Below are 115,343 nucleotides of genomic sequence, written 5' to 3'. Positions count from 1 at the left end.
CTCGCCCGCCTGCACGCCGTAGAACATCGGCTTGCCCTCGCTGGTGAGCACGCCGCCGCCCGAATCGACGTTGAGCACCAGTTCGGCATTCGAAAGCGCTTTCGCCATAGCCTTGGTCGTGGCCATCTGCGTTTCCTCGTCGCCCGAGAAGGCGAGGATCACGTCGCGCGAAGGCACCCAGCCCTGGCGCTTGAGGTCGAACATCGCGGCCATCGCGATCGCGAGGTCGCCCTTGTTGTCGATCGCGCCGCGACCGAAGAGGTAGCCGTCCTCGATCACCGCGGTGAAGGGATCGCGCTCCCAGTCATCGGGCTTGGCCTCGACCACGTCCATATGGGCGATGATCACCAGCGGCTTGGCCTTGCCGTCCTTGCCCGGATAGCGCGCGGTGAGATAGCCCGTCTCGCCCAGTGGCGTGAAAGTGACGTCGTCCTCCGCATAACCGGCGGCGAGGAAGCGCGCCTTGAGCTTCCGCGCCAGTTCGGGGACCTTGCCGCGCCCGGCGACGGTCGGCACCTCGACCGCCTCCTTGAGGATCGCGAGCGCATCCTTGCCCGCTTTCGTGCTCGGCTCGTCGGCGGCGTGGGCGGGAACGGCGGCGAACGCCAGCAGGGCGGGGACAACGACTTTCGCGAGGGTCATGGAGCATCCTTGGAAGAGCGAGCGATGCGCCTTTCTTGCGCGAAGCGGCAACAAGCGCAATGCCCGCGCGTCGCCGCAGCATGACAGCGGCGGACAACTCGGCTAGGCCGGATGAGTGAACGCCCCGCTTTCCGAACCCGGCCCCGCGCGCGAGATCGTGCCAGACAGCCAGCACCGAGGCCTCGTCGCGCTGTTGCCGCCCGGCCCGCGCGCCTATGCCCAGCTTGCCCGCTTCGACCGGCCGATCGGCTGGTGGCTGCTGTTCTGGCCCTGTGCCTGGGCCGTGCTGCTCGCGGGCGGCGAAGCGCGCTGGGCGCTGATCGTCTGGCTGCTGGTGGGCGCCATCGCGATGCGCGGCGCCGGCTGCGTCTACAACGACATCGTCGACGCCGATCTCGACCGGCAGGTGGCGCGCACCGCCGCGCGTCCGGTCGCGAGCGGGGCGGTGAGCGCAAAGGCGGCGTGGCTCTGGCTCGGGGCGCTGTGCGCGGTCGGCCTCGTCGTGCTGCTGCAATTGCGCTTGCCCGCGCAGATCGTCGCGATCGGCGCGATCCTGCCGGTCGCCGCCTATCCCTTCATGAAGCGCATCACCTGGTGGCCGCAGGCCTGGCTCGGACTGGTGTTCAGTTGGGGGGCGCTGGTCGGCTGGATCGAGGTGCGCGGCGACGGCCTCGCCACGCTGGCGGCGCTCTACGCCGGCTGCATCGCCTGGGTGGTGGGCTACGACACGATCTACGCGCTGCAGGATCGCGAGGACGACGCGCTCGTCGGCATCCGCTCGTCTGCACTGCGCCTCGGCAAGCGGGTGCGGCCGGGCATCGCGGCGTTCTACACCGCTGCCGTCGCCTTTTGGGGCCTCGCGTTCTGGCTCGCGCGCGGCGACTGGCTGGCGCTCGCCGCACTGGTGCCGATGGCGCTGCACCTCGCGGCGCAAGTCGTGATGCTCGATGTCGCGGACGGCGCCAGCGCGCTCGACCGGTTCCGCTCGAACCGATTTGCCGGGGTGCTGATGGCGCTGGCCTGCTGGGTCGTCGGCAATGCCTAGTGTGTAACCTCTACCGCATGACGAAGGGTATCGACGAGGTCGCGCGTCTCTTCGATGTGCTGCCCGAACGCGGCGCCAACTTCGGGGAAGAGATCTATCCCGGCTATTCCGGCCTCGTCGTTGCCGAGGGCCGGGCGCGGGCGATGACCTGGGGCTTTCCGCTGGTGCTGAAGGGCAGGCAGGGACAGCCGCTGAAGCCCAAGCCCGTTACCAACGCGCGCGAGGACAAGCTGCTCACCGGCTTCTGGCTGCCGAGCTTCAAGGCGCGCCGCTGCCTCATCCCGGTCAGCCGGTGGGCCGAGGCCGAGGGCAAGCGCGGCCAGATGACGCGCACCTGGTACGCGCTCGCGGCGGAAGAGACGTTCGCCGTCGCCGGACTCTGGCGGCCGACCGAGGAATGGGGCGACGCCTACACCATGGTGATGACCGATTCCTGCACGCAGATGGTCGCGGCCCACGATCGCATGCCCGTGATCCTCGGCCGTGAGCAATGGTCCTTGTGGACCGACGGAACGGCGGACGAGGCTCTGGCTTTATGCGTCCCGTGCGATCGCCCGCTCGACGTCGAGCGCACCGAGGAGCGCTGGGCGGGCGATCCGGCGAGCGCGAAGCCGGCAGGCGGGGACGCGGCCGATGCCAGCCCCCGGCTGCTTTGAGCGCGGCTCATTCGTAGCTGACCACCTCGAATTCGATCCCGTCCCAGTCGAAGAAGTAGAACCGGCGGCCCGGGGCGTAGTCGCCGTGGTTGAAGGGTTCGAGCCCGGCCTCGGTGACGATCTGTTCGGCGCCGTCGAGATCGTCGACAAGCAGGCCGACGTGGTTGAGCGGCGCACCCTTGGCGAAGCGCGCGTGCGGCTGGTGATCGGTATAGAGCGCGATGTAGCGGTTCTCGTCGCCGACGTGGATCGTCTCGCCGTCGTTGATGGCCGGGCCGCGCCAGCGTTCATGCCAGCCCAGCAGGTTTTGCAGGAGCTGGGACGAGCGGTCGGGGTCGCTCACGGTGATATTGGTGTGCTCGATCGTTCCCTTGGGCATCTTCGGTTCCTTTCCGGTCTGTTATTGCGTCGTGATCGGCAGATCTCCGCCGTCATTCGAATCACCGACTTGCTCAGACTGCGACCTCAAGCTAACTTTAGGTCAAGCGAAATGCGGAGAATTTGCTTGCCCGAAGACCGTTTCATCACGATCGGCACGCTGTCGGCACGCACCGGTGTCGCCGTCTCGGCGATCCGCTTCTACGAGGACAAGGGGCTGCTTCAGGCGCTGCGCACCAGCGGCAACCAGCGCCGGTTTCTGCGCTCGGACATCCGCCGGGTGAGTTTCATCCTGATCGCGCAGCGGCTCGGGCTCGGGTTGGCCGAGATCGAGCAGGAACTTGCCGCCCTGCCGCAGGGGCGGACTCCGACGCTGGCCGACTGGCAGAAGATCAGCCGCTCGATGCGCAGCCAGATCGACGAGAAGATCAACCTGCTCACGCTCACCCGCCGCAAGCTCGACGAATGCATCGGCTGCGGGTGCCTGTCGCTCACCAAGTGCGAGCTCTACAACCGCGACGATCGCGCCGCCGCGACCGGCACGGGACCACGGTTCGTTCTCGATAGCTGACCTGCCCGCCCGGGCTACTCCGCCGCCAGCAGCTCTTCCGCACCGCCGAGATCAACGCTGACCAGGCGGCTGACGCCCTTTTCGACCATTGTCACACCGAACAGGCGGTGCATGCGGCTCATGGTCACGGCGTTATGGGTGACGATGAGGTAGCGGGTCTCGGTCTCGCCGACCATCGCGTCGAGCAGGTCGCAGAAGCGTTCGATATTGGCATCGTCGAGCGGCGCGTCGACCTCGTCGAGCACGCAGATCGGAGCGGGGTTGGTGAGGAACAGCGCGAAGATCAGCGCGACGGCGGTCAGCGCCTGTTCGCCGCCCGAAAGCAGGGTGAGCGACTGCAGCCGCTTGCCCGGCGGCTGGGCGAAGATTTCCAGCCCGGCTTCGAGCGGATCGTCGCTGTCGATCAGCGCGAGATGCGCCTGCCCGCCCTGGAACAGCCGCGTGAACAGCCGCCGGAAGTGGCCGTCGACCGCCTCGAAGGCGGCGCGCAGGCGTTCGCGGCCCTCGCGGTTGAGGTTGCCGATCGAGCCGCGTAGCCGGTTCACGGCCTCGCTCAGCTCGGCGTGTTCGGTAAGGTTCGTGCCGTGCTGCGCCTCGGCTTCGGCAAGTTCGTCGGCGGCGACGAGATTGACCGGCCCGATCCGCTCGCGGTCGGCGACGAGCTTGTCCATGGCCGACGATTCGTCCTGCGCGGCGGCGACCTCGGCGCTTGCGAAGGCGAAGCGTTCGGGCAGCACGGGCGGCGGGCACTGGAAGCGTTCGCCCGAAAGCTGCGCCATCTCGACGCGGCGCGCATCCTCGTTCTCCGCGCGGGCGGTGGCGAGCGCGCGGGCTTCGCGGGCGCTGGCGAGATTTTCCTGCGTCCGCGCCAGCGCCGCGTCGCTCAGGCGGGCCTGTTCGGACGCTTCGGCCACCGCGCTTTCGGCTGCGGCCAGTTCGGTGCCGAGCCGGTCGCGCACGGCTTCGCCGGCCTCGATCTCGGCGATGAGCGAATCCGGCTTGGCGGCGATTACCCCCAGTTCCTCTTCGATCGCCGCAAGCCTCTGCGCGGTCTCGGCGAGGCGATTGGCGGCATCGCCCGAACGCGCCTGCCAGCTCTTCATGTCGCGCTTCTGCGCCGCCGTCCGCTCCCGCGCGACCGCGAGTGCCTGGTCGTGCGCGGCGAGCGCGGCGCTGGCACCCTGCAGCCGCTCGCGCGCGCTGTCGTGCCGCGCGCGCGCGGCGGCGAGGGCCTCGCGTCCGGCCTCGGGGTCGGGCAGTTCGGCGCGCCTGACCTCGGCGGCGTCGAGTTCGGCCTGTGCGGCTTCGCGCCGTTCGGCGAATTCGCTGCCCGAGGCTTCTAGCTCGGCGCGGCGCGCGGCATGGCGGTCGCGCGCGAGTTCGGCCTGGTCGCAGGCGCGCAGCGCGGCGCGCTCTTCGTCCGACGCCGCCGCAAGGCCGCGATCCGCCGCGACCAGCTCCGACTGAAGCGCCGCGAGCGCCTGCTGCACTTCGCCCTGCTCGGCCTCGGCTACCGCCACCGCGGCGCGGCGCGCGGGCAGCGCTTCTTCCAGTTCGGCAAGCCGGTTTTCGGCCTCGAGCCGCGCAGCCTCGGCCGCGCCTTCGCCGCGCGCGACGAAGCCGTCCCAGCGGCGCAGCAGTCCTTCGCGCGTCACCAGCCATTCGCCCGGCGCGAGCGTGCGGTCGTCGTCGTTTTCGGCGACGTGGACCAGCGCGAGCCGCGCGGCGAGTTCGGGCGGGCATTCGCGGACGTGCTCGGCAAGGCTCGCGGCCACGCGCGGCGGGGCCTGCGCGCCCGTCCAGAACCGGCCCTCGCGCCCCTCGCTGGCGCCGAGCGGGGCCTTGGCGTCGCGGCCGAGCACGGCGGCGAGCGCGCGTTCGTAGCCCGGCGCGGCGCGTACCCGGTCGATCGCGGCGGGCAGGCCGTGCGCCGACTTCGCGCCGCGCGCGCGAGCGTCGCGGTCGCGCGCCAGCGCGGCATGCTCGCGCTCGATCCCGGTGAGTTCGGCGCGTGCGGCGGACAGCGCGCTCGCCGCCGCGTCGCGCGCCGCCTGCAGCTCGCCCTTGCGCGCCTGCATCGTCTCGATCGCGGCGCGCGCTTCGGCCAGCGCCGCGGCAGCCGCCTCGCGCCGCGCCTGCGCCCGCGTCACTTCGGCTTCGGGATCGTCCGCGGCATCGAGTTCGGCGACTTGCGCGGCGTGGCGCTCGGCATCGCGCCGCACTCGCTCGAGCCGGCCGCGCGCCTGCTCGCGCTCGGCTTCGGCGATGCGCCATTCGGCATCGACCCCCGCTTGCTCGGCGGTTGCCTGCGCCAGATCGAGTTCGGCGGCGCGCGCGGCCCGCTCGGCCCGGTCGAGCGCGTCGGCAAGCTCGGGCCGCCGCGCTTCGTCCGCCTCGAGCCCGGCGAGAGCCTCGGCAAGCTCGTGTTCGAGGCGCGCGAGGGCTTCGGCGGCATCGCTGGTGATGCGGTCGGCCTGGTTGCGGTCGCTTTCGAGCTGCGCGCGCTGCCGGTCGAGGTCGGCAAGCCGCTGTTCCGCCGCTTCGAGTCGGGTCGTGAGTTCGGCCATGCGGTGACCATGGGCATTGGCGTCGTCGCGCCGGTCGGCGACTTCGTCGCGCGCCTTGGCCAGCGCGGCCGCGGCCTGCGCCTGCGCAGCCTGCGCGGCCCTGGCTTCGTCCTGCGCCCCGGCGACACGGTTCTCGGCGGCCTCGGCCTCCTTGCGCGCGCCATCGGCGGCGGCGGCGGCATCGCGCCAGCGGGCATAGACGAGCCGCGCTTCGGCAAGCCTGATCTGATCGGTGAGCGCCTTGTAGCGCCCGGCCGCGCGCGCCTGCCGCCGCAGCGCGCCGATCTGCTTGTCGAGCCCGGCCATGATGTCGTCGAGCCGGGCGAGGTTGGTCTCGGTGGCGCGCAGCTTCTGCTCGGCGTCCTTGCGGCGCACGTGGAGGCCCGCGATTCCCGCTGCTTCCTCGAGCATCAGCCGCCGCTCGGCCGGCTTGGCGGCGATGACCGCCGCGATCTTGCCCTGGCTGACCAGCGCGGGCGAATGCGCGCCGGTGGCGGCGTCCGCGAAGATCAGCGCGACGTCCTTGGCGCGCACGTCGCGTCCGTTGACGCGGTAGGCGGAGCCCGCGCCGCGCTCGATCCGGCGCAGCACCTCGAACGGGTCGCGATCGGCGCTTTCACCCGTGAGCAGGACTTCGGCGAAGGCGCGCGGCGGGCGATTGGCGGTGCCCGCGAAGATCACGTCCTCCATCCCGCCGCCGCGCATCGATTTGGGCGAGCTTTCGCCCATGACCCAGCGGATCGCTTCGAGCAGGTTCGACTTGCCGCAGCCGTTGGGGCCGACGATGCCGGTCAGCCCGGGCTCGATGCGCAGTTCGGCAGGCTCGACGAAGCTCTTGAAACCGCTGAGCCTGAGCCGACTGATCCGCATCGCAGTCCGGGCTTACCTGCGCGCGCGCATCAGCGTGCGCCCGCCTTCTGCAGCTCGGGTTCGAGCATGTCCCAGCTTGCCGTGCCCACGTTCGATCCGTTGATGAAGAAGGTCGGCGTGCCGGTGACGTTCTTCTCCTGCAGCGCCGTATCGGTCTGGTTGGCGAAGGCGGTGGCCTTGTCGACGTCGGCGAGGCAGGCGGCGGCCTGATCCTTGGCGATGCCGCGCGAGGCGAAGAAGTCGGTCATGCCGGCGGCCTGTGCGATCGCCTGGAAGCGCTGCGCCGGCGGCAGCTCGCCCGCCGCCTGCAACTGGCCCTGGTTGCCCTGGATCGTGTCGAACATCTGGCCCTGCCAGCCCCAGAACTGCTCGCTGAGCGGCAGCACCGCCTCGTCGGTGCCGCATGTGGCGAGCAGCGCGGCGGGGATGTCGAGCACGTTGAGCATGTAGAGCCGCAGCTCGTAGCTCACCCGACCGCTCGCCACGTAGTCGTCGCGCAGCGGCTCGAAGGCCTCCTTGGCGAATTCGGCGCAGTGCGAGCAGCTCAGCGCGCCGTATTCGACCAGCTTGATCGGCGCATCGGGGTTGCCCATGCGATAGCCGCCTTCCTCGGTCTTGGCGACCATATCGGTCCACGCCTTGCCGGCGGGCGGCGCGATCACCTCGATCTTCTCGCCCGAGGTGGCGCCTTCCTCGGTCTTGTCGCCGCATGCGGCGAGGCCGAGCGCGAGAGTGAGGGCGGCAAGCCCGGCGATCGATTTTCGGAATGGGAAGCGCGCTGTCACGGAATCGGTCCTCGTCGATAAGAGGGATTTGCTAGCCCAGGCGGGGCGGCGAAAGGAAGCGAAGGGCAGCGCGCAACGGTAAATCTCCACAGGTTACCCCCGGAAAACCACCGCAACGGCGCTGTTTCCTGATCAGATGCGAGCCTTTATCTGGGGCTCGAGCGATGTCCAGTCGTGCGTGCCGGCCAGCACGGCGCCGTCGATCGCGAAGCTCGGGGTGGCGTTGACGCCCAGCGCGGAGGCTTCCTGAGTCTGGTCGACGAGCGTCTTGGCCATCGCGGCGTCGCCGAGGCAGCGGGTGGTCGCGGCGCGATCATAGCCCCATTGCTCCATCATCGGATAGAACCCGAAGTCGCTCGCGATCGCCTGCATCCGCGTCGCCATGGTCCCCTCGTTCCAGCGCTTGCGCTGCGCCTCGGTGAACGAGCCGAGCTTGCCCAGCCACTTGTCCTGCGTCGCCATGAAGGCGTTGTGCTTCTTGAAGAAGGTCTCGTCGTCGCCGCAGTTGGTGAGCATCGCCACGGTCAGGTCGATCGGATCGCGCACCAGGTGCTGCACCGTGACCGAGACCTTGCCCTGCGGCACGTAGGTCAGGCGCAGCACCGCGTCGGCGTCGTGATTGAACCGCGCGCAGTGCGGACAGGTATAGCTGACGTATTCGGTGAGCTTCACCTTGGCCGCCGGATTGCCGAGCATGTGCGTGCCATTCGGCTTTTCGGCGACGGTCGCGGTCCAGTTGGGATGCGGCGGCGAGGCGGCGCCGGCCAGCGCGGCGACGGCGGCAAGGGCGATGAGGCGGATCGGGCGCTTGAACGTCATTCCTTGTCTTCCTTGTCGGGCGCGGCCCGGCCCATGCTGCGAGCCAGGGACTCGAGCACCGCGCGCAGCTCCGGGTCTCCGATGTCGCGCAGCGAATCGCCCAGTTCGACGGGCACCGGTTTGAGCGAAGGCGGCGCGGCGCGTGGTTCTGAAGCATCCGGCGCCTTAACCGTGCCTTGCCGCAGCTTGACTCGAGCGACCGCGTTGTAGCCGAAGAAGCGGTTCACCCGCTCGATGATCTCGGGCACGACATGCTGGATGATCGGCGCGTGGGCGGGCAGCACCACGAGCTGGAGAATGCCGTCGCGTTTTTCGCCGGGGGGAAAGCGGATCGATTCGGGCGTGCAGACGCGGGCGTGGCGCGCGCCGACGATCTCGGGCCAGCGCGAGACCACGCTCGACTGGACGAAGCCGAAGCGGCGGAAGGCGGTGCGCCCGACATCGGGCATGAGTTCGGAGATCGGGCGCGCCGGGCCGCCGCGCGGCCGCCGGAACGCCTTGTCGGGCAAATTGCCCTTCCGCTTCGATTCGTCCCGTTTCATTGCCCGCCCGCCAATGCCATAGCGCGGTCATGGACGCCAGTTCCAAGCCCGTCGCCGCCCGGCTGCTCGAATGGTACGACAGTCACGCGCGCGCGCTGCCGTGGCGCTCGCCACCCGGCGCGCCGCCGGGCGATCCCTATCGCGTGTGGCTTTCCGAAGTCATGCTCCAGCAGACGACGGTCGCGGCGGTGAAGAGCTACTTCGCCGCGTTCACCCGCCGCTGGCCGACCGTCGCCGATCTTGCCGCCGCTCCGGACGAGGAGGTCATGGCCGCCTGGGCGGGGCTCGGCTATTATGCCCGAGCGCGCAACCTGCTCGCCTGCGCGCGCGAGGTCGCGGGCCGGGGCGGGCGCTTTCCCGATACCGAGGAGGGCCTGCGCGCCTTGCCGGGGCTGGGCGCCTACACCGCCGCCGCGGTCGCCGCGATCGCGTTCGACCGGCGCGCGGTGGTGATCGACGCCAATGTCGAGCGGGTCGTCGCGCGCCTCTTCGCCATCGCCGAGCCGCTGCCCGCCGGCCGCGGCGCGATCCGCGCGGCGGCCGATGCGATCACCCCTCAGGCGCGCGCAGGCGACTTTGCGCAGGCGATGATGGACCTCGGCGCCACGGTCTGCACCGCGCGCGCGCCGCGCTGCCTGCTCTGTCCGCTTGCGCGGGATTGCGAGGGGCGGCGCGCCGGTGAGCCCGAGGCGCTTCCGGTCAAGGCGCCGAAGAAGGCCAAGCCGCAACGGCGGGGCCGGGCCTTCTGGATCGAGCGCGGCGATGCGGTCTGGCTGGTGCGGCGCCCGGCCAGGGGCATGCTCGGCGGCATGCGCGCCCTGCCCGACGACGGCTGGAGCGCGCGGGGCGACGGCGCCGGGACGCCGCCGCTCGCGGGGCCGTGGGACGCGGTCGGCCGCGTCGCGCACGGGTTCACCCACTTCGGCCTCGAGTTGCACATGGCGGTTTATCTCGGCGACGAATTCTTTACGCTCGCCGCGACCGACGGCGAGTGGTGGCCGCTCGAGCGGCTCGACGAGGCGGGACTGCCCACCCTGTTCGCCAAGGCCGCGCAGCTCGCGCTCGCCGCAACCGGAGAAGACGCCTGATTACCTCGACCGATGCTCTCGAAGCCGCGATCGACCGGCGCATGCTGCTGCGGCTCGGCGTGGCGGCCGGGCTCGGTGCGGCGCTCATGCCGCGCCTCGCCCATGCCGCCGCGCGGCCCGACCTCGCGCCAAACGTTCGCGCGGTCATCGAAAGGTGGGTGGGACCCGAAAAATTCCCCGGGCTCGTCGCCTCGCTCGCGCTGCCCGGCCGCGAGCCGCAGTGGATCGTGCGCGGCACCGAGGGCTTCACCGATTTCGACGAGGTGGGGCCCGACAGCCTGTTCCGCATCTATTCGATGACCAAGCCGATCACCGGCATGGCGGCGATGCAGCTCGTCGCCGACGGCAGGATGGCGCTTGACCAGCCGCTGCACGATTTCCTTCCCGCGTTTCGCGACATGAAGGTGCAGGACAGTTACGACGGCTCGATCACCGCACTGCACGACGCGCCGCGCTGGATCACGATCCGCAATCTGGTGACGCATACCTCGGGGCTGGGCTACGTCATCATCCAGAAGGGGCCCATCCGCGAGCTGATGCGCGACAAGGGCGTGGTGCCCGGCCAGATCAGCCGCATTCGCGTGCCCGGTCTGTTCCGCGGCGAAGCGGTGGAGGGCCTCGATGCCTTCGCCGAGCGGCTGGCCGGGATTCCGCTGGTCTACAATCCCGGCACGCACTGGAGCTATTCGGCCGGGCTCGATCTCATGGGCAGGGTCATCGAGATCGCCTCGGGCGAGCGTTTCGAGGATTATCTCAAGAAGACCATCTTCGATCCGGCGGGCATGACCAGCACCTGGTTCCAGGTTCCCCGGTCCGAGGCCGGGCGGCTGACCACCAATCACGCGGTGATCGCCGACATGCTCGTGCCGATCGACCCGGGCGAGGAGTCGATCTTCCTCGATCCGCCGCCTTTCGCGATGGGCGGCGCCGGGCTCGTGAGCAGCCCGCGCGACTACGACCGCTTCCTGCGCATGCTGGCCCAGTACGGCCAGATTGACGGCACGCGCGTGCTCGCCGAAAGCGCGGTGCGGATGGGCACCAGCAATCTCTTGCCCGAAGGCGTCACCCTGCCCGATAGGTTCGGCGGGCCGAACAGCGGTTTCGGCGCGGGCGGGCGGCTCGGCCTCACGGGGAGCGAGGAGGGCGTGTTCGGCTGGGCGGGCGCGGCCGGCACCGTGGCCATGGTCGACATGATCCACGGCCTGCGCTCGCAGATCTTCGCCCAGTTCATGCCGCCCCAGGCCCTCGACCTGCTGCCCGAGTTCCAGGCGGCGCTGAAAAAGGATGTCATGGCGCTCATGACCAAAGCCGAATGACCTTGCCGACGATCGCCTTTGCCGGATCGCGGCTCGACCGCGCGGACCATGTCCGCTCGGACCCCGCCGCGCTCGAGGCGCTGAAGACCTGGCGCGCGCGCCTGCTGCGGCTCGAGGGGCTCGATCCGGTGATCGACCCGGAAAGCGCGCTCGTGTGGGGGGCGCTCGACGATGCCGCGCCCGACAGCGAGCTGGTGTTCCTGGGGCTCGACGGCGATCGCGGCTGTTTCGCCGAAGTCCCCGCCGCGCTCGGCCGCGAAGGGCACTTCGCCGGTCCCGCGAGCTGGAATGCGATGGCGATCCTCTCGGCCGGCGAGCTTGCGGTCTACGGCGGCGCGCGCGCGCTCGTGGGCTGGCACGCGCGGCACCGCTTCTGCGCGGTCTGCGGCGCGCCGACCGCGCTCGCCAAGGGCGGCTGGCAGCGCACCTGCACGAGCGAGGCCTGCGCCGCCGAGCATTTCCCGCGCGTCGATCCGGTGACGATCATGCTCGTCGAGCACGAAGGGCAGGTCCTGCTGGGCCGCCAGCCCCGCTTTCCCGAGCGGCGCTATTCGGCGCTCGCGGGTTTCGTCGAGCCGGGCGAATCGATCGAGGAAGCAGTCGCGCGCGAAGTGCACGAGGAGGCCGGCGTGCGGGTGCGCGACGTGTCCTACGTCGTCAGCCAGCCCTGGCCGTTCCCCTCCTCGCTGATGATCGGCTGCCACGCCCATGCCGACGATCCGGCGATCACCATCGACGCGACCGAGCTTGACGACGCGCGCTGGTTCTCGCGCGAGGACGTCGTCGATGCGCTCGACGCGGTCGCGCGCGGCGAGCCCGGCCGCGCTTTCGGCGCTCCCCCCGCGACCGCGGTCGCGCATGTCCTCCTGCAATGGTGGGTGAACCGATAATGACCGAACCCGTACGCCTGTCGATCGACATCTGGTCGGACGTGATGTGCCCCTGGTGCGTCATCGGATATTACAACTTGCAAAAGGGGCTCGCGGAGCTCGAGGGCGAGATCGCCGCCGCCGTGCAGTGGCATCCCTTCGAGCTGAACCCCGACATGCCGCCCGAGGGCGAGGGCATGGCCGAGCACATGCTGCGCAAGTACGGGCGCGAACCCGACGCGGGGATGACCGCGCGGATGCAGGACCTCGCGGCCCAGGCGGGCTACCAGATGCGCTATCTCGGCGCGCAGCCTGAGCCGGAGCGGCGCTTGTGGAACACGCGGCGCGCGCACGTGCTGATCGCCTATGCCCATCACACCCGCGGACCCGAGGCGCAGACCCGGCTCAAGCTGGCGCTGTTCGACGCGCATTTCCAGCAGCGGCGCAACATTCACGATCCTGATACGCTGTTCGAAATTGCGGAATCTACTGGAATTCCCCGAGAAGAAGCGGCACAAGCGCTCGAAGATCGCGACCTCGTCGCCGCCGTCGCGGCCGAAGAAAACGAGGCGATGGAGATGGGCGTGACCAGTGTGCCGATGATGCTGGTCGAAAGGCGGTACATGATTCCCGGCTCGCAGGAGCCCGAAGTCTATGCCGCGAGCCTGCGCAAGGTGGCGGGGAGACTGGGGCGTGTCGAACAAGGGGCCAGCGGCTGACTATGTGATCGTGGGCGGCGGCAGCGCGGGCTGCGTGCTTGCCAACCGCCTTTCGGAGAACCCGGACATCCGCGTCGTCCTGCTCGAAGCGGGACCGGGCTCGGACGGCTTCATGAACCGGATGCCCGCCGGCGGGATGAAATCGCTCGGCGATCCCGAGAAGGACTGGTGCTTCATGACCGAGCCCGATCCCTCGCTGGGCGGGCGGCCGGCGTTCTGGAGCGCGGGGCGGATGCTCGGCGGCGGCTCGGCGGTCAACGGCATGATCTACATTCGCGGCGACCGTTCGGACTACGACCAGTGGGCGCGCGAGCTGGGCTGCACCGGCTGGAGCTGGGACGACGTGCTGCCGCTCTTCCGCAAGTCCGAGCGCTACACCGGCGAGCCGAGCCAGTCGCATTCTGCGATGGGCACGCTCGGCGTCTCGCCGCCGCGCCAGCGCCATGCGCTGACCTGTGTCTTCGTCGAGGCCTGCAAGCAGTACGGGCTGCGTGAGGTCGAGGACTATTGCGCGGGCGACGTCGACGGCGTGTTCGAGATGCTGTGCACGCAGGAAGGCGGCAAGCGCTCCAGCGCGGCGCGCGCCTTCCTCGACGCGGCGATGAAGCGCCCCAATCTCGACGTCGTGACCGGCGCCACGGTCGACCGGGTCGAGATCGAGGATGGGCGCGTCACCGCGGTCGCCTACCGCAAGGACGGCGAGGCGGCGGCCATCCGGGTGCGGCGCGAGGCGATCATCAGCGCGGGCGCGCTCAATTCGCCGGCGGTGCTGATGCGTTCGGGGTTGGGGCCCGGCGGGCACCTTGCCGCGCTCGGCATCGAAGTGGTGCGCGACATGCCCGAGGTGGGCCGCAACCTGCAGGAGCACGCGAGCTTTCATTCGATCTTCCAGGTCGACACGCGCACTTACAACCAGATGATGAAGCCGCTCGTGCTCGCGCGCGAGATGGCGCGGTACATGCTGTTCAACCGCGGGCTGATGACGATCATTCCGGTCGAGGCCATGGCCTACGTACGTTCGCGGCCGGATCTCGCCTTTCCCGACATCAAGCTGTCGTTCGGGCTGATGGCGCACGACATGGCGACGCGAAAGCCGCATGCCGTGCCCGCCTGCGTCGTCTACGCGAATGTCGCCAAGCCCGAGAGTCGCGGCGAGATCCGCCTCAGGAGCGCGGACCCGACCGACAAGGTGGTCATCGACCATCGCCTGCTCGGCAGCGACGCCGACATCGCCGCGCTGGTGCGCGGGGCCAAGCAGGTGCGCGAGATCTTCGCGATGCCCGCGATGGCTAGGCACGTCGTCCGCCAGCTCGCGCCCGATCCGCTGCCCAAGCACGACGGCGAATGGGAGCAGGCGATCCGCGCGAGCGCCGGGATCGGCTATCACCCCGTCGCGACGTGCCGGATGGGGGGCGATGCCGGCTCGGTGGTCGACCCGCGGCTGCGGGTTCGCGGCATCGACGGTCTGCGCGTCGCCGATGCCTCGATCATGCCGGTGATGCCAGCGGCAAATACCAATGCCCCTGCAATCATGGTCGGCGAGAAAGCGGCCCAGATGGTGCTGGAGGACGCCCGCGTCCCGGCATAGTCTGACCCGGGAAAGATCGAGGGAGAGAGCCATGCCGTCACCAAGCGAAACCGTCTGCGCGTTCCTCGCCCGCTGGGAAAAGCCGGGTGACCTCTATGCGGCTTTCGACGACTACTTCACGCCCGAAACGGTGTGGGAGAACGTCGGCTGGGCGACGACCGTGGGCGCGGACGAGGCCAACGCGCTCAATCGCGGCTACGAGGAGGCGCTGGGCATGACGGCGATCCGGGTGGAAAACCTCGCGGTCGCGGAAGTCGGCAACAAGGTGCTGACCGAACGGATCGACCATATCATCGGCAAGGACGGCGAAGCGATGATCTCGCCGCATGTGATGGGCATCTTCGAGGTCGAGGACGGCAGGATCACCGCCTGGCGCGACTACTTCGACACCCGCACCTACGCGCCGCCGGAGTGAGCAGGGACGCGGGACCAGTTCGGGCGCCGTGCGGGTGGTTTGGGCGTATCCGATTGTGAAGGCATGACCGCTGTCGGGGCTCGGAACCGATGCGCTGAACGTCGGGAATGTCGTGCGGAGCGGACGCCCGGCCAGCACCTCGCCCGCTCAGGCTGAGTGGAGTTGGGATGAGATCGATCAAGTGTCCGCTTTCGGCAAACGCCTTGAGAGCCCGGAACGTCTCCAATGTCGTGGGGAGCGGACGCTAAGCAAAATCCCAGTGGCTGTCATCGGATGCCCACGCTAGCAGGAGCTTCGCTCGCTCCATGAGCATTGGTGCGACTTCGCTTTCAAGTTCTCCGCTTCCTAGGCCCCAATCAGCAAGCCGTTCTCCCTTCTCCCATTGCCGGGCTGCATTGAGCCACTTCTGTCCAAACTCTCGAATGGCTTGCCGAGGACTGCGATCTCCGCAGCAGGTTGTGTAATCCGTGGGAAGGTCGCCTGAAATTGCCCACCAACCCACTGCGCCGGGGACTTTCAGGCTCTCGACAGCCCACACCGCAGCCACAGGTGCTACGTGCCATGCAGGCCAATCACCAACCTTCGCAGAGCCGAGCTTATGGCGTGAAAGGTAGCCGACGACTTCCACGCGTTGCTTGGCACACCATTCGTCTTCATCTGGGTCATCTTGGATTTCGCGCATTGATCGGAGAAGTCATCGTTTCGGCACCAAGTCAACGTCCGCAAAGTCGTCGTGTCCGGAAAGGCGGGTTTCACGCTGAAAACGCGATAAGTTGCCATGTCGGCTTTCAGGACGCCCGGCGCGGACCGCGATCGGCGGGAACGTTGTGGAATGGGGTCATTCGCTTGAGCGCCAATTCAACTTACGAGGAGCGCGAGATTTACCCTGCCGGTGCCCGACCGAATCAGACCGATGGTCCGCGCGGCGGCGGTCGAGATATCGATTACGCGATTGCCATGAAAGGGTCCGCGATCATTGATCCGCACGATGACGCTCTTGCCGTTACGAGCGTTCGTGACACGCACACGGCTGCCGAGGGGAAGTGTGCGATGTGCTGCGGTCAGCCGCTTGGGATCGAAAATCTCTCCGCTGGCTGTTCGATTGCCCGCAAGCTCGTTCCCGTAGAAACTGGCGCGGCCATTGCCTATGCCGCTTTCGGAAGGGCTTGGCACTGGTTCCGGAACATTGGCCGGTGCACGCGGCTCCAGATCGCGCACTGGTTGTGCATCGACGCTTGCCAAGCCTTTACCGAGCTTCACAATTTCCGGCGTTTCCCGGTCGTGAAACAAGGCAGCGGCGAGAATGATGGAAATTACCGCCAGTGCCACGATCCCCAGAATAAGCATTTGTCGTTGGGTTCTAAGCGTCAGAAAGACACGCAATCGCTCTCGCCGAGTTGGCATGGAAGAGGGCGGTGAGTCTGTCTTGATTGGAATGCTCATACGAATCCAACGCGTGCGCGCTTTGTATGATCCGAATAATCTTCCATCGGCACGGTCAACTGGCCTACAGGGTGGCCTTATCTTCGATTGTCCAACGAACGAAATGCCGTCGTGTCCGGAAAGGCGGGTTTCACGCTGAAAATGCGATAAGCAGCCATGTCGACTTTCAGGACGCGATCGGCAGGAAAGTCGTGGTTAGCGGACATTGAGCCTCACAGGTCCAGCCGCCCATCGAGCCACGGTGGCGCAACTCCGGGAGCGATGCCAGCTTTCGCTGGCATGACGCGTGGGGGAATGCCTCCGCATAGTCGTCGTGCCCGGAATGGCCGCCCCCAGCGCGGAATATCGGCAAAGCCGCCGCCGCGAGCGCCTACTCCTGCGTCTCGGGTGTGTGCACCACCAGCCCATCGAGCAGGGCGGTGACCGGGATCTGGCACGAGAGGCGCACGCCGGGATCGGTGTCGCCGCTCGCCTCGATCATCGGTTCCTCGATCTCGGTGACTTCGCCCGTCACCGCGCGCCATTCTTCGGGGACATGGACGCGGCAAGTGCCGCAATAGGCATTGCCGCCGCAAACCGCGAGGATCGCCTCGATGCCGTTGGCGGCCGCGTTTTCCATCAAGGAGACATCCTCGACCGCGTCGATGACCTGCTCACTGCCGTCCGCGGCGACGAATCGGATCGCGACCATCGCCTGGCGTCAGGCCGGATCGCAGGCGACGACCGCGCCGCGCAGTTCGTAGCCCTGGATCTGCGGGTTCCAGATGATGTCGGGCTCGCTCTCGAGGCGAATGCCGGGAAGGCGGAACATCGTATCGAGGAACACCCGCGTCTCGTGCAGCGCGACTTGCGCGCCGGGGCAGCGATGCGGGCCGTCGCCGAAGCTCATGTAGGGGCCGACCACCTTCATCCGCTTCGCCCGGTCGGGATCGAGTTCGAAGGGGCAGGGGCCGGTGATCGCCTCGTCGACGTTGGCCTCGCGGATGTTGAGGGCGACGACCTCGTCGGTCGCGACCCGGGCGCCCTGTTTGCCCTCGACCGGCTCCTGAGCGCGGCGGTGCAGCAGCGAGGCGACGGGCTCGAGCCGCAGGATCTCTTCGAGAATGGCGAACTGGTCGGCCTCGTCGCCGTTCAGGAAGCGCTCGCGCAGGGCGTCCTTCTCGAACATGTGCCAGGCGCACATGACGATGAATTCGCGCGTCGTCATCATGCCCGCGCCGCCGTAGCTCAGGCATTCCATCAGCATGCCCTTCTTCGAATAGTCGTTCTGCACCATGTAGGTGATCACGTCCTCGCGCGGCGCGCGGCGGCGGGCCTCGACCGCGGGCAGCAGGTCGCGCTTCCAGAAGCGGTCGACCCGCACGAGCATCTGCGCGGCGAACCTGATCGTGTTGAACAGGCCCGGCTTGCGGTTCACCGAACTGTCGAGCACGGCCTTGACCCGGTTGGCGAGGGCTTCGTTGCTGTCCGAGTTGGTCAGTCCGACAATCTCGGCGGCGACATCGACGGCCATCTGCCAGCTCAGCTCGTCGAGCGGCGCCGAACCCCTGGCCTGGAGCTTGGCGACGATCTGCCCCATCGTCCGGTCCATCACCGCGCGGTGCCGGGTGGCGATGGTCTTGGGCGCGAAGAGCCCGGCGACGGCGGCGCGGCGCTTGCGGTGTTCTTCGCCGTCGAGGAAGAAGAACGAGATCTCGCCCGGGCGCGAAAGGTCGACGTGCTCGGCCCCCGCGCCGGCCTGGCGCACCTTGGGCGAGCGCAGGATTTCCCGCGCCGCCGCGAAATCGCCGACGACCCGCGATCCCTTGTGCGGCGTGAGGTTGGCCTCGGCCACGCGCGCCGTCTTCCGATCGTCGCGGCCCGCATGGACGGGACAACCCGCTGCGCTCGCATTCATCGTTTCGATCCTCTCGTCCCTACGGGTCACGGCGATTGCCGATTCGCGATTACTGCTCTATGATCTTTGATATATCATGGATCATAGTTTGACCAGTGCCCGCGTTGATGCGGTGGATCCTCGCCGGTTGCGGACGCGCAAGGCGATGCTCGCGGCGATGCTCGCGCTGCTGGCGGAGCGCCGCTTCGAGGATATCCAGATCACCGATCTCACCCAGCGCGCCGGGGTCGGTTACGCCACGTTCTTCCGGCACTTCGCCGATCTGCGGGCCGCGCTCGAGGAAGTGGCGGGCGAGGAAATCCGCGCGCTGCTGGCAATGACGATCCCGGTGATGCGGCAGGGCGATCCGCAATTGCCGAGCGACGGCCTGGCGAGTTCGACCCGGGCCTTGTGCCAGTTCGTCGATGCGCGCCGCGCGCTCTGGCGCACGCTGCTCACCGGCGGCGCGCGCGACACGGTGCGCGCCGAATTCGTCCGCCAGGCCCGCGAATGGGCCTCGCGCTATTCGCTGCCCGAAGCGCGCGTGCCGATCGACCTGGGTACGGTGTGCTGCGCGGGCTCGACCATCGACGCGCTCGCCTGGTGGCTGGAAGAAGGCGCCGATTTCACGCCCGAAGCCTTCGCCGACTACATCGACCGGCTGATCATCCTGCCGTTCCTGCGCGAGCGGTAAGCTTGCTTCGGACCGCCAGCCGCTGACAGACGGCATCGGCCCCCGGGACGCGTCGATCCCTAGACCAGCCCCAGCTTTGCCAGCTCGCCGATCAGGCGCGGGGGCAGGACGTCGCCCTGCGTCTCGCCTTCGCCGAGATCGGCGGGCGCGTCCTTGTCCTCGAGGTAGCGCCAGCCCTGGTGGGCGCGGCGCGGGATGGTGTGAACCGGGATCAGCCGGGGCTCGAGCCGGATGTGCCAGCGCCCGTCCTCGCGCTGTTCGAAGCCCATGATCGGCGAGCGGCCGATCAGCGCGTGCTCGAAGATCCAGTAGAGCGAGCCGCCCTGCATCTCCTCGTGGCGCTTGGGCAGGTAGCGGGTCGTCATCAGCGCGCCGTCGGGCCGGCTTTCGAGCCAGGCGCGCAAGCTCGCGGGGCTTTCGGCGCGGTAGGCGATCTTGGTGATGTGGAGCGGCATCGGACCCGAGATAGGAACGCGCCGCCTAGCCGACCAGTCCGCTCGCGACGGCCAGGCCGAGGAAGGCGAAGAAACCCATCGAATCGGTGATCATCGTCACGAAGACCGAGCTTGCGACCGCCGGGTCCTGCTCGAGCCGGTCGAACAGCACGGGCACCAGCACGCCGGCGAGCCCGGCGGTGAGGATGTTGATGATCACCGCCACCGCGATCACCGCACCCAGCATCGGCGAGAAGATCAGCGCCGTCGCCAGCCCGATCAGCAGCGCCACGGTGCCCCCGTTGAGGAGCGCGACGCGGATCTCGCGCCACAGGATGCGCCGGGTGTTGGTGCGGGTGAGCTGGTTCATCGCGATCGCGCGGACCGAGACCGCCATCGTCTGCGTGCCCGCGTTGCCGCCGATCGAGGCGACCACCGGCATCAGGATCGCGAGCGCCACCAGTTTCTCGATCGCCGCGCCGAAGGCGGCGATGATCAGGCTGGCGATCAGCGCGGTGCCTAGGTTCGCCACCAGCCAGCGCACGCGCGAATAGTAGGCGCTGCGGATCGGTTCGTGGATGTCGCCTTCGCCCGCGCCCGACATGAGCAGGGCGTCCTCGCCCGCTTCCTCGGAAATGACGTGGACGATGTCGTCGACGGTAAGCTGGCCGACGAGCCGCCCGGCATCGTCGACCACCGCGGCGGAGATCAGCCCGTACTTCTGGAAGCGCAGCGCGACTTCCTCCTGGTCCATGCCGACGGGGATCAGCGTCTGGTCGCGCATCATGACATCGTGGAGCGGGATCGCGCGCGGCACGCGCAGGATCCACGAGAGCAGGCAGGTGCCGATCGGCCGGTGCATCGGATCGACGATGAACACCTCGAAGAAGTCGGTCGGCAGCGCGCGGTTGGTGCGCAGGAAATCGATGAGGTCGCCCACCGTCATGTGTTCGGGCACGGCCACGAACTCGCGGCTCATCAGGCGGCCGGCGGACTCGTCGGGATAGGCGAGCGCCGCCTCGATGGCGACGCGGTCTTCCGGATCGAGTTCGGCGAGGATCGCGCGCTGGTCCTCGCGGTCGAGGTCCTCGATCATCGCCACCGCGTCGTCGGTCTCGAGCTGCTCGGCGATGCCCGCGACGACTTCGGGCGGCAGGCCCTCGACCAGCGCCTCGCGGACGTGGTCGTTGAGCTCGGCGATCACTTCGACCCCCATCAGGTCGCGGATCGCGCGGGCGAGAGCGAGCCGGTCCTCCTCGTCGGTCAGCTCGAGCAGGTCGGCGACATCGGCGGGGTGGAGCGGCTCGACGAGGTCGTAGACCTTGCCCTCGTCCTCCTCGTAGAGCGCATCGAGCACGTTGCGCACGAACTCGGGCCTGAGGCGGTTTTCCTCGTCGTGGACCTCCTCGGGCGCCTCGTCCTCAGGCGCATCGGCCTTCGGCAAGACGGCGTCTTCGAGTTCCTCGGGAGTCATGGTCGAGGGGTCTAAGGAGGTGTCCGCGAAACGCAAGGCGATGTGCCGCGATTGCCGATGTTGCCGGGGACAAGGACCGTGACATTGCCGCCACGGTTCCTATAGGGAGGCGCCAAACCCTCAGGAGATCTTCCATGGCCGACGAATACCTCACCCTCGCGCTCGACACCGGCAGCGGCACGGGCGACGTCAAGATCAAGCTGCGCCCCGACCTCGCGCCGGGCCACGTCGAGCGGATCAAGGAACTCGCCGGCGAAGGCTTCTACGACGGCATCATCTTCCATCGCGTGATCGACGGCTTCATGGCGCAGGGCGGCTGTCCCGACGGCACCGGCATGGGCGGTTCCAAGAAGCCCGACCTCAAGGCCGAGTTCAACGCCGAACCCCACGTGCGCGGAATCTGCTCGATGGCGCGCGCGGCCAATCCGAACTCGGCCAACAGCCAGTTCTTCATCGTCTTCGACGACGCCACCTTCCTCGACAACCAGTACACCGTCTGGGGCCAGGTGGTCGAAGGCATGGAGCATGTCGACGCGCTGCCCAAGGGCGAGCCGCCGCGCAATCCGGGCAAGATCGTCAAGGCCAGCGTCAGCGAGGGCTGACGCGGCGGACCTGTCCGTCCGGCCGGGTTGGTCGGCGCGCCAGACCCGCGTAAGTCCCGCGCAGCGACACTGAACGTAAAGGGGTTAGCTTGCGACGTCTCGTGCCGGTCCTGCTGGCCCTCCTGCTGTCCGGGTGCGCGGCCGGAGCGCTGCCCGACCTGACGCAGGCGCACGGTCCGTGCCTCGGCAACGGCAAGGACGGCTGGTGCGGCTTCACGCGCGAGGCGGCGGACCGGAGCTGGGTCTACGCCCAGCTATCGAGCAACGCCTATTGCGACGACATCGTCGAGTTCGCGCTGCCCGCGACGATCCGCGAGATCGACCGGCTGCCGCGACGCGCGACTTGCGAGATCGAGCGACGGATCGCCGATGCCGCGACCGGCAAGGACGAGCGCAAGGCGCTGAAAGCGCAGCTCAAGCAGGTGGAGCGCGATCCGCGCGAGGATTCGGGCTTCGCCTATGCGCTGTTCGACCGCAGCGAGACGCCGGGCGGGCCGCCGGTCGAGCGCGTGATCGCCTTTCGCGGCTCGGACATTGCCGCATCGGACTGGCTGCACGGAAACTTCGGCTCCGAGCAGTACGAGCAGGCGCTGGCGCTGTATGACCAGCAGGCGGCGGCAATGTCGGTGCCGGTGGTGGTGACCGGCCATTCGCTCGGAGGGGCGCTGGCGCTCGACGTGTCGGTGAACCGCGAGGGCGCCGATGCCTATGCCTTCAATCCTTCGCCGCGCTACACCGTGCCCGCCGTGCCGAACGACAACGCGCGGCTGGTCGTGGCCGAGCGCGGCGACGTGCTCGACCAGATCCGCAAGCGCCGCATGCCGGTGGCGCAGGAACTGGTCGAGATCAACTGCGCGCCCGAATCGAGCGGTTTCGCCGATCACAAGATTCGCCAGCTCGCCGAGTGCCTCACCTGGATCGCCGCCAAGGACGGAGCGGCCGCGCGGGCCTCGGTCGCAGAAAACGCGATCGCGCAGCCGCCGGGCGAGGCGCTGATGGCGGCCTGGGGCCGCCAGCCTCCGCCCGAGCCCGAGGCGCCCTGAGGCCAGTCCCGGGGCTCAGGCGAGCCGCAAAGCATGCCCATCGCGCCGATACGGCCTGATCCTAGTCTTCCTGCCCGCTCGCCTCCGTGCCCCGATCGGGCTGGCCGATCAGCGCTTCGAAGCGGGCCTTCTGCTCGTCGTCGAGGTCTTCGTACTTGCGCGCGGCGGGCAGGTCGGCGGTGGCCTGCCGGACCTTTTCGAGCATTGCCGGCATCTGCTTCATCATCCGCGGCATGAATTCCTGCATCTTCGCCATGACCGCCGGGTCGGTGTAGAGCACCATGGATTCGCGCGCGTAGAGCGCGCCGCTCGGCGTGGCGAAGAAGGCGTTGATGTCGTCGAGCTGTTCGGCGGTGAAGCGCGCGGCATAGGCCTGCGCGAGGCCTTCGCGCAGCGATGGCTCGAAGCTGCTCATCATCGCCTTCATCTCGCCCACCATCGCGCGGGTCGATAGGCGTATGCGCTCGTCATAGGCCGGATCGAGGATCTCCATCATCTCGCGCATCGTGCCTTCGCCGATGTCGGCGAGCCGTTCCTCGTCGAGCCCGCCGGCGGCGGCGAGATCACGCAGCGGCATTCGCGAGACGCTGTCGAGCACCTGATCGAGCATCGCGTTCATCGATCCGTCCATGATCCGCGCATAAGTGCCGGGCGGCAGCAGCGCAGCCACAGCCTTTTCGGCGGCGGCCATGCGCGTCGCGGCGGGCGCCGGCGCTTCCTGTGCGTGGAGCGGCGCGGCCGCGAGCGCCGCAAGGGCACAGAGCACTGTCGGGCGGATGCGCATCTCCGGCTGGCCTCCCGGCTAGAGTCCCGCTTCGACCAGCCAGCCGTGGAACAGCTTCACCGGGCGGCTTTCGAGGTCCTTGGGGCGGCAGACGAACCAGTAGCGGTATGGGCTCTCGACATCGATGTCGTAAAGCCGGGAGAGCCGCCCGTCGTGCGAGCGGCGGAAGTGGTCGTCGTGCATGATCGCGATGCCGAGGCCCTGCGCGGCGGCCTCCAGCACGAGCTGACCCGAATCGAAGCGGTCGACCGAGGCCGGCTCGAGGTCGCTCATCCCGATCGCCGCCTTCCAGGCATCGAGGCTTTCGGGCAGGTCGTTGTGGATCAGGAAGGTCTGGCGCGAAAGCTTGTCGCGGTCGGGCTTCGGCCCGAGTTCATCGGCCATCTCCTTGGAGACGATCGCGTAGACCTTGTTCTGGTCGAGCTGGACCTTGTAGAAGCTTTCCTCCGGCTCCTTGCTGAGCACGATCGCGGCGTCGAGCGAGTCGCCGATCCGCGCCTCGAGATGCGGGCCGGTGTCGATGTCGATATGCAGCCGGGGATGGAGCTGGCGCAGCTCGGGCAGGCGCGGGAACAGGCGCTGGCCGCCGAACAGCGAGGGTACGCCCAGATGCAGGCGCAGCACTTGTCCGCGATCGACCTGGCTCTCGACCGCCTCGGCAAGCTCTTCCAGCTTGGGCGCGACGACGTTGTAGAAGGCCTGGCCCTCGTCGGTGAGCTTCATCGCCTGGTGCTGGCGGGTGAACAGCCGCTTGCCGGTGAAATCCTCCAGCGCGGCGACGCGGCGCGACAGCGCCGACGGGCTGAGCGCGAGCTCGTTCGCGGCGGCCTTGGCCGAGCCGAGCCGGACGACGCGCACGAAGGCTTCCAGAGCACGCAAGGGAGGCAGGCGGCGTACGGGCAAGTCTAGGCTTCGCTTCTCTCGTGTCTGGCCGGGCGACACACGCCGCGAGCCGGTTGCATGGTCTATTCGCTCTCTTCGGCTTCGTCCTCGGCCGGGGGATGAAGCTTCAGCCGTGTAACGTGCCGCTCGTTACCGTCGGTCACCTCGATCCGCCATCCGCTCTCGTGTTCGAGCATGCTGCCGACCTCGGGCACCCGCTCGGCGAGAACGAAGGCCAATCCGCCCAATGTATCCACGGCTTCTTCGACTTCGGCAAGACGGGCGTCGACCTTGTCCGCAATATCGTCGAGTTCGACGCGGGCATCGGCGTCCCACGTCCCGTCATCGAGCGCGACCAGCATTTCCTCGGGGGCGTCGTCGTGCTCGTCCTCGATATCGCCGACGATTTCCTCGACCAGGTCCTCGATGGTGATGATCCCGTCGGTGCCCGAATACTCGTCGATGACGATCGCCAGATGGGTGCGGCGCGCGCGCATGTCGGCCAGCACGTCGAGCGCGCCGCGCGCCTGGGGCACATAGAGCGGCTGGCGCATCAGCATGGTCCAGTCCTCGGGGGCGGGCTCGCCGCGCGCGAGGATCGGGAACACGTCCTTGATATGGATCATGCCCTTAATCTCGTCGAGCGACTCGCCGTAGACCGGCAGCCGGCTGTGGCCATGCTCGGCGAAGGCCTCGACGATCTCGGCCCAGCTCGCCGAGGCGGAGATCGCGATGATCTCGCCGCGCGGGATGGCGACGTCGTCGGCGTCGTTCTCGGAGAAGTGGAGCAGGTTGCGCAGCATCTGGCGTTCGAGCGGGGAAAGGTCGCCCTTGGCCCCGCCTTCCGCGTCGAATTCGCCCTCGTGCTCGTTGATGACGTCCTCGATCTGCGCGCGCAGCGACTGATCGACGTCGGAAACGAACAGTTTGCGGATCACTCGCCAAAGCGAGCCGCTACTGTCCGGGTCTCCGTTTTCTGAGTAACGGCCATTGTCGGCCATCGGTGTTCGTGCCCCTCAAGACTGGTGAGACCCGCCATATGGGTCCGCGATCCCGATAAGGGCAAGAGCCTTTGTTTCAAGTGCCTCCATGGCCTCGGCGTCGGAATCGGAGATTTCGTGGTCGTATCCGGCGAGATGGAGCAGGCCGTGCAGGACCAGGTGCGCGGCGTGATCGGCCACGGCGATACCCTTGTCCGCCGCCTCGCGCGCGCAGGTCTCGAGCGCGAGGGCAATGTCACCGAGCATCTCGGGCGGTCCGGCGGGCGCGAGATCGACGAGGTCGGACGGCTCGAGCATCGGGAACGAGAGCACGTTGGTTGGCTTGTCCTTGCCGCGCCATTCGCGGTTGAGCACGCGAACTTCGGCGTCGTCCGCGAACATCACGCTGGCCGCCAGCCGCGCATGCGCCAGTTCGGGCGCGACGTGCGCCGCCGCTTCGGCGACGCGGGCGGCGAGCGCTTCCCAGTCGGTGTGCTCGGGCCAGTCGGCCTCGATCGAGACGTCGAGTTGCATGAAGCCTGCGCCTGTCCCGGTCAGGCGTCCTCGCCCTCGTAGGCCTCGACGATCCGCCCGACGATGGGGTGGCGCACGACGTCGGCCTTGCCGAAGCGCACCACGTCGATCCCCTCGACGCCTTCGAGCCGGCCCACCGCGTCGGCGAGCCCCGAAAACGAATCGCCGCCGGGAATGTCGACCTGGCGCGGGTCGCCGCAGATCACCATGCGGCTGTTCTGGCCGAAGCGGGTGAGGAACATCTTCATCTGCGCGGGCGTGGTGTTCTGCGCCTCGTCGAGAATGACGAAGGCGTCGGCAAGCGTGCGGCCGCGCATGAAGGCGATCGGCGCGATCTCGATCACGCCGCTGGCGATGTGGCGTTCGACCTGCTCGGGCGGCATGCAGTCGTAGAGCGCGTCGTAGAGCGGGCGCAGATAGGGATCGACCTTCTCCTTCATGTCGCCGGGCAGGAAGCCGATCTTCTCGCCCGCCTCGACCGCCGGGCGCGAGAGGATCAGCCGCTGGACTGATCCGGTCATGAGCTGGCTGACCGCCTGCGCCACCGCGAGGTAGGTCTTGCCGGTGCCCGCCGGGCCCAGCGCGAAGATCAGGTCGGAGCGGCCGAGCGCCCGCATGTATTCGATCTGCGTGCCCGAACGCGGCACGATCGTCTTCTTGCGCGTGCGGATCATGATCGGCGGCGCGCCGGTGTCTTCGCCGGTGATGATGCCTTCGAGCGTGGGCTCGGCCGACATCGCGATCAGCGAATCGATCGCGCCGGCATCGAGTTCCTGGCCTTGCTGGAGCCGGTCGTACATCGACTTGAGCACGTCGCGCGCGCGGGCCACCGCATCCTCGGGCCCCTCGATCTGGACCCGGTTGCCGCGCGCCGCGATGAAGACGCCCAGCCGGTTCTCGACGAGCACGAGGTTCGCATCGAATTCGCCGAACAGGATGCCGAGCAGACTGGGCTCTTCGAATTCGATTTCGGCGCGAGAGCGGCGGCGCTGGCCGGGGCGATCGGCGGTCTTTGCAAGCGTGTTTTGCGCGACGCGGTGGGCTTTTCGACTCATGCGGTCCTTTCGGACAAAGCGGTGGTATCGCCGTTGTCTATTGATGGCTCGCCGGGCGGCCGCTGGCAAGCGCGGGACGGGCCGTGATCGCCGGTTTCGTCGTGGATAACCCGTCCGTCCACCGGTTTCTCTGCCGGGCACGTTACAGCTTGCAACACAAATGAGCGGAATCTGCATCGGCGATTGCCGATCGGTTCAGGCAGAGTGGTGTCTAAGCAATCGGACAATGCCCCTGCACTGTAACAGGAGACCGACGATGCGTAAAACGACACTGGCACTGCTTGGCGCGAGCCTCGCGCTGCCGCTTGCGGCCGCTCCCGCCGCCCAGGCCCAGAGCGCCGCCGAAGCGCGCCACAGCCAGCGCGAGTTGCGCGAGGAACGGCACGATCTGCGCGAAGCCCGGCGCTACGGAACGCCGAACGACGTGCGTGACGAACGCCACGACGTCGCGCGCGCGCGCCAGGAGCGCAACGAGGACTGGCGCGACTACCGCGCGAGCCACCGCAACCTCTATCGCCGTCCCGCCTATGTCGGGCCGCGCGGCTATGTCTATCGCCCGGTCGCGGTGGGCTATCGCTTCGCGCCGGCCTACTATGCCGACCGCTACTGGGTGCGCAACTATGCCGCCTATCGCCTGCCGCCGCCGCGTCCCGGCTATCGCTGGGTCCGCTACGGCAACGACGTGGTGATGGTCGCGGTCAAGACCGGGCGCGTGAGCGTCGTCTACCGCGGCTTCTTCTGGTAACGGCCGGGCAACCTCACGCCTCGGCCGGGACCTTGCGTATTCCGCGCAGCGAGTTGGGGCCCGCCGAGGCGAGTTGCACGGTGACGATCTCGCCGACCTGCGCCTCGCCCTCGAAGTGGACCGACTGCAGCCAGGGCGACTTGCCCAGCCACTGGCCCGGATGGCGGCCCTTGCGCTCGACCAGAACCTCGCAGGTGCGCCCGAGGCTCGCCTCGTTGAAGGCGAGCTGGTCGCGGTTGAGCGCGGCCTGCAGGCGCTGCAGGCGATCGTCCATCACCTCGGGCGCGATCTGGTCCGCCATGGTCGCGGCGGGCGTGCCCGGGCGCGGCGAATACTTGAACGAGAAGCACTGCGCGTAACCGACCGCCTCGACCAGCCCGAGCGTGTCTTCGAACTCGGCCTCGCTCTCGCCCGGGAAGCCGACGATGAAGTCGCCCGAAAGCGCGATGTCGGGCCGCGCGGCGCGCACCCTGTCGAGGATCGCGAGATAGCTTTCGGCGGTGTGGCTGCGGTTCATCGCCTTGAGCACGCGGTCGTTGCCCGATTGCACCGGCAAGTGGAGGAACGGCATCAGCTTGCCGATCTCGCCATGCGCCGCGATCAGCGCCTCGCTCATGTCGGCCGGATGGCTGGTTGTGTAGCGGATACGCGCCAGGTCGGGCAGCGCGGCCAGCGCGCGGACGAGGCCTTCGAGCCCGATCGCGCGGCCCCTGGCATCCTCGCCTTGCCAAGCATTGACGTTCTGGCCGAGCAGCGTGATCTCGCGCGCGCCGGCATCGACGAGGCGCGCGGCTTCCTCGACCAGCGCGGCGAAGGGGCGCGAGACTTCGGCGCCGCGGGTATAGGGCACCACGCAATAAGTGCAGAACTTGTCGCAGCCTTCCTGCACCGTGAGGAACGCGCTGGGCCCGACGCGGCGGCGGGCGGGCAGCGCGTCGAACTTGGTTTCCGCGGGCATGTCTGTGTCGGTGACGCGCCGGCCCTCGACCGCGTCGGCGATCATCCCGGGCAGGCGGTGGTAGGCCTGCGGCCCCACGACCATGCGCACGGCGGGCGCACGCGCCATGATCTCCTCGCCCTCGGCCTGCGCGACGCAGCCGGCGACGGCGATCAGCGGCGAGGTGCCGTCCTCGCGGCGCAGGCGGCCGATGTCGGAATAGACCTTCTCCGCCGCCTTCTCGCGGATGTGGCAGGTGTTGAGCACCACGAGATCGGCCTCCTCGCCCTCGGGGGCGGGGGCGATGCCCTGCTCGCCGAGCAGTTCGGCCATGCGCTCGCCGTCGTAGACGTTCATCTGGCAGCCGAAGCTCTTGACCCGATAGGTCCTGGGGGGCGCGACTTTCTGCATGGCGCGCGCCGATAGCGGAATTTCGCGCATTTGCACAGGGGGCAGGGCGCCGCCGCGCGGGCGAAGGACCGCCGGCGGGCGGCAGCGGCACCAGCGCTGTTCCCCTTTGCGCGCGCTTGGGCTAACGCGCGCGCCATCATGAGTACGAACCAGACCCTCTACGCCGCCTTCGCAGGCCACCTTTCCGCCGCGCTCGATGCGCTGGAAGGGGCGGGCACCCTGCCCGCCGGGCTCAAGCGAAGCGCGGTGACGGTCGAGCCGCCGCGCGATCCGAGCCACGGCGATCTCGCGACCAATGCGGCGATGGTGCTTGCCAAGCCCGCCGGGATGAAGCCGCGCGATCTGGCCGAGGCGCTCGTCGCCGAGCTTTCGAAGCTCGAGGCGGTGACCAGCGCCGAGATCGCCGGGCCCGGCTTCATCAACCTGCGGCTCGCGCCCTCGGCCTGGCTCGCGGAGTTGCGCGCGATCGCGGCCATGGGCGCGGACTACGGCAAGTCCGCCATGGGGGCGGGGACCACGGTCAATATCGAATACGTCTCGGCCAATCCGACCGGGCCGATGCACATGGGCCACTGCCGCGGCGCGGTGGTGGGCGACGCGCTTGCCAGCCTGCTCGAGCATGCGGGCCACAAGGTTGTCCGCGAATACTACGTCAACGACGCGGGCGCGCAGGTCGACGTCCTCGCCCGCTCGGCGCACTTGCGCTACCGCGAGGCGCTCGGCGAGGCCATCGGCGAGATCCCCGAGGGGCTCTATCCCGGCGATTACCTCAAGAGCGTCGGCGAGGCGCTGGCGCGCGAGTTCGGCGATGCCTACGTCGCCGCGCCCGAGAGCGACTGGCTCGTCCTCTTCCGCGAAAAGGCGGTCGCGGCGATGCTGGTCATGATCAAGGCCGACCTCGCGCTGCTCGGCATCCACCACGACCTGTTCTCGTCTGAGGCGGAGGTCCAGGCGGCGGGCAAGCCGGCCGAGGCCGAGGCGTGGCTGCGCGCGCGCGGGCTCGTCTACGACGGCGTGCTCGAGGCGCCCAAGGGCAAGACGCCCGAGGACTGGGAGCCGGTCGAGCTGCCGCTGTTCAAGTCGACCCGGTTCGGCGACGACCAGGACCGCCCGATCCGGAAGTCGGACGGCTCGTGGACCTACTTCGGCGCCGATCTCGCCTATCACTTCCAGAAGGCGCAGACCGCCGACGCGCTGGTCGATATCTGGGGCGCGGACCACGCGGGCACGGTCAAGCGCATCAAGGCCGCGGTCGCGGCGATGACCGGGGCGGACGGCGATCCGATCCCCTTCGAGGTCAAGCTGGTGCAGATGGTCCAGCTCCTGCGCAACGGCGAGCCCGTGAAGATGTCGAAGCGGGCGGGCACCTTCGTCACGCTCGCCGATGTCGTGAGCGAGGTCGGCAAGGACGTGGTGCGCTTCACCATGCTGACCCGCAAGCCCGAGGCGCAGATGGACTTCGACTTCGCCAAGGTGGTCGAGGCCAGCAAGGACAACCCGGTGTTCTACGTCCAGTACGCGCACGCCCGCGTCTGCTCGACGCTGCGCAAGGCGGCGGCCGAGGGTCTCGCCCCATCGGGCGAGAACGTCGAGCTGCTCGGCGAGGAGGAACTTGAGCTCATCAAGCTCGCCGCGCAGTATCCGCGCATCGTCGAGGCCGCCGCCGCCGCGCGCGAGCCGCATCGCGTGGCCTTCTTCCTCGGCGATCTCGCCGCCGCTTTCCATGGCTACTGGAACCTCGGGAATGACCGGATCGAAAAGCGGTTCATCGTGGTACAAGATGGTAACCTGACGGGTGCTAGGCTTTTCCTCGCGGCCCAGATCGGGCAGCTTGTACGGAACGGCTTGTCGCTGCTCGGCGTCGAGGCGGTGGAGGAAATGTGACGACATCGAACTGGGAGGATGGCTCGAAGGACGATCGCGAAAAGCCGTTCGATCCTTTCGCCGAAGAGGGCGACTCGCCGTTCGCCGAGGAGGAAGCGCGCGAGGACTACGCCGATTTCGATGAGCCGGAACCCGAGCCGGCGGACCCCGCGCAGGAAGGCTTCGATGAACCCGCGCAGCTCGAACTCGGCGATGAGGACCAGCGTCTTCCCTGGCTCGAGGGCGATCCCGACGAAGAGGAATACGAAGGTCACGGCGCGGGGCAGGTGATCCTGCTGGCGGTCGGCGCGCTCGTGCTGCTCGGGCTCGTGGTCGGCGGAATCTGGTGGGCGACGCGCACCGGCTCGGACGAGGCGCTGGTCGCCGACGGCGGCACCATCGAGGCGCCCGACGGGCCTTATAAGGTCAAGCCAGAGGACCCCGGCGGCCGCGTCGCGCGCGGCACCGGCGACACCGCTTTCGCCGTCGCCGAGGGCGAAACGCGCACCATGCAGGTCGGCGATCCCGAACCCGCGCCGAGCCCGGGCTTCGAGAGCGTCGGCAGCGCAGGCGACGACAAGCCCGCGGCCAAGGCGGCCGAGAAGGATGCGCCCGGCGAGGCCGCCTCGTCCGCACCGCCGCCCAGCGGGCCGGGGGTGCAGGTGGGCGCCTATTCGACCCGCGATCTGGCCGAGAAGGGCTGGCAGAGCCTCGTCGGCCAGTACGAGGGACTTGCGGGGATGCGCTACCGCATCGTCGAGGGGCAGGCCGATATCGGCAAGGTCTACCGGCTCCAGGCGCTCCCCGGCGATCGCGCCGCCGCCGACAGCCTGTGCGGCGACCTCAAGGCCGCGCGGATTCCCTGCCAGGTGAAGAACTAGGCCGTCAGCGACAGGGCCGGCGCGCCGGGACCTCTCAGCCGCCCGCCAGCTCGCGCTGCTCTCTTGCCGCCTGCGCGGTCTGTTCGCGCGGGGCGATCGCGTGCGCCAGCACGGTCTCGGCGCGGTTGTCGATGCCGTTGATCAGCCTTGCTCTTTCGAGATTTCCGGGCGTGCTGACGATGCGGACCGGCCCCTTGGAGATATTCTCGAGACCTTCCTTCGCGACCTGTTCGGGCGTTTCGGCGAGATCGACCGGCATGCCGAGCCGCTGCATCGCCGGAGTCGCGGTGAAGCCGATGTTGAGGTGCAGCACGTCGACGCCGAGCGGCGCCATCTCCGCCCACAATGCCTCCGAGAAAATGCGGCTGAACGCCTTCGCGCCGGTATAGGCCGCGAGCGTCGGCGAGCCGAGATAGCTGCTCAGCGATCCGCCCAGGATGATCCCGCCCCGGCCGCGCTGCGCCATGAGCGCGCCATAGTGGCGCGTGAAGTTCGCTTGCCCGAGCACGTTTATGGCGATCACCGATTGCGTCACGTCCTCGGGCAGTTCGACGAAGCGTCCGCGGGTATTGTTCGCCCCGGCGTTGTAGATCAGCAGCCCCACCTCGATCCCGTCGGTCGCCGCGCGCACGCGCTCGAGCGCGTCGGGCCTGGCGAGATCGACCGAAACGGTGCGCACTTCCGCGCCCGCGCCGCGCAATTCCTCGGCGAGTTCGTCCAGCGGTGCCGGCTTGCGCGCCACCAGAACCAGCTTGAAGCCGTCCGCGGCGAGCATGCGCGCGAACGCCGCGCCGACGCCTTCCGAGCCGCCGACGACCAATGCCCAGGGTCCGTATTTCGCTATGTCCATCATCGCTTTCCCTGCTCGCGCGCAGACGGCCCGGCTGCACCAAGGCAAACCGTGGCCGGCATACGCTCTCCTCTCCCGGGTCTTTCCGCCCTGTGATCCCGGCGCGCCGATCGCGCGGGCAAAGACCACCATCGGGTGATGCACTCGTCTCTTCGAGGTGTCCAATGCAAATCGGAGGAGGCGCTCGGTACGACCCAACCGATCCGGCCCGTCGCAATTCGCCGCGCATCGGCGGGCGTTTCCCACACCTGCGTAGTCCCCTCAGCTTGCGAAAACCCCCTCATCCTGCGAACTTTCGCCCATGGTTCCTGCGATATTCGGACTGGCGGGGCTGACGCTCTCGGATGACGAGCGGTCGTTCTTCCGCGACTGCGACCCGGCCGGCTACATCCTGTTCGGCCGCAACATCGAAAGCCGCGAGCAAGTGCGCGCGCTGACCGACGCGCTGCGCGCGATCCACGGGCGCGAGCGGCTGTTCGTCTGCATCGATCAGGAAGGCGGGCGCGTGGCGCGGATGAAGCCCCCGGTGTGGCCCGCCTATCCGCCCGGCGAGGTTTTCGACCGGCTTTACGACGTGGCGCCCGGCAGCGCGATCGAAGCGGCGCGGGTCAACGCCGAGGCACTGGGGCTCGATCTCGCCGAAGTCGGCGTCAGCGTCGATTGCCATCCCTCGCTCGACGTCCGCCAGCCCGGCGCGCACGACGTGATCGGCGACCGCGCGCTCGGCTCGGACCCGATGCGCGTCGCCGCGCTCGGACGGGCCACGCTGGCGGGTCTCGCGCGTGCCGGGATCGTCGGCTGCATCAAGCACATGCCGGGCCACGGGCGCGCCATGGCCGACAGCCACAAGGAACTGCCCACGGTCGAAGCCACCGCGGAGGAGCTCGAGGCCGATCTCCAGCCCTTCCGCGCGCTGGCCGATTCGCCCGTCGGGATGACCGCGCACGTGCGCTACACCGCCTGGGACGCGGAGAATCCGGGCACGCTTTCGCCCACCGTGGTGCGCGATGTGATCCGCACCCGGATCGGCTTTGCCGGGCTGCTGCTGACCGACGACCTCGACATGGAAGCGCTCGACGGCACGGTGCCCGAACGCGCCGCGCGCGCGATCGCGGCGGGCTGCGACATCGCGCTCAACTGCTGGGCGAAGATGGACGACATGACCGGCATCGCCGAAGCGCTGCCCGTGATGTCGGACGAGACCGCGCTGCGGCTCAAGCGCGCGCTTACCGCGGTGGGCGATTCGGGCACCGCGGGCGATCAGGCCGAGCTCGCGGCGCGGCGGGACGCGTTGATCCAGGCGGCGCAGGCGTGAGTGTCGAAGTCCTGCCCGGCACGCCCGAAGGGGGCGACGGTGCGGACTGGCAAGGCGTCGCCGTCGCGCGCACGGAAACGCGCGAGGAGGCGCTCTATATCGAGATCGAGGGCTGGGAAGGGCCGCTCGACCTGCTGCTCGACCTCGCACGGCGGCAGAAGGTGGACTTGCGGCGGATCTCGATCCTCGAACTGGTCGACCAGTACCTGACCTATATCGATCGCGCCGAAGCGCTGCGGCTGGAACTCGCGGCCGACTATCTGGTGATGGCCGCCTGGCTCGCCTACCTCAAGTCGGCGTTGCTGCTGCCGCGCGAGGAGCAGGAGGACCCGAGCCCCGAGGAACTGGCGCTGCGCCTGCAACTGCGGCTCCAGCGGCTGGGCGCGATGCGCGAGGCTGCCGCGCGGCTGATGGGCCGCGACCGGCTGGGCCGCGACGTCTTCGCGCGCGGCGCCCCCGAGGGCCTGCGGGTCGACCGCCGCAATCGCTGGCAATGCGAGTGGTTCGACCTCGTGCGCGCTTACGGTGACGTCAGGATCCGCACCGAGCCGGTGGTGCATATGGTGCGCGAGCGCATGGTGATGACGCTCGACAGCGCCTTGCAGCGCGTCTCCTCGATGCTCGGCGTCACGCTCGACTGGATGGAACTGCGCGATTTTCTGCCCGCGCGCCGCGAGGGGGACTGGGCCGACCCGCGGCTTCGCAAGTCGGCGCTCGCCTCCAGCTTTGTCGCCGCGCTCGAACTGGCGCGCACCGGCAAGGCCGAACTGGCGCAGGACGAGATTTTCGGGCCGTTGCGGCTGAAGGCGGTGCGCGCGTGATCCTGGCACCGGTCCCCGATTCGCCGGTCGCGCCCGGCATCGACGATCTCGTCCGCGCGGTCGAGGCGACACTGTTCGCGGCCGAGCAGCCGATGACCGTCGAGCAGATCTCCGCGCACCTCGGCAACGCGCAGGTCCGGCCCGCGCTGGCGGAGCTGCAGGCGCACTACGAAGGGCGCGGCATTCGCCTCGTGGAGCGCGGCAAGCGCTGGCACTTCGAGACCGCGCCCGATCTCGCGCATCTGCTGCGGCGCGAGAAGGAGGACGTGCGGCGCCTCTCGCGCGCGGCCACGGAAGTGCTGGCGATCGTCGCCTATCACGAACCGGTCAGCCGCGCCGAGATCGAATCGATTCGCGGCGTCCAGACCGCGAAGGGCACGCTCGACGTGCTGATGGAGGCGGGCTGGGTGCGCGTCGCGGGACGGCGCGAGGTGCCGGGGCGGCCGGTGATCTACGCGACGACGCCCGAATTCCTCGCACATTTCGGGCTGCGATCGCTCAAGGAATTGCCCGGTGTCGACGAATTGCGCGCCGCCGGGCTGCTCGATCCGGTCGACGACGTGTTCGAGGCGGAGATCGAGGCGCTGCGCGGCGCAAGCGGCGCGCGGGAGGCCGAGGAAGCCGAGGATACGGGCGAACAGGACACCGAAGACTTCGGCGAACCGGTTACGGACGAGGCCGCATCCGGGCTGGCGCATCCGGGCGAAAACGCCTAGAGAGCCCTCGAACGCAAGGCTCGTCGATCGCGACGCCGACGGACGACCGCGACATGGCGGGCCCCGCCAGGGCGGACGAAGACTGGAGATTGTTTGATATGGGTGGCCTATCGCTTTGGCACTGGATCATCGTGCTCCTCGTGGTGCTGATCCTGTTCGGCCGCGGCCGCATTTCCGAAATCATGGGTGACTTCGGCAAGGGCATCAAGAGCTTCAAGGACGGCATCAACGACGAGAACTCGGGCAAGTCCTCGTCGGGCAATCCGCCGCCGCCGCAGATTTCCTCGCAGTCGGGCGAGCAGACCGTGACGCCGAGCCCGAGCGAGACCAAGACCGGCCAGTCCTGAGCCCAGCGTCGGGACAGGCGCATGTTCGACATCGGAGCGCCCGAACTGCTCGTCGTCGTGATCGTGGCGATCTTCGTCATCGGTCCCAAGGACATGCCGATGGCGCTGCGCACCGTCGGTCGCTGGGTCGGCAAGATGCGCAAGATCTCCGGGCATTTCCGCGCGGGGCTCGACGCCATGGTGCGCGAGGCCGAGCTTGAGGACATGGAGAAGAAGTGGCGCGAGCAGAACGAGGCGATCATGAAGGCGACGCCTTCCTTGCCGAGCGCCGAGGAGATGCAGCCGGTCAAGTCCGCCTCCGCGTCAGCCGAGGACGCCGCGGCGCCGCCCGCGAAAGCGCAGGGTGCCACGCCCGATACCGAGACCAAGGCCGAGCCTGCCGGTGAGGAGAAGCCCTCCGAACCGCAGCTCCCGCTGAGCCCGCCCTGAGCCGAGCGCTGACGATGGCCTTCCGTCTTTCCGACATCGACGATTCGCAGGCGCCGCTGCTCGACCACCTGATCGAGCTGCGCACGCGGCTGATGCGCGCGCTGGCGGGGTTCGCGGTGGCCTTCGCCGTCTGCTTCTATTTCGCCAGCGACATCTTCGCTTTCCTGGTGCGCCCGCTGACCGCCGCGTTTCCGCCGGGGCAGGGGCGGCTGATCTACACCAAGCTCTACGAGGCGTTCTTCGTCGAAGTGAAGGTGGCGATCTTCGCGGCGTTTTTCGTCAGCTTCCCGATCATCGCCAACCAGCTTTGGGCCTTCGTCGCGCCGGGGCTCTACGCCAAGGAAAAGCGCGCGCTGCTGCCGTTCCTGATCGCGACTCCGGTGCTGTTCACGATGGGCGCGGCCATGGCTTACTACGTGGTCATGCCCACGGCGTTCCACTTCTTCCTCGGCTTCGAGGGCGAGACCGGCGGGCTCAAGCTCGAGGCGCTGCCGGGAACGGGCGACTATCTCGGGCTCGTGATGCAGTTCATCCTCGCGTTCGGGATCAGCTTCCTGCTGCCGGTGCTGCTGATGCTGCTCAACCGCGCGGGGATCGTCAGCCGTCGGCAGGCGATCCTGGCGCGGCGCTACGTGATCGTGGGCATCTTCATCGTCGCCGCCGTCGCGACACCGCCCGATGTGATCTCGCAGCTTCTGCTCGCGATCCCGCTGATCCTGCTGTTCGAGGGCACGCTGCTGCTGATGTGGTTCACCGAGCGCCGCGAGGCGCGCGAGAAGGCCGCCGAGGAAGCGGCGGAGCGGGCCGAGCGATCGTCGCCGGCGGAGTGATTCGCCGCGAGGCCTGAACCGCTCGGGCTGGCCGGGCGACGCTACCGATTCTGCTTGGAGCGGGCGAAGGGAATCGAACCCTCGTCGTAAGCTTGGGAAGCTTCTGCTCTGCCATTGAGCTACGCCCGCGAACGCCATGCGATTGCCAAGAGATCGCGATCCGGTCAACATCGATGACATGCGGTCGGTCGAATTTTGGCCGCGATGCTCCAAACCGCGCGATTCCCGTACTTTTGGGCGCGCGAGACGCTCGCCTTGTCGAGAAGCGCTCGACCGCGCGAAATATTCGGAAAAATCGGCAATCCGCGCGATGAAATGTGAGGTTTCGATCCCTTGAGCACTGGAATTGGGGCAGTTCCTGCTCTAGACGCGCACGCCTCAGACATTGGGAGTCTCAATTCATGAACAATAGCGACATTGCCGAACGCCTTGCTGGCGAACACGATCTCTCCAAGGCCCAGGCTCGCGAGCTGGTCGACGGCGTCTTCGCCTCGATCGCCGACGCGGCCGCCAAGGGTGAGGAAGTCTCGCTCAGCGGTTTCGGCAAGTTCAAGGTCAAGGATCAGCCCGCGCGCGAGGGCCGCAATCCCTCGACCGGTGCGACGATCCAGATCGCCGCGTCGAAGAAGCTGACCTTCTCGCCCGCCAAGGCGATCAAGGACAAGCTGAACGGCTGATCCGGCACGGGCGCTCCGCGATGGCGGAGCGCCCGACCAGCCGGTCCGATCCGGCTTGCACCCGCAACACGGGTGCGCGAGAATCGCGGCGATGCGACAAGCCAGCGCCCTTCTCGAATTCGACACGCCCGGACAGGGCTTCACCGACATTACCGCGCAGGTCGCGCGGTGGCTCGCGTCGCTCGGGTTCACCGAGGGGCTGCTCACGCTGCTGTGCCGCCACACCTCGGCCTCGCTGCTGATCCAGGAGAACGCCGCGCCCGAAGTGCGCGACGACCTTGCCGCCTGGCTCGCCCGGCTCGCGCCCGAAGACGCGCGCTATGCCCACGACGACGAGGGCCCTGACGACATGCCCGCGCATCTGCGCGCGACGCTGACCGGCGTTAGTCTGCAGATTCCCGTCATCGGCGGGCGCATGGCGCTTGGCACCTGGCAGGGGATTTATCTTGCCGAGCATCGGCACATGCCCCACCATCGCCAGATCGCCGCGCACGTGATCGGCGAGTGAGGGAGAGCATGTGAAGCCAGATCCGGACATCGATATCGCCGCGCGCCAAGCGCAAGTCGTCGGCGCCGGGCCTCGGCTCGAGCCGCTGCCGGGCGACGCGCTCGACCAGCAGGCGATCGACCTGATCCTCAACGTGCGCGCTTCTGCGGGCGCGGGGGCGATGGACGAAGTGCCCGAATTCATGCGCACGGTGGTGCGCAACCCCGAGCTGTTCCGCGCGCAGATGGACATCGGCAACGTCTTCTACAACGGCCGCATCCCGGCGCGCGAGCGCGAGATCGCGGTGCTGCGCATCGCCTGGCTGTGCGGCGCGCCCTACGAGTGGGGCCAGCACGTCGCGATCGCGCGGCGCTGCGGCGTGAGCGACGCGGAGATCGCGCGGGCGAAGCTGGGCTCGGCGGCCGAGGGCTGGAGCGCGCACGACGCGGCGATCGTGCGCGGGGTCGAGGAACTGATCGCCGACAAGACGCTCGGCGATGCGACGTGGGACCAGCTTGCCGCGACCTGGGACGAGGCGCAGCTCGTCGAGTTCCCCGCGCTCGTCGGTCAGTACGTGTCGATCGCCTATGTCCAGAACACGCTGCGCATCCGGCTCGACGAGGGCAATCCGGGGCTTGCCGCGACGTGAACCGGATCGAGCAGGTCCTGCCGCCGCGCGGCGGCGATCTGGTCAAGCGGCACCGGCTTTCCACCCGCATCTGGCACTGGATCAATGCCGTGACGCTGCTCGTCATGCTGATGAGCGGGCTGATGATCTTCAACGCGCATCCGCACCTCTACTGGGGCGAATACGGCGCGAACTTCGACGCCTCGTGGCTCGACATCGGCGCGACGCGCGGCGGCGACGGCTTCCTGCGGATCGGCCCGCTGCGGATCGAGACCACCGGCGTGCTCGGCGTCTGGACCGACCCGGATGGCGTCACGCGCACGCGCGCTTTTCCCTGGTGGGCGACGATCCCCTCGCGCTACAGCCTCGCCGACGCGCGGATCTGGCATCTCGCCTTCGCCTGGGTGCTGGCGCTCGGCCTGCTGGCCTATCTCGTCTGGTCGCTGGTCAACGGCCATGTCCGGCGCGATCTCCACATCCGCCCCAGCGAGTGGAAGCCCGCGCATATCTGGCACGACGTCAAGCAACACGCACGGCTGCGTTTCGCCACAGGCGCCGAGGCGCTGCGCTACAATGTCCTGCAAAAGCTTAGCTACGCGGGCGTGCTGTTCGTGCTGCTGCCGCTGATGATCGTGACCGGGCTGGCGATGTCGCCGGGGACCGACGCCTGGGCGCCGTTCGTCACCGAGGTCTTCGGCGGGCGGCAATCGGCGCGCTCGGTGCACTTCATCTGCGCCTGGCTGCTCGTGGCGTTCTTCCTCGTGCACATCGTCATGGTCTTGCTGGCGGGGCCGCTCAACGAACTGCGCGCGATGGTCACCGGCCGCTATCGCCTGCCTCGAGAGCGCCCGGCGAAGGACGTTCCGGCATGAGCGGCAAGAGCCTCCTCACACGCCGTGGGCTAATCCGGTCGGGCGCGCTCGGCGCTGGCGCGCTGGTGCTTTCCGGCTGCGACAAGCTCTATTCGAACCCCGCGTTTCGCGGCGCGCTGGAAAGCGCCGAAGACCTGCACCGCGCGAGCCAGCGGCTGCTCGGTCGCGAGGCGCTGGCGCGTGAATACGCGGCATCGCAGATGTCGCCGATCTTCCGCGCCAACGGCAACCGTGAAGTCGGCGATCCCTTCTACAAGCGGCATCTCGCACAGGCGTTCGAGCGCTGGGTGCTGACCGTCGACGGCCTCGTGCGCCAGCCGCTCGCGCTGCCGCTCTCGGCGCTGCGCACGATGCCCCAGCGCACACAGATCACGCGGCACGACTGTGTCGAGGGCTGGAGCGCGATCGGCAAGTGGGAAGGCCCGCAACTCGGCCATGTGCTCGACATGGCGGGGCTGGCGGACACGGCCCGCTACATCGTCTTCCACTGCGCCGACAGCTTCGGCGCGGCGCGTTACTACGAATCGATCGACCTCGTTGACGCCTTCCATCCGCAGACGATCCTGGCCTGGCGCATGAACGACCGCCCGCTCGACGAGGCGCACGGGGCGCCGATCCGCATGCGCGTGGAACGCCAGCTCGGCTACAAGCACGCCAAGTACGTCATGCGCGTGGAAGCCGTCGCCAGCCTCGACGGCGTCTATGGCGGCAAGGGCGGCTTTTGGGAGGATTCGAGCGGCTACGCCTGGTACGCGGGGATCTGAGGGCCTGACTGTCCAAGCGGGTCCAGGGCTTCCCCAAGTGAGTTCGACGGCGACAACCGATCCCGCATGGGAATCGCGCTGCGGTCGAACCGTCCGGTCAAAGCGGGAGTTTGACTGACCGGCTCCTGTCGTTGGCGCTCTTCACGGCGGCGAGCATGGCGTCGAGGTCGTCCCGGGTGAAGCGGCGTCCCTGCTTGACGACCATCTCGATCGCTCCGGTCGCCGCGATATCCGAAAGCGGGTTGCCGCGCAGCATGACCAGGTTTGCGACGAAGCCGGGCCGGATCTGGCCCACTCTCGCCCCGGTCCATTTGCCCGGAGCGACCGTCGCAGAAGCCAGGACCTGGGCCGGCGCCATCCCGGCATCGTTCAAGGTCCGGAATTCTTCGTGCAATGAAAATCCGGGAACCATGACGGGAACGTTCGCGTCCGTTCCCGCAAGGATCGTCACGCCATTGTCGAGCAGAGCATCGAACACGATGCCGGTCGCCGCCGCGTAGGCATTCCAGTAGGCGAGGCTTTTCCGGCGTCTGGCCTCGTCCCATTCCTCGGGCATCCGGTAGATGTTGACGTTGGGCAGCCAGCCCATCCCGCGCGAGGTTATTACGGTGCCCTCGGTGATCCCGGGGTTGGCATATTCGAGAGGCGCGGCCCGCAGGACGCGATCGAGGTTTTCTTTCTGTCTGGGAAAACTGTCGATGAGCGCAAGTGTCGACGTTACGGCAATCCCCTCATTCCTAAGGCGTTCCGCGACATCGCCGCTGCGGCTGCGGACGAAGTCCAGAAACTCCTCCGCATTCTCGACGTCGTACCCCCCGAACTCGCGATCGAGTGCCTTCATCAGTTCCTCGACATGCGCGATTTCTGTCGGTTTCACCTGAAACATGTCATCCAGATCGGCCGCGACCGGGATGTGTCCCAGGACCGGAAAGTTCAGCCTCTTCGCGACCCGCCCAAGGGCTTGGTAGGAGTCGCGCGACAGATAGCTGCTCGATTTGACAGCGTCGTAGCCTTGCGCCGCGAATTCGCGGACCACGCGTTCGACATCGGCTTGCGATGGCACGATCGTCTTTTTCTGGGTCCAGGCGACAAACCGGCCTTCCAGGCCATCGAACGTCGCAAGCTGGGGAGCCACGACGAACATGTCGGGACCGATCCGTCCATTCGCGATTTCCCGTTTCCAGCGAAGGCTTTCCTCGCTGCCGTTCATTTCCCGAACCTGGGTCACGCCATTGGCGACATAGAGCAGCAGGTCGTTCTCGCTCTGCCAGGTGTGGACGTGCGAATCGGTAAATCCGGGTACGAGAAACCTGCCCTGGCCGTCGATCGTCTTGATGCCGTCGGGAAGGTCGGCCTGCGCGAGGACGTCGGAAATGCGGCCATCCACGACAACCACCGCCCGCGCTTCGAAATGGGTGGCATCCGGCGTCAGGACATTCACGTTCACGAAGGCGTAAGGCTGTGCTTCGGCCTGCGGGAGAGACAGCTCAGCGCGCTCCGTGTGGCCCCCGTACATCTTCGTCAATTCGCGCTCGACGAAAAGATACGATGCCACAGGAGCGACGATCAGCAGCAGCAAGGCCGCTCCAGCGATCCATTTCGCTTTCTTCCCCACGATTGTCTCCTCTCGATCCGTGTCGCCACAGCGTCAATCTAGCCACTGTCAGGATTGAGGTGTGAAGTGTGATCTAGACGATGTCAAGATCGATCATTATGAGCAAGGAGAACGGATTCGGAAGGTTCGCTGTTGCCGGAACATGCCTATCATCACGGAGACCTGGCCTCGGCGCTTCTGAAAGCGGCGGAAGAGGAACTGGCGCTTCACGGCATCGAGGCATTCTCCCTTCGTGCCGTGGCCAAGCGGGCCGGTGTCAGTCATGGCGCCCCGGCGCACCACTTCAAGGACGCGAAGGGCCTGCTCACCACCCTGGCGGCACGGGGATACGAGCGACTGGTCGAAGCCCAGGTTTCGCGGCAGCGCGAAGCGGACGAGGACCCGACGGCGCAGTGTATCGCCTCGGGACTGGGATACCTCGATTTCGCGCGGGCGAATCCGGAACTCTTTCGATTGATGTTTTCATCCGACAAGCCCCGCAGGAGCCAGGACGATTTCGCTCGGTCCGCCGGAACCGCGTTCGCCAATCTGGTCGGCGATATACGCAACAAACTCGGCAGCGACCCTTATGAAGATCCTGTCGCGATGAAGCAGGTCGTCGCATCGTGGTCGATCGTCCACGGGCTGGCAGACCTCTTGATCTCGGGTCGCCTGGACGCGCCTCTGGCGGTGGTCGGGACGGAGGCAGAGCGCGACGAGATCATGTCGGAGATCATGCTGCGGGTCCTCGAAGGACCCGGCAGGGCTTGATCTCCCCGGAGCGAGGGGCCTGCAAAATCGCCGCCCCTCGGCTGGCGCTCCTCAACCCGCGAGGCGGACCGGCTCGGGCTCCTCGCGCAGCGCCTTGGGCTGATCGGGCCAGATGCCGCGCGTGTCGTAAACGATCTTGTCGGCGCGTTCGGCGAGCGGAACGACGCGGAACAGGTCGTGGTCGACCAGCACGATCAGGATCTCGCAGTCCTCCAGCGCCTCGTCGATGTCGATCTGGGTCGCGCCGGTGTCGGTGAACTCGATCGGCAGGCCCACGCAATGCGGCTCGACGATGTGGATGCGTTCGCCGAACTTGCGCGCGAGCCGCGCGGCGACGAAGCGCGCCGGGCTCTCTCGGAAGTCGTCGATGTTGGCCTTGAAGGCAAGGCCGAGGCAGGCGACCCTGGCGTTCGGGTTTTCAGCGACGAGCGCGTCGGCGCGCGCGACGACGTGGTGCATCTTGCCGTCGTTGACGCCGCGCGCGGTGCGGATCAGCGGCGTGTCGTCGGGCGCGCCGTGGACGATGAACCAGGGATCGACCGCGATGCAGTGGCCACCCACGCCCGGTCCGGGCGAGAGGATGTTGACGCGCGGGTGCCGGTTGGCGAGCCGGATCACTTCCCACACGTCGAGCCCCATGCGGTCGGAGACGATCGAAAGCTCGTTGGCGAAGGCGATGTTGACGTCGCGGTAGGCGTTCTCGACCAGCTTGGTCATCTCGGCCGAGCGCGCGTCGGTGGTGACGCATTCGCCGCGCACGAAGCGCTTGTAGAAAGCCAGCGCCTTGCGCGCGCAGCGCGGCGTGATGCCGCCGATAGAGCGGTCGTTGTTGGTCAGCTCCTCGAGGATGCGCCCCGGGAGCACGCGTTCGGGGCAATAGGCGATGGACACGTCGGGCGTCTCGCGCACGAGGCCCGGCACCTTGAGGTCGGGTCGCTTGGCCGCGATCAGGTCGCGAAGCTGCTCGGTCGTGCCGACGGGCGAGGTCGATTCGAGGATGACGACGTCACCCTGCTTGAGCACCGGCGCGATCGCTTCGCCCGCGGCCAGCACGTAGGAAACGTCGGGCGCGTGGTTCTTGTCGAACGGCGTCGGGACCGCGATGACGAAGACGTCGGCGGGGGCGACCTGCGTCGAGGCCGAGAGCAGCCCGCGCGAGACGACGCCCTGCACGAGGCCGTCGAGATCGACTTCCTCGATGTGGATCTCGCCGCGATTGATCGTATCGACCACGGATTGCGACACATCGACGCCGCGCACCTTGCATCCGGCGCGGGCGATCACCGCCGCGGTGGGTAGTCCGATATAGCCCAGCCCGATGACTGCGACGTCAGGCTTCGTATCCGATTTCATTGGCGAGCAGCTCCACGATCCGTGCCGAGGCCTTGCCGTCGCCGAAGGGATTGTGGGCGCGGGCCATGGCCTCGTAGGAGCCCTTATCGTCGAGCAGGGTTGATAATTCGGTAACGATGGCGGCGGCGCTGGTGCCGACGAGCTTCGCGGTCCCGGCCTCGACCCCCTCGGGCCGCTCGGTGGTCTCGCGCATGACGAGCACCGGCTTGCCCAGCGCGGGCGCTTCCTCCTGCACGCCGCCGCTGTCGGTCAGCATGATGTCGGACAGGTCGAGCAGCCGGGCGAAGTTGGGATAGTCGAGCGGCTCGATCAGCGCGACGTTGTCGAGCCCGGCGAGCGCCTCTTTCATCACCTTGCGCACGTTGGGATTGAGGTGGACGGGGAAGATCACCGCGACATCGGGCCGCGCCGCGATGGTGCGGATGGCCTCGGCGATGCCGCGCATGCCCTCGCCGAAGTTCTCGCGGCGGTGGCTGGTGACGCCGATGACCCGCCTGCCGGCAAAGCGCGCTTCGAGATCGGCGAGGCCGTCAGCGAGCGCGGGCTCGGCCTCGATACGCGCGGTGACCCAGTGCAGCGCGTCGATCACTGTGTTGCCGGTAACGTGGACGCGCGCCGGATCGGTGTTCTCTTTCAGCAGCGCGTCGGCCGCCGTGCGCGTCGGGGCGAAGTGCAGGCTCGCCATCGCACCGATGATCCGCCGGTTCACTTCCTCGGGCCAGGGGTGGTAGATGTTGTAGCTGCGCAGCCCGGCCTCGACGTGATCGACGGGGATCTTGCGGTAATAGGCGGCCAGCGCGCCCGACATCGCGGTCGCGGTGTCGCCTTGCACGATCACCCGGTCGGGCCGGACCGCGTCCATGACCTTGCCTAGCCCGGTCAGCAGCGTCGCGGTCAGCGCGTCGAGCGTCTGATCGGGCTGCATCACGTCGAGGTCGTGGTCGGGCACGATCCGCGCGATGTCCAGCACCTGGTCAAGCATCTGGCGGTGCTGCGCCGAGACGCAGACCATGCTTTCGAAGCGCGGATCGGCTTCGAGCGCATGCACCACGGGGAAAAGCTTGATGGCTTCCGGGCGCGTGCCGAAGATGGTGAGGATGCGGGCTTTTTCAGGCTTTGGGGTCATCGCACGCGAAGGCTTAGCACCGCGTGGTTAATCGCGGGATAAGCGCGTCGGCGCGAAGCGAGGAATTATTGCCGGGTCTGCGGCAGCAGCGACCCGACGATGTCGAGTAGCGTTTGGGTCGCGATCGGCTTGCGGCACACCGGCGCGCCGGGGAAGCGGCTGCCGAGTTCGACCTGCGAGCCGTGTCCGGTATGGAAGACGAAGGGGACGCCGATCGCCATGAGCCGTTCCGCGATCGGGTAGCTGTCGCTGTCCTGGAGGTTGATGTCGAGAATCGCCGCATCGATCCGCTTCGCGCCCTCGATCAGGTCCATCGCCACCGCCACGTTGGGCGCCGGCCCGAGGATCCTTGCCCCGGCATCCTCGAGCGCCATTTCGAGGTCGAGCGCGACGAGTGGTTCGTCCTCGACGAGCAAGACGCGTAGCCCCGCGACGCCAGTCTTCATGGCGTTCGAGCGGAACTGTTGAGGGGAGGCATGGAGGTTCATCGACGTGGCTCTTCTGGTTCTCTTTCGCTTCGGTTGCGCCTTGCGGTGGTTGCGGTATTGTCGCCTGTCGGTTGGGGTCCAAATTGACGTGAGTTCTGCTGGTTAACGTTCGATCCGCCGAAACGATCCCGTCGGACCGCGAATCCGCGACAGATTGTTGCTGACGAGCCACAGAAAATCGAAGCCCGCACCGTCGCGACTATCTATAGATAGTCGCGTGTGTGGTGGACAAAACACCCGCACGGCTTGCCGCCCGGCGCGGGCTGGGGAAAGACCCCGCAATGGCGATTCTCAGCGACAAATGGATCCGTGAACAGGCTCTCGCGACGGGCATGATCGAGCCCTTCGTCGAATCGCAGAAGCGGGACGGCTGCATCTCCTACGGGCTCTCGTCCTACGGCTACGACGCGCGCGTCTCCGACGAGTTCAAGATCTTTACCAATGTCGACAACGCGGTGGTCGATCCCAAGGATTTCGCGGCGACCAGCTTCGTCGACCGCAAGACCGATGTCTGCGTTATCCCGCCCAATTCCTTCGCGCTCGCCCGCACGGTCGAACACTTTCGCGTGCCGCGCGACGTTCTGGTGATCTGTCTGGGCAAGAGCACTTATGCACGCTGCGGCATCATCGTGAACGTCACTCCGCTCGAGCCGGGCTGGGAAGGCCATGTGACGCTCGAATTCTCGAACACCACGCCGCTGCCCGCGAAGATCTATGCGAACGAGGGGGCATGCCAGTTCCTCTTCCTGCAAGGCAACGAACCGTGCGAGACGAGCTACGCGGACCGTTCCGGCAAGTACATGGGCCAGCGCGGGGTTACGCTTCCCAGGCTGTGAACGCGGCATAGTCATTTTACCGGGGCCGCGCGTACGCGGCGCCGGAAACTTCTCCCGCTAGAGGCAGGTCACCCAGACCGAGCCGGGAGAAAATGACTTGAAGACCGCAAGCAGGATTGCCGCCCTGAGCATGACGGCGCTCGTCCTCGTCTCCGCCGAGCCTGTCGCCGCGCACGAGGACGATTCACCGGAACGGCACAAGGCCTCGACGCCTCCCGCCCGCGCGCATGCGGGGCCGCACTGGGGCTATGCGGGCAGCGAGGGGCCCGAGCACTGGGGCGAGATCTCCGAGGACTTCCGCCTGTGCAAGATCGGCCACATGCAGTCGCCGATCGACCTCGGCGGCGCGCCGGTGGTGGGCGATTTCCGCGTTCGCGCCAGCTATCGCGCCGGACCGCTGACGATCCTCAACAACGGCCACACCGTGCAGGTCAACTTCGCCGAGGGATCGACGCTCGCCAGCGGCATCGCGCGCTACAAGCTGCTGCAGGTGCACTTCCACACGCCGTCCGAAGAAACCCTGTACGGCATCCCCTATCCGATGGTCGCGCACTTCGTGCATGTCGATCACGCGGGCAACTACGCGGTGCTCGGGGTGATGTTCGAGGAAGGTGCGCACAACGAGGAGCTGCAGAAGATCGTCAAGGCCGCTCCCGCCCGCGAGGCGGCGCCCGCGACGCTGAGCCACGTCACATTCGATCCCGCCGGGCTGCTGCCCGAGAACCTCTCGGTCTACCGCTACGAGGGATCGCTGACGACGCCGCCCTGCACCGAAGGGGTACGCTGGCACGTCGCCACGCACCGCGCCACCGCCAGCGCGGCGCAGATCGCGGCGATCCACGCCATCGTCGGCGACAACGCGCGTCCGACGCAGCCGCTCCACGGCCGGCTGGTGATCGCCGGCGCGAATTGAGCTGCGAAAGACAGCCAAGGGAACAATTGCCCGCAACACGCGCTCTTTGCGTCATGCAGTAATCGTGACGGGAGAGTCGTGCCGTGTCGAAGATCGCAGCCATTATCGGGCGCATTCTGCTTGCGCTTCTCTTCATCGTTTCGGGCGCGAACAAGTTCGTGGATCTGGCCGGGACCGAGCAGATGATCGTCAGCGCCGGATTGCCGGGCGGCCTCGCGCTTCCCGTCGCGGCCTTCGAGATCATCGCGGGATTGTGCCTCGCGCTGGGCTTCATGGTGCGCCTGGTCTCGCTGGCGCTGATCGTTTTCGTCGCGCTGACGCTCCTGTTCTTCCACAACCGCTTCACCGACCCGATGCAGGGGGTGATGGCGCTCAAGAACCTCGCCGTGATGGGCGGGCTGTTCCTCGCCTTCGCGCATAGCCAGATGTGGTCGCACTACTATCACATCCGCAGCGAGCGGAAGGGCGAGGTGGCGACGCGCGCCGCCGAGGAGCGTGCCCGCGAGGCCGAGATGCGCGCCGCCCGCGCCGAAGCCGCGGCCGAGGCCCGGCACACCGCGCCGACGCCCACCGCGACCTACGCCGATGTCGACGGCGACGGCGTGCCCGAGCGCGTCACTCGCCGCCGCCGCTGGTTCGACTGGTAAGGACGGCGCGTCCCCGCGAGGGGACTTGACCCCTCTCGCCCCCGCGCGTTGAACTCGTGTTCAACACGCGAGAAGGTGGGAGAGGACATGACACAGACCGTCGAGGACCGGCTCGACGCGCTCGAAGCGCGCTGCCGCAGGGCCGAGGATCACCTCGCGATCCTCAATCTGCTCAACAGCTACGGCCCGCTGGTGGACAGCGCGACGGCCGAGGCGGCGGGCGCGCTGTGGGTCGAGGGCGGCGGTTACAACTTCACCAAGCCCGACGGCCAGCCCGCGCGCCTCGCCGCGCCCGACGAGATCGCCGCGATGTATCACTGGCAGGGTCATCTCGACCTCGTGAACACCGGCTGCGCGCACCTCACGGCGACGCCGAAGATTACCGTCGACGGCGACGAGGCGCAGGCACTGGGGTACTCCTTCGTCGTGCTCAGGGAAGACGAGCGCTGGTTCGTCTGGCGCGCGGCGGTCAACCACTGGACGCTTCGGCGCGAGGGCGATGCCTGGCGCATCGTCGAGCGCTTCAACCGCCCGCTCGACGGCTCCGAGGCGAGCCACGAGACCATGCGCAAGGTCCTGGCGCTATGAACCGGTTCGAGGGCAAGGTCGCGATCGTCACCGGCGCGAGCACCGGGCTCGGGCCGATCATGGCGCGCATGCTCGCGGACGAGGGCGCCAGGCTGGTGCTCGCGGCCCGGCGGCGCGAGCTGGTCGAGGAGGCCGCCGCCGCGATCGGCGAGGCGGCGGTTGCGGTGCGCGCCGACGTGACCGACGAAGCCGACGTCGCGGCCATGGTAGAGGCGGCGATGACACGCTGGGGCCAGGTCGACGTGCTGATGAACAACGCGGCCGTGCCCGGTACCGACAAGTGGATCTGGGAACAGACGGTCGACAACTTCCTCGATACCTATAAGGTCGATTGCATGGCCGCGATGTTGTGCACGCGTGAGGTGCTCAACCGCTCGATGATGGGGCGGCGCACGGGCGCGATCGTCAATTTCTCGAGCGGCGCGGGCTGGGACGGCATGATCCGCAAGAGCCACTATTCGGCGGCCAAGGGGGCGCTGCGCATCCTCACCAAGGTCACCGCGAAGGAAGTCGGCCAGTTCGACATTCGCTGCAACTGCGTCGTGCCCGGTGCGATCGAGACCGAACTGATGGTGAACTACATGAAGCGCGTCGCCGAGGAGCAGGGCACGACGGTCGAGGAGATCGCGGCGGGCATCCAGGCGCCGCTGCCGCTGAAGACCTTTTCGACGCCCGAGGACGTCGCCAACCTCGCGCTGTTCCTCGCCTCGGACCAGGCGCGCACGATCACCGGGCAGTCGATCAACGTCGATGCCGGGCTGGTGATGACGTGACGGTTGACGAACTGCTCGCACGCGAGGCGATCCGCGACACGATGGCGCGCTACACCATGGCGGGCGACCGGCTGATGATCGACGATTTCCTCGCCTGCTTCACCGAGGACGCGGTGATCGAGACCGACCGAGTGCCGGAGGCGCGCGCCTTCCGCTACGCGGGACGCGCGGCGATCCGCGCCTGGCAGGAACGCTGGCGGGCGGGCGCTGGCGCGACGCATGGAGCGAGTTTCGTGCGGCACCAGTTGTCGACCTCGAAAATCGACCTGACCGGCGCGGACAGCGCCGCTGCGCGCACCTACTGGGTCGCCTGGACCGACATCGGCCCCGATCACGCGGGCGTCTATCTCGACGATTGCCGCAAGGAGGGCGAAGCCTGGCTGATCGCCCGCCGCCGCATCCGGCTCGACTGGGAATCGCCGCAGACGGTGTTCAGCGAAGCGGTTTCGAACAGCGGTCCGGACTGAGCGCGCCGGGGCAGGCCGACCGGGGCGTTTCGCCACCGCTCCGGCGAATACCACCTTTCGCCAATGGACGCCCACAGCGCGCGAGCCTAGCGTCCGAGCCTATCATGGAACACGTTACCGAACTCGGCGAAGTGCTCGGTTTTCTGCGGGCGCATCCGCCTTTCTCGGGGCTCGCGCCCGATGCGCTGGCCGCGCTCGGGCGGGCCTGCCGGATCAGCTACTACCGGCGCGGCGCGCTGGTCATCGCCGCGGGCGATGCCAACCGCATGCTTTCGGTGGTGCGCTCGGGCGCGGTCGAGCTGCGGCTTGGCGGGACCGAGCTCAATGCGCGGCTCGGCGAGGGCGAGTGCTTCGGCTATCCCTCGCTGATTCGCGCGATGCCCGCGCAGAACGAGGTGGTCGCGCTCGAGGACACGCTACTCTACCGCATCGAGGCCGAGGCCTTCCTCAAGCTGCGCGCCGCCGACGCGGACTTCCGCGCCTTCTTCGACACCGACGAATCGGCGCGCCTGCGTCGTGCCGTGGCCCGGTTGCGCTCGCGCGGCGCGCTTGAGCAGGACTCCGAAGAGACGCTCGGCGCCCATGCCTCGATCGGCTCGCTGGTGCGGCGGCGCGAGGTGGTGACCGCCGCGCCCGGCACGACCATCGCCGAAGCCGCGCGGCTCATGGCCGAGCACGATGTCTCGACCCTGCCGATCCGTGACGGGGAGAGGCTGGTCGGGATCATCACCGACAAGGACCTGCGGCGCCGCGTGCTCGCCCCCGGGCTCGACACCGCGAAGCCGGTCGCGCAGGTGATGACGCCCTCGCCGGTCACGATCGTCGAGGACGCGCCCGTGCTCACCGCGCTCGTCGCCATGGCCGAGCGGCATATTCACCACTTGCCCGTGACCGACGCGAGCGGGCGGCTGGTCGCCGTGGTCTCCTCGAACGACATCCTCGCCCGGCTCGGCTCGAACAGCCTGATCATCGCCAAGGAAATCGCCGCCGCGCGCGACGATACCGAAGTGGCGCGCGCGGCGGCGCAACTGCCCCACGCGATCGCGGGACTGGTCGGCGCGGGTGTCGATGCCGACCATGTCGCGCGCTATGCGAGCACGATCGGCGAGGGCGCGCATCGGCGCCTGCTCGATCTTGGCGAAGCCGCGCTCGGCCCGCCGCCCGTCGACTATGCGCTGGTCTGCTTCGGCTCGCTCGCACGCGCCGAACAGGCGCTGGGTTCGGACCAGGACAACGGCTTCATCTTCGGCGAGGACTACGTGCCCGAGCGCCACGACGGCTATTTCGAGGCGCTTTCCCGGCACTTGTGCGACGGGCTCGATGGTGCCGGCTATCGCTATTGCCCGGGCGACATCATGGCCACCAATCCGGCCTATCGCTGCACCGGCGCGCAGTGGCAGGCCCGCTTCGCGCACTGGATCGCCTCGCCCGATCCGCAGGCGGTGCTCGAGACGACGATATTCTTCGACATGCGCTGCCTCGCCGGCGAGGCACGGCTGGTCGAGGACTTGCGCCGCACGGTCTTCGCGCAGGCCCGGAGCAACCGCATCTTCCTCTCGTTCGTCGCCCGGGCAGCGGCCGCGACGCGCGTGCCTCTGGGCTTCTTTCGCAACTTCCTGTTGCAGGACGATGCCGACGAGGGCCGCGTGTTCGATCTCAAGAGCCAGGCGATCGCGCCGGTGGTCGATCTCGCGCGGGTCCATGCGCTGGCCAACGGGATCGAGGCCACCAACACGCTCGAACGGCTGCGCGCCGCGCGCGAGGCGGGCGGCCTCGATGCCGAGGCGGCGCGCGATCTCGGCGCGGCCTTCGAGTTCGTGCGCGACGTGCGCTTTCGCCACCAGGCCGAGCAGATCGCGCAAGGGACCGCGCCGTCGAACAAGCTCGACCCGGAACGGCTCTCGCGCTTTGATCGCGAGCATCTGCGCGATGCCTTCAAGCTCATCCGCCAGCAGCTCGACAAACTGCGCGCCGATTTCGCCGGAGGGCTGAGCTGAAATGCTCGAAGTGCTCTTCGCGAGCCGCGAGCGGCGTCTGCGCCGCCGCTTCGAACAGGCCGCCGCGCTCGCGCCTCCCGGGCCGCTGCGCGATTTCTACGCGGCGGGAATGCCCGCGTTCGACCGGCCGATCGCGCAGATCGAATTCGCCGCGATCGATCTCGAGACCGACGGTCTGGACTTTGCCGCGAGCGCCATCCTCGAAGCGGGGATCGTCTGCGGCGGAGCGCGGGGGATCGTCGCGGCGTCCGCCACGCGCGTGCGCTTCCGCGCCGCGGCCGCGCTTTCGGCGAGCAGCGTCGTCGTCCACGGCATCACCGACGACGCGGCGGCGCGGGCCCTGCCCGAGGCGGAGGCGCTGGCCCGGCTGCTGCCGCTGCTCGCCGGAAAGCCGCTGGTCGCGCATTTCGCCGATATCGAGGCGGGCTTTCTCGACGCGGCCTGCCGCCGCGTTTTCGGCGCCCCTTTCGTCGCGCCCTTCGTGTGCACGATGCAGCTCGAGAACCGATGGTTCCCGCGCCCTCGGGCCGCCGACGGGCTGCGCCTCGGCAAGCTGCGCGCGGGCTATCGCCTCCCGGCCTACCGCGCCCACGACGGCCTGACCGACGCTCTCGCCTGCGCCGAATTGCTCCTTGCCCAGATCGCGCATCACGGCTGCGCGGGGCTGACGCTCGGCGATCTCGTGCGGCGCTAGAGCGCGAAGGGCACGAACCGCCCGTTTACGGGGGGACTGCGCATCATACCAAAGTCGCTCTGTGAAAGCGGGGAGGGGGGCTTATGCCTCGATACCAGGCCGCGCGTGCGAAATGCGGCTGGTTCGACAACAAGCAAGAGGGGGAGGACATCATGTCCGAAGAAAGTCCCAATCCGCCCGGCGAGTCCTCGCAAGAGAACGCCAGCGCGGGCGCCTACTGGAAGGAAAACATCCGCCTGCTCGTGACGCTGATGGCGATCTGGTTCGTCGTCTCGTTCGGCTTCGGCATCCTGCTGCGCGATGTTCTCGATCAGGTCATGATCGGCGGCTTCCCGCTTGGCTTCTGGTTTGCCCAGCAAGGCTCGATCTACGTCTTCATCGTGCTGATCTTCTTCTACGCCTGGAAGATGAAGAAGATCGAGCGCCACTACGATCTCGACGATTGAGGGGGGCCGAACCATGTCAACGCAAGGTCTCATCTACCTCTTCGTCGCGGTGAGTTTCGCGCTTTACATCGGCATCGCCGTCTGGACGCGGGCCGGTTCCACCAAGGAATTCTACGTCGCCGGCGGCGGGGTGAATCCGATCGTCAACGGCATGGCGACCGCCGCCGACTGGATGAGCGCGGCCTCGTTCATCTCGATGGCGGGCCTGATCGCCTTCATGGGCTATGACGGTTCGGTCTATCTGATGGGCTGGACCGGCGGCTACGTGATGCTGGCGCTGCTGCTCGCGCCCTATCTGCGCAAGTTCGGTCAGTTCACCGTGCCCGACTTCATCGGCACGCGCTATTACTCCAAGGTCGCGCGCACGGTCGCGGTGATCTGCCTGATCTTCATCAGCTTCACCTATATCGCCGGGCAGATGCGCGGCGTGGGCATCGTCTTTTCGCGCTTCCTCGACGTCTCGGTCGAGCTGGGCGTGATCATCGGCATGTGCATCGTGTTCTTCTATGCGGTGCTCGGCGGGATGAAGGGCATCACCTACACCCAGGTCGCGCAGTATTGCGTGCTGATCTTCGCCTACATGGTGCCCGCCTTCTTCATCTCGATGCTGGTGACCGGAAACCCGATCCCGCAGATCGGATTGGGCTCGACCGTGAACGACGGCTCGGGAATGTACGTGCTCGAAAAGCTCGACTCCTCGCTTCAGGCGATGGGCTTTTCGGCCTATACCGACGGCTCGAAGTCGATGATCGACGTGTTCTGCATCACCGCCGCGCTGATGATCGGCACGGCCGGGCTGCCGCACGTGATCGTGCGCTTCTTTACCGTTCCCAAGGCCTCCGACGCGCGCAAGTCGGCGGGCTGGGCGCTGATCTTCATCGCCCTGCTCTACACCACCGCGCCCGCCGTCGCCGCCTTCGCCCGGCTCAACTTCAACGACAGCGTGGCGGGCACTTCCTATGCCCAGGCGCCGGGCTGGTTCAAGAACTGGGAGAAGAACAACCTCATCGCCTTCGCCGACAAGAATGACGACGGGGTGATGCAGGTCGCCGCCGGCGATGCCTTCAAGGGATCGCCCGAGTTCACCGGCGAGACCGGCCCGGCGGGCAATCGGCTCGTCGGCAACGAACTCGATCCCGCCAACACCAACGAGGTCTACGTCGACAAGGACATCATGGTCCTCGCCAACCCCGAGATCGCGCAGCTTCCCGGCTGGGTGATCGCGCTGGTCGCGGCGGGCGGCCTCGCGGCGGCGCTCTCCACGGCGGCGGGCCTGCTCCTGGTGATCTCGACCGCGGTGAGCCACGACCTGCTCAAGTCGACCTTCAAGCCGAACATCTCGGAGAAGGGCGAACTGCTCGCCGCGCGCATTGCGGCGACGGCGGCGATCGTGGTCGCGGGCGTGCTCGGCATCTACCCGCCCGGATGGGTCGCGCAAGTCGTCGCCTTCGCTTTCGGCCTTGCCGCGGCCTCGCTGTTCCCGGCGATCTTCCTCGGCATCTTCTCGAAGGCGATGAACAAGGAAGGCGCGATCGCGGGGATGGTCACGGGCCTTGCCTTCACCTTCCTCTACATCGCCTACTTCAAGCTGTGGAACCCGGACGCCAACGTCGCCGACAACTGGCTGCTGGGCATCTCGCCCGAAGGCATCGGCGTGGTGGGCATGGTGCTCAACTTCGCGGTGGCCTTCGTGGTGATGAAGATGACCAGCGCGCCGCCGGTCGAGGTGGCCAGGCTGGTCGATTCGATCCGCGTGCCGCGCGGCGCGAGCGGGGCGCACGCCCACTGAGTCGCGGCGGCATCGGTTCCCTCGCGCGGGGGCGGCAGGTAAACTGTCGCCCCCGTTGTGTTTTCGGCCTAAGGCGAGCGTCAGGAGGAAGACGGGCTTGAAGGCAGGCGCGCGGTCATGACGGTGTGGATCGTACCGCTCACGGCGATCGCCTATGCGGCGTTGCTGTTCTGGATCGCCAATCTGGGCGACCGGCCGCGCGCGGACCGCTTCGCCGACCGGCATGGCCCGGTGATCTCGGGCCTGGCGCTGTGCGTCTACTGCACGAGCTGGACTTTCTACGGCGCGGTCGGCAGCGCCAGCGCGGCGGGCTGGTCCTACCTGCCGATCTACCTCGGGCCGATCCTGCTGTTCACCGTGTTCGGCCGCTTCGTCGCGCGCGTGCTGCATACCGGCAAGGCGCAGCACAGCACCTCGATCGCCGACTTCCTGTCGAGCCGCTACGGCAAGAGCGCCTGGGTCGCCGCGCTGGTCACCCTGATCGCGCTGGCGGGCGCGCTGCCCTACATGGCGCTGCAACTCAAATCGGTAAGCCAGACGCTCAGCGTGCTCTCGCCGGGCTTTTCCGAGGGCCTCGGGCGCGACAACGTGGTGCTCGTGGTCGCCGCGGCGATGGCGTCCTTCGCGGTCCTGTTCGGCACCGGCCGGGTCGAGCTGACCGGGCACAACCGCGGGATGGTGATCGCCATCGCTTTCGAATCGGTGGTCAAATTCATCGCGCTGGGCGCGGTCGCGCTGTTCGCTGCGATCATGCTGCTGGGCGAGCCCACCGCCGACGTGCTGCGGTTCGCCGGCGCGACCTTCGCGTGGTCGCAGTTCGACCTGCGCTTCCTGGTGATGACGCTGGTCGCGGCGATGGCGTCGCTGTGCCTGCCGCGCCAGTTCCACATGCTCGTCGTCGAGGCGCGCGAGAGCACGCTCGCCGGCGCGGCGCGCTGGCTGTTTCCGCTCTACCTGCTGATGGTCTCGGCCGCCGTCGTCCCGGTCGTGCTCGCGGGCGGCACGCTGGGCCCGGGCGGAGTTCCGGCGGACATGCTGGTGCTCGCGCTGCCGCTGTCGCACGATGCCTACTGGCTGGCGGTGCTTGCCTTTATCGGCGGCCTCTCGGCTTCGACCGGCATGATCATCGTCACCAGTATCGCGCTGTCGAACATGGTCACCAACGACGTGCTGGTGCCGCTGTTCTTCCGCGACCAGATGCGTCCGACCGGCACCGCGCAGCCGTTGGGGCAAGTGCTCATCACCATCCGCCGCGCCACGATCGCGGGTCTGCTCGTGCTCTCGCTGGTCTACGTGCGCGCGATCGGGGCCGATGCGACGCTTGCGGGGCTCGGCGGCATAGCCTTCGCGGGCGTCGCGCAGTTCGCGCCGGGGCTGCTCCTCGGGATGTCGTGGCGCAAGGCGAACCGCGCGGGCATGGTCGCCGGGCTGATCGTCGGCTTCATCCTGTGGGCGCTGTTGCTCGCGATACCCGTGCTCGGGCCGGGCTACAGCCCGCCCATGCTGGGCGACGACCCGCTCGTCTCGGGCATCGTCGTTAGCCTTTCGGCCAATCTCGCCGCCTTCGTGCTGTTCTCGCTGGCGAGCGAGACCGCGCTGATCGACCGGGTCCAGGCGATCGCCTACGTCGACCAGGCGGGCGCCGACCTCGGCCGTTCGCGGCTCGTCACCCGCACCCGGGTCGCCGATTTCCGGCTCCTGCTCGAACAGTTCGTCGGCGAGCGGCAGACGCGCGACGCGCTCAACCGGCTGCGGCTCCAGACCGGCCAGCACTATCTCGACTCGCAGGCGCCCGACGCGCAGCTCGTCGAGACCGCCGAGAAGATGCTTGCCTCGATCCTCGGCAGTTCCTCGGCGCGCACGCTGATCCTCTCGACCCTCGAAGGCGATCCGGTTTCGCTCGAACGGCTCGTCGCGATGTTCGACGAGACCTCGCAGCGGCTCCAGTTCGGTGCGGAGCTGTTGCAGATCGCGATCGAGAACATCGACCAGGGCGTCTCGGTGGTCGACGGCGAGCAGCGGCTGGTGGCGTGGAACAGCCGGTATGTGTCGATGTTCGCCTATCCGGCGGGCCTCGTCGAGGTCGGCCGGCCCATCGCCGACCTGCTGCGCTTCAACATGCGCCAGCTCGGCGTGCCCGAGGAGGCGATCGAGCGCGGGGTCGGGACCCGCCTGCAGCACTTGCGTCAGGGCACGCGGCACAGCACCGAGCGCGAGCTGGCCGACGGGCGCATCCTGCGCATCCTCGGCAATCCCGCGCCCAACGGCGGCTATGTGACCAGCTATACCGACGTCACCGCCGACCGGAAGGCCGAGCAGGCGCTGGAGGCGCGGGTGCGCGAGCGCACCGAGCAGCTCATCGAGGCCAACGCCGCGCTCGAGGCGGCGACGCGGTCAAAGACCCGATTCCTCGCGGCGGCGAGCCACGATCTCGTGCAGCCGATGAACGCGGCGCGGCTCTTCGCCAGCGCGCTCGCCGAAGACATCGATCCCGGGCAGACCGGCCAGCGCGCGCTGCTCGGACAGATCGACCGTTCGATCGAGACAGCCGACCGCCTGCTGCGCGCGCTGCTCGACATCTCGCGGCTCGACGGCGGCAAGACCGAGGTCGACGCGGTGCGCTTCGCGCTCGATCAGGCCTTTGCCGACATCGCCAACGAGTTCGAGCTCCAGGCCGAGGCGAAGGGACTGGCGCTCACGGTGATGCCGAGCGGCGTCTGGCTCGAGACCGACCGCGGGCTTTTCGTCTCGCTGCTGCAGAACCTCGTCAAGAACGCGGTGCGCTATTCGGATCGCTGCCGCATCCTCGTGGGCGCGCGGCGGCGCGGCGCCGATGTAGAGATTCTCGTCGTCGATCAGGGGCGGGGCATCGCCGAGGAGCATCTGGAGGCGATCTTCGACGAGTTCATGCGCGTGCCGGGCAGCGGCACCGACGAGGGGCTGGGCCTCGGCCTTGCGATCGTGCGGCGCATCGCGGCGATGCTCGGGACGCGTGTCGCGGTGACCTCGCGGCCGGGCAAGGGCAGCACGTTCTCCTTCCGCCTGCCCATGGCGGAGCCGGGCGCCGCGCGCCGCGCTGCGCAGCCCGAGCGCGGCGACGACCGTCCGGTCGAAGGCGCGCGCGTGCTGTGCGTCGATGACGACGCGGATTCGCTCGATGCCGTCGCGAGCCTGCTGCGGCGCTGGGGCTTCGATGTCGCCGCGGCGCGCGATCCCGGCGCGGTCGCGGGCCTGCCCGTGCCCGACCTCGTGGTGATGGACTATCGGCTCGACGCCGGGCTGACGGGTGACGTCGCGGTCGAACGCCTGCGCGAGGGCTGGGCCGTCGCGCCGCCCACCGTCCTGCTCACCGCCGAGGACACCGCCGAGACCAAGGCCGCTGCCGACCGTATCGGCGCCACCCGCCTGATCAAGCCCGCCGCGCCTCCCGCGCTGCGCGCGCTTGTGACCTCGCTGCTCAAGCAGGTAGCGTAGGGCTCGCCCTCGTCAGACGCGGCCTTCCAGCCAGTCGTTGAGCACCTCGTGGAAGAAGCGAATGCGCGTTTCCTGATCCGAGAGATACGCGTCGGTGTAGCCCAGCGAGTGCATTCCCGCCTGCATGTTCTCGGCGAGTTCCATGTCCTGGTAGACGATCTGCCCGGCGAGTTCGGGAATGCCGCGTCCCCGGTCGAACGTGCGGTGCTCGCACGCTTCGGCCTCGCGCAGCGGCTTCACGCCGGCCATGATCGATTCGACCTCGGTCTGCCCCTCGACCGGGAAGGCCATGCACCACAAGTCGAAGTAGCACTTCTCCGGATCATCGGCGTGCGGCTCGGAGCGGAACAGCACGAGGTTGTCGGGCAGGAAGCTGATCGTCACGTTCGGGAACATCACCGTGTGCGGGCTGTCGGTGATCTCCTCGTCGTCCATGTGCTCGTAGTGCAGGTAGCCCTTGTCCTTCCAGAGCTTCTGCTTGGCCGCCTTGAGGTCCTTCCAGCCCTGCAACGCGAAATCCTCGTAGCTCTCGTATTTCGTCGGATCGATGTCCCACTTTCTCAGTTCGGCCTCGAACATCGCGTTGCCGCCGCCGCTCGGCCGGTCGGAAAGCGAGGGACGCATCGGCTGGACCGTGCGGCCATGGCCCCTGGGCCACATCTCGTGGCGCGCCGAATCGACGTCCTGGTCGATCCACGGCGGCACCTGGGGGTGCGCGGTGCGGGTGTGATAGCTCTCCGAGAAGTTGTCGGTGACGAACTTCCAGTTGGCGTTGAGCTCGATGCGGTACCAGGCGACGCGGACCGCGCGCTCCATCGGGTAGTTGCGGTAGAGCGCGGGCATCGGTTCGAGAAATTCCTCGAGGCTCTGGCCCTCGTCGGCCATCGAGTACCACGCGAAGCCGCCCCAGGTGTCGCAGCGCAGCTCCTTGAGTTTGAGCTTGCCGCACGGATTGCCCCGGCTGAAATCGACATCGGCGTCCTGCGCGTGCTCAAGCGTGCCGTCGATACCCCAGCGCCAGCCGTGGTAGGGGCAGTGGAACGCGGCGACCGAACTGGTGCCTTCGACCATGCGCATGCCGCGATGGCCGCACGAATTGTGAAATGCGCGTACCGAGCCGTCGGCCTGGCGCACCGCGATGACCGACTGCTTGAGGAAGTCGTGGACCATGAAGTCGCCTTCCTCGGGAATGTCCGCGAGGCGGCCGGCGATGTGCCAGATCCTCGACCAGAGGTGCTCCCACTCCTTCCGCGCGAAGTCCCTTGCGTAGTAGCGATCGCCGGTGATCGCGTCGCCCCGAAGGTTCGAGGGATCGCGCCCGTCCATCGGCGGGGGGACGCGGGTCTGCCTGTTCATTCGCCTGCTCTCCATCCTGCGCGCTCTGACGCGCGTCTGGCGGCGAAGGTATCGGAGCGCGGCGCGCGTCCCACCTGTGAGATAGGAGAGGCCTCGCGGGCTATGATGGAGCGCCGGGTTATGTCCGTTTCGGTTGAAATTGGCGGGGTCAGCCCATACATGCCCGGAAGTCTCATTGGATGATGGTGACTGCGTGGGCTGCGAACGCAAAGGGCTTTATCGCGTGGATCTGCCGGTTCTCGGCGAGTGCGCGCGAGTCGATGATTCCGCCGGCGATGCCGCACCCTATCTCGAGCGGGCCATGTACGACGCGCTCGGATTCAAGCCGCCCTTCGAGCAGTTGCGTGCGCAGAGCGATGCGGATCGGTTTCGCGATCGGCCGCTCTGGGGCGAATGGACCTGAACGACCGCTGACGGTCCGCGTGCCGCCGTGCGCCGCTTGCCTGGCTTGCGCGGGCCTCGGTCGCTTGCCCCAACGATCTTGCGCTTCCCGACAAGGAAGAAGTGTCGCCGCCTGAGCCGCCCGATCCGCGAGATCGAGGCGCGCCATTGTCATACGATCGTCGCCTGTCGCCTGCAAAGGCTGGAGCATCGAAGCCGCGAACCGGACCGGTCCGGCGGCGCGCCGCGGTGCGGCGCGAAGGCGAAGGCGGGCGCTGGGATATGACGGGATCGATCAGCGAAACGGTGGCGGTAACGACGCACCAGGGGCCGCCTCGCTGGAGCCTGACCGATCTCGCCTTTGCCGCGCTGATGGTTGTGGCGAGCGTCTGGTTCCTGCTCTGGGGCCTCGACTACACCGGCCCGGCGCAAGTCGCGATCTTCACGCTCGCCACCGCGTTCGGCCTGTTCATGGCCTTCAACATCGGCGGCAACGACGTGGCCAACTCGTTCGGCACGTCGGTGGGCGCGGGCACGATCACGATCAGGCAGGCGCTCGCGATCGCCGCGATCTTCGAGGTGAGCGGCGCCATCATCGCCGGCGGCGAAGTGACCGACACGATCCGCAGCGGCATCGTCGATCTCGGCGCGATGCAGGTCGAGCCGATGCAGTTCGTCTTCATCATGATGGCCGCGCTGCTCGCGGCGGCGCTCTGGCTGCTCTTCGCGACGAAGCGCGGCTGGCCGGTCTCGACCACGCATTCGATCGTCGGCGGCATCGTCGGCAGTTCGATCGCGCTGGGCGTGATGCTTTCGGGCGGAAGCGCGGCGCTGGCGCTGGTGCAGTGGGACGGGATCGGCTTGATAGTCGTCTCCTGGGTGCTCTCCCCGCTGCTGGGCGGGGCCGTTTCCTATGCGCTGTTCCACCAGATCAAGACGCATATCCTGCACTACAACGACCGGATGAAAGCCGAGATCGACCGCATTCACACCGAGCGCCGCGAACTGCGCACCGAGCACAAGCGCGCCTTCGATCGTCTGAGCGACATTCAGAAGATCTCCTACACGCAGATGATGGTGCGTGATTTCGAGGCGCTGGAGGAGGAAGGCTTCACCCCCGAGGATCTCGAGACGGAATATTACCGGAAACTGCACGCGCTGCGCGGACGCAAGGCCTCGCTCGAGGCGCACAAGGCCCTGCAGAACTGGGTGCCCGTGGTGGCGGCGGCCGGCGCGGCGATCATCTCGGCGATGCTGTTGTTCAAGGGCCTCAAGCACATGCACCTGGGGCTGACCACGCTCCACAACTACCTCATCATGGGCATGATCGCGGCCGCCGTGTGGATGGCGACCTATATCTTCGCGCGCACGCTCAAGGGCGAATCGCTCGACAAGTCGACCTTCCTGATCTTCAGCTGGCTCCAGGTCTTCACCGCGAGCGGGTTTGCCTTCAGCCACGGCGCCAACGACATCGCCAATGCCATCGGGCCCTTCGCCGCGATCCTCGACGTGCTGCACAGCGGCGCCATGGGCGCGACTGCCGCCGTCCCGGCGCCGGCGATGATCGCGTTCGGCGTCGCGCTGGTGGTGGGCCTGTGGTTCATCGGCAAGGACGTGATCCGCACCGTTGGCGACAATCTCACCAGGCTGCATCCGGCCTCGGGCTTCGCGGCGGAGCTCGCCGCGGCGACGGTGGTCATGCTCGCCTCAACGCTGGGCCTGCCGGTGTCGAGCACGCACATCCTGATCGGCGCGGTGCTCGGGATCGGCCTCGTCAACAAGCAGACCAACTGGGCCCTCATGAAGCCGATCGCCGCTGCCTGGGTGATCACGCTCCCCGCCGCCGCCGGCCTTTCCGCCCTCGTCTTCCTGGGGCTGACCGCCTTCTTCTGACTCGACCGGACCGGGGCCAATCCGTCAGGTGATGACCCCGCGAGGCGCCGGGCGCTTCCCTCGACTTGCGGCATTCGTCACGCGGCTGCCTGATGCCCTTCGACATCAAGGTGTCACGATCAAACCATAGGGGCACCTCGCATAGGTCGGGGGCGTGTCTTGAACTTCGATGAATCGGCATACCGCTCGCTTCGCGGGGAGATGTATCGCCTGGCGCGGCGCAGGCTCGACGATCACTTCGCGAGCGAGGATGTGGTTCAGGACAGTTTCCTGCGGCTTGCGCAATACCGGCCCGGTTCCATCGCAAACACGGGGGCGATGTTGCGCCGTATTGCCAGCAATCTCATCATCGATCAGGTCCGCTTTCATCGGCACCGCGCCGAGGAGACCCCCGCGCAGGACTTCGAACCCGCCGGCGACGAGCCCTCGCACGAGCAGGTCCTGCTGCAGCGCGAGCGACTGGAGCAGGTTTCCCGGATTTTGGACCGGATGCCGGAACAGCGCCGGGAAGTTTTCATCATGCGCCGGCTGCACGGTATGTCCGCGAAGGAAGTCGGCGCGGCGTTGCGCATCAGTCCCGCGGCGGTCGATGCCCATGTTGCCCGTGCGGTGCTTTCGCTCCACAAGGAAATAGCGGCCCTCGACCGGTCGGCGAACGGATGACGGGTACGTTGCCGCAAGAGCAGGAAGACGAAGAGGAAGCCGCGCTCTGGGTCGCCCGCCACCTCGGCAACGCGGTGGACGCGACGGCCTTTGCCGCGTGGCTGGCGGGAGGCTCGGGCCGGCGCGAGCTGTTCGACGCCTTGTGGGCGACGTGCATGGACGACGCCGTCACCGATGGGCTGCGCATCCATGATCAAAAGGCAGGTGCCGACGACGAGACCCTCGCACGGGTCGAGCGTATCCGCATGCCTTACAAGCGCCTCGCGCTCGGGGCCGTTGCGGCAGGCGTGGCCGTGGCCGGAGTGCTGGTCTGGCCGCTGGTCCGCTTTGCCCTGACGCCCGAACGAACATTCGCGACCGGGACTGCGAAAGTCAGCCGCGTTGCCTTGTCCGACGGCACGATCGTGCTGCTGAACGGAAACACCCGGCTCCGCGCGAAGATCGATGCGGGCCGCCGCGTAGTCCATCTCGACGCGGGTGAAGCGCTGTTCGACGTCCGCCACGACGCGCAGCGCCCGTTCACGGTGGCCGCGGACAATAGCGAGGTGACCGTGCTGGGCACGCGCTTCGATCTGGCCCTCAACGATTCCCGGGTCGATCTGGAAGTCGAGCGCGGGCTGGTGCGGTTCGGTGGCACGTCGGCAAGGCAGGCCGCCGTGCTGGTGCCCGCCATGCATCGCGCCGCCATGGTCGATGGACGGATCGCGCAGCCTGTCGCGCTTGGCCGGAACGCCGCCACCGATTGGCAGCACGGCTGGCTTCAGGTGGCCGACATGGCGCTTGCCGATATCGTGCCCCGCCTGCAACGCTGGACCGACAAGAGCATCGTCGTGGAAGATCCGGCCCTGCTGCGCACACGCGTCGCCGGACGGTTTCGGCTGAGCCAGTCCAAGGCCGTGCTCGACAGTCTGGGGGACCTCTATGGCTTTGCCGTCGAGGAAACCGGCAGCGCCTATATCCTCGAAAGACGATAACGGCGGACATGCTCGCCCGGATCGGGGCCGGCGGATGTGATGTCATGGCTGCGCACCGGTATCTACTGATTCCCGCGCTTGCGGCTCTGGCTTCTCCCGCGCAGGCGCAAACGGCCGTCTTCGCGATTCGGGAGGGGCCGCTCGCCGCCGCTCTGACTACCTTTTCCCAGGTTACCGGATTGCAGGTCATCACCGATCCCGCCGCGCTGCGGGGCCTGCGCACGAAGGGCGTGCGCGGCCGGAAGGAGGTGACGCGCGCACTGGAGACGCTGCTGCGCGGAACCGGACTGACCTACCGCCGGAAAGGCTCGGTCGTGCTGATCCTGCCGGGCGGCCCGGTATCGCGAGCGAGGCGGACACAGGCCGTACCGACCGACGAAAGAAGGGCGAAGGCCGGGGGCGGGGCGCAAGCGGCCCCGCCGCCGGTCCCGATCGTCGTCAGCGGCCAGCGGTTTGCCGATCAGCGCGCGCTCGCCGCCAAGCGGCGCGCGCGCAACATCGTCGATGCCGTCTCGGCCGACGAGGTGCGGCGTCTGCCGGACAGCACCGTGGTCGATGCGATGCGCCGCATTCCGGGCGTCTCGGTCGTGCCGATCGCGGACAACGAGCATCCGCGGGACGTGCCGATCGCGCCGGTCGTGCGCGGGCTGACGCAGGCCTACAACAACGTCACCATCGACGGCATGCCGATCGCCTCGACGGGCATACCCGATGCCGGTTCGAACAGTGCCAGCCGGGGCGCGCGCCTCGACATCCTGCCGGCGTCCGTCGTAAGCCGGCTGCTGGTTATAAAGACCTTCACGCCGAACCTCGATCCCAACGCCATCGGCGGCGCCGTCGATCTGCGGACGCGCAGTGCCCACGATTCGCAGGCAGATCCCTTCGTCTCGCTCGAAGCTGGCCTGTCGAGCTCGAGCCGGCATTCGCAAGTGCAACGCCAGTCCGCGCTGGGTCCCCACGTCACCGCGACGGCGAGCCACGCTTTCGGGCCGGAACGCCGGTTCGGCCTGACGATCTCGGCGAATTACCGCCGTCTCGACAACAACAGCGACGTTCATGGAACCGCCGACAGCGGCTATCTGAACTTCTACGATGACGACGGCACCCTGGCGCAAGGCGGAGCCACCGGTAACGGGATCGCCGTCCCCCGGCAGGACAAGTACTGGTACAACGGCAGCGACCGGCGCCAATGGGGCGTGACGGCGCGGGCGGAAGCGGATCTGGGCACGCTTCGGCTTTCGGCACTGGCCGCCGACATCGTGTTCCGCGACGGCTTCACCCGCAACGAGATCGTCATCAGCCCGGAAGCCGTCCCAGTCGCCGACCAGACCGCGACATCCGGCCATTTCGGGTCGGCCGCGATCCAGGTCGGCTATCGCAACGGGGTCACGCGCAACGAGACGCAGGCCCTGCAGTTTGGCGCGACGTGGACGCCGGACGCGCGCAACACGGTCACGATGAACGCCAGCACGTCGCGCGCGGTGCTGCGCGAGCGCTACGACATGGTGAAGTTCACCGCCGGACTGGATGCCGATAGCGCCGCCGCCGGCGACAGCCGGTTGGGTTTCACCTACGATACCGCGCCCTTTCAATTCAGCTTCAACGTACCGGCCGCAGCGTTCGCGGACCTTTCGCTCTATGCGGCCGACTACTGGCGCCATCGCCACCGGACGGCGGATTCGACCGTGAAGGCTTTCCGGGCCGATTGGCGGCATGGCATGGACGCGGAAAGCTGCTGTTTCGGTTTCGCCGCCGGTGTGTCCGCCACGCGCTCGCGCTATGCCTACGGTTTCAGCAACGAAGCCTACGAAACCTCGAACCGCGCACTGACTCTCCTCGACGCGGGGTACGTCAGCCCGGTCGCGCTGCCGTTCAACCAGAATGGGCTCAAGTTGCTTGTCATCGATCCCGATCGGGCCTGGCGGATGTTCGAGACCAACCGCGCGGAGATCACGCGGATCGACGGCGAGGCCGACGAACTTCAGGACGATTTCCGGCACGCCGAAACCTCGCTGGACGGATATGGCCTGCTGCGCCTCATAACCGGCGGGCTGGAGGTCCTGGCCGGTGCGCGGTTCGATTACACGCGTCTGACGACGCAAGGCTTCGTCGAGGCGGACGGCATGTGGAAATCGCTCGAAACCTCGTCGCATTACGCGAAACTGCTGCCCTCGGTCCTGCTCAATTACGAACCCGGGGCCGCGTTGCGATTGCGCGCGGCCTACAGCCAGACGATCGGCCGGCCCAGTTACGAAAGCTATGCGCCGCACTCGTCCATCGATTTCGAGGCCGGAGCGACGATCGGCGACGGCGATTCGGCGGGTGTGACCGTCAGCCTCGGCAATCCCGGCATCAAGCCGCGATCATCAAACAACTTCGATCTGAGCGCGGAATGGACGCTGCCGGGCGGCTGGGACGGCATGGTATCGCTCGCCGCCTTTCACAAGGCGATCCGCAACGAGATCTTCGACGCGGTGACGACAGGCTATAGCTATGACGGCGTCTACTACCGCCATGCGCGTGTCACGCGGCCCACGAACGCCACGGCGGCGCATGTTTCGGGGCTTGAAGCGAGCGCGGTCGTCGGATCGCTCGGCCCGGTGGCATCGTTCCTCGACCATTTCGGATTCAGCGCCAACTGGACCTTGCTCGACGGCGCCGTGACGGTGCCGCTGACGGACGGGACCACGCGCGCGGTCGATCGGCTGGTCGGCCAGCCAGGCGAGATTCGCAACCTCAGCGCGTTCTTCAACCAGGACGGCTTCGAACTGCGCGGAGCGGTCAACTGGACCGGACGGGCCTTGCGCAGCATCGCGCCCGATACCGCCTGGCAAGACGTCTACTGGGCGCCGCGCCGCCAGTTCGATGTGCAGGCCCGCTATCACGTCAGCTCCGGATTCAGCGTGATCCTCGATATCGCCAATCTCACGCAGGAGCGGCTCACCAGCCTTACCGGTCCGGGCGCCAGGTGGCTCAAGGACAGCTATTCGGTGCCCCGCACGATCCGCCTCAGCCTCCACTGGGGGCTGGGCCGGTAGGCCCTCTGGCAGCGGACACGCCGCAATCCGCGAGCGAGCGACGCAGCAGGGCGGGATAGTCGGTCTGGATGGTGCTGACGCCCAGCGCGCGCAGATCTTGCAGCCGGGCGCAGGCGTCCGACGCCTGTTTCGTGAGACGATCATCGATGTCGCCCAGCGCGTTCGCCCAGATCCGGGCCGGCATGGCCGCAATCGCCGTGCCGGCCGCACGATTGAGCGATACGGGATCGCCATGGACGATCCGGATCGGCGCCAAACCGCCGTTGATGGCTTCGAGCGTGGTTTCTGTGGTCAACCGGGTCATGACCTGAAGCCCGGGCGCCAGCGCGCGGGCCGCGCGCAGGGTCTCGCTGTCGCTGTCGAACATCTGCACCTGATCGAGCATCCCCAGAGCCTGGATCACCGCCATCACCGGGCCCACGCGGTCGGTCTTCATGTCGAGGTCGACGAGGACACGGCCGCAGGTGTGCATCAGCATCTGCTGGAGCGTGGGCGGCGGGGCGTCCGTCCCTTCGAGACGGAGCTTGCGGAGATCGGAATAGGAAATGTCCTCGCTCGCGCCCGTGCCGTCGGTCGTGCGGTCCACCGTACGGTCGTGCATGATGTAGGGCACGCCGTCGCTGGTGACGTGTACGTCGATCTCGACGAAGTCCGCTTCGGCGGCGACAGCCTCGTCGATGGCGGCGAGCGAGTTCTCGGGCGCCTCCAGATGGCCGCCGCGGTGCGCGGCGATCATCACGGCGCCATCCGGGTCCGCCCATTGGCGCGCCAGCGCCGCGATGCGCGGCGTCTCGCCACAGAATGGAGCAGCGAGGGCTGGTGTCGCCGCGAGGGCCAGTGCACCTGCCAGAAAGGGTTTCGCAAGTCTCGAAATCATCGCCGTGTCCTGTCCGGCCTCTCGGAAAAAGCGTCAGGGAAAAGGGCCGCCGCGAAGCCGGACGGCGGCCCTTCGATCCGGAGCGGGAGGCGCGTCAGAACCGGCAGTTCACGCCGAGCCAGAGCACGCGTCCCTTCTGGCTGCGCTCGGCCAGGAGGTGGCCGGTCGGCATCTTGCGGTAATATTCGATCTTCGCCTTGGCGAGGTTCTGTCCCTCGGCGATCAGGGTGACGTTCTCGAGAATCCGATAGCGAACCTGCGCCGATATCTCGCTGCGGTGCTTGCTGTAGATGTCGAAGACCGAGGAATCCTCGTTGATCGACTTCAGGTAGTCGCCGACGTAGTTGTACGCCACCGAGGCTCCGAACCGCGAGGTTTCGTAGGAGAGCGTGGCGTTGGCCAGGAACTTGGGCTGGCCTTCCAGGCCATCGACGTGGCGGATGGATTCGTCCGACTGGATCACCGTCTGTTTGCCGTCGATCAGGGTCGCGTTCGCCGAGAGGACGAAGTTGCGGACGAAACCGGAAGCGATGTCGTGCAGGTCCTGCCGGGCCGAGAACTCGATGCCCTTCACCGTGGCGCTGTAGGCGTTCATCGGCGTCGATATCCGCGCCGTATAGGTCTGGCCGTCATACTCGAACCCGTCCTGGGTGATATTCTGTATGAAGATCAGGTTCTTGATATCCTTGTAGAACGCCGCGACCGAGACCATGCTGCCGCGGGTCGGATACCATTCGAGCGAGAGATCGAAGTTGTTCGACGTGCGCGGCTTGAGGTCGGGGTTGCCGCGCGTGACCGAGATCGTGTTGTCCTCGCTGTCGTCGGGCAGACCGATCGATTCCCCGATCGCGTAGTAGTTGTAGTTCGGGCGGCCGATCGTCTTGCTGTAGCCGGCGCGCGCGATCACGCCGTGGCCGAGTTCGTAGGTCGCGATGACCGAAGGCAGAAGATAGTGATAGGATGCCTTGCGGTTCGTCCGGACGAACTGCGCGGCCGCGTTCGGCTCGGCGGGAAGATTGGCATCCTGGGTCCACAGGTCGATGTCGGTATCGGTCGAATCGTAGCGCAGCCCGGCGCGGACATAGAAGGCGTCGGTGCGGAAGGCCGCCTCGGCGAAAACCGCGGCCACCTGCTCGTTGAGATCGTAGTCGCCATCGATGTTGCTGTCGCTGTTGTCGTCGGTGCTGGGATAGCCGGCCGCCGCCCAGGCCCCGCGATAGGCAGTGTCGTCGATGAACAGGAAGTCGACGTCGGGAGCGGTCGTCCTTTCGGTCACCGGACGGACGAAGTTGACCATCGTCAGCGGTTTCCCGTCAGCGTCCAGGATCTTGCCGCTTTCCCGGCCCTCGTCGTAGGACTGGTCGGTATTCTGGAAGCTGGCACCCAGATTGAAGCCGAATCCGCGATCGGCGACGCCGAAATTGTAGTCGATATTGCCGCCAACGTAGGTCAGATCCTGCGCCGCGCGCTGGGTGATGTGCTGGATGTAGCTTTCGACGTAGTTCGCCGGGTCGTTGTTGTAGGCCGGATCGTAGAACGAGAGGACCGGATAGCCCTGGGTCAGATCGTACGAAAACCCGCCGTCCGTCGTATTGCTGCTCATCGTGAACTTGGAACGGTCACGGATCGTGTTGAGGCGCGCGCGCGAATGCGTGGCGCGAAGGTGCCCCGCCAGCGTTTCTCCCAGAGCCTGATCGAGCATGCCAGACACCACGAAGGTCTCTCGCTTCTGAGGCTGGTGCGAATAGCCCAGCGCGGTCTTGCCCTTGGCCCATGCGCCCGACGTGGCGGTCTGGCCGGACGGCACCGTCCCGGTATCGGCGGTTGCGAGATACTCGTTCCGTATCTCGTCTTCCTTCTGGTAGAAGTAGGCGGTGTAGATCGCGGCATACGTCGTCTTGCCGGGGTCGTACTCCAGCTTCACGACCCCCGAGGCGCGGGTCACGTTGTCATCGTAGATGAAGATCTGATTGCGCGAGGCGGTCGAGTATCCGTTGGTGTTGCTGAGGTCGTTGTAGTCGCCGATCTCCTTGCCCGTATCCTCGTCGTAGAGGCGGTAGCTGGTGTCGACCGCGCCGGGCTTCTGGTCGTAGTTGCTCGAATAGTATTTCGCGTAGGACCCCGAAACGACGATGCCGAAATCGTGGTTGGCGCCGAAGGTGCTGCTGAAGGTCGCGTCCGCGCGCACGTTCTGGCCCTGATCCATGTCGAGCGCGCCGGCCGTGGAATTGTCGCCGATCGAAGCGCGCGCGAGCAGGCTCGTCTTGCCGATGTCGAAGGCGCTCGCGGTAATCAGGTCGAGCTGGCCGCTGAGCGCGTGGGGATCGAGATTCGCGGTGATCGTCTTGATCGCATCGATGCGGCCGACGAACGAGGGCGGCAGCAGTTCGATGCGCGCGCCGCGGCTGTCCGCCGAGGTCGAGGCCAGCGGCAGGCCGTCGATGGTGACGAGGTTGTAGCTCGACCCGATGCCGCGGATCATCACGCTTTCGGCAAGATCCGGCGAGCGGTCGTCCGACGTTGCGAAATCGGGAACGAGCGCGAGGCCGGGAATGCGCTGCGCGACTTGCGCGATGGTCAGGTCGGGCAGCAGGCCGGCCTGATCCTGCGCGATCGAATCGGTAATGCCGATGGCGCTGCGCTTGGCATCGATAGTGGCGGCGTTGGATGAGCGGTAGCCGGTGACGATGATCGAGGACGCGTCTTCGTCGTCGGCCCCGCGTTCGTCGGCGTGCCGCTCGGCGTCGTGCTGCGCGGAGGCGGCGTCGGCGGATTGCGCGTGCAGCGGCGTGGCGAGCAGACCGGCGACGAGTGCCGAACCGGCAACGGCGGAAGCGAAATTCAGATTGCGTTTCATGGACACAGGTACCCTGTTGATTGAAATGAGAGTCATCGATGAGCGGAAAGGAGGGCGCGGGGAGCTTGCCCGGGCGGGCAGGCGAAACCGCGCTGGCCGGTTTGCCGCAGATAGGCCTTGAGCAGCAGCGGCTCGTCGGTCTGGATCGCGTCCACGCCGATGGCGACCAGTCTGCCCCAGACACCCTGGGGATCGGTCAGCGCCTCGACGTCGGAAAAGGCCCTGCCGGCAAGGCTGTCCACCCAGTATCGGGCGCAGCGCGTACGGATCAGCGGCGTCAGGATCGGGGCGAAGCCCCTGTCCTTGATGTCGATTTCATAGCCGACCGGACGGATCGGGTCGTACGCGCCGATGAAGGCGGCCGGATCGGCTTTCATGTAGGGTTCGCGCAGGATCGGCATGAACCGCACGCTCCGAACCCAGGGTGCGGCTTCGCGCACTTGCTCGAGCGGTGCTTCCGCCTTGAACAGCACCTGCTCGCGGCCACCGGCCGCGTCGATCATCGCGAGAACCGAGGGCGAAAGCGGCGCCTTGGCATCGACATTGATGAGGATACGGTCCTTCGCGACGCGTAGAGCTTGCGCAAACGTCGGGATGCGCCGCCTGGTGAGCGGTGTCGGCTTTCCGTCACGCTGTCCCTTTCCCTCGCGCAAGTGCAGCTTGCGAAGCTCCGCCCAGTCGAGATCGGAGACCTTGCCGCTACCCTCGGTCATGCGCTCGACACCGGCATCGTGCATCAGCACCAGCTTGCCGTCGCGGGTGGCGCGCACGTCGAGTTCGACCATGTCGATGCCGGCGGCGATGCAGGCCCGGATCGCATCGAGGCTGTTTTCCGACGTGCCTTTCCAGCACGCGCGGTGCGCGACGACCATGACCGTGCCGTCGGGTCCGGCGAGGCGGCGCTCGAGGTCTAGCTTGCGCGCGGATTCTCCGGCTGTCGCACCGGATGGCGAGAGCAGGATCGACACGACCAGCGCGAGCAGCGCCTGGACGGCTGACCTGCGCGGCGCACGCGCGTGACGCGTGCACGGTTCCGCGGCTCGCCGGCCCGCACGGGCCAGCGAACGTGCGCTGCAAGAAATCGGCATTGATCTTCCCCGTCGCAGGCCAGGTCTCTCGGCCTCTCGTCAGCAAGACGGGACAGGCCGCGAAATCTGACAGGGGCGCGGGAAAAAACTGCGGCCCGGCATTCCGGGGCGTCATGCGGAGGGCAGGCGTGGTTCGGGTGTTGCTTGTCGGCAGCGATACTTCTGACGATCGCCCCGTGAAGCCTGCCGACAAGCGTTGCCTCAACCCGGTCGGGCGGCGACCCCGCCAGCTATCGATGCGTGCCCGATATCGCCAAGGAATGCGTCGGGCGCCGCGTCGCTAGGCTTCGTAGATCCACTGCCCGCCCGCCATCGTCCGCTGCGGACGCACGTTTACCAGAGCCTCGGGCGGCGTCGCGAAAAGATCCTGTTCCCAGACCACCAGATCCGCGAACATTCCGGGGGCGATCCGTCCCTTTTCGGTTTCCTCGAAACTCGCGTAGGCGCCCGCGGTCGTGGCACTGGCCAGAGCCTCCTGCAGGCTCACGCGCTGGCTCGGGCCCCAGACATGGCCCTCATAGTCCGTCCGGGTGACGCTGGACCGGAACCACATGGCGGGGTCCGGCGGGCTCGCCGTGTAGTCCGAGGACGCGGCGGCGACGATACCGGCGTCGATCAGCGAGCGCAGCGCGAACATGCGCTCCAGCCGCTTCTTCCCGTAAAAGGGCATGACCGGCCCGTGAAAGTAGACGTAGCCCGCGAAAAGCACGGGAATGGCGCCGATCGCCTTGATCCGGGCGATCAGTTCGGGCGTCAGGACCGTGCAATGTTCGATCCGGAAGCGCGGGTCCTTGTGCGGGGCTTCGCGCTGAACCCGTTCGAAAACGCGCAGCACCATGTCGATCGCCAGTTCGCCATTGGCATGAATCCCCAGTTGCCAGCCGGCATCGTGCGCCATGCGGGCATAGCGATAGCACTCGTCCTCTTCCATCGTGGGGATGCCGTGAAAGTCGTCCAGCCCGATGTAGGGTTCGGCAAGCCAGGCGGTGCGCTCGGAGATGGAGCCGTCCACCGCCATCTTGAGCGCACCGACCTTGACCCAGGGATTGCCGAAGCCACTGCGCAGGCCCGCGGCGATCGCCTGTTCGATCTCGCGTACATAGAAATGGGTGTAGAGGCGCGTGTGAAAGCGGCCCTGCGCCAAGGCCGCCAATGCGCCGCGCATGGCCATCGATCCGCCCGAGGCATCGCACACGGAGGTGATGCCCTTGCTGGCCATCATCGTCGAAATGAAGGCGGCGCCTTCGCAATAATCGTTGGCTGTCGGTTCGTAGGCCGTGAGGGCGTTGAAGGGGGCTTGTCCCGCTTCCGCGACGCGGCCGTTCAGCTTGCCGTCCTCGCGAAAGAATTCGCCATGCACGGGATTGGGCGTGTCATCGTTTATGCCCGCGAGCTTGAGCGCCAGGGAATTGACGAAAGCCGTGTGGCCGCCGCGATGCTTGATGAAGACCGGATTTTCGGGCGCTACATCGTCGAGGTCGTAGCGGTTGACGGGACGCTCGGTCTTGCCGTCGTCGTAGAGGAATCCCAGCACCCATTCGCCGGGCGCGACCTTGGCCACGCGGTCGGCGATCCGTTGCTTGACCTCGGCGATGCTGTTCACGTCGCAAGCGACTTGCCGCAAATGCGCCACGCCGCTGCGAATGGGATGGGAATGGGCATCGTTGATTCCCGGCGTGACCCTTTTCCCCTCCAGGTCGATCCGCTTCGTATCCGCCGAGGCGAGGTCGAGGATCTCGCTGTTGGTGCCGACAGCGAAGATCCGGTCGTCGCGAATGGCCAGCGCCTGCGCGTCGGGCATGCGCGGGTCCATCGTGGTGATGCGGCCGTTGACGAGAATGGCGTCGGCGCGGCGGGTGCCGCCTGTCATGGCCGAAAGGGCAAAGGCGCTGCCCAGTGCAAGGCTCGTGCGCCGCGTGATCGAGAAGGTCATTTCGGTTCACCTGACGGAATGTTGCCCCGCTGCCATCGTTGCGGTGAGCGGGCAGCGGGGCGATTCATCAATATCGGTAGCTGGCGGTGATGCCGATGGTTCGCGGACGGAACGTCGAGGCTTGCCAGATGTAGCGCGAACGCGACGGATTGATGAGCGGCGCGGCATCGAGCAGGTTGTTCGCGAACAGCGACACGTCGACGCTGTTGAACCGCGCTCCGATGCGCGCGTTGACCAGTTCGCTGTCCTCCAGCGCCGCGAGCACGAGCGTGTCCGAACTCGAGCCGATGATCTTGTCGGTGTAGCTGTAGTCGACGCGGGCATAGCCCAGAACACCGGGGGTCACTTCGCGGCGGTAGTCCGCGCTCAGCACCACTTTCCACGGCGGGCCGGCCTGGGCGATCGAAGCCTTGGAGTCGTTAAAGGACGTGTGCTGGTAGCCGACGTTCGCGGTCAGGTTCAGGCCTTCGGTCGGCATCACGTCGAGCGTGAACTCGACGCCCTTGACCGTTGCCGAGTTGAGATTGTCGGTGAAGGCGTAGCCGCAGATCGGGACCGACACGTTGGACTGCATGTTGTCCCACTTGATGATGTAGCCGGCGCCGTCGAAGTTGACGGCCCCGCCGAAGAGCCGGTTCTTCGATCCGATCTCGTAGCTCCAGACCGAGTCAGAGCCATAGGACGAGGGGATCGTGGGATTGCCGTTTTCATCGACGTAGCCGATCTGGATCAGCCCTTCGTCGCACGCGGTCGGCAAGGGAATCTGCCCGCCGCCGTTGCGATACCCCTTCGAAGCGGAGGCGTAGATCATATTGTTGCGGTCGAGCTCGTAGCTGGCGCCGATCTTGGGCGTGAAGGCCCGTTCGGTGCCGCTGACCCCGCCCGACGGATAGTCCGGCGCGAATACGCCTTCGCCATAGGGGCAGTACGGGCCGGTCGGGCAGGCGGCGCCATAAGGCGCGTTCAGGTTGTTTTCCGGACCGCTCGAATCGAGCCGGTACGTGAGTTCGTTGCGCGACCAGCGGGCCCCGAACGTCAGAGTCAGCTTTTCGATCGGATGGATGTCGACCTGCGCGAAGCCGGCGATCTGGCTTTCCTTGGTCGAGGCGTTGGCAAGGTAGGTGCCCGATTCGCCGATCATCGGCGCGCCCCAGATGTTGTCGAAAGTCGAATAGCCGGGGCCGAAGGGCGCGGCGTCATCGAGGTTGCCTATCCCGAAATAGTTCTTGTCGTAGAGCATCGTGTTGACTTCGATGTACTGATACGACTTCTGCTTGCTCCTCGAATAGAACACGCCCGCGACCCAGTCGATGAACGAATCGGGCTTGGAGGACTGAATGCGAAACTCGCTCGTCCAGACTTTCTGCTTGTCCGAATAGATGGACGCGCCGCGCGCGCCGTCGCGGGCGAAGGCCTGACCCATGTAACCGATCTCATAGCCGGTCGTGTAATCGTAGAGCTGGTCCTTGTTCTGCTCCAGATAGGACGTCGTGAGGTAGAGCGAGACATCACCGACGTCCCATTCGGAATTCACGGCCGCCACCAGCATGTTGCTCTTGCCCTCTTCGGTGTCGGGAAGAGTCATCGACGCGATTCCTGCCGCCGGGTTGGCGGCCGCCGCGGTGAAGTCCGGGTAGACGAAACGGCCGTCATCGGCGTCGGAGCCGGAGAGCCAGAAGCCGTACTGGCCGCTGCCGGTCTTGCGGTCCTGGTAGAAGACGGACGGCGTGATCGAGAAATCCTCGGCCGGCTGCAGCTTCAGGGCCGCGCGCAAGGCGTAGGTCTTCTGCCAGTTGATATTCTTCTCGCCTTCGCCGGTCTGGGTGAAGCCGACCGCGTCGCCGCGGGAGACGCCCGTGGCATCGAGTATCGCCAGCTCCGCCGGAACCTTGTCGTACCAGCCGCCGTCGCGGCGGTAGTAGGCGCTGACGCGGAAGCCGATCTTGTCCTCGACGATCGGGCCGCCGAAGGCGACGCCGCCTTCGTAGCTGCCTTCCGACGCGCGCGTCAGCGAACCTTCCGCGCGGGCATATCCGCTGTATTCCGTCGTGCTTGGTTCGACCTGGATGAAGCGGATCGTGCCGCCTTCCGAACCGGCGCCGAACAGCGTGCCCTGCGGGCCGCGCAGAATCTCGACGCGCTCGAGGTCGAAGATCACCGGAAATCCCGTGCCCGAGGCATAGCCCACTTGCCGGACCTGGATGGGAACATCGTCAATGTAGATGCCGGTCGTGGCCGCTCCGGCGGACGAGGCGACGCCACGAATGGCGATGTTGTTGCGACCCGAACTGCTCGAATCATTCAGTTGAACGCCGGGTGTGAGGCGGGCGATATCGGCGAATTGCTTGATGCCCATATCGTCCATCTGTTGTTGTGTCATGACGGCGATGCTGATCGGCACTTCGTTGACTGCGCGCGCGGTGCGCGTTGCCGTGACGACGATCGATTGGTCACTCTCGTCTCCGCTCTCCTGCGCATGAGCGATTGCCGGTGCCGTCACCAGCCCGATGACCATTGCCGCCGATGCGCATCGGCACAGCAGCTCGTCCCTTCGCGTCGTCACTTTCCTCATGATTTCCGTACCCCTTTTTTCCGAAACATCGTCGGGCCTTGGCGCCGCGAAAGCAGATTTCCCGCCGATGCGCGTTTTGCAGTTGCGCAACCCCTTTGTTGCAACGCATCATACTGTCGGGATGTCCGGGAGGTGCTTACAAATTGGCCAGTGGTGACTGGATTGCACCACTGAAGGGGGTCGCGCCGCGTGTCACTGAAATTCGATAATGCTGCGCTGCAATGGTGTCATATCGTCACCATTGGCGTGGGAATTGACTCCTTACCAGACGCGTCCGTCTTCCCGGACACTTCGGGCGTTGCCGCTTATGGAGCGGACGACGTGGAAAGCCTGACTGTCGTGGGGGAACGATGAGACGACCTTTGAAGAAAGCCTTGGCGGCGCTGTGCTGTCTTGCCGCCGTGATGAACCCTGCCGCACAGGCTCTTGGAGCCGAGAAGGCCGATCTGATCCTGCACAACGGCAAGGTGCTGACGGTCGACGACGCGTTTCACATCGCAAGCGCGGTTGCCGTGCGCGACGGAAAGATCGTCGCGACCGGCGGCGAGGAGATCGTCGGCGAGTACAGCGCACCCGAAACCGTCGATCTGGGTGGCCGGACGCTGATGCCCGGCTTCATCGACACGCATGTTCACATGATGTCGATGTCGTTCCGCCAGATAGACATGGATGGAGTCAAATCCATCGCCGACATCCAGCAGCGTATCCGGGCCAAGGCGGAGAAGCTCGGGCCCGGCGAATGGATCACGGGCTTCGGCTGGGACGAGGCGCTCCTGTCCGAAAAGCGCGTGCCATTGCGCGCCGACCTGGACGCCGCCGCGCCCGACAATCCCGTGGTGCTCACCCGCGCGGGCGGCCATTCGAGCGTCGGCAACAGCATGGCGCTGAAGATCGCGGGTATCGATCGCGATACCCCCGATCCCGAGCGCGGCGTGATCGAGCATCTTGCCAACGGCGATCCCAATGGCGTCATTCGCGAGCGCAGCGACCTGTATCGCAAGCATGTACCCAAAGATGACTGGGAGGATCTGCGGCCCACGTTCATCGCATCGATCCGGAAGCTCCTGTCCCTCGGGATCACGAGCTTTCACAATGCCACCGCCAACCTGGACGACGAGCCCGTGGGCAAGGGCGGCATCGCCGATCCCGGTCCGGGGCTGACCTGGCGGCGGCTGAACGGCATCTACGACGAACTGGGCGACGAGTTGCCGCGCGTCACGACCTATATCGCCTATCCCGGGCCTGAGCGGCTGAAGGCCTTCCCGCACCGGAGCGGTGACGGCACCATTCAGGTGCGGCTTGGCGGTATTGGCGAGAGCCCGGTGGATGGCGGCTTTACAGGCCCCGCCGCGTGGCTGCTGACCGAATATCGCGGGATGGACGGCTTCACCGGCAAGTCCAACTACACCGACGAGGCGCTGTTCGCGATGGCGGACGACGCGGCCCGAAACGGCTGGCAAATGGCGCTCCACGCCATCGGCGATGCCGCGATCGTGCAGACCGTGAATGCCTATCACCATGCGCTGACGACGGTGCAGGGGCCGGGTCGGCAGGGCAAGGACCGGCGATGGTTCCTCGACCATTTCACCATCATGCCGCCGCGCGAAACCATGCAGACCATGGCCGAGGACGGCATCATGATCTCGCAGCAGCCGAACTTCCTCTACAATCTCGAAGCGCGCTACGAAGCATGGCTCGATCCCTATCGGCTGGCACATAACAATTCGGTGGCCACGCCCGCCGGCATGGGCATTCACGTCGCCTTCGCCAGCGACAACCTGCCCATCGGACCGATGGTCGGCCTCTATGCCGCCATATCGCGCAAGGGGCCCAGCGGCCGGGTGCACGGTATCGAGGAAGCCGTTTCGCGTGAGGACGCGATCCGCATGTACACCGCCAACGGCGCCTACCTGTCATGGGAAGAGGGCATCAAGGGCACGCTCGAGCCGGGCAAGCTGGCGGACATGATCGTCCTCGACCACGATCCCCTGACCGTCCCGATCGACAAGCTGATGGACGTGAAGGTCGACATGACCTTCGTCGGCGGCAAGCTGGTCTACAGGCGTGGCGCGGATGACTAGTCGGTCTCGCCAGGATGGTGCTTCATAGTCACCAAACCCGAACGTTTTCGCAACTGCAAAACCGGCCGTTGCGCTGCCATCACTACACATACGGGCGAGCGAACCTCCCCTTTTCCGCACGCGGTCGCGGTTTCGTCCGCCGGCGGGAAAGGGAGGCGAGCGCAGGGGAATGAACAAAGATGATGCACTCGCAAACCGATCACACCGCTTTCCGGGGAGGCTTGGCATGAGCCGCCGCGTTTCCCCACGCCGCGCGCCGTCCAGGCACTCGCGGGCGCTCTGGCGCACCGTAACGGGCGTCGCCGTCATGGCAGGGTTGATCGCCGCGCCCGTCATGCAGCTTCATGCCGGCGAAGCGGGCTGGAGTTATTACGGCGGCGACAAGCATTTCGACCGCTATTCTCCGGCGGATCTGATCAACAGCGGCAATATCGACCAGGTGAAGATTATCTGGTCCCGTCCGGCGATCGATCCCTTGCTGGCGAAGGAATTCCCCGATCTGATCGCCTCGGAGTATTTCAGGGGCACGCCGATCCTGATCGACGGCATTCTCTATGCCCCGAACGGCGTGGGTCTGGTCGAGGCCTTCGATGCCCTGAGCGGCGAGACGGTCTGGGTCCAGAAGCCTTTCGAAGCGACCCTGCAGGAAGCCGCGGGCATCAGCACGCGCGGCGTCGATTACTGGGCGTCCGGCGCGGACAGGCGGATCATCGTCACGCGCGGCGACTATCTCTACGCCTTGAACGCCGCGACCGGCGCGGCGATTTCCAGCTTCGGCGAAGGCGGGCGGGTCAGCCTGCGTCGTCCGCGCAATCCCGATACGCCGTTCGTCGGCCTCAATGGTCCGATCGTGGTGGGGGACGTGATCGTCGTCAGCGGCAATGGCGGCGGACACGGCGCGGGCGACGGCGGCACCTATCGCGAAGGGACACCCGAAGACGTCCGGGGCTATGACGTGCGCAGCGGCAAGCACTTGTGGACCTTCCACGTCATGCCGCGCGCCGATGAGCCGGGCCGGGATACCTGGGGCGGCGATTCCGCCGATTTCGTCGGCCACATGGGCGCATGGGCGTCGATGTCGGCGGATCTCGAGCGCGGCATCGTCTATCTGCCGCTGACCGCGCCGACAAACGCCTATTACGGCGGGCACAGGCCGGGCGACAATCTTTATGCCAACAGCCTCGTCGCGCTGGACGTGAAGACCGGCAAACCGCGCTGGCACTTCCAGATGGTCCATCATGACCTGTGGGACTACGATAATGCCTCGCCCCCCGTGCTGGGCACGCTGCATGTCGACGGAAAGTCCGTCGACGCGGTGATGCAGGCCAACAAGACCGGTTATATCTTCGTGTTCGATCGCGTGACGGGAAAGCCGATCTGGCCGATCGTCGAGCGGCCCGTTCCGCAATCGAAGGTCCCCGGGGAGCAGACGTCGCCCACGCAGCCCATTCCCACCAGGCCGGAGCCTTTTGACCGGCAGGGCATTACCGAGAGCGATCTGATCGACTTCACGCCAGAGCTCAACGCCAAGGCGAAGGAGATCGTCAAGCTCTACGAACTGGGGCCGGTGTTCACCCCGCCGGCGCTGCGCGATCCGAGCCGGAACAAGCGCGGCGTGCTGATGGTGCCGGGCGCCTGGGGGACCGGCAACTGGAACACCAGCGCCTTCGATCCCGAAACCGGCTATTTCTATGCCGTTTCCATGACCTTGCCCGGCGTCTTCGCCCTCGACAAGAACAACGAGCCCGAAGGCGGCATCGCCTATCATTGGCCCCGGCCCTTGCCCGACGATCCAAAGGCGGGTCTCTACGGCATCGGCCCCGACGGGCTGCCGTTGCTCAAGCCGCCTTACGGCCGGATCACCGCCTACGACATGAACAAGGGCAAGAAGTTGTGGGTGGTCGCCAATGGCGACGGTCCGCGCGACCATCCGCTGCTCAAGGGCCTGAAGCTGCCGCAACTGGGTTCGCTCGGCCGCCCCGTGCCGCTGGTGACGAAAAGCCTGCTGTTCCTCGGGGAAAGCAGCGACGCGCTTTACGGAAAGGTCGGCAAGGACGCGCCCGCGCCCTTCAGGGCCTATGACAAGAAGACCGGCAAGGTGCTGTGGTCCACGATGCTGCCCGCCGGCACCACCGGCGGCCCCGTGACCTACGAGGTCAAGGGACAGCAGGTGATCATCGTGCCCGTCGGCGACAAGAGCTATGGCGGCGGCTGGATCGCGCTGGGCATCCCGAGCAGCGACTTGCCGGTGCAGAAATTCGGCAAGAAGGAAGCGGTCGAAGGCGTGCTGGCGTCCTTCTCGGCCGAACAGGCGACCAAGGGCGACACGATCTACCAGAATCAATGCGCGGTCTGCCACGGCAGCGATCTTAAGGGCGGCGGTCACGCCCCGCCCCTGACCGGCGAGGGCTTCCTTTCCGCCTGGGCAGGCAAGCCCGCGCGCGGTCTCTACAGCCGGATCATCAGCACGATGCCGATGGCTGCCCCCGGCACGCTCTCGCCGGAGCAGACGCTGGCGCTGGTCGCTTTGATCGGCCGGACCAACGGCTTGCCACAAGGAGCGGTGATCAACGATCCCGCACAGCTTGACGGCATGGTGTTCCCGGCCGTCGCCGAATGATGGCCGGCGTCGTTTACAGGAGAATGTTGATGCGAATATCGTTTGCCGCTCCGCCGTTCGCCCTGCTGCTTGCCGCATGTCTTGCGGGACCGGCCGTGGCCGGCGAAGCAACCCATCCCGTGCTGGTCACGAGCGAACAGGCCGAAGGACCGATCTTCGACAACCCCGACGCCAAGGCCGGCGAGCGCCACGGCGTTGCTTTTAAATGGTTCGAGATGCTGAAATCGGCCGATAAATCTTCGGCCGGAGTCTATGCGGCGGAGGCCTCCAATTCGGATATCGAGGCCTATCCGCACGACGAATTCATGTACTTCCTCGACGGCAGCGTGACGCTCACGTCGGCGGACGGGACGGTCACCCGGGTCAATGCCGGAGATGGCGTGACCATTCCCAAGGGCTGGAAAGGCAACTGGACGACCGGAGGCTACCGCAAGTTCTATGTCATCTACGGAGGCTCGCAATGACGCGAACGCCCCGCCGTCGCGGCGCCCTGCCAAGCCTGCGTCCGACCGCCGCGCTCTGGCTCGCGCTGGGTATCGCCGCCGTGCCCGGCACGGCGACCGCGCGGGAAGCCGCCGCGTTGGAAGTAGAGGACAGCGATGTCGCCACGATCGGTGAGGTGACGCCCAGATGGGTGTTCCTGACATCGCAGTGGGGAAGGCCCGGCACGCGCATCGTCGACGGCGAAACGGGCAAGATGCGGGGCATGGTCCATGTCGCCAAGCTGTCCAACTTCGCGGCCGATCCGGCGGGCAAGTATTTCTATGTCGCCGAGACGATGTGGACCAAGGGCAACCGTGGCACGCGGCAGGACATGATCACTGTCCGCGATAGCCAGACGCTGGAAGTGGTGGAAGAGATCCCGCTCCAGGGCCGCCTGCTGGTCGGCTTCCGGCAAAACAATTTCAGCGTTTCCGCCGATGGCCGATATGCTTTCGTCTACAACATGAATCCGGCCTCCTCGGTCGAGGTGGTCGATCTGCAGGCGCGCAAGTCGCTGCGCGTCGTGGAAATGCCGGGATGCGGACTGGGCGCGGCGCTTCCGGGCCAGCGCTTCCTCTCGCTGTGCAGCAACGGCGCGCTGGCCGTCACCAGTTTTGGCGGAGGCAAAGCGCCGGACACGCAGTACAGCCCGGTTTTCTTTTCCGCCGATCAGGACCCTGTTTTCGACAGCAGCGTCGTCGATGCCAAAAGCGGAAAGGCCACGTTCCTGAGCTACACGGGCAAGATCTATTCCGTCGACTTGTCGCAAGGCATCGAGATGGCGCCCGGCTGGTCGTTGCAGGAAACGGTCGGGCTGCCAGCGGCCACGACGGCTCCGATCCAGGTGAACTGGCTGCCGGGCGGACGGCAGCCGCTCGCGGTGAACCACGCGACGGGGCGCGCCTACGTGCTGATGCATGTCGGCGAATACTGGACGCAGAAGGAAGACGGCGAGGAAATCTGGGAAGTGGACCTCGCCGCCCGCAAGGTCATCGCCCGCCATCCCTTGAGCGAGGATCAGGAAGCGACGCAAATGGCGGTGAGCCAGGACGAGAAGCCCTTGATCTATCTCCTAACGCCGGGCGGCGATCTCGTCGTTCTCGATGCGAGCACGTTCGAAGAGAAGCACAGGATCAAGTCGCTCGGAGCCGGCGGTACGATGCAGACGGGCCTGGGGCGATGACGGTTGCGGAAACCGCCTACGCCGCGTTTCCGCTGCTGGGCGAGGTGGCCGCGGCGGGGCTGCGCGGGTACATCGGATGGCTGCTGATCGGCGCGGGACTAGGCAAGCTCAAGGCGCCGCTGACGTTCGAAGGCGAACTGGCCGACTATCGGCTGCTTCCGGCCTTTCTCGTCAGCCCGCTCGCTCGCGTCTTGCCGCTGGGCGAACTGCTGCTCGGGGGACTGCTGATCGTGCAGATCCTGCCGGAATACGTTTCCTTGGCCGCGGCCGGTCTCCTGCTGGTCTTCGCCGGCGCGGTGGCCATCAACCTCATGCGCGGACGGCGGCACATCAGTTGCGGCTGCGGCGGCGCGGGGGATGGCAGGACGATCGGCGAAGGCATGGCGATCGCCAATGTCGTGCTGGCCGGTCTTCTGCTGGCCAGCGCCCGGGTCGGTTTGCCGCCGAGCGGTCTCCTTTTGGGCGGTGCGCTGGTCCTTGGCGCGGGGGCTTATTTGATCGCGCAGGTGCTCGCGCTGGCGTCGCGTCTTGCCGCGCGGCCCCTGGGCGTGGTGAACGGAAAGGGCTAGGACAATGCTGACCATACTGATCGTTTCGCAGGTCGTGAGCTGGATGCTTGTGGTTGGTCTGGCCGTGGCGCTGCTCGCCGTCGCCCGGCAGGTGGGCGTGCTGCACGAGCGCGTGGCCCCGGTCGGCGTCCTGACCCCGCAACAGGGGCCGGTCGCCGGAGACAAGGCGCCGCATCTCGTTCTGCAAACGCTCGATGGGCAGGTCGTGGAAATCGGCGGGGACCGTCCCATGCCGGTCAAGCGGCTGCTCTTCTTCGTCTCCGCGCAGTGTCCCATCTGCAAGAAGCTGATTCCCGCCGCCAAGAGCTTTGCCCGCGCGGAGAACATCGAACTGATCTTCATGGGCGACGATACCGAAGCAAAGCAGCGTTCGCTGATCGAGCAGAACGGCCTGCAGGCTTACGCCTTCGTCAACAGCGCGCATGCCGGACGAACGCTCGGCGTGGACAAGCTTCCCCATGCGGCGCTGATTGCCGAGGATGGGCGGATCATCGCGCGCGGCCTCGTCAACAGCCGCGAGCATCTGGAAAGCATGGTCATGGCCGACGAGCTCAACGTGGGCTCGGTTCAGGAATATCTGCGCGCCAGCAAGCTGGTGCGGGAATAGCGATTCAAGTGAAAGGCGCGAGACATGTCACGATTTGACCTCGATTCTTCCTGCGAGCGGCTGCTTCGGCGTTATGCGGGGCGGACTTCGCGGCGGACGCTGATTTCGCGGATCGGCGCCGCGCTGGTCGCCGCGCCCGTCTTTCCGCTGCTGCCCTATGATCGCGCTTACGCGAAGGATCGCTCGGAACAGGCGCGCACGCGCTTCGCCCGCAACGCCCAGACGAGCGATGACACGAAGTGCGACTACTGGCGGTATTGCGCCATCGACGGTTCGCTGTGCACGTGCTGCGGCGGCGGGATCCACACCTGTCCGGCGGGAACCGAGCCGTCGCCCACGACCTGGGTGGGAACCTGCATCAATCCCGATGACAACCGGGCCTACCTGATCGCCTATCGCGATTGCTGCGGAACGGCGGCATGCGGCCAGTGCGGCTGCGACAACACCGATCGCGAGACCGAAACCTACCGCCCGCAGACCAACAACGACATCATCTGGTGCTTCGGCGTCTCGAGCCAGGAGTATCACTGCTCGACGGCGGTGTTGATCGGGGAGGCGCAGTGAAACGCATCCTGGCTCTGGCGGCTGGATGCATGGTCCTGACGATGTCCGGGATGATCACGCTGCCCGGGCAGGAGGCCAGCGCGCAGGAGCCAGGGACCCTGCCGGCCGAATGGTTGGGCCAGGGCCGTTCCGACTACATGGAATATTGCGCCGGCTGCCATGGCGTGAACGGCAAGTCGGCTCCGGCGCTGGTGCCTGAACTGCGTGGCCGGGTCGGGTACTTCATGTGCACGAAAAGCGGACGGGACTATTTGGTTCAGCTTCCCAATGTCGCCCATGCGCCGATTCCGGGCGAGGCCGAGCTGGCGAATCTTCTGAACTACGTCGTCTTCGTTCTCGGCGACGGCAGCGCGCCCGACGGCACGCGCCCTTTCACGCCGCGCGAGGTGGGCAAATTGCGCCTCAACCCCATCCAGAACCGCTCTCTTGTCGGTGAGCGCGCGCGGCTGGTTCAGCAACTGGTCAGCGACTGCGGGGCTCCTGCGTCGCTGGCCGGGTTCTTCGAAGGGGATGCCCACCTTTCGGCGCAGAGGTGAATCCCAGTTTCTTCGAGTTTGATGAAGGATATGAGCATTGCGTTTGGCCCTACCCCTGTTTGCCGCCGCCCTGTTTGTCCCGGTCGTGGCCGGAGCGTTGCAGGCAAGCCCGCCCCAGAGCGGCGAGGCGCTCTTCCGTCAGCGGTGTTCGATGTGTCATACGGTGAAGCCCGGGGCCCCCGCCGGGATGGGGCCCAATCTGGCGACCGTGGCGGGGCGAAAGTCGGCGTCCACTGATTTCAGCTATACGCCCGCCATGAAGAAGGCCGGGCTGACCTGGGATCGCAGGCATCTCAACGCGCTGCTCACCGCGCCGGCGAAGACGGTTCCCGGTTCGACCATGGTCGTCAGCGTTCCCAATCCACAGGAGCGGGCCGCGATCGTCGACTATCTGTTCAAGCTCAAATCTTGAGCGCGGACGGGGGAACTCGAGTGGACTACCGGCTGCGTATCGACGGGCAGGACCATGCGGTGTCGGTGCCGGAAGATATGCCGTTGTTGTGGGTGCTGCGCGATGTTCTGGGTCTGACGGGCACCAAGTTCGGCTGCGGCGCGGGCCTGTGCGGCGCGTGCACCGTCCACCTCGACGGCGCGGCCGCGCGGTCTTGCCTGACGCCTGTCTCGATGGCCACGGGCAAGGAGATCGTGACGATTGCGGGCTTGTCTTCGACCAGGGTGGGACGGGCCGTGCAGGGCGCGTGGCTGGCGCAGGATGTCGTGCAATGCGGCTATTGTCAGCCGGGCCAGATGCTGTCGGCGGCGGCCTTGCTGACGGACAATTCCGACCCGAGCGATGACGAGATCGATGCGGGCATGTCCGGCAATATCTGCCGATGCGGCACCTATCAGCGTATCCGCGCCGCGATCCGGCATGCCGCGGACGAGCTTTCGGCATGACCGGAAAAGCGGTGCAAATGGGGCGGCGCGAGATCCTGAAAACCGGCGCGCTCGCGGGCGCGGCGCTGGCCATCGGCATCGCATTGCCCGCACGGGCCGCCGGAGCGGACAAAGGCGGTCAGGCCTTCCTGCCCCATGCCGTGCTGGCGATAATGCCGGATGGCACCGTCACGCTCTATCTGCCCAAGACGGAAATGGGACAGGGCGTCCATACCGCCATTGCCATGCTGATCGCCGAGGAACTGGAGGTGGCCCCTTCGGCGTTTTCGATCGATATCCCGCCCGGCGACAGCGTGCGTTTCGGCGACATTTCCCAGAGCACGGGCGGCTCGACGTCGATGCGCGAATTGTGGGCTCCCTTGCGGCAGGCCGCCGCAGACACGCGCATGGCGCTGGTGATGGCGGCCGCGCGCAAATGGGGCGTGAAGGCGACCGATTGCCGGGCGCGGGACGGCGTCATCCACAGGCTCGATGAGACGTCGCGCCTGACCTACGGTGAAGTCTGCCTCGATGCGGCCGCCTGGCCTCTGCCGGCGGGCACGGCGCTCAAGTCGCCCGACGACTATCGCGTGCTCGGCAAGGACCAGGTTCGGCTCGATGGCGAGGCGAAAGTGAAGGGAACGGCGCAGTTCGGCATTGACGTGCGCTTGCCCGGCATGCTGACGGCCGCCTTGCAGCAAAGCCCGGTCTTCGGCGGCGCGCTGCGCAAGGTCGAGGAAGGCGCGGCCCTGGCCGTGGCCGGCGTTCGGCAAGTGGTGGCTCTGGACGACGCGGTCGCGGTGCTGGCCGACAACTACTGGTCCGCGCAGCAGGGGCTGGCGGCGCTGGAACCGGGGTGGGACGAGGGCCCACACGCGCAACTCGATCAGTCCGCCATCGTCGAGCCGATCGTGACGGCAGTGTCTGGGCCGGGAACGGAAGCCTTCAATCAGGGCGACGTGGCCGAAGCGATGAAAGCGAGCCGGCAGACCGTCGAGGCCGTGTACCAGCAGGCGTTTCAGGCGCACGCGGCGATGGAACCGGGCAATTGCGTGGCGCACTTCACCGGCAACGCCTGCGAGATCTGGACCGGCACGCAGATCCCTTCGGCGGTGCGCAAGCAGGTCGCGAGTGCGACCGGCCTGCCCGTGGAAGCGGTGACGGTGCACAATTTCCTGCTCGGCGGCGGCTTCGGGCGGCGTCTCGAAGCGGACATGGTGCTGCGCACCGTCCAGATCGCTCGCCGCGCGTCGGTGCCGGTGAAGCTCGTCTGGTCGCGCGAGGAAGACGTGCGGCACGATCTCTACCGGCCGTACTATGCCGACCGGCTCGTCGCGGGGCTTGGCGAGGATCGCAAGCCGGTCGCCTGGCGGCACCATATCGCGGGCTCCTCGATCATGGCCCGGCTTTATCCGCGCTACTACAAGGGCGTGGACGGCGACGCGGTCGAGGGGGCGAAGACCATTCCTTACACGGTCCCGTCGCGGCGGCTGGAATGGACCAGGCAGGAAAGCGCCGTACCGACGAGCTGGTGGCGCGGTGTCGGCGGCTTGCGCAGCGCCTTTGCCGTCGAAAGTTTCATCGACGAACTTGCTGTCGCGGCCAAATCCGATCCGGTGGCCTATCGCCGCGATTTGCTGCGCGATCCGCGCGCCGTCGCCGTGCTCGATCTCGCCGCCGAACGGGCGGGCTGGGGGCGCAGGCTCCCCGAAGGGCAGGGGCAGGGCGTGGCCCTCATCCATCTATGGGATACCTACATGGCGCAGGTCGTGGAGGTGGAAGCGCGCGAGAACGAGCAGCCGCGTGTCTTGCGGGTCGTCGTTGCCGTCGATTGCGGCCAGCCGGTCAATCCGGCGGGCATTCGCGCGCAAGTCGAAGGGGGCGTCGTCTTTGGCCTCTCGGCGACGCTGTTCGGTGAGATCACGGTAGCCGGCGGGCAAGTGCAGCAGTCCAATTTTCATGACTACCGCGTGCTGCGCATGAACGAGGCGCCGCTGGTGGAAACCCACATCGTCGACAGCCGCGAAGCGCCCGGCGGCATGGGAGAACCGCCCACGGCCGCGGTCGGACCGGCGCTGGCCAATGCCGTGTTCGCCGCGACCGGACGACGCGTGCGCACATTGCCTCTGGCCAGGAATCTCTGGGTCTGAGGACGGGTTATCCGGAGCTTCACGCGTCCGGCTGAAGCGGTGTCTTGCGGGCAACACTATTCGCTTGACCGCGCTCTTGATGCCTTCTTAAGATATCGCGCGGTTCGCGAGGAATAGCGTTGTCAGAAAGTCGGCTCTATCCGCCTTTGGCGGCTCTTCGGGCATTCGAAGCTGTCGGCCGGCTCGGCGGCGTACGCCGCGCCGCAAGGGAATTGACGGTCGATCACGCCGTTGTCAGCCGCCATATCCGTTCGCTCGAAGGCTGGGTCGGCGTGCAACTGATCGCCCGGGTGGGCAACCAGCGAAGCCTTACCGAACAGGGTGAAAAATATCACCGGGAGATATCGCAAGCGCTGATGGCGATCGCCGCGTCGACCGGACAACTGATCGCGGGCGATGGTGCCCACAGCCTGCGTCTCACTTGCATACCCGGCTTCGCGACGCTCTGGGTCGCGGACCGGCTCGGCGGCTTCATCGCCGAGAATCCGGAACTGCACGTCGATTTCCGCCCGTCGGACGAAGCGCCCGATTTTCGCGGAAAGGACGTCGATTGCGACATCCGTTACCTGCGCGATTGGGACAAGGATTCGCTGCCGCGCGAGGTAAAAAGCCTGGAAATCGTGCGCCCGGCCGTGTTCCCGGTCGCCAGTCCCGATCTTCTCGCCGAACTGCCGCCGATCGAAACGCTCGAGGACCTGCTGCGCTGTCCGCTGCTGCATGAGGATGGCGACGACGAATGGAAACGCTGGCTGAAAGAGCAGGGCGTCGCGGTGGAAGGACAGTTGTCGGGCCCGCGACTGTGGCACGCGCATCTCACGCTGAATTCGGCGCGTCACGGCAGGGGCGTTGCCCTCGCCAACAATATGCTGCTGGGAGATGCCTTGAAGCGGGGCGAACTGGTGGTCGTGAAGCCCGCCGAGGGCGCGATCAAACGCATCGCGCTGGGCGCTTACGTCTTGCTGGCGCGGGAGGACCGCTGGAATGCGCCGGCTGTGCTGCGCTTCCGCCGGTGGATCCGCCCGGCCGTCGCGGACTATCAAAAAGAGGCGGTCTGAACGCCCGCACTGTGAACGTACGGCGCCGCGCGCGGCGCGCGTTCCTGCGAACGCAACGGTGATTTCAGGTCACCGCGCAGAGCCGGATTCGCATCTTTTCGCACCCCGGGCGGCTTTGCATGATGACCGTGGATATGGGGCAAGTTCTCCTGCGGGAGAGCCTGATCGGTTCGTGATCTTGTTCTTTTGTCCGTCATTTCTTGGGCGAAAGCATGAAGACCAATCAAAATCTGGAAAATTACTGGATGCCGTTCACGGCCAACCGCCAGTTCAAGGCGAGGCCGCGCATGATCGTGGGCGGGGAGGGCGTGTATTATCGGACGGCGGATGGCCGAAAGATCCTGGACGGCACGTCCGGCCTGTGGTGCTGCAATGCCGGGCACGCCCGGCCCCTGATCATCGAGGCTATCCAGAAGCAGGCAGCCGCGCTGGACTACGCGCCGACCTTCCAGATGGGAAATCCCCTGCAGTTCGAGCTGAGCGAGCGCCTGGTGTCGCTGGCGCCGGACGGCATTTCGCATGTCTTTTACTGCAATTCGGGTTCCGAGGCCGTCGACAGCGCGCTGAAGCTGGCATTGGCCTATCATCGCGTGCGGGGGGACGGTTCCCGAACCCGCCTGATCGGCCGGGAACGCGCGTATCACGGCGTCAATTTCGGCGGCCTTTCGGTCGGCGGCATTGTCGGCAACCGTAAGCTCTACGGCCATCTCCTCGCGGGCGTTGATCACCTGCGCCACACGTATGACGGCGAACGCATGGCCTTTTCGCGCGGCATGCCGGAATACGGAGCGGACCTCGCCGAGGATCTGGAACGGCTCGTCATGCTGCATGATGCATCGACGATCGCCGCGGTGATCGTCGAGCCGATCGCCTGTTCCACGGGCGTGCTGGTTCCGCCCGAAGGCTATCTGGCACGCTTGCGGGAAATCTGCGACAGGCATGGCATTCTGCTGATCTTCGATGAAGTGATCACCGCATTCGGCCGGGTCGGGAATGCCTTCGCCAGCCAGCGGTTCGGGGTCACCCCGGACATGATCACCATCGCCAAGGGGCTTACGAACGGCGCGGTCCCCATGGGCGGCGTGCTATGCCGCGAGGGTCTGTTTTCGACGCTCGCCGGCGACGTGCCCGAGGGCGGGATCGAATTTCCTCACGGCTATACCTATTCGGGGCATCCGCTGGCCTGCGCGGCCGCCCTGGCGACGCTGGATACCTATGCGCAAGACGCGCTGTTCGACCGCTCGCGCGAACTGGAAGGATATTTCGAAGAACGCCTCCATGCCCTGCGCGGGCTGCCTCATGTCAAGGATCTGCGCAATTTCGGCTTGATCGGAGCGATAGAGCTCGAAAGCCGGCCGGATGCCCCCGGTGCGCGCGGCTTCGAGCTGTATAGAGAGTGCTTCGAGGCGGGCGCTCTGATCCGCTCGTCGGGCGACACGATTGCGCTGTCGCCGCCGCTGATCATCGAAAACGGACAAATCGACATACTGTTCGATACGATCGCCCGGCAATTGAGCATGCTGGGCTGAAGACAGGCGCGGCACGCCTTCGGCCGCTTGCGCTTGCCGTCCCAATCTCGAGAAGGTAGCCATGATTGACAATAACGGGGCGCAGAATGTCAGGCACTAGCGGGATCGATACCCTGCCACATACCCGTGCCGACGTTTATCCCGGCGAACCGCAAGCAGAGCTTGGCCAGGCATTGCGGGCGCGCCATGTTTCCATGATCGCGATCGGCGGGATCATCGGCGCGGGCCTGTTCGTCGGCAGCAGCACGTCCATCGCCACGGCGGGGCCCGCGGTCGTGGTGAGCTATGTGCTGGCCGGGCTCCTCGTCATGATGGTCATGCGCATGCTCAGCGAGATGGCCGTCGCCATTCCGGGCGTTCAATCTTTCCCCGAATTCGCGCGGCATGGACTGGGCGATTGGGGCGGTTTCCTGAGCGGTTGGCTATACTGGTATTTCTGGGTCGTCGTCGTGGCGATCGAGGCGATTGCCGGTGCGGTTATCGTGGAAGGCTGGATACCCTTGCCGTCGTGGCTGATAGGGATCGGCCTCATGGCGGTCCTGACCATCGTCAATCTGGCCTCCACGCGTTTTTATGGCGAGTTCGAATTCTGGTTCTCGTCGCTGAAGGTCGGCGCGATTCTGGCGTTCATCGTCATCGTCGCAGGCTACGTGTTGGGGGTGAATCCGGCCGGACAGCCCACTTTCGCGAATCTCACCGACCATGGCGGCTTCGCGCCGAAGGGGTGGATGGCGGTGCTGGCGGCGACCACGAGCGTGATCTTCTCGCTGGTCGGGGCCGAGATCGCGACGATTGCCGCGGCGGAATCGTCGGAGCCCGCCCGCGTCGTTGCCAGGATGACGAGCACCGTGGCGCTGCGAATCCTGATCTTCTACATCCTGTCCGTGCTGTTGATCGTCTGCGCGCTGCCGTGGACGGACATCGTCCCCGGCGCGTCGCCGTTCACGGCAGCGCTGGGCGTCATAAACATTCCGGGCGCCGCGCTGATCATGAACATCGTGGTGCTGATCGCGGTGCTCTCGTGCCTCAACTCGGGGCTCTACGTCACCTCGCGCGTGCTCTTCACGCTGGCCGCCAACGGCGATGCGCCGCAGGCTCTCGTCGCCGTGAACAAGCGCAAGGTGCCTTCGCGATCGATCCTTGTGGGAACGCTTTTCAGCTATCTCGCGCTCGCTGCGTCGGTGGTATCGCCGCAGGTCGTCTTCAGCTTCCTGGTCAATGCGTCCGGGGCGATCATGCTGATCGTCTACCTGATCATCGCGATATCCCAGATCCGACTGCGTTTTCGCCATGAGCGCGAATCGAGCCAGCCGCTGACGCTGCGTATGTGGCTGTTCCCCTGGCTCAGCTATGCCACGGCGGCAGGCATCGTCGCCATTCTGATCGCCATGGCGGCGGCGCCCGACCTTGCCAGCCAGCTTTATTCGAGCCTTGCGGCCGTAGTCGTCGCGATGATCGCCTACTGGCTCGTCTACCGGCGCCGCCGGTGAAGTGACCAAGAGCGTGTGAAGGACCGGGCGACATCCGTCGACGGCCTGCGGAACGCTGCCCGCGGCGGGACCGGCACAAGGTCGAACCGGGCCCCAGGCTCCCGCTGACGTCGCAATCGCGCTGTCGGCCTCGGTGATCGCCCGGTGGCACTGGTCCCGACATCCTCGCAGTTGAGCATCAGGTTCACGCCATAAGTCCGCGGAGCACCGGATGCCTCGGTGAAGGCGATGTCTTCCCTCGGCAAGCAAGAGGCGTGGCGAGCGGCCGCACCTTGTCAAATTTGAACAAGGCATTTCGCTTGGCAGCGTCTACGCTCCCGCCGGAAAAGAGACAGAGCGAAAAGAGAGGAGAGGGCAACCCAATGGCGGCACTGGACGGGTATCTGGCGCAATCAGCCATCCGCGAATGCGTGGTCAGGCTGGCGAGAGGCGAGGATCGGCGCGATGCGGCTCTGATCCGCGCGTGCTGGTGGCCGGAGGCGCATTTCGACTACGGCGTGCATTCCGGGGACTTCGAGACCTATCTTGCCTGGATCGTGCCGGGTGCGGACGCGATCCACAACACGCAGCACCTGCTCGGTCAGACCTACGTCGAACTGGACGGCGACACCGCGAAGGCGGAGACGCACGTGTTTTCCTACCATCGTCTCGACATGGGCGCCGGGAACGGCGGGATTCGCGATACCTGCATCGGCGGGCGCTATCTCGACACGATGGCGAAGCGCGGCGAGGACTGGCGCATCGCCGACCGGATCATGCTCTACGACTGGGAGCAGGACTGGGGCGAGGCGGCAGACTGGTCCAAGGGCGTGATGGGCTATCCCTTCACCGGCGATCATTTCCCCGGCCGCCCCAGCGGCGACTTCTCCGACCGCTGGTTGCGCGGAGAGACGGCGTGAACGCCCCGCTCGCGGGCAAGGTCGCCCTCGTCACCGGTGCGAGCCGGGGTATCGGCAAGGGCATCGCGCTCGTGCTCGCCGAGCAGGGCGCGACGGTCTACGTCACCGGACGCACGGTGAAGGAAGGCGACTACTACCTTCCGGGCACCGTCGGGCAGACCGCCGGCGAATGCGACGAGCGCGGTCGCGAGGCCGGCGGCAGGGGCATTGCCGTGGCTTGCGACGCCGCCGACGAAGCCGCGGTCGCCGCGCTGTTCGCGCGAGTGGAGGAGGAGCAGGGCCGGCTCGACATTCTCGTCAACAACGCCTTTCAGCTTTCCGACGATCTGCTCGAACCCAAGGGGTTCTGGGAGAAGCCGCTGTCCAATCTCGAGATGTGGGAAGCGGGCGTGAAGTCGAACTATCTTGCGGCGTGGCACGCCGCGAAGATCATGGTGCCGCAAGGGTCCGGGCTGATCGTCGCGATCTCCGGCTACGCGGCGGTGACCTACACCTACGGCGTGATCTTCGGCACGTCGAAGTCGGCGGTCGATCGGATGGCGCGCGACATGGCGATCGAGCTCGAGCCGCACGGCGTGGCCAGCCTCGCGATATGGCAGGGGCTCACGCTCACCGAGAAGGCGAAGGACAACCTCGCGAAGATGGGTGACAAGATGACTGCCTCGATCACCTCGATGCAGGGCTCGAGCGTCGAGCATCCGGGCCGCGTGATCGCGGCGCTGGCCACCGATCCCGAGATCATGAAGCGGTCGGGCGGCGAATTCATCACCTCCGAGCTCGCCATGGAATACGGCATTACCGACGTCGACGGATCGGTGATCCAGTCCGCGCGCGCGACGCGCGGCTCGCCGATCTGGAAGCCCATTTCGGAGGTTGACTATCGTGGCAAGTAACCGGGAACGTCGTCTCGACGAACTGCTCGACAAGCAGGACATCATGGAGTGCCTGGCGCGCTTTTCGCGCGGCATGGATCGCTTCGATCGCGACATCTACCTCTCGGCGTTCTGGGAGGACGGCACGATGGCGGCGGGGCCTTTCGTCGGCAGCCCGGCCGACTGCTGGGACTGGGCCGTGCCGATGCACGACGAGGGGCAGATCCTCACCCACCATGCGCTGTTGCAGACGACCATCGATCTCGACGGCGACACCGCGCACACCGAGACCTACTACCAGTTCGTCGGCCGCAATCGCGACGAGAGTGTCTGGATCGCGGGCGGCCGCTATGTCGACAGGCTGGAAAAGCGCGGCGAGGAATGGCGAATCGCGCTGCGGACCAACCTGATCGAATGGTGCACGCTGCCGCCGGTCCTGCCGGTGCCTTTCGGCGACGTTCCCGATATCGCGCTCAACGGCGTCTCCTCGCGTTCGAAGGACGATCCCTCGTATCAGCGCCCGCTCGTCAACCGGCGCGCGCTCGCCAACCCGGCGCAGGCCTGAGGTGGCGGCACTTTCGGGCAAGGTCGCGCTGGTTACCGGAGCGAGCCGGGGCATCGGCAAGGGCATCGCGCTCGCGCTCGCGGACGAGGGGGCGAGCGTCTACGTCACGGGCCGCACGCTTCGACCTGGCGGCCACGCGCTGCCCGGCTCGCTCGAGGAAACGGTCGACGAAGTGAACGCGCGCGGCGGCAGGGGCGTGGCGCTCGCCATGGACCTGCTCGACGACGATGCCATCGCCGCCGTGTTCGAACGCATTCGCGCCGACGAGGGACGGCTCGACCTGCTGGCGAACAACGCCATGGCCATCCCCGATTCGATGACCCGGCGCACCGGCTTCTGGGAAAAGCCGTTCGCCGACGAATGGGAGATCTGGGACACCGGCGCGCGCGCGGCCTTCATCTGCGCCTGGCATGCCGCCCGCATCATGGTTCCGCAGGGCTCGGGCCTGATCGCGGCGCTCTCGGGCTACGTGGGCGTGACTTACACCTATGACGTCGTGTTCGGCACCACGAAGACCGCGACCGACCGCATGATCCGCGACATGGCGCACGAGCTGAAGGACACCGGCGTCAGCGCGGTCTCGCTCTGGCAGGGTTTCACCTATACCGAACGCGCGACCGAGAACCTGAAGTCGGTGCCGGGCATGGCCGAACAGCTCAAGAGCGCGGCCGGCTGCTCGCCCGAGTTCGCGGGACGAGTGATCGCGGCGCTGCTGCGGGACCCGCAGCTTTCGGCGAAATCGGGCGGCAGCCATATCGTCGCCGAACTGGCGCAGGCTTACGGCGTGACCGACAAGGACGGCAGCACGATCGCGAGCCAGCGCGAAACGCGCGGGGCGCCGCTCTGGGCGCCGGGATCGACCACATGGAGGGAAGATTGACGGGGCGGCGTTTCGACGGCCGCGTTGTCGTCGTCACCGGCGGCGCGCGGGGACTGGGCCGGGCCTATACCGAACTCGTGGGATCGCTGGGCGCGAGCCTGCTGATAAACGACAACGGCAGTGCGCTTGGCGGGGACGGCAGCGATTGCGGCCCCGCCGAACAGGCGGTCGCCGAACTCGGCGCGGCCGGAATCGAGGCGGTCGCCTCGACCGACAGCGTCGCCACGCCTGAGGGCGGCCGCGCCATCGTCGAGGCCGCGCTCGACGCCTACGGCCGGATCGATGCGCTGATCTGCAACGCCGGCAACAACCGCTTCGCCGCGCTCGACGAGACCAGCTACGAGGACTTTCGCGCGGTGCTCGACGTCCACATGCTCGGCGCCTTCCATGTCGTGCGGCCCGCGTTCGCGGCGATGGCGAGGGCAGGCTACGGACGCGTGGTGCTGACGGGTTCGATCGGCGGCCTCTACACGATGCCGAACACGGTCAACTATGCGATGTCGAAATCGGCGATGATCGGGCTCAACAACGCCATCGCCGTCGAGGGCGCGGACCGGGGGATCAAGTCCAACGTCATCCTGCCGGGCGCGGTCACGCGCATGGCCGAGGGCCTCGACACCTCGCAGTACCCGCCGATGGGCCCTGAGCTGGTCGCGCCGATGGTCGGATGGCTGGCGCACGAAAGCTGCTCTGTTTCGGGCGAGCTCTACGTGGCGGTCGCCGGGCGCATGGCCCGGGCCTTCGTGACCGAGACGCGCGGGATTTATCGGCCCGAATGGTCGATCGACGCGGTGGGTGAGAGCATCGACGCGATCCGCGACGAGAGCGAGCGCTGGACCTTCCACCCTTGCGAGAACGGTTTCGGCGAACACCTCGCGCGCAGCTTCGCGATGGCGGGGACCGGCGCGGGCGAGGGCGGCTGAAGGCCGCGAGAACGGCGCCGGTCGCCTAGAGCCTTTCAGCCGCCAACCGGCGCAGTTCGGCGGTCTTGATCTTGGCGCTGCCGGTGAGTCGCAGTTCGTCGGGCGCGAAAAACAGCACGCGGCGCGGCACCTTGTAGCTGGCGAGCCGCGTGCGGGTATGCGCCTGGATGTCGGCCTCCGAAAGGCTGGCGCCTTCGTGGAGGATCACGCAGGCGACGACCAGTTCTCCCAGCGTCTCGTGCGGGACGCCCACGGTCTGCGCCAGCTTCACGCCCGGGCAGGCTAGGATCGCTTCGTCGATTTCCAGCGGCGAGACGTTGGCGCCGCCGGTCTTGATGATGTCGTTAAGGCGGCCTTGCCAGTGCAGCCTCCCGGCCTCGTCGATCCATCCCCCGTCCCCGGTGCGGAAGTAGCCTTCGTCGTCGAGCGTGTCGGCCAGCGCGGTGCCGAGGTAGCCGAGCATCAGGGTCGGCCCCTTGACGGTGATCTCGCCGGGTTCGCCCCGCGGCGTGACCGTCCCGGTCAGGGGATCGACGATCCGGATCGTGTTTCCGGCCAGCGGCAGGCCATGGCTTTGGGCGGCGGTCTCGCAGCCGGTGCCGGCGGGATAGGCCGTGCTGAGCGTGAAGGTTTCGGTATTGCCGTAGGCGTGTCGCGGCTCGATCCAGTCCACGTTCACGGTCGGGTGCGCGGCGATGGGCGAGCGGGCGTCCATATAGGTCAGCGAGGACAAGTCCGCCTCCGGCCAGTTCGGCGCGCCGATCAACTGCTCCCACTGGTGCGGCCAGGCGAACAGGAAGCTGACGCTTTCGGCCTCCATCAGTGACAGCGCCTCGGCGGGCTGGAATGTCGGCTGCAGCACGATGCTGCCGCCCGCCGCCAGTGTGCCGCCGACGATCATCGCGAAGTTGCCCGACCAGAAGAAACCGTTCGCGGTCCAGCTCCGCACGCCCGGCCCGAGGCCCTGCTGAGGGGCCATCCGCCACATCTGCAGGGTCACGCCGCGATGCGAGGACAAGATTCCCTTCGGCCTCGCGGTCGAGCCCGACGAGAAGAAGAGCACGCCGGGATCGGCCGGCGAGACCTGCCCGGCCCGCGCTACGACCCGCGCGCGTGGGATGTCTCGTCCGGTTTCGAGGAAAGCCTGCCAACCCATCGTCGCGCCGTTCACTTCGCCGATACCGGCCAGTAGGCGAAGAAAGGGCCAGCGCTCCGCAGCGAAGGCATCGGGTGCGGCACCGGCGCAGGCGGGCTCAAGCCCGCCGAGAATAGCCCCGAAATCCTTGCTCAGCACCTGCCGCTCGTAGAGCAGCGCGGAACAGCCCGAGGCCTCTAGCAGGAAATCGAGTTCGTCCGGCGTCGAGAACGTGCTCAGCACGGTCGCGACTCCACCCGCCAGGGCGATGCCGAACACCGCGGACAGGAATTCGGGCCGGTTGGTCATGAGCACGCCCACGCGCTCGCCCTTGCCGATGCCCGATGCCACGAGCGCGCGGGCGACGTCGGTCGCGCGTTCGAGAAGGGTCTCGTAGCTCCAGCGCTCGCACGCGCCGTCCGCGGCGCGCAGGACGAGCGCCTCGGCTGGACGGTGCCGACGCGCGACCTCCATCAGGAAGCCGCCGAGCGTGAGCGGGCCGATCCCGGCTTCGGCCTCGAGCGGCGGACCGCGCGAAACCGAAAGCGAGGGATCGACGAGATAATCGTGCGTGATCATCGTCCGATCAGTACGGCAGCTCGACCTCGTTGACCGATGTCACGACCGTCTTGCCGTCCTGGTTGGTCATCCGCACCTTGATGCGCACCAGAGGCACGCCCCATTCGGACTGCTCGATCTTCTCGACGACTTCGCCGTCGATGAAGGTGATGTCGCCCTCGAAAGCCGGGCTGCGGAATTCGGACTTGGCGTGGCGCACCATGCCGTCGTGCCCGGCCCACATGGCAAGATAGTCGGTGTTCCACGCCGCCATCGTCGCGCCGTAGCCGTAGGCGCGGTGCATACCGATCTCTCCGGCTTTCTCCGTGTCGATGTGGCCGCGCGAGGGACCGACGTAGAGCCCGTCGCGCAGGCGCGGGTCGATCATCGCCCCTTCCTCGTCGAAGCCGAAGCCCTCGATCCAGCCCATGTCCTGGTTGACCCAGCAGTCCTTCACGCCCTCCACGCCTTGCCAGTAGAACGTGCCCCAGATGTTGAAGATGAAGGCGCGGTACTCGGTGGTGAAGCTCGCGATCGAGTGTGGGCCGATCACGCGCCGGGGCAGCGTGTCGCCGACTTTGACCGCGGCGAAGCTGGGACTCTTGCCTTCCCGGTTCGAAAGGAACCAGTGGCGGCGGATCTGATCGATCTCGTCGAGCTCGGAGGCGGTCCACTTGCGCAATTCGCCCGCGTTTTCCGCCTGCATGCCGCGCTTTTCCGCCTCGCTCGCGAGGTAGCGGATCACCGTCGGACGCGATCGGGCGATGAGATCTCCGCGCTGATTGCGATGGATGCAGTCGCCGCTCTGGAACAGCGTCGGCCCGGCGAACTTGGTGTCGGTTAGCTTGTAGCCGGTGAAGATGCGCTCGTGATTGATATGGTCGCCGGGCCGCACGTGGGGCCCGTACCACCACCATTCCTCGCCGCCGAAGATGAGGTGCTGCCCCTCGATCCGGCCGACGCAGGCCTGGTTGTTGCCATGGCCGTAGTCCAGCGCGACGAGCATCGACTGCGGGCAGATGATGTCGCCGAACCTGGTCTGGCTCGCGAAGCGCTGATCCCAGTGCAGCGGATTGACGTAATCCATCGCCATGACCCAGCGGCGAATGTCTGTCTTGTTGCATGGCTCGAACAGTTCGCCGCCACCGACGTGATGGCCCAGCCTCCATTCGACGTCGCTAATATCCATTGTCACCGGATCGTCGGCTTTTGCCATTTCCTGTCTCCCAGAACTCGATTTGGCCGCAATGATTGGCGCAGACGGGACGCAGCGACTTGTCCGATCCGGACAATCGACTTTTGGTGGCATCGTTCCGGAAGAGTGACGCGAGGGTCTAGGCGGCGGCCCGCTGCCGCGAGAGGTTCCGCAGGTCGGTCGGGCTCATCCTGAAGTTGTGTCGACAGAAATGGGAAAGGGCGGACTGCTCGGAGAACCCGAGCATGCTTGAGATGCTGGCCAGTTCGAGCTCGGTGTGTTCTAGATAGTACGTCAGAAGATCGCGGCGCACCTCATCCTTGATCTGCTGGAAACAGCCTCCTTCGCGCTTGAGGCGGCGGTGCAGCGTTCGCGGATGGATCGCAAGTTCCGAGGCGATCGACTCGATGATGCAATCGCGCGTGCTGAGGCGCTGCATTACGATCCCGCGAACCTGGGCCGAAAGCGGGAGCCCGCGGTTTCCATAGGCCCGTTCAATGAAGGCCGCGGCCCGCCTGCCGGACTCCGCGTCGGAGTCCACGATCGGGCAAGTCAGATCGGCGCTGCGGAAGGCAATCCCGTCCTCGGTCCGGCAGAACCGCACCTCGCAGCCGAAGTTTCGACGGTAGACGGCGGGATCGCTCATGGCGCGATGCCGGAAGTGGACGCACCTCGCGCTGACGCGGCCCCCTGTGATCTCCCTGGCGCCGAGTTGTCCCAACAACAGCGCTTGCTCGATCGCCTGACGACGGTCGGTCATCGATTCCACGAGTATGTCGTGTCCGAGAAAGACGTGTTCGCCCGACGCGGTGGGTTCCTTCCAGACACGCGCCGCGCGCGAGTGCGCCGCGTTGTGCGCCGTCACGAACGAGAGCGCGGCGCCAAAATCACGGGAATTGCGCATGACCGTGCCCAGTGCGGCATATACGCCCGCACCGCCCTGGCGCAGCGCAAGCCGCATGCCGAAGTCCGCGACGCCCAGCTCGGCCGCGGCGCTCTCCATGACGGCGGCCCATTGGCGATATGTGGCCGCGTTTTCCGCTTCGCAGTTTTGAGGCGCGATGCCCGAGCGTTCGAGCAGAACCTCGGGCCGTCCTCCCAGGTCGCGGACGAGATCGGGGAACTTGTGCAGAATCCGCGAATGAACGAGATCGAATGTCTCGAAATGTTCGGCGTTGCCACGCAGCAAGGACACGGCCCGGATCTTCCTCTTTTCCGGCGGCGTGATGCTCCGAGTGGCGCAATCAATCAAGTGGCGGCAGGCATGCGATGCCCTTCGCACCTGCAAAAATGTCCATTTCCAGCAAGTCATGCGGATTCGAACCTGCGATGGCGGCCAGCCGGTCGCGCCGGATTCCGGCGACGACACGGGAAGTTAGGGAAGGAAACCATGGCCACGAAATCCGGATTCATTTCGCGCGCATCGCTGGGCGCGCTCGCCGTTTCCCTGTTCGCGACGCCCGCGCACGCTCAGTCCAGTGATCAGACCGCCAGCGTCGGCGACGAGATCGTCGTGACCGCGCAGCGGCGCGAGGAGCTGTCACGCGACGTGCCGATCAGCGTGACCTCGCTCGGAGGGGAACAGCTTTCCACGGCGAACGTGAACCAGTTGTCGGACACCGCGAAGCTGACGCCCGGCCTGCGCTTCGACAGCCAGGGACCGGCGGTGCAGCCGACGATTCGCGGTGTCGGCACCGCGATCACGACCTCGGGCGGCGGGCCCAACGTCGGAATCTACGTCGATGGCTTCTTCCAGGCCAACACCTACCTGTCCGACTTCGACCTTCTCAACGTGCAGAGCATCCAGGTGCTCAAGGGGCCGCAGGGCACCCTGTTCGGCCGCAACACGACAGGCGGCGCGATCGTCGTCACGACCGCCGATCCGAGCACCGAGACCGGCGGCGAGGTCACCGCGAGCTACGAGCGCTTCAATGCGCTCAAGTTGCAGGGCTACGCCACCTTCGGGATCACCGAGAACATAGCCTTCGACATCGAGGGGCTCTATCGCCGCGGCGACGGCTACTTCACCGACATCGTCAACGATGACGACGAGGTCGGCCAATACGAGAACTGGTCGGTGCGTACGGGCCTCAAGGCCGAACTGTCTCCGGCAGTCTCGGTCCTGCTGCGGTACATCCATGCCGAAACCGACGATCCGACCACCCAGCTCGTCAATGCCTTCGTCGATCCGAACGGCGATGCGGGCTTCTTCAGCAAGCTCTCTCCGGCGGGCCAGGCGGTTTACGGACGGTCGTCCTCGAAGGGGCAGCCGCTGGTGAACTTCTACGCCCCCCAAGGCGCGTTCGCGACGAAACCCGGCGAAATCGCGCTCAATCCGCCGGAAAGCTTCCGGACCAAATCCGATGCGCTGCAGGCGACGGTCAAGGCCGACGTCGGCTTCGCGGACCTGACCTCCTACTCGCAGTACCGGCGCGACAAGTCGCCCTACTACGGCGACCTCGATGCCAGCCTGCTGCCGTTGTTCAACATCTTCGTGGGCGTGGATGACGAGACCTGGTCACAGGAATTCCTGCTCAGTTCCAAGCCGGGCTCGCGGCTTCAGTGGACCGCCGGTCTCAACTATTTCCAGATCCGCGATACCTGGGACGTCGACGCCTCGTTCGGTGGGGCTCCCTTCATCGATTACGGCGGTTCGAGCACCACGACGAAGTCCTACGCGGCATTCGTCGACGCGACGTATGAGGTGACCGACCGATTCTTCGTGACCGTGGGCGGCCGCTATTCGCACGACATCGTCGACGATGCCTATTTCACCATCAACCCGTTCACGACTTCGTACATCGGCCCCAACGGCGAAGTCGTTCCCAACGTCTTCGAGCCCGGCACGCAGGTGCCGGTGGACAAGCTCAAGAACGACAGCTTCACGCCGCGCCTGGTGCTGCGCTACAAGCCGAGCACGGATTCGAGCGTCTACGCCTCGTACACGAAGGGCTACAAGGCAGGCATCCTCAACGTCGGCGGCCTGTCGCAGCAGCCGGTCAAGCCCGAAAAGATCAATGCCTTCGAAGTGGGGTACAAGTTCGACAATCGCACCTTGCAGGTCGATCTTGCCGGCTTCTACTACGATTACAAGAACCTGCAGGTTTCGAGCTATCAGGACGGTGCGGCGCAGATTCGCAACGCCGCCAGCTCCGAGATCTACGGCGCGGAAGTGCAGTTCCGATATCGCGTCAGCCAGGCTTTCGACGTCTATGGCGGTGCGGCATGGACCCATGCCCGCTACAAGAGCTTCCCCAACGCTCCCTTCTACAGCTATTGCGATCCCGCCGTGAGCGACCCCGGCGTTCCCTTGTGGTGCGCGCCGGTCGAGCTGGGCGGAGCCGGGCCGGGAGCGCTCGTCCAGACGCTGACCGACGCGTCCGGCTTCGAGATGCAGCGCGCGCCCGAGTTCACCGGCAACATCGGCGCAAGCTATACGGCGCAACTGGGAGGAGGCGAGCTGACGCTCTCGTCCAACCTCTACTATACCTCGGGGTTCTATTTCGATCCCGCAGAGCAGTTCTATCAGAAAGGCTACGAAGTTCTCTCGGCCAGGGCGCAGTGGACCGATCCCAGCGATCGCTACACCGTCGCCGTGTTCGGAGACAACCTGACCGACAAGCGCTATCAATCGCAGGTGCTGTTCAACACGTTGGGAACCGGCGCGGTCTGGAACTCTCCGATCACCTACGGCATCGAGCTGGGCGTGAAGTTCCGGTAACGGCCGTCCATGGGGCTCGCCGAAGCGTTCCCGCGCAAGCGTAACGCGACAGGCTGAGCCCCGTCATGGCGGGACGCGCGGCAGAGAGGCAAAGAGCAGGATATCTGCGTTTGCGAAGCTGAGGCTTCGGGGGACGGGTCTTCGGCCAACCTTTCGAAGGGAAGCCGTGTCCCCATCGCGAGGAAAAGGCGGAACGGCAAAAACCTGTCCGTCACCGCATTGATGAAAGACTGACGTGACCCCCTGATTTTCCTCGACGTTCGGTTAGCGCGGTTTGTCATCGGAGTGGCTCATATCCGGCATGTGGCATGTAGTGGGCGCATTCGGTGGGGGGGGAAGTCGTAGACGAGGCGACCAATGCGGTTCCACAGGCCGTCGCGGGTGCGATCGCCGGCGCGCCGGAGCAACCCTTTGAGCTTGGCAAAGACTTGCTCGATCGGATTGAGGTCTGGCGAGCAGCGCGGAAGGAACATGAGCGTGGCACCGGCGGCCTCGACCCGTGCGGCGCTCGCGACGCTTTTGTGGCTCGACAGGTGGTCGAGGATGACCACGTCGCCGGGTCGCAGCGTTGGCACCAGATACTGGCGGACATACTGAGTGAAGATCGCCCTGTTCGTGGGCTGATCGATCACGAGCGGCGCGACGATGCCGGTGTGGGTGAGACCGGCAAGGAACGTGGTCATCTTCCAGTGCCCGGCTGGGGCGTAGCCGCGCGCCCGTTGTCCGCGCGGTGCCCGGCCATATCGCCGAACCATGGGCTTTTCGGGGATGATGCGAGAAGGGGGGTGGTGGCAGGGCTTGAATCGAACCGGAAAAATAACCTTTTGATATCAATCTTGTTCTTGGAACAAACGCAGGCCTTCCCCCACACTTTCCCCCACATTTTCGTTCATTTAACGGTGGTTCGGTTCAGCGTTTTGTCCAAGAAACTGAATAAATGGGTGGTTCGCAGCGCGCCTGATCGCAACATAATGGCACGCTCTGACACTGTCCAATTGCGAGTTCGCGGCCTAGTCAGTTCAATGCCCGATGCCGCTCCACCAGCTTATGCAGACTGGCCGTCGTAATCCGCGTTGCCTTGCCAAGCTTGACTGTCTCAAGTTCGCCGTTGGCAATCAACTCGTAGAGTTTTGTTCGGCCAACGCCGATCATGCGGGCGGCGTCATTGACTCTGACGCAGATCGGCTCGACGGATTGTTGGCCGCTCATTCCGCCGGTTCCTCTTCACGATAGTGAGCGGGATCGGCGATCCAGCGATTGATTTCTGACTCGTGCCAGCCCGCGCCGTGGACGCTGATCTTTACCTGTGACGGGAAAGTGCCTTCGGCGATTTTGCGATAAATGGTCGAGCGAGAGAGGCCCGTGCGGTCAAGCACGGTCTTCAGTCGGATGATGCGTTCGGTATTGGACATTGGGCGTTCTCACTTTGACATTGGCAGACCCTCCACGGAACATAATGAGAACTTTTTATCTTGACGCAAGGGGCAGTCCGAGTTGAAATTCGGGCAATTCTTCAACGATTTGTGCGATTTGAACCGTCTATGGACGGTCCGAGACCTTTACGGACAAACCACCCCGCTGCCTTTGATGCTGAGAATTTTTTCGCTCGACGCGATTTTGCGTCTGACAAGCGCAAATTTGCGACGGCGGTGACAGATTTTCGCGCGAGCGCTGCCGAATTCTGCGTCACAATTGGCAAAGATCGGAGACCTAGTGTGCGGCAGACGAGGATCACCTCGTTTCACGACAATGTCCCTTTGACCACGGGATTCATTGACTCTTAACCGGGGCACCTTCATATATGTGTAGTCTACGTTTTCCCTTCATGCGAATTGATGACACCTACTCGATAGGCATCGGTTCGCCGGAGTGACCAGACGAAAGATCGGAAAGATCGACATTTTGGGTCGTGATCTGATCTGCCGCGGCAGTGAAGGAAATATAAGCGCTAGACACCGGTATTTGCAAAAGGGGCGGCTTTCGAGCTGCCCCTTTTCACTCAAATAAAGCAATTTGGAAAGACATTCAGATGGCTTTGTCCTGAGGCATTAAACGTCTCACCATGGCAGGTGATGAAGCTTCCAAATACCTTGGTAGGTGTCGAATCATCATCGACATTGAAATGTCTTTTGCAGTCAAATCGCCTCCCAAACCTAAAGCAGCTAGTATGCCAACAGTGCTCGGCATGCGGCGGAACTCCGGTTTCCGCCATCGCATGTTGCTCCAATCCAAAGTGAAACCAGAGCGGCCTATCGTCGACGAAATAGACACGCTTAAATCGCCTTTGCCCCTTTGGTCGAGCTCGCTCGTTGAGCCGTGAGATTTTCTGTTCGACGTCATCCGCAAATCCAACGTCCATCTTATTAACCGTCAGACGTGCTCTCAGCTCGTTCAGCTCGTCCGCTAGAAAAATATCAAGCGGCAAGAGGAGGACCTTTTGATTCTTCTGGGAGTCGAAGATGCGGCAAAAATTTGCGAAATGCCGCAGGATCGGAGCTAGCGTAGCGAATACCTGATTTTGAAGAACTGCGCCGGGATATGGCGGTATATCGACAATGAAATATGCGTCTTCGTAGGGAGTTACAAGCTGGCGGCAATTTTGATCGATCAGCAAAATCACTGCGTCAGCAGTCTTCGAAATACGCTTCAGCCATGCACCGATCGCATCAGCGCTAGAGTTCTCGTCGAGAGCCTGGATCTGTACCGAGAAGCGAGCTTGCCTCTCAGCAAAATAGCCCTTTTCAATCGTGCCCTGCGGGATGACGTTTGGCCGATTGGATGCCAAGAAATTCCTAAGCGCCGCATTCGCCGTGGCGACGGCGATAACAACCCTCATTTGTCACGCAAAAGCTTCGCAAGAATATGAGCCGGGATTTCAACCTGCTTGGCATCGGCTTCGTCGAGTTCCGAAACCATTTGAAGGAAATTTCCAACGATATAGCGCCGCTTCGATCCGTGAATACCCGCGTCGCTAGTCGGCCTCCTACGGCCTGATTGAGTTTCGTTGTCCGCAGCTGTTTCAAACTCAAAGTCCACATCGGCCGGCAGGAGGCCTATCTTTGCTCGCTGCTGCGGATGCACAACAACTTTCAGCTTGTCAGCATGGCCAGCGACAAAGTCCTTGAGCTTTTGTTCCCCGAGAACGGTGCGATAATCGACCCCCTCTGCAGACAAATCAGGACTTAGTCGCGCTAGCAAATAGGGCTGCTTGTGCTCATCCCATTCTTGCTGGGCGCGAACAGTCGCGAACTCGATTATCCCTTCAAGCGAATTTTCGACCAATGCCAAAACCTTCTCAATTTAGTGCGAATCTATCAAAGGTCGCCCTGCAAAACACAATGCTAGCCGAAACGGTGATTGATGTAATCAGTTACGCCTGCGCCGTTTAATTCAGCAGTAGCATTACCGCCACGAACGAAGAATCGTTGCTCCTTCCCGTCCTTCAGAAATGCGGCCTTTGGCCCCGGCTCGCAACGGACCATAAGAACCCGCTCGTCTTCCTGATCTTCGAAATGCGGGTGGACGTAAGGCAAGAAAACTTCGCCAATCCTGTCTTTGATGAGATTGACCAAGTGCAGCCCCATCTTGTCTTCGTTGGGGAAGCCATCGGCACCGATGCCGAGGACTTCGCCATCATCGGCCACGCCAATAAGCAGTGTGCCGCCCTTGGCATTCAAGAATCCGGCAATCGTTTTGAGCGCGGACAGGTGCATCTTCTCATCCGGCTGACCGGTGTGGAGGTTGATGCGAAGCGTTGACTTGAACTCCACCGCTCCGGTTTCGCCACCAGCGATCAATTCAGCCACCGAAGGCGGCGCAACCGCTTCAATGGCAGCATCACCGCGCAATTGCTCCCATGCCCGCCTAACGACTTGTGCCATGCGGAGCCGCCGCTCGACCAGGAACTGATCGTAGGGCAATTCCCACCAGAGGTACGGGAGAGCGTGAAGGCCATAGACCCGTTCGAGCTCCGACGCGGTCATCTGCGCGTCGAGCGCCGGGACATATTCTGCCGGGGGTTGTTTCCCGATCTTGATGTTCTCCGGCCATTCAACCGGAGCAAAGTTGGCAATCTGGTTTATTTGCTTGAGATCGGTAACACCCTGCCCTTCGAGATAGGCGCGGGGGAACAGATGGTGTTGTTCTAGCGACGCCTTCGATCCCTTGATCGCAGGGTCAATCATCGCGGCCAACTTCAAGGGGCTGAAAAGCGCGGGCGCGTCCAGCATGATGAGCGAGGCCTGGTAGGCGAAGAGCGTCGGGCTTCGCGAGGCCGAGGTTGCGAGCTGACTAGGCAGTGTGATTTCCCAGTAGTCGTTTGTCAGCGTGGTGTCGCACATCTCGCGAAGCTTGGCGATGAATGCCTCGCCGCTACCAAGATCACGGACCTGAGCAAGATCGGCTTCGAAGCGCGTTTCTGGCGAACTGGTGTAACGCCCTGTCATTGCCGACATGAAATAAAACTCGGCAATAGCCTGTCGCATCCGGGTGCGATCGATGCCGTAGTCACGAATGCCGATCAAATAGAGGACGTAGCTGAAAATGATCGCCGCTTCCGAGCTTACCATCTTCTGCCCACGGTAGCCCGCCAGTTTTAAGGCATCGAGGAAGTGATGCCAGTTGGCCAGGTCGAGAACCGCCGACTGGGCTTCGCGCATCAGGGCAAACTGACCCTCGCGCTTGTCGGGATTGTCCACGCCGGTCGCGGCATCCTTCCCACGCAGCGCGCCATAGACATTGGCCAGCCGCGCTCGCTTGAGCGCCAATCCCACAGTCGCGCGCAGCATCTGGTCTGGTGACGGCTTGATGAAATGGTTGAACGGCGATGCCTGCCCTTCGCTGGGCACTGTGGCCTGAAGCGAGAAATTCTCAAGCTCGACCCTGCCTTTCTCCCAGAAGACTGACATCAATGTCATGATGAAGTCTGCCTGGTTGAGCGCCTTGCCCTTTCCGTTGATGCGCACGAAAACTTCGGCGATGGTTTCTTCATCGACCGATGACGCGAGAGTCAGAGCGACGAAGTTGTAATTGGGCAGATTGCGAAGGTGATCGATCGCATCCTCGATGGCCGCCTCTTCGTCGTCCGAGATTTCCCGAATTTCCTTGAGCTGCGAGAGAAAGGCCTTTCGGAAAGCACCGGCCTTGAAGTCCGGCGTCCAGAGCACCGAAATATCAGGGATGAAGGCACGGTCCTTTTTGATCGCAGCATCGGCGACATCGAACCGGCCAGACAGCGGGTTGAAGGCAATCTGAATGCGCTCTTTCTTGAAGTTGGAGCGGAGGACCTCCATCCCCTTCACAACAGCATAAAGCGAGGTGAGGCGCTGCTGGCCATCGACGATTGCGAGTTCAGGGACGGACTGCTTGGGGCCAGTTCCGATGCTCTTCAGGCCGCCTTCAGCACCGGTTTTCCAGAACAGCAAGAAACCGGCAGGGTAGCCTCGATAGAGGGAGTCGAAGAGATCGCGGACGTTGACGTTCGGCCACACGAACGGGCGCTGCAATTCCGGCAGGCCGATCTTGTCCATATCGATGTCTTCGATCAGGGACGAGATCGGAACATTGCTGGTAGTGAATATCGCCATAATTCTTGCCCTAGCTCTCGACTTCAATCACATCATTTCATGAATGATCGGACGATATTGTCCGCCTCGTTTGCAATCTCCACTTCAAGTGCGTCTGCAGTATCGCGGTCAGCTGCCGCCGCCTCTGCCAAATCAGCAATCTCGCCTTCCCTTTCCGCTGATAGCCGAGGAATGAGAAGCCGCTCGACATCTGCCACCTCAATTTCCGGAATGCTTGATCCATAGGGCAACGCTTTTACGCGCGGTCGCCCCAGCTCAGGGTGAGACATAGCTACATGCAGATAGCCGACGCGACACTGAGGCGATTCGGGCGCGATCCTAATGACGTGATCTGATATGATCTTCTCTTCGTGAGCGCTTGAGGCGATCATTGTCGAACCGTTGATGCCGTAGACTTGTCCCGATCGAGCCAAGAGCAACCATCCAGCCATTACCCGTCCACGGTAGGGGTCGCCAAAATCTGAGTCTTGAATGAATTTCTTGAGGTCAGGATTAATTTCGAAAAGGACTGAGCTATCCATAAATGGGATGCCATCATCGGCATTTATTCGCCGGAACCTTGTCGGAAGCCAAACTGAATAGCCAAGTTGGCTGACCGAGTTCCAGCCAGTAGCGCGCACTCCCAAGTGCTGCACAATCTCCCCGACTGCCGGATTGTGAAATTGAGCTTCAAATCTGCGTCGTTCCCCTGTCAGTGCAGCTAAAGCGCTTACGGAGAAGCCAGCTTCACCGTCACAACCTGGAGAGAATTTCCCGAACGATTCTTCAAAGAGTTGCTCAGCTCTTTCCGTGAGGTCATGTGATTGGTTTCTCAGCCTAATGATCCGATCAACGGCTTCGTTAAATGTCTTGGCCGCCCCCTTCGGCATGGAAACGAACGGAAGCGCTTCCAAATGACTCACCTCGAGGTGCTTGATCATGTGGCCGTACTGCGCCGAGGTCATCATCGCCCTCACAGTTGGCGACCGAAGATAAGCGTAAATCCAGCCTCTTTCTTCGTCCTTGCGAGCGTCAATCCGCAACAAATCGTGCGAAATGAGCATCTTAGAGACAGTGGCATCCGCAAGCGTTGCACGGCCAACGCTGCCGGAACACGTCAACAACACCGTTCCCTCCGAAACGAACCGCTGGGAGTGGTCATCGGTACGATCTAACGACAGCCATTTTCGAGGGATCGGTCGAACATCAAACACTTGCGTCGCAGCTAGGAACGGCACTCCAAAATCAGGTGATACTTGGATGCCCTTCAGTCGAGATGGCTGCCAAACGTTTGCAGCCTCCGAGAAGGCGCTCCAGCCATTTGGTTTGGACGTGATCCGGTGCCGAACGGCAAACCCTGGTGCCAAAAAATTCTCAGCTTCCATTCGGCGATCGCCGCCAAAGAGCAGTGACGCCGGGAGGCTGATCGACTGTGCCTCATGCCACGGCCATTGTTGCCTGACCTCTCGCGGGGCAGTTAATCTTGCTCGGATAGCCATGCGCGAAATGCCTGAGCAATTTGAAGAGTGTTATCATCGACGACTTTTCGCTGAGTCAGTTGGCGCTTGTAAATTGGCTTGCCTTCTTCGTAATCCTTCGTTTGCTCTTCAAATTCTTCAACAATTTCGTTGCCCGATCGATCACGTACGTATGTGACGTTACCGCGCTTATCATGCCCTACATGGTTTGCTACCGCCATGAACACCTGGTAGTCATTGAACCGGCCAGCCGCCTTTTCGACAGCCATTTCTTCGTCGGTCTTCCGCTGGAGTACGAGCACGCTCGTCTGAACGCTTACATGGGGCTGGAAAGTGTCTGGGTGAAGGTCAATGCTGGCGAGGATTCGAGTATTCCGCAGTAGCCACTCACGAACATATCCTGCCCCCGGCGAACCAAGTATCCCGTCAGGCAGAACAATTGCGCAACGGCCTGTCCCCGGCTTTAACAACCGCACGCACCGTTCGATAAAGAGGATTTCCGGCGGCTGGGACTTTTGAATATCTGACCGCATCGACCACTCATCGGTGTCAGTGTCGTATGACCACGCATGCCCGAGTTCGTACTTTTCGAGTATGGCAGGATCATCAATTGGAATTTTCGAACCGAACGGTGGATTCGTGAACAGCAGATCGACAGTGCCCATGACGTTCCGCGCGCGAAGCACGTCATCCCATGTCGCAGGAGCCTTCAGGGAGTTACCCTGGAATAGCCCGCCAGCGCCATCATTGTTCATCACCATATTCATCTTCGATGCCTTCACGAGGCTCGGATTCAGGTCCATTCCAATGATGAATTTCTCGGCGAAGCGCTGGACACGTGCACGAATGGCATCTTCTGCCCGTGCGATTTCACCCCACTTGGCAATCTCTGCGGCGCGTATCTTCTCAATGACATAGTTCATCGCGGTAATGAGGAAGCCCCCAGTCCCGCATGCCGGATCCATTATCAGTTGGCGCTCGTTTGGATCGAGCATCGTGACCGCCATCTGGCAGATATTGCGCGGAGTGAAAAATTCGCCCCGGTCACCGCGAAGGTTCGAGCCAACGATCTCCTCGTAAGCGCGTCCCTTCACGTCAATATCACTCTCCAGGAGCGAGTACATCTGAAGCTGACTGACGATATAGGCCAGTACCGCAGGCTCAAGCTCGATCTCTTCATTTTCGCGGAAGATCGTGTCGTATTCGGCTTTCACCGCAGCATAGAGAGCGTCGATCCGCGACTTGACCTTGAGGCGTCCATTCAGATTGTGACGCTCTTTCGAGGTGGCGTAGAATTCAACTTCATCGGAGCTGCGCTCGTCATGAATCTTGCAGAAAATGATCTTCAGGAGTTCCCAGAACGCATCTGGCTTCTGGAGCCCCTGATTGCCCGCAATATAGTTGTGGCAGCGCCGAAACGCGAACAGCAGCGCGTCCGACGACGCCGCCTTGAGTTGGTCGAACCTAGGGCGCTCAACATCTTCCTCACTGCATCCCTTGCCAGGTATATCCGGAATTTCGTCGAAAGATATTGAGCCATCTTTCTCGACACGCCGGTAGCAGTATCGTTCCAGACCGTTGGTCCACATTCCATACTGAACATTCGGGCAAGCTGACATGTAGGCGTGAAGCTGGCCGACACCTTCCTTGCGATCGCTTGATTTCACCTTTTGCGATTTGCATTCGATGATGACCCTCGCACGGTCTTGCTTGTGGTCGTCACCTTCATCGAAAATCACGAGATCAGCGCGCGGCTTTCGTGAACCGAGGCGAAGCGTGAATTCGACGGAAATGTCGGCTTTCGCGTAATCATATTCGCGGACAAGAGACTTGGCTATTTCCTGCCTGACATACTCTTCTGGGGTCTCATTCCGTTGGGTCAGACCATCGATGAAATCGAGGATTTTGCCCTGCTGAACGATGACCGGAATCTGGGCGCTACTGGGAGCGCGCAAGGCAGCCGTACTCATTTTTTGTTCGTCCCTTGCGTGATGGTAGGCCATGCCTTTTCAACGGCACGTTCGACCGCATCAGATAGCCAGTCTTGAATCGAGGTATCTTCCGAAGCGACGACTATGCGGAGCCGCCGGTGCAACTCCGGTTCAAGCCTAACGTGAACCATTTTTTGGTTTGAAATTTGCGACTTAGCCTGCCCCACGGCTCCCCCTCTCTTGCTCTGGTTATAGCGCAGTTACAAACGAAGCAAGCGCGATTGGCGATGCTTGAGCCGATTGGGCCACTTCGACGGCGGAAACACCCTAGGTTCAGAGGTCCTGTTCAGCCTCAAACGCCCGCTTGCCCTTACGCCGGAAGAGCACCAGCGCCTGCGCTCCATCCGGCCCGCGCAGCTTGGCGGCGACTGTGAGGAATGCGCCGTAAAGCGCGGCGCGATCATCATCGGTCAGCTCGACCAGATCAGCCTTGGCGACGAGGCCGCCCAGCTCGATCAGTTGTTTGGTCCGTTCGCGTCGTTTGACCTGCCATTCGCGCATGTCGGTTCGTGCCTTTGCCGCCTCAAGCCGATGCCGCGCCGCTGTCGAGCGGTATAGTGCTTTCCGGCTGCTGGCGAGGTCCGCTCGCAGTGTCGCGTGACTTGACCTGAAAGAAGGCTGCGCCGCGCTTGCGCCAGCCCTCCCCGATTGCCTTGTCGGTGTTGGCGGCGGCATCGAGCAGAGCGCCCGCCAGGACATCGGCATCGAGCGCGTCGGCTCCGGTTGCCGTGACCAGCGCGCCGAGGTCGCGCACGCGGCGTTCCTTCAACTGCTTCGCCTTGTCGGCAAGTGCCTTCAGTTCCGAATCAAAATCGCGGGGTTTGCGCATGTGTTGTCTCCATCGTTGGTGCGATGGAGTGATAATAATCGTGCTTGTAATCCAATGCAGTAAGGTCGCCGGGACAGTGTGATACCGCCTAGTCCCGATCAGGATTTTATCATGAGAGGGCGCGCTTATACGTCGTGCCGACGTTGCGTTTGCGGTGTAACTGGATTGCCGTCATGGCAATCTTTCACTTCAGCGCAAAGGTCATCGGACGGTCGAGCGGACGCAGTGCCGTTGCGGCGGCGGCCTATCGTGCTGGCGAACAGCTGCACGACGAACGCATCGACCGAACCCATGATTTCACCAACAAGGCAGGCGTCCTTCATTCCGAAGTGATGCTGCCCAAGGGCGCGCCCGAAGCCTTCACCGACCGGGCCACATTGTGGAATGCGGTCGAGGCCGCCGAGAAGCGCAAGGATGCCCAGCTCGCCCGCGAGGTCGAGTTCGCTTTGCCCCGCGAGCTGTCCAAGAAGGACAATGTCAGGCTGGCGCGCGAGTTCGTCAAAGCCGAGTTCGTCGGGAAAGGCATGATCGCCGATCTCAATGTCCATTGGGATATTGGCGAGGACGGCAAGGCCAAGCCGCACGCGCATGTCATGCTGACCATGCGAGAGGTCACAAAGGGTGGCTTTGGCGCAAAGGTCCGCGACTGGAACAAAACCGCGCTGATCGAGCAATGGCGCGAGCGCTGGGCCGATCATGTGAACCGCGCCCTCTCCGAACGCGATATCGATGCCCGGATCGATCATCGCAGCCTGGAGGCGCAGGGCATCGCTCTGGAACCGCAGGACAAGATTGGACCCGCAGCCTCACGCATTGGCGGACGCGGACTGGAGGCCGAACGGATCGAAGAACACCGCGCCATTGCCCAGCGCAATGGCGAGCGGATCATCGCCAATCCCGCGCTGGCGCTCGATGCGATCACGCACCAGCAGGCGACGTTCACCAGGCGCGACCTTGCCGCCTTTGTTAACCGGCATAGCGACGGAAAGGAGCAGTTCGATGCGGCTTACAATGCCGTGCGCGCATCGCCCGATTTGATCTCCTTGGGCAAGGATGGACGAGGGCAGGATCGTTTCACTTCGCGGTCGATGATCGAGACCGAACAGCGCCTGCATCGCGCCGCCGATGCAAGGGCCCAACACACCAAACACAGCGTCAATGATGTCCTGCGAAATGCTGCATTCGCCAGCGCTGCAAGGCGCGGCCTGGTCCTTTCCGGCGAACAGAAATTCGCCTTCGAGCATGTGACCAAGAGCAAGGGACTTGCAGTCGTTGTCGGCTACGCCGGAACCGGCAAGAGCGCGATGCTCGGTGTGGCACGTGAGGCCTGGGAAAGCGCGGGCTACACTGTGCGCGGCGCAGCGCTTTCCGGCATTGCCGCCGAAGGGCTGGAGAACGGCTCCGGCATCGCATCGCGCACCATTGCCAGCCTTGAGCATCAGTGGGGCAGAGGACGTGAGCAGCTCACATCCCGTGACGTTCTCGTCATCGACGAAGCGGGCATGGTCGGCACGCGCCAGATGGAGCGCGTGCTGTCCCATGCCGAAAAGGCCGGAGCGAAAGTGGTCCTGGTCGGCGACCAGCAGCAGCTTCAGGCTATCGAGGCAGGCGCAGCCTTCCGGGCGATCCATGAGCGCCACGGCGGGGTCGAGATCAGCGAAGTTCGCCGCCAGCTTTCCGCATGGCAGCAGGATGCGACCCGGCACCTCGCCACGGGCCGAACCGGCGAAGCAATCCGCACCTATGAAGAACGCGACATGGTCCATGCCGCTGACACGCGCGAGGATGCACGGACGGTGCTGATCGAGCGCTGGAATCAGGAACGCCAGGCCAGCCCCGCCGACAGCCGGATCATCCTCACCCACACCAATGACGAGGTCCGCAAGCTGAACCAGATGGCGCGCGAGAAGCTGCGCGAGGCTGGTGCGCTGGGCGCAGTTGTCACGATCAAGGCGGCACGCGGCGAGCGCCAGTTTGCATCCGGCGACCGCATCATCTTCCTGCGCAACGAACGCGGGCTTGGCGTCAAGAACGGGACGCTGGGCACGGTTGCAAAGGCCAGCGCGCAGCGCATGGCGGTGCGCACAGACGATGGCCGCGAGGTCGCTTTTAACACGAAGGATTACGCCCATATCGATCATGGCTATGCGGCCACGATCCACAAGGCGCAGGGCATGACGGTTGATCGCGCCTATCTGCTCGCCACACCGGGCATGGACAGCCATTCCGCCTATGTCGCCATGTCGCGCCACCGCGACGGGCTGGCGCTGCACTATGGGCGCGATGACTTTGCCGACCAGTCCAAGCTTGTCCGATTGCTAAGCCGCGAGCGCGGGAAGGACATGGCTGGCGATTACAAACCCGAGCAGGCTTTCGCCGAACTGCGCGGCATCACTTTCCGCGAGCGGGTCATGGAGATGGTTCGGCAGTTTCCCGAACGGGCCAAATCGATCTTCGGAAACTTCCGCCCGCAGGCCCGTCAACTAGAGCCAATCCCGGCGCAGGCAATCACGCAAAACGACCAGCGCCGCGCGGTCGAATACTATGCCCGCGCACTTCGCGATATCGGCACGATGCAGGCGCAGGGCTTGCCCGTCCTCCCGCACCAGAAGGATGCGCTGGAGAAAGCAGGAAGGGCGCTCGAAGCGAACCGCCCCCTTGCCGTCACCGATCTCGCCAAGGCGCTGGAGCGGCGTCCTGAGCTGATTGCAGAGGCCGCTGGCGGTCGCAGCCAGGAAACTATGCGTGCCATGCGGCACGAAGCCGCTGTGCGGACCGATCCAGCACTGCGATCCGAGCGTTTCGTCAGCGACTGGCAGGGGTTGAGCACGACACGCAAGCAGCTTGAACAGCAAGGCGACCGTGCAGGCGCTGCCCGTGTGTCGGCAAAGCTATCCGATCTGGCGAAAGGGCTGGAGCGCGATCCGCAGGTCGAAGGTCTGCTGCGAGGCAAATCCCGCGAGCTGGGCATCAATCCAAAACCCGAACGCAGCATCGCCAACGAACTCACCGCAACCCTCACACCCGAGCGCACCCGCGCTTTCGACATTGGCATTTAGGAGAACCAACATGGAAGACGACAGAGGTGGTGCCGGTTTCTTGGACAGGATGCTAAGCTACTCCCGAGCTGATGGATTGGTACGGGAATGAAGACGACG

The 115,343-nt window shown here is 65.9% G+C and carries 105 protein-coding genes and 1 tRNA gene (1 of these 106 running past the window's edge); 64 read left to right on the top strand and 42 right to left on the bottom strand.

Features of this window, described 5'->3' with window-relative positions:
• A protein-coding gene (locus B2G71_RS08845; protein WP_098105399.1) for a M20/M25/M40 family metallo-hydrolase crosses the window boundary here: on the bottom strand, positions 1-642 show its beginning. 747 nt of this gene lie to the left of the window's left edge; 642 of the gene's 1,389 nt are visible here — the first part of the coding sequence; the start codon lies at positions 640-642; its stop codon lies off the left edge, out of view.
• A gap of 115 nt (positions 643-757) precedes the next feature.
• Here B2G71_RS08845 and ubiA point away from each other — a divergent pair, with 115 nt between their 5' ends.
• Both ubiA and B2G71_RS08835 read left to right on the top strand, forming a co-directional pair.
• On the top strand, positions 758-1,687 hold the full coding sequence (gene ubiA, locus B2G71_RS08840) for a 4-hydroxybenzoate octaprenyltransferase (protein WP_098105398.1): 930 nt from the start codon (positions 758-760) through the stop codon (positions 1,685-1,687).
• Positions 1,687-2,343, top strand: a complete 657-nt coding sequence (locus B2G71_RS08835; RefSeq protein WP_098105397.1) for an SOS response-associated peptidase family protein — start codon at positions 1,687-1,689, stop codon at positions 2,341-2,343. The genes ubiA and B2G71_RS08835 overlap by 1 nt, the downstream gene beginning before the upstream one ends.
• A gap of 7 nt (positions 2,344-2,350) precedes the next feature.
• Here the strand turns inward: B2G71_RS08835 and B2G71_RS08830 are convergent, their stop codons facing one another.
• The gene (locus tag B2G71_RS08830; protein WP_098105396.1) at positions 2,351-2,722 is read right to left on the bottom strand and encodes a VOC family protein; all 372 of its coding nucleotides are present in this window, start codon (positions 2,720-2,722) and stop codon (positions 2,351-2,353) included.
• 126 nt (positions 2,723-2,848) lie between these two features.
• Between B2G71_RS08830 and soxR the strand changes: the two genes are divergently transcribed.
• Positions 2,849-3,292, top strand: coding sequence for a redox-sensitive transcriptional activator SoxR (soxR, locus tag B2G71_RS08825; protein WP_240530069.1), 444 nt, complete (start codon positions 2,849-2,851; stop codon positions 3,290-3,292).
• Between the two features lie 14 nt (positions 3,293-3,306).
• Here the strand turns inward: soxR and smc are convergent, their stop codons facing one another.
• The 4 genes from smc to B2G71_RS08805 all read right to left on the bottom strand — a co-directional run bounded on the left by smc (position 3,307) and on the right by B2G71_RS08805 (position 8,875).
• Positions 3,307-6,729: a chromosome segregation protein SMC gene (gene smc, locus B2G71_RS08820; protein WP_098105394.1), complete on the bottom strand. Its 3,423-nt coding sequence runs from the start codon at positions 6,727-6,729 to the stop codon at positions 3,307-3,309.
• A gap of 29 nt (positions 6,730-6,758) precedes the next feature.
• Positions 6,759-7,514 (bottom strand): thioredoxin domain-containing protein, encoded by a 756-nt coding sequence (locus tag B2G71_RS08815; RefSeq protein WP_206049357.1) that lies wholly within the window; start codon positions 7,512-7,514, stop codon positions 6,759-6,761.
• Positions 7,515-7,646: 132 nt separating this feature from the next.
• Entirely contained in the window at positions 7,647-8,333 is a 687-nt protein-coding gene (locus tag B2G71_RS08810) for a thioredoxin domain-containing protein (RefSeq protein ID WP_098105393.1), read from the bottom strand.
• Positions 8,330-8,875 carry a DciA family protein gene (locus B2G71_RS08805; RefSeq protein WP_098105392.1) on the bottom strand — a complete coding sequence of 182 codons (546 nt, stop codon included), beginning with the start codon at positions 8,873-8,875 and terminating at the stop codon, positions 8,330-8,332. Before B2G71_RS08805 ends, B2G71_RS08810 begins: the two co-directional genes overlap by 4 nt.
• A 29-nt stretch (positions 8,876-8,904) precedes the next feature.
• Between B2G71_RS08805 and B2G71_RS08800 the strand changes: the two genes are divergently transcribed.
• From B2G71_RS08800 to B2G71_RS08775, 6 genes are read left to right on the top strand one after another with little or no spacing between them, the layout of a single operon-like run.
• Positions 8,905-9,963 (top strand): A/G-specific adenine glycosylase, encoded by a 1,059-nt coding sequence (locus B2G71_RS08800; RefSeq protein WP_098105391.1) that lies wholly within the window; start codon positions 8,905-8,907, stop codon positions 9,961-9,963.
• Positions 9,964-10,004: 41 nt separating this feature from the next.
• A complete protein-coding gene (locus B2G71_RS08795; protein ID WP_098105390.1) occupies positions 10,005-11,279 on the top strand; it encodes a serine hydrolase domain-containing protein in 1,275 nt (424 codons plus the stop codon).
• Complete coding sequence (gene nudC, locus B2G71_RS08790; RefSeq protein WP_098105389.1) at positions 11,276-12,169, top strand: NAD(+) diphosphatase; 894 nt, start codon at positions 11,276-11,278, stop codon at positions 12,167-12,169. Before B2G71_RS08795 ends, nudC begins: the two co-directional genes overlap by 4 nt.
• Positions 12,169-12,867, top strand: coding sequence for a DsbA family oxidoreductase (locus tag B2G71_RS08785; RefSeq protein ID WP_098105388.1), 699 nt, complete (start codon positions 12,169-12,171; stop codon positions 12,865-12,867). The genes nudC and B2G71_RS08785 overlap by 1 nt, the downstream gene beginning before the upstream one ends.
• A complete protein-coding gene (locus tag B2G71_RS08780) occupies positions 12,842-14,455 on the top strand; it encodes an FAD-dependent oxidoreductase (protein ID WP_206049356.1) in 1,614 nt (537 codons plus the stop codon). The genes B2G71_RS08785 and B2G71_RS08780 overlap by 26 nt, the downstream gene beginning before the upstream one ends.
• 31 nt (positions 14,456-14,486) lie before the next feature.
• On the top strand, positions 14,487-14,870 hold the full coding sequence (locus B2G71_RS08775) for a limonene-1,2-epoxide hydrolase family protein (protein ID WP_098105386.1): 384 nt from the start codon (positions 14,487-14,489) through the stop codon (positions 14,868-14,870).
• An 858-nt stretch (positions 14,871-15,728) separates the two neighbouring features.
• Here B2G71_RS08775 and B2G71_RS08765 read toward each other — a convergent pair.
• The 3 genes from B2G71_RS08765 to B2G71_RS08755 all read right to left on the bottom strand — a co-directional run bounded on the left by B2G71_RS08765 (position 15,729) and on the right by B2G71_RS08755 (position 18,210).
• Positions 15,729-16,253 carry a septal ring lytic transglycosylase RlpA family protein gene (locus B2G71_RS08765; RefSeq protein ID WP_240530068.1) on the bottom strand — a complete coding sequence of 175 codons (525 nt, stop codon included), beginning with the start codon at positions 16,251-16,253 and terminating at the stop codon, positions 15,729-15,731.
• 430 nt (positions 16,254-16,683) lie between these two features.
• A complete protein-coding gene (locus tag B2G71_RS08760; protein WP_098105383.1) occupies positions 16,684-17,004 on the bottom strand; it encodes a 2Fe-2S iron-sulfur cluster-binding protein in 321 nt (106 codons plus the stop codon).
• Positions 17,005-17,013: 9 nt separating this feature from the next.
• On the bottom strand, positions 17,014-18,210 hold the full coding sequence (locus B2G71_RS08755; protein ID WP_098105382.1) for a cytochrome P450: 1,197 nt from the start codon (positions 18,208-18,210) through the stop codon (positions 17,014-17,016).
• A 127-nt stretch (positions 18,211-18,337) separates the two neighbouring features.
• Here B2G71_RS08755 and B2G71_RS08750 point away from each other — a divergent pair, with 127 nt between their 5' ends.
• Positions 18,338-18,883, top strand: a complete 546-nt coding sequence (locus tag B2G71_RS08750) for a TetR/AcrR family transcriptional regulator (protein WP_098105381.1) — start codon at positions 18,338-18,340, stop codon at positions 18,881-18,883.
• 59 nt (positions 18,884-18,942) lie between these two features.
• Here the strand turns inward: B2G71_RS08750 and B2G71_RS08745 are convergent, their stop codons facing one another.
• Complete coding sequence (locus B2G71_RS08745; RefSeq protein ID WP_098105380.1) at positions 18,943-19,338, bottom strand: DUF1489 domain-containing protein; 396 nt, start codon at positions 19,336-19,338, stop codon at positions 18,943-18,945.
• Between the two features lie 25 nt (positions 19,339-19,363).
• Complete coding sequence (gene mgtE, locus B2G71_RS08740; RefSeq protein WP_098105379.1) at positions 19,364-20,791, bottom strand: magnesium transporter; 1,428 nt, start codon at positions 20,789-20,791, stop codon at positions 19,364-19,366.
• A 134-nt stretch (positions 20,792-20,925) separates the two neighbouring features.
• Between mgtE and B2G71_RS08735 the strand changes: the two genes are divergently transcribed.
• Entirely contained in the window at positions 20,926-21,393 is a 468-nt protein-coding gene (locus tag B2G71_RS08735) for a peptidylprolyl isomerase (RefSeq protein ID WP_098105378.1), read from the top strand.
• Between the two features lie 89 nt (positions 21,394-21,482).
• Positions 21,483-22,436, top strand: coding sequence for a DUF2974 domain-containing protein (locus tag B2G71_RS08730; protein WP_141521531.1), 954 nt, complete (start codon positions 21,483-21,485; stop codon positions 22,434-22,436).
• 61 nt (positions 22,437-22,497) lie between these two features.
• Here B2G71_RS08730 and B2G71_RS08725 read toward each other — a convergent pair whose 3' ends face one another.
• The 5 genes from B2G71_RS08725 to B2G71_RS08705 form a co-directional block, all read right to left on the bottom strand.
• Positions 22,498-23,220 carry a DUF2059 domain-containing protein gene (locus tag B2G71_RS08725; RefSeq protein WP_098105376.1) on the bottom strand — a complete coding sequence of 241 codons (723 nt, stop codon included), beginning with the start codon at positions 23,218-23,220 and terminating at the stop codon, positions 22,498-22,500.
• 18 nt (positions 23,221-23,238) lie between these two features.
• Positions 23,239-24,123 carry a LysR substrate-binding domain-containing protein gene (locus B2G71_RS08720; protein WP_098105375.1) on the bottom strand — a complete coding sequence of 295 codons (885 nt, stop codon included), beginning with the start codon at positions 24,121-24,123 and terminating at the stop codon, positions 23,239-23,241.
• A 62-nt stretch (positions 24,124-24,185) separates the two neighbouring features.
• A complete protein-coding gene (locus B2G71_RS08715) occupies positions 24,186-25,103 on the bottom strand; it encodes a hemolysin family protein (RefSeq protein WP_098105374.1) in 918 nt (305 codons plus the stop codon).
• 15 nt (positions 25,104-25,118) lie between these two features.
• Positions 25,119-25,616, bottom strand: a complete 498-nt coding sequence (gene ybeY / locus B2G71_RS08710) for an rRNA maturation RNase YbeY (RefSeq protein WP_098105373.1) — start codon at positions 25,614-25,616, stop codon at positions 25,119-25,121.
• A gap of 20 nt (positions 25,617-25,636) precedes the next feature.
• The gene (locus B2G71_RS08705; protein ID WP_098105372.1) at positions 25,637-26,671 is read right to left on the bottom strand and encodes a PhoH family protein; all 1,035 of its coding nucleotides are present in this window, start codon (positions 26,669-26,671) and stop codon (positions 25,637-25,639) included.
• A 256-nt stretch (positions 26,672-26,927) separates the two neighbouring features.
• Here B2G71_RS08705 and B2G71_RS08700 point away from each other — a divergent pair, with 256 nt between their 5' ends.
• The gene (locus B2G71_RS08700; protein WP_098105371.1) at positions 26,928-27,416 is read left to right on the top strand and encodes an RcnB family protein; all 489 of its coding nucleotides are present in this window, start codon (positions 26,928-26,930) and stop codon (positions 27,414-27,416) included.
• A gap of 13 nt (positions 27,417-27,429) precedes the next feature.
• On the opposite strand, the gene miaB is transcribed toward B2G71_RS08700, so the two are convergent.
• The gene (gene miaB, locus B2G71_RS08695) at positions 27,430-28,764 is read right to left on the bottom strand and encodes a tRNA (N6-isopentenyl adenosine(37)-C2)-methylthiotransferase MiaB (RefSeq protein ID WP_098105569.1); all 1,335 of its coding nucleotides are present in this window, start codon (positions 28,762-28,764) and stop codon (positions 27,430-27,432) included.
• Between the two features lie 138 nt (positions 28,765-28,902).
• Between miaB and argS the strand changes: the two genes are divergently transcribed.
• Positions 28,903-30,648: an arginine--tRNA ligase gene (argS, locus tag B2G71_RS08690; RefSeq protein WP_098105370.1), complete on the top strand. Its 1,746-nt coding sequence runs from the start codon at positions 28,903-28,905 to the stop codon at positions 30,646-30,648.
• Positions 30,645-31,508 carry an SPOR domain-containing protein gene (locus tag B2G71_RS08685; RefSeq protein WP_098105369.1) on the top strand — a complete coding sequence of 288 codons (864 nt, stop codon included), beginning with the start codon at positions 30,645-30,647 and terminating at the stop codon, positions 31,506-31,508. Before argS ends, B2G71_RS08685 begins: the two co-directional genes overlap by 4 nt.
• Positions 31,509-31,542: 34 nt before the next feature.
• On the opposite strand, the gene B2G71_RS08680 is transcribed toward B2G71_RS08685, so the two are convergent.
• Complete coding sequence (locus tag B2G71_RS08680) at positions 31,543-32,358, bottom strand: SDR family NAD(P)-dependent oxidoreductase (protein WP_098105568.1); 816 nt, start codon at positions 32,356-32,358, stop codon at positions 31,543-31,545.
• Between the two features lie 301 nt (positions 32,359-32,659).
• Here B2G71_RS08680 and nagZ point away from each other — a divergent pair, with 301 nt between their 5' ends.
• From nagZ to tatC, 6 genes are all read left to right on the top strand, one after another.
• A complete protein-coding gene (gene nagZ / locus B2G71_RS08675) occupies positions 32,660-33,673 on the top strand; it encodes a beta-N-acetylhexosaminidase (protein WP_098105368.1) in 1,014 nt (337 codons plus the stop codon).
• Positions 33,670-34,494 carry a ScpA family protein gene (locus B2G71_RS08670; RefSeq protein ID WP_240530067.1) on the top strand — a complete coding sequence of 275 codons (825 nt, stop codon included), beginning with the start codon at positions 33,670-33,672 and terminating at the stop codon, positions 34,492-34,494. The genes nagZ and B2G71_RS08670 overlap by 4 nt, the downstream gene beginning before the upstream one ends.
• A complete protein-coding gene (gene scpB, locus B2G71_RS08665; RefSeq protein ID WP_346426933.1) occupies positions 34,491-35,210 on the top strand; it encodes an SMC-Scp complex subunit ScpB in 720 nt (239 codons plus the stop codon). The genes B2G71_RS08670 and scpB overlap by 4 nt, the downstream gene beginning before the upstream one ends.
• A 98-nt stretch (positions 35,211-35,308) precedes the next feature.
• Positions 35,309-35,557 (top strand): twin-arginine translocase TatA/TatE family subunit, encoded by a 249-nt coding sequence (locus B2G71_RS08660; protein ID WP_098105367.1) that lies wholly within the window; start codon positions 35,309-35,311, stop codon positions 35,555-35,557.
• A 21-nt stretch (positions 35,558-35,578) separates the two neighbouring features.
• The gene (tatB, locus tag B2G71_RS08655; protein ID WP_098105366.1) at positions 35,579-35,986 is read left to right on the top strand and encodes a Sec-independent protein translocase protein TatB; all 408 of its coding nucleotides are present in this window, start codon (positions 35,579-35,581) and stop codon (positions 35,984-35,986) included.
• 14 nt (positions 35,987-36,000) lie between these two features.
• The gene (tatC, locus tag B2G71_RS08650) at positions 36,001-36,816 is read left to right on the top strand and encodes a twin-arginine translocase subunit TatC (RefSeq protein WP_098105365.1); all 816 of its coding nucleotides are present in this window, start codon (positions 36,001-36,003) and stop codon (positions 36,814-36,816) included.
• Between the two features lie 55 nt (positions 36,817-36,871).
• Here the strand turns inward: tatC and B2G71_RS08645 are convergent.
• Positions 36,872-36,945: transfer RNA gene (locus B2G71_RS08645), tRNA-Gly, on the bottom strand.
• Positions 36,946-37,217: 272 nt separating this feature from the next.
• Here B2G71_RS08645 and B2G71_RS08640 point away from each other — a divergent pair.
• The 5 genes from B2G71_RS08640 (at position 37,218) to B2G71_RS08620 (ending at position 40,244) form a co-directional block, all read left to right on the top strand.
• Positions 37,218-37,493 carry an HU family DNA-binding protein gene (locus B2G71_RS08640; RefSeq protein WP_098105364.1) on the top strand — a complete coding sequence of 92 codons (276 nt, stop codon included), beginning with the start codon at positions 37,218-37,220 and terminating at the stop codon, positions 37,491-37,493.
• Positions 37,494-37,584: 91 nt separating this feature from the next.
• The gene (locus tag B2G71_RS08635) at positions 37,585-38,001 is read left to right on the top strand and encodes a secondary thiamine-phosphate synthase enzyme YjbQ (protein WP_098105363.1); all 417 of its coding nucleotides are present in this window, start codon (positions 37,585-37,587) and stop codon (positions 37,999-38,001) included.
• Positions 38,002-38,011: 10 nt separating this feature from the next.
• On the top strand, positions 38,012-38,629 hold the full coding sequence (locus B2G71_RS08630) for a carboxymuconolactone decarboxylase family protein (RefSeq protein WP_098105362.1): 618 nt from the start codon (positions 38,012-38,014) through the stop codon (positions 38,627-38,629).
• Positions 38,626-39,480: a cytochrome b/b6 domain-containing protein gene (locus B2G71_RS08625; RefSeq protein WP_098105361.1), complete on the top strand. Its 855-nt coding sequence runs from the start codon at positions 38,626-38,628 to the stop codon at positions 39,478-39,480. Before B2G71_RS08630 ends, B2G71_RS08625 begins: the two co-directional genes overlap by 4 nt.
• Positions 39,477-40,244 carry a molybdopterin-dependent oxidoreductase gene (locus B2G71_RS08620; RefSeq protein ID WP_098105360.1) on the top strand — a complete coding sequence of 256 codons (768 nt, stop codon included), beginning with the start codon at positions 39,477-39,479 and terminating at the stop codon, positions 40,242-40,244. Before B2G71_RS08625 ends, B2G71_RS08620 begins: the two co-directional genes overlap by 4 nt.
• 97 nt (positions 40,245-40,341) lie before the next feature.
• Here B2G71_RS08620 and B2G71_RS08615 read toward each other — a convergent pair whose 3' ends face one another.
• Positions 40,342-41,859: an amidohydrolase family protein gene (locus B2G71_RS08615; RefSeq protein WP_141521530.1), complete on the bottom strand. Its 1,518-nt coding sequence runs from the start codon at positions 41,857-41,859 to the stop codon at positions 40,342-40,344.
• A 132-nt stretch (positions 41,860-41,991) separates the two neighbouring features.
• On the opposite strand from B2G71_RS08615, the gene B2G71_RS08610 reads away from it, so the two are divergent.
• Positions 41,992-42,609, top strand: a complete 618-nt coding sequence (locus B2G71_RS08610; protein ID WP_098105358.1) for a TetR/AcrR family transcriptional regulator — start codon at positions 41,992-41,994, stop codon at positions 42,607-42,609.
• Positions 42,610-42,660: 51 nt separating this feature from the next.
• Here the strand turns inward: B2G71_RS08610 and wecC are convergent, their stop codons facing one another.
• The 3 genes from wecC to B2G71_RS08595 all read right to left on the bottom strand — a co-directional run bounded on the left by wecC (position 42,661) and on the right by B2G71_RS08595 (position 45,576).
• Positions 42,661-43,962: a UDP-N-acetyl-D-mannosamine dehydrogenase gene (wecC, locus tag B2G71_RS08605; RefSeq protein ID WP_098105357.1), complete on the bottom strand. Its 1,302-nt coding sequence runs from the start codon at positions 43,960-43,962 to the stop codon at positions 42,661-42,663.
• Positions 43,940-45,088 (bottom strand): UDP-N-acetylglucosamine 2-epimerase (non-hydrolyzing), encoded by a 1,149-nt coding sequence (wecB, locus tag B2G71_RS08600; protein ID WP_098105356.1) that lies wholly within the window; start codon positions 45,086-45,088, stop codon positions 43,940-43,942. Before wecB ends, wecC begins: the two co-directional genes overlap by 23 nt.
• Before the next feature lie 65 nt (positions 45,089-45,153).
• A complete protein-coding gene (locus tag B2G71_RS08595; RefSeq protein WP_206049354.1) occupies positions 45,154-45,576 on the bottom strand; it encodes a response regulator in 423 nt (140 codons plus the stop codon).
• A gap of 281 nt (positions 45,577-45,857) precedes the next feature.
• On the opposite strand from B2G71_RS08595, the gene dcd reads away from it, so the two are divergent.
• The 11 genes from dcd to B2G71_RS08540 all read left to right on the top strand — a co-directional run bounded on the left by dcd (position 45,858) and on the right by B2G71_RS08540 (position 58,200).
• On the top strand, positions 45,858-46,412 hold the full coding sequence (gene dcd / locus B2G71_RS08590) for a dCTP deaminase (protein ID WP_098105354.1): 555 nt from the start codon (positions 45,858-45,860) through the stop codon (positions 46,410-46,412).
• Positions 46,413-46,509: 97 nt separating this feature from the next.
• Positions 46,510-47,325, top strand: a complete 816-nt coding sequence (locus B2G71_RS08585; RefSeq protein WP_141521529.1) for a carbonic anhydrase family protein — start codon at positions 46,510-46,512, stop codon at positions 47,323-47,325.
• Positions 47,326-47,408: 83 nt separating this feature from the next.
• Positions 47,409-47,972, top strand: a complete 564-nt coding sequence (locus tag B2G71_RS08580) for a DoxX family protein (protein WP_098105352.1) — start codon at positions 47,409-47,411, stop codon at positions 47,970-47,972.
• Between the two features lie 87 nt (positions 47,973-48,059).
• A complete protein-coding gene (locus tag B2G71_RS08575) occupies positions 48,060-48,560 on the top strand; it encodes a nuclear transport factor 2 family protein (protein ID WP_098105351.1) in 501 nt (166 codons plus the stop codon).
• A complete protein-coding gene (locus B2G71_RS08570) occupies positions 48,557-49,333 on the top strand; it encodes a glucose 1-dehydrogenase (RefSeq protein WP_098105350.1) in 777 nt (258 codons plus the stop codon). Before B2G71_RS08575 ends, B2G71_RS08570 begins: the two co-directional genes overlap by 4 nt.
• Positions 49,330-49,800, top strand: coding sequence for a nuclear transport factor 2 family protein (locus tag B2G71_RS08565; protein ID WP_098105349.1), 471 nt, complete (start codon positions 49,330-49,332; stop codon positions 49,798-49,800). Before B2G71_RS08570 ends, B2G71_RS08565 begins: the two co-directional genes overlap by 4 nt.
• 104 nt (positions 49,801-49,904) lie before the next feature.
• Entirely contained in the window at positions 49,905-51,797 is a 1,893-nt protein-coding gene (locus tag B2G71_RS08560) for a putative nucleotidyltransferase substrate binding domain-containing protein (RefSeq protein WP_098105348.1), read from the top strand.
• A 1-nt stretch (position 51,798) separates the two neighbouring features.
• Positions 51,799-52,491 (top strand): exonuclease domain-containing protein, encoded by a 693-nt coding sequence (locus B2G71_RS08555; protein WP_098105347.1) that lies wholly within the window; start codon positions 51,799-51,801, stop codon positions 52,489-52,491.
• A 152-nt stretch (positions 52,492-52,643) separates the two neighbouring features.
• Complete coding sequence (locus tag B2G71_RS08550; RefSeq protein ID WP_098105566.1) at positions 52,644-52,937, top strand: DUF4212 domain-containing protein; 294 nt, start codon at positions 52,644-52,646, stop codon at positions 52,935-52,937.
• Between the two features lie 13 nt (positions 52,938-52,950).
• Positions 52,951-54,726, top strand: coding sequence for a sodium:solute symporter family protein (locus B2G71_RS08545; protein WP_098105346.1), 1,776 nt, complete (start codon positions 52,951-52,953; stop codon positions 54,724-54,726).
• A 117-nt stretch (positions 54,727-54,843) separates the two neighbouring features.
• Positions 54,844-58,200 (top strand): hybrid sensor histidine kinase/response regulator, encoded by a 3,357-nt coding sequence (locus B2G71_RS08540; RefSeq protein ID WP_098105345.1) that lies wholly within the window; start codon positions 54,844-54,846, stop codon positions 58,198-58,200.
• A 12-nt stretch (positions 58,201-58,212) separates the two neighbouring features.
• Here B2G71_RS08540 and B2G71_RS08535 read toward each other — a convergent pair whose 3' ends face one another.
• Positions 58,213-59,556: an aromatic ring-hydroxylating dioxygenase subunit alpha gene (locus tag B2G71_RS08535; protein WP_098105565.1), complete on the bottom strand. Its 1,344-nt coding sequence runs from the start codon at positions 59,554-59,556 to the stop codon at positions 58,213-58,215.
• A 223-nt stretch (positions 59,557-59,779) separates the two neighbouring features.
• Here B2G71_RS08535 and B2G71_RS08530 point away from each other — a divergent pair, with 223 nt between their 5' ends.
• The 5 genes from B2G71_RS08530 to B2G71_RS08510 all read left to right on the top strand — a co-directional run bounded on the left by B2G71_RS08530 (position 59,780) and on the right by B2G71_RS08510 (position 66,505).
• A complete protein-coding gene (locus B2G71_RS08530; RefSeq protein ID WP_240530066.1) occupies positions 59,780-59,959 on the top strand; it encodes a hypothetical protein in 180 nt (59 codons plus the stop codon).
• A gap of 260 nt (positions 59,960-60,219) precedes the next feature.
• A complete protein-coding gene (locus tag B2G71_RS08525) occupies positions 60,220-61,830 on the top strand; it encodes an inorganic phosphate transporter (protein ID WP_098105564.1) in 1,611 nt (536 codons plus the stop codon).
• Between the two features lie 159 nt (positions 61,831-61,989).
• A complete protein-coding gene (locus tag B2G71_RS08520; RefSeq protein WP_098105343.1) occupies positions 61,990-62,493 on the top strand; it encodes a sigma-70 family RNA polymerase sigma factor in 504 nt (167 codons plus the stop codon).
• A complete protein-coding gene (locus B2G71_RS08515; protein WP_098105342.1) occupies positions 62,490-63,467 on the top strand; it encodes a FecR domain-containing protein in 978 nt (325 codons plus the stop codon). Before B2G71_RS08520 ends, B2G71_RS08515 begins: the two co-directional genes overlap by 4 nt.
• Positions 63,468-63,511: 44 nt before the next feature.
• Positions 63,512-66,505: a TonB-dependent receptor gene (locus B2G71_RS08510; protein WP_168176307.1), complete on the top strand. Its 2,994-nt coding sequence runs from the start codon at positions 63,512-63,514 to the stop codon at positions 66,503-66,505.
• Here B2G71_RS08510 and B2G71_RS08505 read toward each other — a convergent pair.
• The 5 genes from B2G71_RS08505 to B2G71_RS08485 all read right to left on the bottom strand — a co-directional run bounded on the left by B2G71_RS08505 (position 66,477) and on the right by B2G71_RS08485 (position 75,832).
• On the bottom strand, positions 66,477-67,382 hold the full coding sequence (locus tag B2G71_RS08505; protein WP_098105340.1) for a glycerophosphodiester phosphodiesterase family protein: 906 nt from the start codon (positions 67,380-67,382) through the stop codon (positions 66,477-66,479). The two genes, B2G71_RS08510 and B2G71_RS08505, sit on opposite strands and share 29 nt — an antisense overlap.
• A gap of 94 nt (positions 67,383-67,476) precedes the next feature.
• Positions 67,477-70,239 carry a TonB-dependent receptor gene (locus B2G71_RS08500; RefSeq protein WP_168176306.1) on the bottom strand — a complete coding sequence of 921 codons (2,763 nt, stop codon included), beginning with the start codon at positions 70,237-70,239 and terminating at the stop codon, positions 67,477-67,479.
• A 32-nt stretch (positions 70,240-70,271) separates the two neighbouring features.
• On the bottom strand, positions 70,272-71,327 hold the full coding sequence (locus tag B2G71_RS08495; RefSeq protein WP_098105338.1) for a glycerophosphodiester phosphodiesterase family protein: 1,056 nt from the start codon (positions 71,325-71,327) through the stop codon (positions 70,272-70,274).
• Positions 71,328-71,607: 280 nt separating this feature from the next.
• The gene (locus tag B2G71_RS08490) at positions 71,608-73,260 is read right to left on the bottom strand and encodes an amidohydrolase (RefSeq protein WP_098105337.1); all 1,653 of its coding nucleotides are present in this window, start codon (positions 73,258-73,260) and stop codon (positions 71,608-71,610) included.
• Between the two features lie 67 nt (positions 73,261-73,327).
• Positions 73,328-75,832: a TonB-dependent receptor gene (locus B2G71_RS08485; RefSeq protein WP_098105336.1), complete on the bottom strand. Its 2,505-nt coding sequence runs from the start codon at positions 75,830-75,832 to the stop codon at positions 73,328-73,330.
• Between the two features lie 362 nt (positions 75,833-76,194).
• Between B2G71_RS08485 and B2G71_RS08480 the strand changes: the two genes are divergently transcribed.
• The 19 genes from B2G71_RS08480 to B2G71_RS08390 all read left to right on the top strand — a co-directional run bounded on the left by B2G71_RS08480 (position 76,195) and on the right by B2G71_RS08390 (position 95,714).
• A complete protein-coding gene (locus B2G71_RS08480) occupies positions 76,195-77,913 on the top strand; it encodes an amidohydrolase (protein ID WP_240530065.1) in 1,719 nt (572 codons plus the stop codon).
• A 226-nt stretch (positions 77,914-78,139) separates the two neighbouring features.
• Positions 78,140-80,533: a PQQ-binding-like beta-propeller repeat protein gene (locus B2G71_RS08475; RefSeq protein WP_168176305.1), complete on the top strand. Its 2,394-nt coding sequence runs from the start codon at positions 78,140-78,142 to the stop codon at positions 80,531-80,533.
• A gap of 29 nt (positions 80,534-80,562) precedes the next feature.
• Complete coding sequence (locus B2G71_RS24335; RefSeq protein WP_206049353.1) at positions 80,563-80,997, top strand: cupin domain-containing protein; 435 nt, start codon at positions 80,563-80,565, stop codon at positions 80,995-80,997.
• Positions 80,994-82,199, top strand: coding sequence for an amine dehydrogenase large subunit (locus tag B2G71_RS08465; RefSeq protein ID WP_098105333.1), 1,206 nt, complete (start codon positions 80,994-80,996; stop codon positions 82,197-82,199). Before B2G71_RS24335 ends, B2G71_RS08465 begins: the two co-directional genes overlap by 4 nt.
• Entirely contained in the window at positions 82,196-82,768 is a 573-nt protein-coding gene (locus B2G71_RS08460) for a MauE/DoxX family redox-associated membrane protein (RefSeq protein WP_098105332.1), read from the top strand. The genes B2G71_RS08465 and B2G71_RS08460 overlap by 4 nt, the downstream gene beginning before the upstream one ends.
• A gap of 4 nt (positions 82,769-82,772) precedes the next feature.
• Positions 82,773-83,375, top strand: a complete 603-nt coding sequence (locus B2G71_RS08455; protein WP_098105331.1) for a redoxin family protein — start codon at positions 82,773-82,775, stop codon at positions 83,373-83,375.
• Between the two features lie 24 nt (positions 83,376-83,399).
• Positions 83,400-83,939, top strand: a complete 540-nt coding sequence (locus tag B2G71_RS08450) for a methylamine dehydrogenase light chain (protein ID WP_098105330.1) — start codon at positions 83,400-83,402, stop codon at positions 83,937-83,939.
• The gene (locus tag B2G71_RS08445) at positions 83,936-84,475 is read left to right on the top strand and encodes a cytochrome c (RefSeq protein ID WP_141521528.1); all 540 of its coding nucleotides are present in this window, start codon (positions 83,936-83,938) and stop codon (positions 84,473-84,475) included. The genes B2G71_RS08450 and B2G71_RS08445 overlap by 4 nt, the downstream gene beginning before the upstream one ends.
• A 43-nt stretch (positions 84,476-84,518) precedes the next feature.
• Positions 84,519-84,887, top strand: coding sequence for a c-type cytochrome (locus tag B2G71_RS24330; protein ID WP_141521527.1), 369 nt, complete (start codon positions 84,519-84,521; stop codon positions 84,885-84,887).
• Between the two features lie 20 nt (positions 84,888-84,907).
• Positions 84,908-85,372, top strand: coding sequence for a (2Fe-2S)-binding protein (locus tag B2G71_RS08435; RefSeq protein ID WP_206049352.1), 465 nt, complete (start codon positions 84,908-84,910; stop codon positions 85,370-85,372).
• Positions 85,369-87,501 carry a molybdopterin cofactor-binding domain-containing protein gene (locus B2G71_RS08430; RefSeq protein WP_240530064.1) on the top strand — a complete coding sequence of 711 codons (2,133 nt, stop codon included), beginning with the start codon at positions 85,369-85,371 and terminating at the stop codon, positions 87,499-87,501. Before B2G71_RS08435 ends, B2G71_RS08430 begins: the two co-directional genes overlap by 4 nt.
• Before the next feature lie 119 nt (positions 87,502-87,620).
• Positions 87,621-88,556, top strand: a complete 936-nt coding sequence (locus tag B2G71_RS08425; protein WP_098105326.1) for a LysR substrate-binding domain-containing protein — start codon at positions 87,621-87,623, stop codon at positions 88,554-88,556.
• A 212-nt stretch (positions 88,557-88,768) separates the two neighbouring features.
• Positions 88,769-90,085 (top strand): aspartate aminotransferase family protein, encoded by a 1,317-nt coding sequence (locus tag B2G71_RS08420; RefSeq protein ID WP_098105325.1) that lies wholly within the window; start codon positions 88,769-88,771, stop codon positions 90,083-90,085.
• Positions 90,086-90,171: 86 nt separating this feature from the next.
• Entirely contained in the window at positions 90,172-91,575 is a 1,404-nt protein-coding gene (locus B2G71_RS08415; protein ID WP_098105324.1) for an amino acid permease, read from the top strand.
• Between the two features lie 362 nt (positions 91,576-91,937).
• The gene (locus B2G71_RS08410; RefSeq protein ID WP_098105323.1) at positions 91,938-92,474 is read left to right on the top strand and encodes a nuclear transport factor 2 family protein; all 537 of its coding nucleotides are present in this window, start codon (positions 91,938-91,940) and stop codon (positions 92,472-92,474) included.
• On the top strand, positions 92,471-93,367 hold the full coding sequence (locus tag B2G71_RS08405; protein WP_098105322.1) for an SDR family NAD(P)-dependent oxidoreductase: 897 nt from the start codon (positions 92,471-92,473) through the stop codon (positions 93,365-93,367). The genes B2G71_RS08410 and B2G71_RS08405 overlap by 4 nt, the downstream gene beginning before the upstream one ends.
• A complete protein-coding gene (locus B2G71_RS08400; protein WP_098105321.1) occupies positions 93,357-93,911 on the top strand; it encodes a nuclear transport factor 2 family protein in 555 nt (184 codons plus the stop codon). Before B2G71_RS08405 ends, B2G71_RS08400 begins: the two co-directional genes overlap by 11 nt.
• A 1-nt stretch (position 93,912) precedes the next feature.
• Complete coding sequence (locus B2G71_RS08395) at positions 93,913-94,791, top strand: SDR family NAD(P)-dependent oxidoreductase (protein WP_098105320.1); 879 nt, start codon at positions 93,913-93,915, stop codon at positions 94,789-94,791.
• Positions 94,788-95,714, top strand: a complete 927-nt coding sequence (locus B2G71_RS08390; protein WP_098105319.1) for an SDR family NAD(P)-dependent oxidoreductase — start codon at positions 94,788-94,790, stop codon at positions 95,712-95,714. Before B2G71_RS08395 ends, B2G71_RS08390 begins: the two co-directional genes overlap by 4 nt.
• 25 nt (positions 95,715-95,739) lie before the next feature.
• On the opposite strand, the gene B2G71_RS08385 is transcribed toward B2G71_RS08390, so the two are convergent.
• The 3 genes from B2G71_RS08385 to B2G71_RS08375 form a co-directional block, all read right to left on the bottom strand.
• On the bottom strand, positions 95,740-97,428 hold the full coding sequence (locus tag B2G71_RS08385) for a class I adenylate-forming enzyme family protein (RefSeq protein ID WP_098105318.1): 1,689 nt from the start codon (positions 97,426-97,428) through the stop codon (positions 95,740-95,742).
• A 7-nt stretch (positions 97,429-97,435) separates the two neighbouring features.
• Complete coding sequence (locus tag B2G71_RS08380) at positions 97,436-98,623, bottom strand: MaoC family dehydratase N-terminal domain-containing protein (RefSeq protein ID WP_098105317.1); 1,188 nt, start codon at positions 98,621-98,623, stop codon at positions 97,436-97,438.
• 118 nt (positions 98,624-98,741) lie between these two features.
• On the bottom strand, positions 98,742-99,971 hold the full coding sequence (locus tag B2G71_RS08375; RefSeq protein WP_240530063.1) for an AraC family transcriptional regulator: 1,230 nt from the start codon (positions 99,969-99,971) through the stop codon (positions 98,742-98,744).
• Positions 99,972-99,992: 21 nt separating this feature from the next.
• Between B2G71_RS08375 and B2G71_RS08370 the strand changes: the two genes are divergently transcribed.
• Positions 99,993-102,323 carry a TonB-dependent receptor gene (locus B2G71_RS08370; RefSeq protein ID WP_098105316.1) on the top strand — a complete coding sequence of 777 codons (2,331 nt, stop codon included), beginning with the start codon at positions 99,993-99,995 and terminating at the stop codon, positions 102,321-102,323.
• Positions 102,324-102,613: 290 nt separating this feature from the next.
• On the opposite strand, the gene B2G71_RS08365 is transcribed toward B2G71_RS08370, so the two are convergent.
• The 10 genes from B2G71_RS08365 to B2G71_RS08320 form a co-directional block, all read right to left on the bottom strand.
• On the bottom strand, positions 102,614-103,078 hold the full coding sequence (locus tag B2G71_RS08365; protein ID WP_098105315.1) for a transposase: 465 nt from the start codon (positions 103,076-103,078) through the stop codon (positions 102,614-102,616).
• Between the two features lie 259 nt (positions 103,079-103,337).
• Positions 103,338-103,532, bottom strand: a complete 195-nt coding sequence (locus B2G71_RS08360) for a helix-turn-helix domain-containing protein (RefSeq protein WP_098105314.1) — start codon at positions 103,530-103,532, stop codon at positions 103,338-103,340.
• Entirely contained in the window at positions 103,529-103,735 is a 207-nt protein-coding gene (locus tag B2G71_RS08355) for an AlpA family transcriptional regulator (RefSeq protein ID WP_098105313.1), read from the bottom strand. Before B2G71_RS08355 ends, B2G71_RS08360 begins: the two co-directional genes overlap by 4 nt.
• A gap of 587 nt (positions 103,736-104,322) precedes the next feature.
• The gene (locus B2G71_RS08350; protein ID WP_098105312.1) at positions 104,323-105,159 is read right to left on the bottom strand and encodes a hypothetical protein; all 837 of its coding nucleotides are present in this window, start codon (positions 105,157-105,159) and stop codon (positions 104,323-104,325) included.
• Entirely contained in the window at positions 105,156-105,611 is a 456-nt protein-coding gene (locus tag B2G71_RS08345) for a hypothetical protein (RefSeq protein ID WP_141521525.1), read from the bottom strand. The genes B2G71_RS08350 and B2G71_RS08345 overlap by 4 nt, the downstream gene beginning before the upstream one ends.
• A gap of 53 nt (positions 105,612-105,664) precedes the next feature.
• Positions 105,665-107,908: a DUF262 domain-containing protein gene (locus tag B2G71_RS08340; RefSeq protein ID WP_098105310.1), complete on the bottom strand. Its 2,244-nt coding sequence runs from the start codon at positions 107,906-107,908 to the stop codon at positions 105,665-105,667.
• A gap of 32 nt (positions 107,909-107,940) precedes the next feature.
• Complete coding sequence (locus B2G71_RS08335; protein WP_141521524.1) at positions 107,941-109,272, bottom strand: hypothetical protein; 1,332 nt, start codon at positions 109,270-109,272, stop codon at positions 107,941-107,943.
• A gap of 92 nt (positions 109,273-109,364) precedes the next feature.
• On the bottom strand, positions 109,365-111,335 hold the full coding sequence (locus tag B2G71_RS08330) for an N-6 DNA methylase (protein WP_098105560.1): 1,971 nt from the start codon (positions 111,333-111,335) through the stop codon (positions 109,365-109,367).
• A 294-nt stretch (positions 111,336-111,629) separates the two neighbouring features.
• Positions 111,630-111,857, bottom strand: coding sequence for a conjugal transfer protein TraD (locus B2G71_RS08325; RefSeq protein WP_098105308.1), 228 nt, complete (start codon positions 111,855-111,857; stop codon positions 111,630-111,632).
• A gap of 22 nt (positions 111,858-111,879) precedes the next feature.
• Positions 111,880-112,185, bottom strand: a complete 306-nt coding sequence (locus tag B2G71_RS08320) for a conjugal transfer protein TraD (protein WP_098105307.1) — start codon at positions 112,183-112,185, stop codon at positions 111,880-111,882.
• 173 nt (positions 112,186-112,358) lie between these two features.
• Here B2G71_RS08320 and traA point away from each other — a divergent pair, with 173 nt between their 5' ends.
• Positions 112,359-115,244 (top strand): Ti-type conjugative transfer relaxase TraA, encoded by a 2,886-nt coding sequence (gene traA, locus B2G71_RS08315; protein ID WP_098105306.1) that lies wholly within the window; start codon positions 112,359-112,361, stop codon positions 115,242-115,244.
• The last annotated feature ends 99 nt before the right edge of the window (positions 115,245-115,343 follow it).

Source organism: Novosphingobium sp. PC22D, from assembly GCF_002556635.1.
Lineage (GTDB): Bacteria > Pseudomonadota > Alphaproteobacteria > Sphingomonadales > Sphingomonadaceae > Novosphingobium.
This window is presented reverse-complemented; position numbering and strand designations above follow the sequence as displayed.

Excerpts from the sequence above, each read along its gene's own strand:
- wecB (WP_098105356.1), bottom strand. The coding sequence starts at position 45,088 with ATGACCCCAAAGCCTGAAAAAGCCCGCATCCTCACCATCTTCGGCACG.
- B2G71_RS08795 (WP_098105390.1), top strand. The coding sequence starts at position 10,005 with ATGCTGCTGCGGCTCGGCGTGGCGGCCGGGCTCGGTGCGGCGCTCATG.
- B2G71_RS08525 (WP_098105564.1), top strand. The coding sequence starts at position 60,220 with ATGACGGGATCGATCAGCGAAACGGTGGCGGTAACGACGCACCAGGGG.
- B2G71_RS08450 (WP_098105330.1), top strand. The coding sequence starts at position 83,400 with ATGTCACGATTTGACCTCGATTCTTCCTGCGAGCGGCTGCTTCGGCGT.
- B2G71_RS08595 (WP_206049354.1), bottom strand. The coding sequence starts at position 45,576 with ATGAACCTCCATGCCTCCCCTCAACAGTTCCGCTCGAACGCCATGAAG.
- B2G71_RS08715 (WP_098105374.1), bottom strand. The coding sequence starts at position 25,103 with ATGGCCGACAATGGCCGTTACTCAGAAAACGGAGACCCGGACAGTAGC.
- B2G71_RS08330 (WP_098105560.1), bottom strand. The coding sequence starts at position 111,335 with ATGAGTACGGCTGCCTTGCGCGCTCCCAGTAGCGCCCAGATTCCGGTC.
- B2G71_RS08510 (WP_168176307.1), top strand. The coding sequence starts at position 63,512 with ATGGCTGCGCACCGGTATCTACTGATTCCCGCGCTTGCGGCTCTGGCT.
- B2G71_RS08495 (WP_098105338.1), bottom strand. The coding sequence starts at position 71,327 with ATGCCGATTTCTTGCAGCGCACGTTCGCTGGCCCGTGCGGGCCGGCGA.
- B2G71_RS08560 (WP_098105348.1), top strand. The coding sequence starts at position 49,905 with ATGGAACACGTTACCGAACTCGGCGAAGTGCTCGGTTTTCTGCGGGCG.
- B2G71_RS08745 (WP_098105380.1), bottom strand. The coding sequence starts at position 19,338 with ATGCCGCTCCACATCACCAAGATCGCCTACCGCGCCGAAAGCCCCGCG.
- nudC (WP_098105389.1), top strand. The coding sequence starts at position 11,276 with ATGACCTTGCCGACGATCGCCTTTGCCGGATCGCGGCTCGACCGCGCG.
- B2G71_RS08575 (WP_098105351.1), top strand. The coding sequence starts at position 48,060 with ATGACACAGACCGTCGAGGACCGGCTCGACGCGCTCGAAGCGCGCTGC.
- B2G71_RS08555 (WP_098105347.1), top strand. The coding sequence starts at position 51,799 with ATGCTCGAAGTGCTCTTCGCGAGCCGCGAGCGGCGTCTGCGCCGCCGC.
- tatB (WP_098105366.1), top strand. The coding sequence starts at position 35,579 with ATGTTCGACATCGGAGCGCCCGAACTGCTCGTCGTCGTGATCGTGGCG.
- B2G71_RS08550 (WP_098105566.1), top strand. The coding sequence starts at position 52,644 with ATGTCCGAAGAAAGTCCCAATCCGCCCGGCGAGTCCTCGCAAGAGAAC.
- B2G71_RS08540 (WP_098105345.1), top strand. The coding sequence starts at position 54,844 with ATGACGGTGTGGATCGTACCGCTCACGGCGATCGCCTATGCGGCGTTG.
- B2G71_RS08320 (WP_098105307.1), bottom strand. The coding sequence starts at position 112,185 with ATGCGCAAACCCCGCGATTTTGATTCGGAACTGAAGGCACTTGCCGAC.
- B2G71_RS08385 (WP_098105318.1), bottom strand. The coding sequence starts at position 97,428 with ATGATCACGCACGATTATCTCGTCGATCCCTCGCTTTCGGTTTCGCGC.
- B2G71_RS08830 (WP_098105396.1), bottom strand. The coding sequence starts at position 2,722 with ATGCCCAAGGGAACGATCGAGCACACCAATATCACCGTGAGCGACCCC.
- B2G71_RS08350 (WP_098105312.1), bottom strand. The coding sequence starts at position 105,159 with ATGAGGGTTGTTATCGCCGTCGCCACGGCGAATGCGGCGCTTAGGAAT.
- mgtE (WP_098105379.1), bottom strand. The coding sequence starts at position 20,791 with ATGACTCCCGAGGAACTCGAAGACGCCGTCTTGCCGAAGGCCGATGCG.
- argS (WP_098105370.1), top strand. The coding sequence starts at position 28,903 with ATGAGTACGAACCAGACCCTCTACGCCGCCTTCGCAGGCCACCTTTCC.
- B2G71_RS08735 (WP_098105378.1), top strand. The coding sequence starts at position 20,926 with ATGGCCGACGAATACCTCACCCTCGCGCTCGACACCGGCAGCGGCACG.
- B2G71_RS08660 (WP_098105367.1), top strand. The coding sequence starts at position 35,309 with ATGGGTGGCCTATCGCTTTGGCACTGGATCATCGTGCTCCTCGTGGTG.
- B2G71_RS08475 (WP_168176305.1), top strand. The coding sequence starts at position 78,140 with ATGAGCCGCCGCGTTTCCCCACGCCGCGCGCCGTCCAGGCACTCGCGG.
- B2G71_RS08430 (WP_240530064.1), top strand. The coding sequence starts at position 85,369 with ATGACCGGAAAAGCGGTGCAAATGGGGCGGCGCGAGATCCTGAAAACC.
- dcd (WP_098105354.1), top strand. The coding sequence starts at position 45,858 with ATGGCGATTCTCAGCGACAAATGGATCCGTGAACAGGCTCTCGCGACG.
- nagZ (WP_098105368.1), top strand. The coding sequence starts at position 32,660 with ATGGTTCCTGCGATATTCGGACTGGCGGGGCTGACGCTCTCGGATGAC.
- B2G71_RS08805 (WP_098105392.1), bottom strand. The coding sequence starts at position 8,875 with ATGAAACGGGACGAATCGAAGCGGAAGGGCAATTTGCCCGACAAGGCG.
- B2G71_RS08635 (WP_098105363.1), top strand. The coding sequence starts at position 37,585 with ATGCGACAAGCCAGCGCCCTTCTCGAATTCGACACGCCCGGACAGGGC.
- traA (WP_098105306.1), top strand. The coding sequence starts at position 112,359 with ATGGCAATCTTTCACTTCAGCGCAAAGGTCATCGGACGGTCGAGCGGA.
- B2G71_RS08755 (WP_098105382.1), bottom strand. The coding sequence starts at position 18,210 with ATGAATGCGAGCGCAGCGGGTTGTCCCGTCCATGCGGGCCGCGACGAT.
- B2G71_RS08800 (WP_098105391.1), top strand. The coding sequence starts at position 8,905 with ATGGACGCCAGTTCCAAGCCCGTCGCCGCCCGGCTGCTCGAATGGTAC.
- wecC (WP_098105357.1), bottom strand. The coding sequence starts at position 43,962 with ATGAAATCGGATACGAAGCCTGACGTCGCAGTCATCGGGCTGGGCTAT.
- tatC (WP_098105365.1), top strand. The coding sequence starts at position 36,001 with ATGGCCTTCCGTCTTTCCGACATCGACGATTCGCAGGCGCCGCTGCTC.
- B2G71_RS08680 (WP_098105568.1), bottom strand. The coding sequence starts at position 32,358 with ATGGACATAGCGAAATACGGACCCTGGGCATTGGTCGTCGGCGGCTCG.
- B2G71_RS08775 (WP_098105386.1), top strand. The coding sequence starts at position 14,487 with ATGCCGTCACCAAGCGAAACCGTCTGCGCGTTCCTCGCCCGCTGGGAA.
- B2G71_RS08485 (WP_098105336.1), bottom strand. The coding sequence starts at position 75,832 with ATGAGGAAAGTGACGACGCGAAGGGACGAGCTGCTGTGCCGATGCGCA.
- B2G71_RS08785 (WP_098105388.1), top strand. The coding sequence starts at position 12,169 with ATGACCGAACCCGTACGCCTGTCGATCGACATCTGGTCGGACGTGATG.
- B2G71_RS08335 (WP_141521524.1), bottom strand. The coding sequence starts at position 109,272 with ATGGAAGCTGAGAATTTTTTGGCACCAGGGTTTGCCGTTCGGCACCGG.
- B2G71_RS08490 (WP_098105337.1), bottom strand. The coding sequence starts at position 73,260 with ATGACCTTCTCGATCACGCGGCGCACGAGCCTTGCACTGGGCAGCGCC.
- B2G71_RS08505 (WP_098105340.1), bottom strand. The coding sequence starts at position 67,382 with ATGATTTCGAGACTTGCGAAACCCTTTCTGGCAGGTGCACTGGCCCTC.
- B2G71_RS08760 (WP_098105383.1), bottom strand. The coding sequence starts at position 17,004 with ATGGTCGCGATCCGATTCGTCGCCGCGGACGGCAGTGAGCAGGTCATC.
- B2G71_RS08355 (WP_098105313.1), bottom strand. The coding sequence starts at position 103,735 with ATGTCCAATACCGAACGCATCATCCGACTGAAGACCGTGCTTGACCGC.
- B2G71_RS08420 (WP_098105325.1), top strand. The coding sequence starts at position 88,769 with ATGAAGACCAATCAAAATCTGGAAAATTACTGGATGCCGTTCACGGCC.
- B2G71_RS08415 (WP_098105324.1), top strand. The coding sequence starts at position 90,172 with ATGTCAGGCACTAGCGGGATCGATACCCTGCCACATACCCGTGCCGAC.
- B2G71_RS08460 (WP_098105332.1), top strand. The coding sequence starts at position 82,196 with ATGACGGTTGCGGAAACCGCCTACGCCGCGTTTCCGCTGCTGGGCGAG.
- B2G71_RS08620 (WP_098105360.1), top strand. The coding sequence starts at position 39,477 with ATGAGCGGCAAGAGCCTCCTCACACGCCGTGGGCTAATCCGGTCGGGC.
- B2G71_RS08725 (WP_098105376.1), bottom strand. The coding sequence starts at position 23,220 with ATGCGCATCCGCCCGACAGTGCTCTGTGCCCTTGCGGCGCTCGCGGCC.
- B2G71_RS08515 (WP_098105342.1), top strand. The coding sequence starts at position 62,490 with ATGACGGGTACGTTGCCGCAAGAGCAGGAAGACGAAGAGGAAGCCGCG.
- B2G71_RS24335 (WP_206049353.1), top strand. The coding sequence starts at position 80,563 with ATGCGAATATCGTTTGCCGCTCCGCCGTTCGCCCTGCTGCTTGCCGCA.
- miaB (WP_098105569.1), bottom strand. The coding sequence starts at position 28,764 with ATGCAGAAAGTCGCGCCCCCCAGGACCTATCGGGTCAAGAGCTTCGGC.
- B2G71_RS08535 (WP_098105565.1), bottom strand. The coding sequence starts at position 59,556 with ATGAACAGGCAGACCCGCGTCCCCCCGCCGATGGACGGGCGCGATCCC.
- B2G71_RS08360 (WP_098105314.1), bottom strand. The coding sequence starts at position 103,532 with ATGAGCGGCCAACAATCCGTCGAGCCGATCTGCGTCAGAGTCAATGAC.
- B2G71_RS08370 (WP_098105316.1), top strand. The coding sequence starts at position 99,993 with ATGGCCACGAAATCCGGATTCATTTCGCGCGCATCGCTGGGCGCGCTC.
- smc (WP_098105394.1), bottom strand. The coding sequence starts at position 6,729 with ATGCGGATCAGTCGGCTCAGGCTCAGCGGTTTCAAGAGCTTCGTCGAG.
- B2G71_RS08705 (WP_098105372.1), bottom strand. The coding sequence starts at position 26,671 with ATGAGTCGAAAAGCCCACCGCGTCGCGCAAAACACGCTTGCAAAGACC.
- B2G71_RS08700 (WP_098105371.1), top strand. The coding sequence starts at position 26,928 with ATGCGTAAAACGACACTGGCACTGCTTGGCGCGAGCCTCGCGCTGCCG.
- B2G71_RS08325 (WP_098105308.1), bottom strand. The coding sequence starts at position 111,857 with ATGCGCGAATGGCAGGTCAAACGACGCGAACGGACCAAACAACTGATC.
- B2G71_RS08500 (WP_168176306.1), bottom strand. The coding sequence starts at position 70,239 with ATGAAACGCAATCTGAATTTCGCTTCCGCCGTTGCCGGTTCGGCACTC.
- B2G71_RS08365 (WP_098105315.1), bottom strand. The coding sequence starts at position 103,078 with ATGGTTCGGCGATATGGCCGGGCACCGCGCGGACAACGGGCGCGCGGC.
- B2G71_RS08545 (WP_098105346.1), top strand. The coding sequence starts at position 52,951 with ATGTCAACGCAAGGTCTCATCTACCTCTTCGTCGCGGTGAGTTTCGCG.
- B2G71_RS08810 (WP_098105393.1), bottom strand. The coding sequence starts at position 8,333 with ATGACGTTCAAGCGCCCGATCCGCCTCATCGCCCTTGCCGCCGTCGCC.
- B2G71_RS08570 (WP_098105350.1), top strand. The coding sequence starts at position 48,557 with ATGAACCGGTTCGAGGGCAAGGTCGCGATCGTCACCGGCGCGAGCACC.
- B2G71_RS08380 (WP_098105317.1), bottom strand. The coding sequence starts at position 98,623 with ATGGCAAAAGCCGACGATCCGGTGACAATGGATATTAGCGACGTCGAA.
- B2G71_RS08465 (WP_098105333.1), top strand. The coding sequence starts at position 80,994 with ATGACGCGAACGCCCCGCCGTCGCGGCGCCCTGCCAAGCCTGCGTCCG.
- ybeY (WP_098105373.1), bottom strand. The coding sequence starts at position 25,616 with ATGCAACTCGACGTCTCGATCGAGGCCGACTGGCCCGAGCACACCGAC.
- B2G71_RS08340 (WP_098105310.1), bottom strand. The coding sequence starts at position 107,908 with ATGGCGATATTCACTACCAGCAATGTTCCGATCTCGTCCCTGATCGAA.
- B2G71_RS08640 (WP_098105364.1), top strand. The coding sequence starts at position 37,218 with ATGAACAATAGCGACATTGCCGAACGCCTTGCTGGCGAACACGATCTC.
- B2G71_RS08410 (WP_098105323.1), top strand. The coding sequence starts at position 91,938 with ATGGCGGCACTGGACGGGTATCTGGCGCAATCAGCCATCCGCGAATGC.
- B2G71_RS08455 (WP_098105331.1), top strand. The coding sequence starts at position 82,773 with ATGCTGACCATACTGATCGTTTCGCAGGTCGTGAGCTGGATGCTTGTG.